Here is a 113794-nt window from a genome sequence, read left to right as displayed (position 1 = left end):
CAAGAAGCGCTGACCGAATCGGCCGGCGCGACGATCGCCCCGACACCCTCCCCTCCCCTACCGGGTCGGGAGGGTGTTGTCGTTTCCGAGACATTTTTCCGACTCGAGGAATCTACTCGAGTACATTTCCGGTGCGAAACGGCTGTTTCGGACGTTGTCACACCAGACCCAATAACCCCAGGGTGTTTCGTCACTGTGATGTTTCAGGTTCCGTGGAATTCATATTGGTCGAATTATCTTCCTGCGCAATACGATTGAAACCACCTCATGTGAATTATATTGTGGACCACAGTATTTCAGATTGGGCGTTATTGGTTTCCGAGTTCACCCCCTTGGTGGTCGGGATTGTTTCACGTGAAACCGCCGAGATCCCTCATGTACCTGTTTCACGTGAAACAACTCCGCGCGTCGTTTCACGTGAAACGTCACCCGGCCATGTCGCCGACGGAACCTAGAATGCGGATGGGATACTGAACCAACCGAGAATGCGTGCGCGTGGTCGGGAGGCCGGGGACAGCTCCGGGTCCGGGACTCGCATTCTCCCTTCGGCGCCTCGACCCGGCCTTCGAAGTCGCGACCGGGAAGCGACGAGGATGTAGCGTGCGAACCGAGCGGATCTACGTGTAAGGAGTGTTCTATGACGGGTGGATCTGAATCCGCTGTTTCACGTGAAACCGGAGGCGTCGAGGACGACTTCTCCCCCGTGCCCTTCGACGGTTTCTCCACCGTCGACACCCCGATCGGCGCGGCTGCTCATCGAGCCACCCAGGTTCTCCACCCGAGCGACGCCAACGCACTGCCCAAGCCGCGCGAGCGTCGCGTCTTCACGATCGCCAATCAGAAGGGTGGGGTCGGTAAGACCACCACGGCGGTGAACATCGCCTCCGCACTCGCCGTGCAGGGACTGTCGGTCCTCGTGGTCGACCTCGATCCGCAGGGCAACGCGAGCACCGCCCTGGGCGTGCCGCACTACTCCGGTGTGCCCTCGAGCTACGAGATCCTCCTCGGCGAGATCAACGCCGCCGAGGCCGTGCAGCAGAGCCCGCACAACGAACGTCTTTTCTGCATCCCCGCCACGATCGATCTCGCGGGTGCCGAGATCGAACTCGTCTCGATGGTCGCGCGCGAGAACCGCCTTCGGAACGCCCTCACCAAGGAGGCGCTCGGCGACCGCGAGTTCGACTACGTGATCATCGACTGCCCGCCGTCGCTCGGTCTGCTCACGGTCAACGCGCTCGTCGCGGCGAAGGAAGTTCTCATCCCCATCCAGTGCGAGTACTACGCACTCGAAGGTGTCGGACAGCTCCTGCGCAACATCGAGCTCGTCCAGTCGCACCTCAATCCCGAACTGCACGTCTCGACCGTCCTCCTGACGATGTACGACGGTCGCACCAAGCTGGCCGATCAGGTCGCCGCGGAAGTGCGTGCGCACTTCGGCAGCGCGGTGCTGCGTTCGGTCATCCCCCGCAGCGTGAAGGTTTCCGAAGCTCCCGGTTACGGGATGACGGTTCTCGACTACGATCCTGGATCGCGCGGCGCGATGAGCTACCTCGACGCCGGGCGCGAGTTGGCGGCACGCGGCGGGGTACACGAGAATCAGGGGAACGGATGAGCGCGACACGTAAAGGCGGGCTCGGTCGAGGTCTGGCAGCACTCATCCCCACCGGTCCTCCGGTGGACGCAGAGCAGAAGCCCGCGACCGCCCCGAGTTCCACTGCCACCGCCCCCACGGCCACCGCTCCCACCAAGACCGCGGCTCCGGCCGCCTCTGCGCCGGTCAAGTCCGCACCGGCCGCGGGTGCACCGTCGAAGCCGGCTTCGGGCGGGCAGTCCAAGTCGGCCGCGTCGCGTCGCCCGGGCTCGTCGGTCCTGAACCTCCCGTCCTCCGGTCTGGGCACGGCGGCCGCCGACCTCATCATCGGCGACGGCAGGACGCCGGCGCCCGCGTCCCCGGCGGAGACTGTCGAGGACGACGCGGCACGGGCGTCCGGAGCGACGTCCGAGACCGAACCCCTCCCCTCCCCCACCGGAGCGGTGTACCTCGAGATCCCGATCGACCGGATCGAGCCCAACCCGAAGCAGCCGCGTCAGGTCTTCGACGAGGAAGCGCTCGCCGAGCTCGTCCACTCCGTCCGCGAGTTCGGGCTCATGCAGCCGGTCGTGGTCCGCCGTCTCGAAGGCGACCGCTTCCAGCTCGTGATGGGTGAGCGTCGCTGGCGTGCCGTCCAGGAGGCGGGCCTCGACACGATCCCCGCGATCGTTCGCGACACCGAGGACGAATCGCTGTTGCGCGACGCGCTGCTCGAGAACATCCACCGGGTGCAGCTCAACCCCCTCGAAGAGGCAGCGGCCTATCAGCAGTTGCTCGAGGAGTTCGAGGTCACCCACGAGGAACTCGCGAGCCGGCTCGGACGGTCGCGGCCGGTCATCACGAACATGATCCGGCTGCTCAAGTTGCCGGTCGCGGTGCAACGACGCGTGGCGGCCGGAGTGCTGTCGGCCGGGCACGCGCGTGCCCTGTTGGCGCTCGAGGCCGGTGCCGACGCTCAGGAGGCACTCGCCGCACGCATCGTCGCCGAGGGCCTGTCCGTGCGGGCGACGGAAGAAGCCGTCGTGCTCGCCAACCGCAACGACACCCCCGACGCTCCGCAGCAGAAGCGTCGGAAGCCCATCCAGATGCCCGGGCTGCAGGACGTCGCGGAGCGCCTGTCGAACTCCTTCGACACGCGCGTGACCGTGAGCCTCGGCAAGCGCAAGGGCAAGATCGTAGTGGAGTTCGGTTCGGTCGACGACCTCGAACGCATCGTGAAGATGATGGAGTCTCAGACCGACCTTTCTTGACTCCTCGTCGGAGCAGGACAACAGTCTGTAGACGAAAGACGTGGAGGCGAGCTATCCCGTGTCGACTCGAGTATCACCGCTCACGCTGAGTGGGATCGAGCAGTTGCCTGCTCATGCGCGACGGTGCGTGTTCTGGGAGTTGGATCCCACCGCGACGCCCGACGTTCAGCAGTTCGCCGACCCCGAGTTCGAGAAGGAAGCATGGCTGTCCATGGTCCTTCTCGAATGGGGGTCGTGCGGCCAGATCGCGACGATCGGCGACAAGGCCGCCGGGTGCGCGCTCTATGCTCCCCCGGGCATGGTGCCCCGCGCGTTGGCCTTCCCCACCGCACCCGTCAGCGCCGACGCGATCCTGCTGACATCCATGCGGACGGAACCCCATGCGGTCGATCTGGACGTCGGAGCCGACCTCATCCGCGGTGTCGTCGCCGACCTCGTCCGCCGCAACGTCCGTGCCATCGAGGCCTTCGGGATCCGGCGCACCGCTGAGGCGGAGGCGAGCGATGTTCCGCACGCGACGGCCGCACTCGGATGCTCCGACACGGAGTGCATGATCGACGCCGACTTCCTCGAGGACATGGGCTTCGAGGTCGTCGCACCGCACTATCGGTACCCGCGCCTGCGTCTCGAGCTCGACCGCGACCACGAGTGGAAGCTCGCCGTGGAAGCCGCCCTCGACCGGCTTCTCGAGGAGTCCTCTCTCACCGTCGCGGACCTGACCGCGGGTTCGGCCGTCGGCGCTCACTGAACCGATACGTCCACCGGACACCGGCGAAAAAGGACCGCCCCCGCAGACTCTGCGGGGGCGGTCCTCTTCTCGTCTACGGGCCGGTCAGCGGCTGTCGGAGATGGACAGCTCTTCGGCGAGCAACTCGGCGAAGGTGTACGTGCCGGTCGGCTGGTCGTCCTGGCCGAGCAGATACAGCCGCTTCACCGCGATGAGGATCGCCTCGGCGATGATGTCGCGGCTGCGCGGATCGGCGAGCAGCGCGGCGTCCTGCTCGTTGGTGAGGTAACCGAGATCGATCTGCACCGTCGGCATGTTCGTCAGGCGCAGCAGATCCCAGGTGCGGCCGTGGCTGCGGCAGTCCTGCAGGTTCGTGCGGGCGACGATCTCGCGCTGGATGTAGCCGGAGAGCACCTGACCGATCATCGATTCGGAGCCGTGCGAGTTGCCGTAGTGGAAGCTCGCGATGCCGTTCGCGGCGGGGCTGCGGCTCGCGTCGCACCGCAGCGAGATCATGAGGTCGGCACCGAACGCGTTGGACGTGCCCGCGCGTTCGACGTCGGTCGGATTCACGTGGTACGGCCGCGACAGGAAGGTCTCCATGCCCGTCGCCGCCATCCGGCCTTCGAGCCGGCGCGCGAGATCCCACAGGATGTCGGCCTCGGAGATCGGGCCGTGGGGGCTCGGCACGATGATGCCGTGGGTGTTGCCGCCGAGACCCGGGTCGATGACGATGCGCTTGCCGCTGAGCTGCGGACCGGAGCGGCGCACGATCTCCTCCTCGGAGATCGCGTGGGGCGACCCGCCCGACACGCGCGTGCCGAGCAGTTCGAGCGAACGCAGTGTCTCGGCACCGCAGATGCCGTCGGAGGCGAGTCCGATCTCGCGCTGGAAGGAGCACAGACCCTCGTGGGTCTTCGGACCGAAGTAGCCGTCCACGCGGTCGACGTAGAAGCCGAGATCCTGCAGACGGGTCTGCAGGGCCGCGACGTCGTCGCCGTAGAGCGGAGCGGAGAGCTGATACATCAGGGTGCGCGCACCGAGCTTGTACGACGCTTCCTTCAGGGAACGGTAGGTCGCGGGGCCTACGATCCCGTCGACGAGCAGACCGCGCTGCTGCTGGAACGCGCGCACGGCTCCGTCGAGTTCACGATCGAAGGGGACGTCCGATCCCATCCAGTCGCCCGACTCCGCGGGCTCGTTGTGCAGGAAGCCCAGGCCGGCCAAGGTGCTCCGGATCTCGGCGACCGCCGGACCGTGGTCGCCGTGACGAAGAGGGCGCATGTATCGGGCCTTTCCGTGCTGACCGGATCGGTGCCCGGCGTGAGGGCTGGGCAGCATCGAATGGGGGTTGGATGAAGGATGTACCCGTGAATACGGGCTCACGGGCACATCCGAGAGGTTGATCCTGGGACGGTACTACAGGACGTCCGCGAGATCCCGAAGCAACGCCGCCTTGCCCTTGGCCCCCACGATCGTCTTCGTCGGCTTGCCACCGGAGAAGAGGATCATCGTGGGAATCGACATGACCTGGTAGTCGCGTGCGGCCGACGGATTGGCGTCGATGTCGAGCTTGGCGACGGTCAGCTTGTCGCCGTGCTCGGCCGCGATCTCCTCGAGAACCGGAGCGACCATCTTGCACGGACCGCACCAGGTCGCCCAGAAGTCGACGAGGACGGGCTTCTCGGACTGCAGTACGTCCTCGACGAACGACGAGTCGGTGATGGTGACGGTGTTCTTGTCGGCCACGGATGTCTCCTGAATCTCGGGATGGAATGTGGAACGGGCGGTGGGATCAGGCCTCGGCGAGCGTGGGCGCCTCGACCTCGCGGTTCGCGACGAGCCACCGCTCCGCGTCGATGGACGCCGAGCATCCGGTGCCGGCGGCGGTGATCGCCTGGCGGTAGGTGTGGTCGACGAGGTCGCCCGCGGCGAAGACACCCGGAACGGAGGTCGCGGTGGACGGCGCCGAGACCTTCACGTAGCCCTCGTCGTCGAGCTCGACCTGACCCTTGACGAGCGAGCTGCGCGGGTCGTGGCCGACGGCGACGAACAGGCCGGTGACCGGCAGGTCGCTGCGCTCGCCGGTGACGGTGTCCTCGAGGACGAGGTTGGTGACGCTGTTCTCGCCCTGCACCTCGGCGACCTTCGCGTTGGTGACGAAGCGGATCTTCTCGTTGGCGCGGGCGCGCTCGAGCATGATCTTCGACGCGCGGAACTCCTCGCGGCGGTGGATGAGGGTGACGCTGCGCGCGAAGCGCGTCAGGAAGGTGGCCTCCTCCATCGCGGAGTCGCCACCGCCGACGACGGCGATGTCCTGGTCGCGGAAGAAGAAGCCGTCGCAGGTCGCGCAGGCGGAGACGCCGCGGCCGAGCAGCTGCGACTCACCGGGCACGCCGAGGTAACGCGGCTCGGCGCCCATCGCGAGGATGACGGCGTGGCTGCGGTAGGTCTCACCGTTGGCGACGACCGTCTTGACCGCACCCGTGAGGTCCATCTCGTCGACGTCCTCGGTGCGCAGATCGGCGCCGAAACGCAGTGCCTGCTCGCGCATCTGGTCCATGAGCTCCGGGCCCATGATCCCGTCCTTGAAGCCCGGGAAGTTCTCGACCTCGGTGGTGGTCATGAGCTCGCCACCGAACTGCGTTCCCTCGAAGACGAGCGGGGCGAGTTCGGCGCGGGCCGCGTAGATGGCGGCGGTGTATCCGGCCGGTCCCGAACCGACGATGATGAGGTCGTGAATCGTGGGCGAGGTCGTCATGCGGCGGAGCCTTCCGGTTGGGTGATCGGGGGCGCGAGGACTGCGGGCGATCCGGCCGAAACCGGACGGCAGCCTACAGATACTGTCAACACCAGGGTAAACGGTGTTGTTCCCCTTCCGTCGTGCGTCCCGCCACAGACGCCCTGTACGGACCGGTCGGTCGCCCGACCGGCCCGCCCCCCGATGCGAACCGGGACGGTCTCAGACCGCGCCGGGCACGTCCCGCAGCGTCTCGCGGATCACACAACGCGTGCCCGTGTAGATGGTCGGCATGCACTTGTTGCAGTGGATGCACAGACCTTCGTGTGCGGTCTTCTCCTCGAACTTGCGGACGAGATACGGATCACGCAGCAGCGCGCGGCCCATAGCGACGAACTCGAAGCCTTCGTCGAGCGCCGTCTCGATGGTGTCGAGTCGGTTGATGCCGCCGAGCAGGATCAGCGGGATCTTCAGTTCCTCCCGGAACTGCCGGGCCATGGGCAGGAAGAAGGCCTCCTCGAACGGGAGCTTCGGGAAGATCTTCGGCCCGTAGACCTTCAGTCCCCAGCCGACGACCTTCGGCTGCGACGCCTGGAACTCCTTCATCGGGACGTCGCCGCGGAAGAAGTACATCCCGTTCAGCAGCGAGCTTCCGCCGGTGAGCTGCATGGCATGGATGGTGCCGTCGGACTCGATGAGCTTGGCCATGGGTAGCGACTCGTCGAGCCACAGACCCTGGGGCACGCCGTCGGTCATGTTGAACTTCGCGATGACGGCCACCCCCTCCCCCACTGCCGTGCGGACGGCCTCGAGCACGCGACGCGGGAAGGCGGTGCGGCCCTCGATGCTGCCGCCGTACTTGTCGGAGCGCTTGTTGAGATTCGGGCTCATGAAGGAGCTGAGCAGGTAGTTGTGCCCGAGGTGGACCTCGACGGCGTCGAATCCGGCCTCGACGGCGAAGCGCGCGGCGCGTGCGTAGTCCTCGACCACCCGATCGAGCTGCTCGAGTGTCGCGCCGCGGACGAGCCCCATGGCGGGGGCGCTGATGCGCGTGGACGGCGCGAGCGTCTTCATCTTGTTGGAGATCTGGTTGGCGACCAGTCCGGCGTGGCCGATCTGCGCGGAGGCCAGACCACCGGCGGCGTGCACGGCGTCGGTGAGCCGGGTCAGGCCGGGGACGGAGGCGGCGTCGAGCACCAGGGTGTCGCGGTGGACGCGACCGTCGTGGGAGACCGAGCAATATGCGACGGTCGTGAGGGCGGTGCCGCCGCGGGCGACCTCGGCGTGGAATTCGACGAGTTCGTCGCTGACGGCGCCCCGGGGCATGACCCCTTCGAAGGTCGCCGCTTTGACGATGCGGTTGCGGAGGGTGAGCGGCCCGAGTCGGGCCGGTTCGAACACGGTGGGTCGCGGCGAAGACATGCCCCTACTTTCGATGCCAGTGGTACCGTAATTGCGTTTCGACTATAACGCTCGTCACACTTCGCGCCAGATCGATTCCCACTCGGTCCCGACATCACGGATCCCATGCCCAGCACCGCTCCGGGGCGCCCCCGCGACCCCCGAATAGACAACGACGTCCTCACCGCCACCCGCGAGATGCTCCGCTCCCACGGCTGGGACGGGCTGAGCCTGCGGGCCGTCGCCGCCCGCGCCGGCGTCGGCCGCGCCGCACTCACGCGTCGGTGGCCGACCAAGGCCCACCTGGTGCTCGACGCACTGCTCGGGTCCGCACCCGATCTGGCGCCCTACGACGGCATCGATCGCAAGGGCTGGATCGAATGGGTGGTCACCGGGAGCATCGAGTTGTTCTCCCGGCCGGAGGTCCGCGCTGCGCTCCCGGGACTCCTCGCTGCACTGCGGGACCACGAGGCCCTCCGCAACACGCTCTGGCGCACGTTCAGCGGCCCCAGCACCGCTCTGTTCGCCGACGGTGACGGTTCGGACGTCGAGATCGACGCCAAGGCGGTGCTCGTGATGGCAGCGGGGTCGGCACTGTTCGCCGGCCTCATCGCCGCGGAGGACGACACACCCGCGCTGCGCGCGCGGATCCTGGAACTGTTGTCGACCGTCGCGTAGCGCTCGGACCCGAGCGGTGGGTCAGCCGATCGTCTTCCGGGCTATCGTCGCGGGATCGTCTGCGTCGCAGTGCGTTCCGACCACGAGTGCGGTAAGTGCCGGCGCGTCCGGCCCGCTCATCAGAACGAGGACGGCGTCGTCGCCGGCGAACCGCACCGCACGGGAACCGATCGGTGACCGACCCGCAAAACCGTTCGCGTCCAGGCATTCCCGGAGACGATCTGCTCCACCGAGGAGACCGGGATCGGTGTCGCCGATCATCGCCCGTAGGGTGGAGGGTTCGAACAGGGCCTCGTCCTCCGCTGCCGCGACGGGAATACTCGTCGGATCGTCGCTACCGAAAGCTGTTCCGCGCACGACCACCACGAGCATCACCGCCACGGCGGCCGCGACCGCGGCACCGGCCACCGCCCACCGGCGACGCCGTGCGATCGAGGACGGCACGGACCGGTCCTCCGCGAGCACGGCACCGATACGTGCGGCGATCTCGGGTGGAATCGATTCCTTCGGTGGAGCGTCGCGCAGGGCCGACAACCGCGCCTGCGTCGCATCGAGCCGCGCCAGATACGCGACGGCCTCGGGATCGCGGCGCACACGCGGCCACAACCGGGCGGCGAGTTCGTCGTCGAGCGCCCCGGCATGCAGGTCGGCGAGCAACTCCGCGGCGTACGGCGGACGCATCTCGTCGGACTCCGACGGGCGCACCTCGGCGGAGTTCGACGGACGCACCTCGTCCTCGTTCATGCGCGACTCTCCTCCGCGGTTCGGCATCCCTCACCAGAGTAAGACGGAGGAGGGTCACGATCGGTTCCCCTCGGAGCGAAGGTCGTCGAGAAGAACTGCGAGCCGGCTCCGCGCGCGGGCGCAGCGGCTCTTCACCGTTCCCTCCGGAACACCGAGTCGTCGCGCCGCCTCCCGGACGGAGAAACCTTCCACATCCACCGCGACGACGGCTGCCCGCTGGTCGGGTGGCAGTGCGAACAGGGCGGATTCGATGTCGAGTGCGACCTCGGTGTCGTGGATGGGATCGCGCGGGGTGCGCAGGTCGTGCGAATCGTCCTCGAAGAGTGGGACGGTCACGCGGACACGATTGCGGCGGATGCGGTCGAGGCACGCGTTGACGACGATCGAGTGCAGCCAGCTGCGGACCGCGGCGTCCTCCCGGAAACCCGAAGCTCTCCGATGCGCCGAGAGCAGTGCCTCCTGCAGCGCGTCGGCCGCGTCCTCGTTCGAGTAACTCGTCCGCCGCGCGACCTGCCACAGATGGGCGTGATGTCGTGCCAGCAAGGCGGAGAAGGCATGCCGATCGCCTGCGACGTGTGCTGCGAGCAGCTCGGCATCCGACACCACCCCATCGGACGCCACCCCGTCCGACACGCTCCCGCCGTCCTCGACACCCCCGTCGGGCACGGCGATTTTTGCGATCCCCCCGAAAATTCGCACGCGCGGATGGTAGCCGATCCGGACGATTCCGCCCGGCTGTCCGCGGTCAGCGTGCGGCTTCGAATTCCACTTCGGAGATGGAGCTCTTGTTGCTTCCGCCGCTCGAGCTCAGATCGGTGATCCACACCAGCACGTGCGAGGTCTGGCCGTCCGCCTCGACCGGGATCGTGGTCTCACCGGAAGCCAGTGTGCCCGAACCGATCACCTGCGTCTGATCGAGCGACGTCGACTCGGACGGTGCGCTGCGCACCTCGACGACCGTGCCCGGCGTGTCGGTGGTGACCTTCACCGCGGACAGCTCCGACGCGTCGGCGAGCGTGAACAGAAGTCCGACACCGTTCTTCAGCGACGGGAACGGATCGAAGTAGGCGTCGGTGCTCCACGAGGTGGACGGATCACCGTCGATCGCCTGCGACGCGGTGGCGGGCGAATCGGGGGTGCCCTGAGGCGAGAAGACCGACACGGAGGTCGCGGAGACCGGAGCGCTCGCCGCGGGTCGCGGCGGCGCGGCCTCGGCCTGCTCGTCGCCCGGCCCGTCCTCGGCGGGTGCCTCGGCGGTGGGGGTCAGACCGAACTCCTGGCTCGTCAGCGGGGCATCGTTGGCGTCGCCGGCGAGTAGGTTCGCGATCCACCATCCGATGAGCGCGAGCAGCAGCACCGTCGTCGCACCGAGCGCGGCCAGGGCGATGAGCATCCGCTGCGAATGCTTCTTCTTCTGTTCCAGCGCTTCGGGATCAGCGAGTGCATGCGTCTCCGCGGCGGCAGCGCGCTGCCCGATCCGCAGTGCCGGGATCATCTCGGTCTTCTGGTCGACGACCGACGCCTGGTCGAGGATGTGCTGCACGGTCGCGGCGGTCCGGATACCGCCGTCCTCGGACAGGGCCCGCACCGCGACCGCCGAGATCTCGAACGGCACGTCGGGACGCAGGACGCGCGGCTCCACCGGCACACCGTCCTTGCGGTCGGGCTCCGGCATCCCGCCGACGGTGGCACCGCTGTGGTGCGGGACGGGAACGCCGCCCGGAGCCGACGGCTCACCGAGCGGCCACCGTCCGGTGATGAGTCCGTACAGGCTCGCGCCGAGACCGCGCACGTCGGACATCGCGTCGGAATCGGAGAAGGTCGCGGGGAAGGCCAGCACGGCGTCGCCCGCCACGCTGATGCGGATGCGATCGGGATGGTCGATCGACAGGGCACTGCCCGCACGGTGCGACGCCTCGGCCGCGGCCGCGAGCGCGCGGATCGCGCGTGCCGCACCGATCGGCGACGGCTCGGTGGTGGACATCTCCTTCAGCGACCGGCCGGGGGTCCACTCCGAGACGACGATGCCGCCCGAGCTGCCGCGCACCACGTCGAGGACGCGGGCGAGACCGGGCGAATTGATGCGACCGAGGCGCAGGGTGCGCGAGAGCACGGCCTGCGGCGAGTCGGGGCCGGTGCCGTCGGCCGCGCGCTGTTCCGCGTCGACGAAGGTCAGCGCGACCTCGCGATCGAGCTTGACGTCGAGCGCCTGCCAGAAACGCAGGCCGCGCGCGCCACCGTGCGGGGCGAGCAGACGGTAGCGACCACCGGCGACCGAGGCACCGGCGATGAGATCGGGGCCGCGCATCGGACGGCGCGGCTGGGAGGCCGGACCTGCGACACGCACCGGCGGGAGCTGCGGGGATCCGACCGGGATGACACCCGTGTCGAGGTTCGGATCGCGCGGCGGGCGCTTGCCGTCCTTGTCGGCAGACTTCTGCCGTGCGGCGGCATCGATGGTGGACTTGCCGGCAGCGTGGTCGTCGCTCACCCTCACTCCTTCGTTGTCGACTCGTCCACTTCCGGTGTGCAGACGCGGGTCGCCGCTGGGGGCCGCGAAGAACCGTGGTCGACGGCTCCCGGACCGTACCTGCTGCTGATCAGGGTACGGGAGTTGTCCGTGCGCATTGCTGCGACCGGGGACGTCCCTGATGGCGGGCATGACCTCTGTGATGGCGTCGTAAGGTCCGACGCCGTACTCGCCGTAGTCGATACGCGGCAGGATGACGGTCTTCTCGGCATCCGATTCGACGTGGCGCGGACGCGGGACGGGGGCGGGAGACGGTGCCTCGGCGGAGGTGGTTCCGGTCTCGGGCTCGGCGGGGGCCTCCTCGACCGGGGCGGTGCCGCGCAGTGCCGCGACCTTCCGTCGCACGGCCGCCTCGATCGCGAGGATCTCGGGCACCTTGAGCAGGTACATCCCGACCAGCGCGACGAGCACCATCAGCACACCGTTGAGCCCGACCCGCACGAGCGAGCCGATGCCCCCGAAGCGGTCGGCGAGCACGTCGAGCTGCAGGAGACGGTCGGTGACCAGCACGACGACCGCCGCGGCGAGCGACGCGAGCACGACGTGCCAGACGGTGCGTCCGACGTTCGCCATCTGCAGGTTGCCGAGTGTGCGGTGCAGCAGATAGCCGCCGATGAACGCTCCGACGGCGAACGCGACGCCGGTGGCCGCGCCGAGGAGCAGCACCACCTGCTCGTCGTTCGCCGCGACGACGGGCGCCAGCGCGGACAGGCCGATCTTGACGGCGGTGATGCCGAGGATGATCCAAGTGGGCGTCCAGGCCTGTTCCCGGGCGTAGAACACGCGCAGGTGGATGAGCACCAGGGCGTACGGGATGAGCGTGAACGCCGACCAGCTCACCGCCTGGCCGAGGCGTTCGGCGTTGCTGCCGCCGAAGTTGCCGTAGCCGTACAGCGCGGCGCCGACCTGCGAACCCGCGATCGTCAGGAAGGTGACGATCGGGATGAGCGAGATCATGGTCAGGCGGGTCGCGACGGACAGGTCGTCGACGACGGCCGGGGTGTCGTCCGCGGCGGCGTTGCGGCTCAGGCGCGGCATGATCGCGGTGAGGACGGTGACACCGAGGACGCCGTAGGGCAGCTGCAGCAACAGCCACGCGTTGTTGTAGATCGCCGGTCCGGCCTCGTCGGCTCCCGACGACACGCGTGTGGCGAAGACCATGCCGGCCTGGCTGATCAGCACGTACAGCACGATCGCGGCGGCCATGCCGCCGAACTGCCGGAGCCGGTCGTCGAGACCCCACAGCGGTCTGAGATTGATGCCCTCGCGGCGCAGCGCGGGTACCAGGCACATTGCCTGCGTGATGACGCCGAGCAGCACACCGATGCCGAGGACGAGCAGTTTCGGATCGCTCATCCGCACCGGATCGAGGGTGATCTCGCCCGGCATCAGGTAGTAGATCACCAGCACGGTGAGCACCACGAGGTTGTTGCACACCGGGGCCCAGGCACCCGGCTTGAACACCTGCCGGGTGTTGAGGATGCCCGTGAACAGGCCCGACAGGCCGTAGAACATGATCGCGGGCAGGAGCAGGTACGACAGCGCTGTGGTCAGCGACGTCGAGACCTTGCCGGACTCGTCGAGGAAGACGTGGGTGGTCAGGACCGGTGCCGCGGCCACCGCGAGAACGGTCGCCGTGCCGAGCAGCACCAGCGCCGCGGTGAACAGTCGCCGGACGAAGGCCTCACCGCCGTCGGGGTCCTCCCGCTCGGCCCGCACCAACACGGGCACGACGATCGAGGTCAGAACGGCGCCGAGCACCAGCTCGGAGATCATGTTGGGGATCTGGTGCGCGACGGTGAACGACGACGCGACGCTCGCACCGAGCAGGGTCAGGATGAGCAGCTGCTTGAGGAAGCCGGTGATGCGGCTGACCAGGGTTGCCACGGCGATGGAGCCGGTCGCAGCGAGCAGGCTCTGCGGCTTCCTGCGACCGGACGCGACGCCCGTGATGTCCGGCGAGGTGGTGGGAGCGTCCGACGGTCCCGGGTTCGGGTGTGTCTCCACGTCGTCCCGTGTGGAGTTCCCGGTCATTTCTCATACCCTTCGTCGGCTGGGTCCGGCTCTCCCCGGAACCGGTGCAGAAGTCGTCTGCCCGCCAGGAACAGCAGGAGTGCTCCCGCACATCCCGTGACGACGGCGAGGATCTGGCCGTACGCATTGGAACGTACCGTCACCGTCGTCGAGCTGCCGAGAGGCAGGCCGGACTCGGTGGTGAGTGCGAACTCCAACCGGAGGTTCCGCGAGTCGCTGATCTGAGCCGGCACCGTGAGGGTGCGGCTGCCGCGCGGCGGGAGCTGGATAGGGCCGATATCGGTGATATCCACCGTGTCGGGCGCGTCCACCTGCAGCCGCACGGTGATGCCCACGGGCAGGTCGTTGCGCGCGGTGAGCAGCAGCGGACTCTGTTCGGACGTCAGGGTGTACACACCGCCGGTCGAGATGACCGTCACGGCGTCGTAGATGTCGTCGACGGCCTCCCGCACCTCGGCGGCGCGGTGCTCGCCGGTCGCGTAGGCACCGTCGGCGTCGGCACCGCGACGACCGGCCAGGCTCATCGCGCGTAGCAGATCCTCGCGCAGCGGGGCAGTGAACTGCTGCGGGGTGAGCTGGGCCTGCGGGTCCTCGACCAGCGCCGTCTGGATCGCATCGAGGCGGCCGATCTGTTCCTCGGCCTCGGACACGACCGCGGCGGAGGCCCCGTCGGTGATCGCCTGTTCGGGATAGACCAGCAGCGAGGCCGTCGGATCGTTCGCGGTGTTCGCGGCCGCGTCGACGAGCGCGGCGAGCGGTCGCGGCGTGGTCAGGCCCGAGCGGACGAGCGTGGAGAGCATCGACAGCACGGAGGCGGCGTCGTCGGGCGATGCCGACCAGTTCTGCGGCGGCGCGAACAGCACCGATCGGCCCGCGGCCGGCAGTGCCGCCCCGGTGACCTCGCTGACCGTCGGCACCATGGCCGGCCAGGCCAGCGCGCCGAGGGCGTCCTGCAGGCGGGCCGTCGAGGAATCGCGGGAGAGGTCGTAGCGCGCCGAGGAGGGGACGAAGGACGGCGTCTGCGGGTCGGTACCCATCCCGGCCAGTGCCGCGGACGCGGACGAGTCGAACAGGGCGGCGGTGAGGCCGGAGACACCGGAGATCCGGAAGCCGTTGCCGCCCGGCGCGGTGGACGGCGTCGACGACGTGCCCGCGAGCAGGGCGCGTCCGCCCTCGACGGCGTTGTCGGACACCAGAGCGGTCACCGGGCCGTCGGCGGCGAGCATCGATCCGGTCTTCTCGGTGAGTACGCCGGAGTCGGGCCACATCACGCCCGGGGTGGAGGTGACGCCGAGGATGGAGTCGACGATGGCCGCCGGTGATTCCAGCGCGGAGTCGGTCAGGGACGAGTCGGCGAGGTCGCCGAGCGCGGTCAGGTCTACCTGCGCGAACGGCACGGCCATCGTGCAGGTCGTCGCCGCGAGGGCACGCAACCGCTCGAGCCAGGCGACCGCGGCATCCGTGCCCGAGCCCGGCCGCGCGTCGCCGGTCGGTTCGTTCGGATCCTCGACGACGAGATAGTCGCGCGTCATGTTCGCGACGGTCACGAGCAGGTCCGGGTCGATCGCCAGGCACAGTCCCTCGAGGACGCGGGGTTCGGTGCGGGCGGTGTCCTCGACGGCGCGCAGCAGACCGTCCAGCCTCCCGCCCTCGGCGAGCGAGGTGGCGAGGTCGTCGTCGACCAGGCGTACCGGCTCGGTGCCGGAACCGGCCACGCCGGCGGCGAGCCTCGGCCGATCGGCCAGCGGCCACAGCATCGTGACCGCGGCCGGGCGGGACACGTCGGGCGGTACGGCGGGGAACGCCTTCTCCTCGCTGTCGAGCAGGCCGTCGTCGGACGAGCGGGTCGTGCCCCGCGACCCGCCGTTGCCCGTCCCGCTTTCCTCGGTGAGCTCCGTGCCCTCGGTGACCTCGTCGCTCGCGGGAAGCGCGAGCACGGGCAGCAGGAAGCGTGCATCGTCGAGCCGGGCCGCGCCGCCGTACTCGGGGACACCGTTGACGTTCACCAGCAGCGGGTAGACGCCGGGAGTGTCGATGTCGAGAGACGGCACGAGATCGGAGCGCAGCGGCAGTTCGAGTTCGAAGTCGGCACGTTCGCCCTGCCCCAGTCGGTCGGCGACCTCCTCGAACTCACCGACCGTGTCGAAGCCCGCCTGGTCGAGGGACAGGGAGGTGCGCAGCGCTGCGGAGTCGGAGACCACCGGTGCACGCTGCAACCGCACCCAGACGTCCTCGACGTCCCGATCGCCGATGTTCGCCACCGTGCCGCGGACCGTGACGACGGACTCGCTCGTGAGGGTCACCGTCTGCGGCGTCACCTCGTCGATGCTCAGCTCGAGGAAGCGCGGCTCGTCGGGGTCGGTCTGGGCTGCGGCCGGGTTCGCCGTGGCCGTCGGGAGAAGAGTCGTCGGCAGAAGAGGCGTCACGCCTGCCGTTGTGAGGACGAGTACGAGCACGGCGAGCACCGCGGCGCCCGCCCGGGACACCACCACCGTCATCCGCGTGGGGCCCCCGGTTCGTCGGCGTCGGGGAGTCGTGTGTGGTCCATCTCGGCGATGAGCCGATCGGCGATGTCGGCGAGCTTGCGTTCGTCGGCGTACGCCAGGCGGGTCCGCAGTTCGCGCAGCGGCACCCACGCCACCTCGGTGACCTCGACGTCCGCGTCGGAGAGCTCTCCGCCGAGATATCGCAGCAGGTAGTGGTGCACGGTCTTGTGGACCCGGCGACCCTCGGTGACAAACCAGTAATCGATGCTGCCCAGTTCGGCGAGCACCGAGCTGCGCACGCCGGTCTCCTCGCGGACCTCCCGCATCGCGGTCTGCTCGGCGGTCTCGCCCTGCTCGATGTGACCCTTCGGCAACGACCACAGCAGGCGGCCCCGCCGGTCGGTGCGGCCGATCAGGGCTGCGCAGAGTTTCTCGGGCGGACCACCGAGTCCGTCGACCACCAGACCTCCCGCGGAGGTCTCGCGGACGGTCCGCATGCGAGGTCCGGGCGAAGCGGACGATCCGGGCGAAGCACCGTGTGCGGTCTTCTTTGCGCCCGCGCCGCGCCGCCGCGAGCTGCGGCGGTTACGGTTGGCACGTTCGGCGGGCGACACCTCATAGATAGTAGATGGACCGACGTCGGTCCCGGCTCAACCACACGAACGCGCTGCTCGGTAAGGTGCAAAGACGTGAACTCCCCCACCGCAGACACCGACCGTCGTACCCGGCTGCTCGCCGGAGCCGAGGCCACTCTGCGCGATCTGTCCGACATCCTCGCCCCGCTGGGGGCGCGATTCGCCGAAGCCGGACACGAGCTGTATCTCGTCGGGGGCAGCGTGCGCGACGCGGTGCTCGGTCGCCTCGGCACCGACCTCGACTTCACCACCGACGCGCGTCCGGAGGTCGTGCAGGAGCTGCTGCGCGGATTCGTCGACCACCAGTGGGACACGGGCATCGACTTCGGGACGATCAGTGCGGTGAAGGGACTCGAGCAACTCGAGATCACCACCTTCCGCAGCGACGCCTACGACCGTGTCACGCGTCACCCCATCGTGAAGTACGGCACGAGTCTCGAGGACGATCTCGTGCGCCGCGACTTCACCGTCAACGCGATGGCCGTGCGGATCGGACCGGACGGTGCGGGCGAGTTCGTCGACCCGCTCGGCGGCATGGACTCCCTGCTCGCCGGCGTGCTCGACACCCCGGCGAAGCCCGAGGACTCCTTCCACGACGATCCGTTGCGCATGCTGCGCGCGGCGCGGTTCGTCTCCCAGCTCGGCTTCGCCCTCACCGAGCGCGTGCACACCGCGATCGTCTCGATGGCCGACGAGATCCTGCGGATCAGCGCCGAGCGGGTGCAGGCCGAGCTCGACAAGCTGATCCTCGGCGACTATCCGATCGAGGGCATCGACACGATGGTCGAGACCGGTCTCGCGCAGCGGGTGATCCCCGAGATCCCCGCGATGAAGCTCGAGATCGACGAGCACCACCAGCACAAGGACGTGTACTGGCACTCGTTGACCGTCCTGAAGCAGGCCATCGACCTCGAGGACGGCGATCCCGATCGCGTCCTGCGGTGGGCCGCGCTGCTGCACGACATCGGCAAGCCCGACACCAAGCGCAACGAGCCGCAGGGCGGCGTCAGCTTCCATCACCACGAGGTGGTCGGGGCGAAGCTCGTGCGCAAGCGCATGCGCGCGCTCAAGTACTCGAAGCAGATGATCGAGGACGTCAGCCGCCTGGTCTTCCTGCACCTGCGCTTCCACGGCTACGGCAAGGGACAGTGGACGGATTCGGCCGTGCGCCGCTACGTGCACGACGCCGGGCCGCTGCTGCCGAAGCTTCACAAGCTGGTGCGCGCCGACTGCACGACCCGCAACAAGCGTCGTGCCGCCGCGCTGCAGGCCACCTACGACGGTCTCGAGGAACGGATCGAGCGGATCGCCGCCGAGGAGGATCTCGCCAAGGTCCGGCCCGATCTCGACGGCAACGCGATCATGGAACTGCTGGGTATTCCCGCAGGTCCGACCGTCGGCAAGGCGTGGAACTTCCTCAAGGAACTGCGGCTCGACCGCGGTCCGCTCGAGCGCGACGAGGCCGAGGCCGCGCTGCTCGAGTGGTGGGCGGAACAGCAGAAGGCCCAGCCCCCGAACGCCTGATCTCACATCGCCGTGACGGCGGCGTGAGCCAGATGTCACCGCGTGCTCACCGCGGGTGACGCCACCGCAACACCGCTTCTCCAGCATGGACACCGGCGTAGTCGAGACGGTGTCTAGGAGTTGCGGGATGCAGGACGAGATCACCACGGTGAAATCCACCTGCTCCTACTGCGGTGTGGGATGCGGGATGCTCCTCGACGTCGCCGTCGACCCGGAGACGGGCGACCGACGCGTGGTGAGGGCATACGGAGACAAGGATCATCCGACCAACAGGGGTCGGTTGTGCACGAAGGGCGCGACGAGCGCGGAGATGCTCGCGGCCGGGGGCCGGCTCGGAACGGCGTGGATGCGTTCCGAGCGGGCGGCCGAGGTGGCTCCGCTCCCCCTCGACGAGGCGATCGCCGAGACCGCGCGGCGCCTGAGCGACATCGTCGCGGCCCACGGCCCCGACGCGGTGGCCCTCTACGTCTCGGGACAGATGTCGCTCGAGGCCCAGTACCTCGCGACGAAACTCGCGAAGGGATATCTGCGCACCTCGCACATGGAATCGAATTCGAGACTGTGCATGGCCGGCGCCGCGACCGGCTACAAGCAGTCGCTCGGCTCCGACGGCCCGCCCGGCTCGTACGAGGACTTCGACCATGCCGACGTCTTCTTCGTGTCGGGTTCCAACATGGCCGACTGCCATCCCATCCTGTTCCTGCGCATGATGGATCGGGTCAAGGCGGGAGCGCGACTGATCGTCGTCGATCCGCGGCGCAGCGCGACCGCCGACAAGGCTGACCTGTTCCTGCAGATCACGCCGGGCACCGACCTGGCGCTGCTCAACGGACTGCTGCACCTGATCGTCGAGAACGGGCACGTCGACCGCGCCTTCGTCGAGGAGCACACCGACGGCTGGGACGCCATGGAGTCCTTCCTCGCCGATTACCCACCGCACGTCGTCGCCGAGGTCACCGGTCTGGCCGAGGCCGACATCCGCACCGCGGCGCAGTGGATCGGCGAGGCCGGCGAGTGGATGAGCTGCTGGACGATGGGGCTCAACCAGAGCACCCACGGCACGTGGAACACCAACGCGATCTGCAATCTGCACCTCGCGACCGGGGCGATCTCCCGCACCGGCAGCGGGCCGTTCTCCCTCACCGGCCAGCCCAACGCCATGGGCGGCCGCGAGATGGGATACATGGGACCGGGTCTGCCCGGTCAGCGCAGTGTCCTCTCCGACGACGACCGCGCGTTCGTCGAGGATCGCTGGTCGCTGCCGCGCGGCACGCTGCGCACCGAGGGCGGCGCCGGCACCGTCGACATGTTCGAGCGCATGGCCGCCGGAGAGATCAAGGCGTGCTGGATCATCTGCACCAATCCCGTGGCGTCGATCGCGAATCGGAGCACCGTTCTCGAGGCACTCGAGAAGGCCGAGCTGGTGATCGTGCAGGACGTCTACCGCGAGACCGAAACTGCTTCGTACGCAGACGTTCTCCTACCCGCGGCTCTGTGGGCCGAATCCGAGTACGTCACCGTCGGATCCGACCGCACCGTCAATCTTCTGCAGCAGGCCGTCGAACCCGTCGGCGAGTCGCTGCCCGATTGGGAGATCATCGCGCGGGTCGCGCAGACGATGGGTTTCGGCGACGCCTTCGACTATGCGAGTGCCGAGGAGATCTTCGAGGAGATCACCGGATTCGCGAATCCGCAGACCGGATACGACCTGCGCGGCATGACCTACGACCGACTGCGGGAAGGGCCCGTGCAGTGGCCGTGCCCACCGGAGTCGGCCGAGACGCGTCATCCCGTCCGCTATCTCAACGACGGAACCAGTCGGACCCCTGTGGTGCGTGAGGACGGTTCCCGTCCGCGACTGGCGTTTGCGACCCCCGACGGTCGCGCCCGATTCTTCCCGCGCCCGCACATGCCCGCCGCGGAGATACCGGACGACGACCACCCCTTCGTCCTGAACACCGGACGCGTCCAGCACCAGTGGCACACCCTCACCAAGACCGGGAAGGTCGAGAAACTCACCAAACTGAATCCCGGACCGTTCGTCGAGATCAATCCCGATGATGCACAGCGACTGTCGATCGTCGACGGCGATCGGGTCGAGATCGCATCGCGGCGCGGCCGGGCCGTGCTGCCGGCCGTCGTCACCGACCGGGTGCTTGCCGGGAACTGTTTCGCGCCCTTCCACTGGAACGACCTCTTCGGCGACGATCTCGCCATCAACGCCGTGACGAACGACGCCGTCGACCCGGCGTCGCTGCAGCCCGAATTCAAGGTCTGCGCCGTGTCGGTGGAGAAGGTCGCGGGCGCGGTCGAATCGGTGCTCGAGAGCGGTTCGGTGCTCGACCGTCTCGAGTCTGCGCTGGGACTCGAGACGATGCCCACCCCCACCTTCGACGACACCGAACGCGGTTATCTCGCAGGTCTTCTCGCCGGACTCAGGACGGCGGACATCACTGCCGCGCCGACCCTTCCGCCGACCGCGCCGTTCCCGGCCGACAAGCGGGCACGGGTCGACGGACTGCTCGCCGGGATGTACGCGCACTCGGCCGCGGTTCCCGACGCGACGCCCACCGAGGCGGTGCCGGACGGGTCGGCCGTCGTGGTGGCCTGGGCGTCGCAGACGGGCAATGCCGAATCCTTCGCGGCGAGTTGCGCACAACGGCTCCGCGATGCCGGTCGGGCCGTGCGGCTGACGGGGCTGAACGAACTCGACGTCGCTGTAGGTTCTCGCCGGACGTGTCAGTAGGACGGTCCTTGGACCTGCGGGTTTCCCAATTCGTGTCAGTTCGGGTTCTCACGATTCTGTCGGAATCCTCAGAAATTCCGGTCCCGTCTTACTGACCGTTCGAGAATGACCTCACGTGTTCGCGGGGTCGTCCGCTCGACAACGGAATCAACCCGATCCTGCCTGCCAGCAGCAGTTTCTAGTAGCCCATCACGGGGTGTGCGCTGCGATGCTGGACGATACGAGGTGGCGCGTACGGTGCCGGCCAGATCTGCAGCTTGTATCGCTCTACCACCTCGTCGACGACGAGATCCCACGCCAGGTCGCGTCCTGCGGCATAGGCGCGGACCCGGTAGGTTCCGGTGCCGGCCGAAAGCACCGTGTCCGGGAATCCCTCGACGGATTCCTCCGCGCCGGTGAGGACCGTGGCGATATCCGAGTAGGTCTGCAGCGAGGCTTCCTCGATGTCTTCCCATCCGTTGTCGACGAGATCGGGAGCCTCACCGAGGACCTCGACCTGCAGGTCGAGTGGTCCCATGGACATCCCCGTGTACACGTAGACCATCCCGGTGTCGGCAGCGAGCAGACCAAAGCCAGGCTCGGGCAACGGAGGAAGCTCTTCCCAGGCCCGATCGTCCGCGTCTTTCACACAGAACATTCGGTCGACGCTGGCTCTGCCCGTGTACACCATCGTGTCTCTCTCCTTCTGCAACCGGAGCAGTCGATCGGCAGAGGACCGACCGTACGTCCCGGTGGTCCGTGCCCCTCGCGCATCATAGGAAGAGGCCGGCTGAGGGCCGAGGTGATGCGGTGGGGTGGCTGCGGACTTTCCGGACTCGCAGTCCCTGGATCATCCGACACGGATCCGCCGGAGTGAGGGGTCGTTGCGACAGGATCATCTGGAGTCCTGCACGTACCTGATCTCGACCTCGCTGGTCCGGGGCACTTTTTCCGGGTCCCGCTACTGACACGAACTTGAGAAATCGACACGCAGCTGACAACCAACTGACGTGAAATTGAGAAACTGACACCGAGAACGAGAACCTACAGTCGCCGCGCTGGTCGACATCGACGACCTCGTGGTCGTCACGAGCACCTTCGGCGACGGCGACCCGCCCGACAACGGCGGGTCGTTCTGGCGGTCGCTCGAGGCGGACACCGCTCCCGAACTGCACGGAACACGTTACGCAGTACTGGCTTTCGGCGACTCGAGCTACGACGATTTCTGCGGCTTCGGGCGCCGTGTCGACGACCGTCTGAGCACTCTCGGCGCGACCCGCCTGACCGAGCGCGTCGACTGCGAACCCGGAGAGGACGAGCGCGCGCAGAACTGGCTCGACGCCCTCGTACCGCTGCTGGGAGGCTCGACGACCCCGGTCGCATCGGCCGCTCCCGCTCTCGCGGCCCCCGCCTACACCCGTAACTCGCCGCTCGTCACCCGGATCACCCGCAACATTGCACTGAGTGGTGCGGGTTCGGCGAAGGACGTGCGCCAGTTCGGATTCGAGATCTTCGATCCCGCATTCGAATACGAGGCCGGCGACGCCCTCGGGGTGATGCCGACGAACGGTCCGGAGGCCGTCGACGAATGGTTGCAGGTCACCGCCCTCGACCCGGAGACCGCCGTCGAACTCGGCGACCGTCCCACCGTGCCGCTGCGGGAGGCCGCGACCCGTCACCTCGACATCACCCGGGTGACACCGGAACTGCTGCGGTTCGTGCAGAAGCAGAGCGGCAGTGCCGAACTCGCGAAGCTGCTGCGGCCGGGCAACAAGATCGAGCTGCAGCAGTGGCTGTACGGGCGGCAGGCGATGGACGTCATCGCCGAGTACCCGTTCAAGGCACCCTGGGACGAATGGAAGGACCTCCTCGGCCGTCTGCGTCCGCGCCTGTACTCGATCTCGTCGAGCCCGAAGACGAACCCGCGCGAAGTACAACTGACGGTGTCGGTGGTGCGCTACGAATTCGAGGGTCGCTCCCGGGCGGGTGTGTGCTCGTCGTTCCTGGCCGATCACAGCAAGGGCGTGGACATCCCGATCTTCGTGCAGCGCAACGAGCACTTCCGGCCACCGGCACCCGAGACCGACATGATCATGGTCGGTCCCGGTACGGGCATCGCACCGTTCCGCGGTTTCCTCCACGACCGTCGCGAGGCCGGGCACACGGGCCGCAACTGGTTGTTCTTCGGCGACCAGCGATCCGAGACCGACTATCTCTACCGCGACGAGATCGAGTCGATGCACGCCGACGGCTTCCTCACCGAACTGGGACTGGCCTTCTCGCGCGACCAGCGGCAGAAGATCTACGTGCAGGACCGGATGCGCGAGCACGGTGCGCAGGTGTGGAAGTGGCTGCAGAACGGTGCCCACTTCTATGTGTGCGGCGACGCCGGACGTATGGCGAAGGATGTCGATGCGGCCCTGCGCGAGGTGGTGCAGGCGCACGGACGGCTCGACCGCGATGCCGCCGCGGCGTACGTCGAGCAGATGGCCGCCGACAAGCGGTACGTTCGCGACGTCTACTGATCTGCTTGTCGGTCCGCAGATGCGGATATAACGTAGCGTCCATGACGTATCTGCGGAGACACGCGTGACCTCCCTCCGGATCCGCGACGCCGCGTCGCTGCTGGGGGTCAGCGACGACACGGTCCGTCGCTGGATCGACCAGGGGCTGCTGCGCGCCGGCAAGGATTCCGCCGGACGCAAGACAGTCGACGGTCGCGAGCTGGCGGAGTTCGCCCGCGCTCAGGCCGATGCCGGTCCCGATCCGCTCGGGGTGGGCAGCTCCGCTCGCAATCGCTTCGTCGGGCTGGTTACGCGCGTCGTCTCCGACACCGTCATGTCGCAGGTGGAGATGCAGTGCGGCCCCCACCGCATCGTCTCGCTCATGAGCACCGAGGCCGTGAACGAACTCGGTCTCGAGCCGGGCAGCATAGGGGTGGCCGTCGTCAAGGCGACCACCGTCATCGTCGAGACACCCGGAGCGGCCGAATGAGGCGCCGGGCGCTCGCCGCGTTCGCTGCCGGTCTCACCGCTGCGGCACTGACGTCGTGCGGCACCGGCGGTGGCTCGGATGTCCTCACCGTCTATGCGGCGGCCTCGCTCCGGGCGCCGTTCACCGAGATCGCCGAACGATTCGAGGCGGCGAACCCCGGAGTGACGGTGGAGCTCTCGTTCGCCGGCTCGTCCGATCTCGAGACCCAACTCGAGCAGGGGGCACCCGCCGACGTCTTCGCCTCCGCCGACACCCGGACGATGGACACCGCCGTCGCGGCCGGACTCGTTGCCGGTGAGCCGATCCCGTTCGCGACCAACACGCTCACGATCGTCACCGAACCCGGGAACCCGAAGAACGTCACCTCGTTCGGCGATCTCACCGGGGACGGTCTCTCGGTGGTCGTATGTGCACCCCAGGTGCCGTGCGGGGCGGCCACCGAGCGACTCGAGGACACCGCCGGTGTCGAGCTCGCGCCGGTGTCCGAGGAGTCGTCGGTGACCGACGTGCTCGGCAAGATCACCTCCGGTCAGGCCGACGCCGGTCTGGTCTACGTCACGGACGCGATGGGGGCCGGTGAGAAGGTCGCCGTCGTCTCCGTCCCGGAATCCGCGGAGATCGTCAACATCTACCCCGTTGCAGCACTGTCGAATTCTCGAGATCCCGAACGGGCCGACGCCTTCGTGCGCTTCGTCACCGGCGCGGACGGTCGTACCGTCCTGGCCGCCGCGGGATTCGGTGCGCCGTGACCGCGACGGGACTGCCCCGGTGGCTGTTCGTCCCCGCGACACTCGGGTTGTTGTTCGTCGTCGTGCCCCTGGTGTCGATGCTGCTCACCGTCGACTGGACGACCTTCCCCTCGCTCGTGACGTCCCCGGCGTCCCTCGACGCGCTCGCCCTGAGTCTGCGCACCTCCGCGGCCGCCACGATCCTGTGCATCCTGCTCGGCGTTCCGCTCGCAGTGGTGCTGGCGCGCAGTAGTTTCCGGTGGATGTCGGTGATCCGCGGGTTCGTCCTGCTGCCGCTCGTGCTGCCCCCGGTCGTGGGCGGTATCGCCCTGCTCTACACCTTCGGTCGTCGCGGACTGATCGGTGAGCACCTCGATGCGCTCGGGATCCACATCGCCTTCACCACCACCGCGGTCGTGCTCGCGCAGACCTTCGTCGCACTGCCCTTCCTCGTCACGAGTCTCGAAGGTGCGCTGCGCAGTGCGGATTCACGCTACGAGGACGTCGCGGCGACACTCGGCGCGCGTCCCACGACGGTCTTCCGGCGCATCACCCTGCCCCTCGTGCTGCCCGGCCTGGTCTCCGGTTCGGTACTCGCATTCGCCCGCGCCCTGGGCGAATTCGGCGCGACCCTCACCTTCGCCGGCAGCCTCCAGGGTGTGACGCGCACGCTGCCGCTCGAGATCTATCTGCAGCGGGAAACCGATCCCGATGCCGCCGTCGCGCTGTCGCTCGTGTTGATCCTGGTGGCCGTCGTGATCGTCGTGGCCGTGTACTCGCGGCGGAAGGACCGGCCGCTGTGAGCCTGACGGTGCGGGCTCGGGTCGCCGCACGCGACGTCGACGTCGACCTCGAGGTCGCGCAGGGTGAGATCGTCGCGGTGCTCGGCCCCAACGGAGCCGGCAAGTCGACGCTGCTGGGAGTGGTGTCCGGTCTGCTGCGTCCCGATGCGGGTCGCGTGGAACTCGACGGTCGCGTCCTCACCGATACAGCGACCGGCGTCGCCGTGGCTCCGCACGACCGGTCGGTGGTGTTGCTCGCCCAGCAGGCCCTGCTCTTCCCGCACCTGACGGTCGCTGGCAACGTCGAGTTCGCGCCGCGCAGTGCGGGTGCGGGCCGGCGGGCGGCCCGTGTGCGCGCCGAGAGGTGGCTGCGGGAGGTCGATGCCGCAGAACTCGCCGATCGTCGTCCGCACGAACTGTCGGGTGGACAGGCACAGCGGGTCGCGCTCGCGCGTGCCCTCGCGGCCGAACCGCACCTGCTGCTGCTCGACGAACCGATGGCCGCGCTCGACGTCACCGCGACACCGGTGCTGCGGTCGTTGCTGCGACGCGTCCTGCGCGACAGCGGGCGCACGGCCCTGCTCGTCACCCACGACCCGCTGGACGTGCTCGCCCTCGCCGATCGGGTGATCGTGATCGAGGCCGGGCGGATCGTCGAGGACGGGCCGGTACGCCGGGTGCTGACGCGACCGCGCAGTGCCTTCGCGGCCCGCATCGCGGGGACCAATCTCGTCACCGGAACCGTGCGAGGCGGGGCGCTGGAATCCGCGGACGGTCTCGTCCATGGCCGGGTCCACGACGACTGCGTCCCGGGCGCGGCCGCCGTCGCCGTCTTCGCACCGTCGGCGGTCGCCGTCTACACCGAACCTCCGCACGGGAGCCCGCGCAACGCGGTGCGGGTGAGGGTTGCGGAACTCGAGGCGCAGGGTTCGACGGTGCTCGTGCGGTCGGATACGGGTATCGCCGCGGAGATCACGACGGCGGCGCTCGCCGACCTCGACGTCCATCCGGGCGACTCCGTGTGGTTCGTCGTCAAGGCCACGGAGGTGGGGATCCATCCGGCCGCGCTGAGCGCGTGATCGCTACCGCGCTGAGCGCGTGATCGCTGCCGCGCTGAGCGCGTGATCGCTACCGCTGTGGGTGCGTGATCAGTACCGTCTGCGCCGCACGGCAAGCACGGCGACGAGCCCGATCAGGTAGACGACCCCACCAGCGACGGCCAGTTCGGGCGTACGCCCGTCCGGGTCGATCATGAAGGCCGCCACGACGATCGCGCCGAGGAAGGCGATGTTGAAGACGGTGTCCTGCAACGCGAAGACCCGTCCTCGGCGCGCGTCGTCGATATCGATCTGCATCGCGGCGTCGCCGGTGAGTTTGATGGTCTGACCGGCGAGGCCGAGCAGGAAGGCCGCGACGAGCAACGGTCCGGCCGACACGGTGGTGACGAACGCGAACTGCACGATCGCGGCGGCGATCAACCCGACGGTGACGGTGCGCGGCCGGCCCAGTCGCGGGATCAGGATCGGTGCGAGCACGGCTGCGAGGAGCATGCCGGCGGCGGTGCAGGCGACCGCGACACCGAATCCGGAGAATCCTGCGAGTAGGTCGGAGTCGTTCTCCCCGGCCGGAGCGCCGGAGTCGTCACCCGCAGCGCGGAGGACGAGCACCATGATGAGCGTATCGATGCCGAACACGATGCGGTGCGCGCCGATTCCGAGCATCGCGATCGTCACGCCCGGCGCTTCGAGGACGGCTCCCGCACCGGTCCGCAGACCCGCCAGAACGGTGCAGATCACGGTCCGGGGACGTATTCCCTCGGGGCCGAGCGCATTCGCGGTGAATCCCGCTGCGGCGACCGCGCCGACGAGCGAACCGCTCACTCCGAGGAGGACGGCCGTCCCGGAACCGGTGTCGCCCGCGCCCACGAATCCGATGGTCGCGACCGCCGTGGCGGCCCCGACCGCCGAGACACCCGAACCGGCCGTCGCCAGAACGGAATTGACCGGGACGAGCCACGACTGGGCCACCACGTGCGGGAGCGAGGCCGAGACGCCCGCCAGGACGAATCTGCTCACACCGACGGCGGCGAGCGCGAGCAGCATGAGCGGGGTCTGCGGTCCCCCGAGGAGCAACACGGCCGCGGCTGCCGCGATGAACACTCCGCGGAGCATGTTGGCCCAGACGAGGACGAGGCGCCGGTCCCACCGGTCGAGCAGGGCGCCGGCGAACGGACCGATCACCGAGTACGGCAACAGCAGCACCGCGAAGCCTGCCGCGATCGTCACGGGGTCGGTGTGACGTTCGGGGTTGAACAGGATCGCCCCGCCGAGTGCCGCCTGGAACAGTCCGTCACCGAACTGGCTCGCGAACCGCACCCCGGTCAGTCGTACGAGACCCGGCGAGTTCCGCAGTGCGGTCGCGGTCGATCGCCACGCCCGCTGCCTGGACTGCTGCCCGGAGTCTCGCACAAGCACGACACTATCGGCTCCGCCACCATTCGACCGTGCGGGCGGCCGCTTCGTCGAGCGGGGAGGGCGACAGGCCGAGTACCTGTTCGGTGCGGGTCGAGTCCATGACGAACGGGGTATCGAACTGGTAGAGCATCTCGGCGAGTTCCTTCATGTCCCGGTTCACGAGGCCACCGGCCCGCACCAGCCAGGACGGGATCGTCCCCACCGCGGGCGCGGGCAGCCCGGCCGCCCGCGTGAAGGCGGTGGCGATCTCGCGCTGTGTCACGGCCGGTCCGGTGGGTGCGTGGATCACGGTGTTCCACACGGTCGGCTCCCCCGCCGCCGCGATCATCGCCGCGGCCAGGTCGGGAACGTAGGTGAACGAATGCGGGACGTCGGCCGAGCCGAGCACCCGCACCTTCTTCCCGGCGAGCACGGTGGGCACCATGCGTTCGCCGGCCATCGCGTTCAGTACCCGCGGACCGAAGAAGTCCGATGCCACGACGCTCACCGTCGGTGCGCGATGCGCTGCGCGGGCGGCGAGGAGCTGCCGCCGGACACCGCGCTTGCCGGTGTCGGTCTCGCGGGGCGAGTCCTCGGTCATGATCCGGTCGGGTTCGCTGTACGAGTAGAGGCTCTCGGGGAAGACGACGACCGTCTTCTCCGACAGGTTCGCGGCGGCGTCGAGAACGACCCGCTCGGCGCCGGGGAGTTCGCGTGCCCATACGGCGGCGCGGTAGGACGACCCGTGGACGCACATGTACACCGCGTCGGCAACAAGTCCGTCTTCGTCGACGAGTGCTGCGGCCACGGCCTCGGGATCCGTGACGTCGACACGCAGGCGTTCGATGCCCGCGCTTTCCGGTCCGCTGCCTGATCGGGTGAGAACGCGCACGCGATGTCCTTGTGCGGCAAGTTGTTCGGCGACGGTCCAGCCGACGGGTCCGGCTCCTGCAACCACCTGGAGATGCGACATGATTCCTCGATTCGGAAAAGTGTGAGCACTGCTCTCTGATGACTTCGACGATCCTCCGTGCGGCCGTGCTTGTCAAGAGCAGTGCTCTCGTTTGTTGACGGTGCTCTCTGTTCGACGGCAGAATGGCCCGGTGACGACACCACGGGCGCGCGCACGCGCACAGACGATGGCCGACATCCTCCGGATCGGCCGCGAGCATCTCGGCACCCACGGAGCGGCGGCGCTGTCACTGCGTGCCGTCGCCCGAGACCTGGGCGTCGTCTCCTCCGCCGTCTACCGCTACGTCTCGAGCCGCGACGAGCTGCTCACTCTGCTCGTCGTCGACGCCTACGACGAACTCGGCGACAGTGTCGACCGTGCCGTCGACGCAGTCGACCCCTCCGACCACCGCGATCGGTTCCTCATCCTGGGTCGTGCGGTGCGCTCGTGGGCGCTGGCCGAACCGGCCCGCTACGGGTTGCTGTTCGGCAGTCCGGTGCCCGGTTACGCCGCCCCGGCCGAGCGCACCACCGCACCCGGTATCCGCGTGGTCCTGCGACTGGCCCGGATCGTGGACGAGGCCCACGCCGCGGGTGTATTGGACGACACGGCCGCTGCCCCACCTCCGGAGAGCCTGAGGGAACCGCTGGGCCGTATCCGGGACGAGTTCTCCCTCACGGCCCCGGATTCCGTACTGGCACGCGGTCTCTGGGTGTGGCCGTCGTTGTTCGGGTCCGTGAGCTTCGAGGTCTTCGGGCAGTACGGCCCCGACACTTTTCCGGACCGCGAGGTCCTGTTCGAACATCATCTCGCCTTGTTGGCACAGACCGTCGGGTTCCACCCCACGCGCCGGTGACGGCGGTGACAGAATGGCTGACGTGGCGCAGCATCAGGACGAACCCGAGGACCGCACCGCACCCTCGACACCCAGGGTGCGGGCCGGCAGCCTGCTCGTCTCCGCCACCGATCTCACCGAGCCGACCTTCCGCCGCACCGTCGTCTACATCATCGAGCACACCGATGCCGGCAGCTTCGGTGTCGTCCTGAACCGCATCAGCGACACCTCCGTCGACGCCATGCTGCCGCAATGGTCGTGGCTCGCCGCCGAACCGAAGACCCTGTTCGTAGGCGGTCCCGTCCACCGCAGTTCGGCACTGTGCCTCGGCACGCTGCGGGTGGGGGCCGACATCACCGACGTCCCCGGCATCCGCCACGTCGACGGCCGAGTGGTGATGATCGACCTCGATGCCGATCCCGGGCACATCGCCCACTACGTCGAGGGTGTGCGGATCTTCGCGGGATACGCGGGGTGGAGCGCAGGTCAGCTCGACGGCGAACTACGCAATGACGACTGGATGGTGGTTTCGGCCCTGCCCACCGATGTGCTCGCCCCCGCGCACCTCGACGTGTGGGCGAGGGTGCTGCGCCGGCAACCACTGCCGATGGCGTTGCTCGCGACCCACCCCATCGAGGTCGAACGCAACTGAGCCCCCCTCGGGCGACCGGGACCGGTCAGCGGGCGTCGGCGAGAGTGTTGAGCGCGCCGGCCATCTCCTCGGCCCTCGTTGCGGTCACGGTGAATTCGTGTCCCGAGGCGGTGGTCACCACGACGGCAGGTCCGGTGCGCGTGACCAGGCCGTACCGCTTGCCACCCTTGGCCCGCAGCCCCCAGCCACCCCAGTCCTGGAACGGGCGGGTCTCGGTGACCTTCGCGCCGACGATCTCGTCGAGGTCGTATCCGAGCGCGTCGGTGGCCAGATTCGACACCCGGATCCCGTCCGCGTCGACCACCACGGTGTAGCGCAGCAGACCCAGCACGAGCAGAGCGACGGGCGCGATCAAACCCAACGGCCACCAGCTCTGCGTCGCACCGCACACGACGAGCGCGGGGATCAGGACGAGCAGCGACAGTCCCGCCGTCGTGCCCGCACCGGTGCCCACCTGCTCGACGATGGGCAGCTCGGCGCGACCGCGCGGCAGCGCCGGATCCGGAGCAACTGTCGCTGCCTTCCGTTCCCGGCCGTCGCGCAGGAGCCGTCCCCCGAACCAGCCCACCGCGATACCCGCCCACATGCCGAGCACCGCCGGCCAACCCTCCAACGCGGCCTGCGTGGCGTCGGTCGTGTCGAGCTGCCCCGCGAGACCGGCCAGGAACAGCGCGGTGATCGTGCCGGTGACCCCGAGACCGATCGCGAGCATGTAGCGACGCATGAGCAGTTGCGCCTGCGCGAGCGCGGCGATCGCGCAGCATCCGCCCCCGACGAGCACGATCAGCAGGGCGGCGGTCCACGCCGAGGTCATAGGTGGTCCGAACGCGTCGGGTGTCGTGCCCGACCAGTGCGTGGCGATCTCCCCGGGCAATCGTGGGATCCACGAGCGGGTGAGCACGAGTACGGCCACGGCACACAGCAACGGAACGACCAATCCGAGCAGCGCACCCACGGGGTCGACCTGACGCATCGTCATGGGGTCAGCCTAGGGTGCGGGCCTCCACCGGTGCCGTCCTCGTTCCGCTCTCGTCGAACCATCCGTCGGGTCGCAGGTCGCCACCGAACCGGGGCATGTACTCGGTACATGCGAGTCGCGAGACGAGGTTACGCCGGCTGTTCACACCCGTCTTGGCGAAGATGTTCTTCAGGTGGTCCTGCACGGTGTACGGGCTGATGAACAACCGCCTCGCGATCTCGTTGCGCGACCGCCCGGCGAGCACCTCGACGAGTACCTCCGATTCGCGGGGCGTCAGACCGTAGGCGGCGGTGACCAGCGTGACGATCTCGGGCAGGCGTGCCCGCTCGAAGGTCATGACGACGCGACCGGTCTCGTCGAAGATCGCGGCGCGCAGTACGAGCCATTCGCCGTCGAGGGTGCGGACACGCACATCTGCGGGTACGGGTCGTGTTCTGCGGACCTGACGGGCGATTACGTGTGCCGGCCCGGGGCGACCCCGAGCGGGAGTCTCCCAGCCGAGACGTTCGAAGAAGATCGTCGCTGCGGCAGTGACGGACTCGAACTCGCCGTCCGCCCCGATCACCACTACGGCCGGGCCCGAGCATCCGCAGGCGGTGCTCTCGACGTCCGTGCTTCGTGTTCGTGCGGACGCGTGCCGGATCAACGTGGTGCGGAATCCGTTCGCGATGTCGTCGAGAACGTCGTCGAGCATCGCGAGTTCGGCATCGGAGAAACCTCGGCCCGGCCCGCGGAGCAGATCACCGACACCCCAGCATCTACGGTCTCCGTCCCGGAAGACCAGCTGCACTTCGTGTCCCATGCCCAGATGCGACACGAGTTCGAGAAAACGCCTGTTGTCGTATCCCGGTCCGCGGCCGGAAGGTTCTTCGATCCGCCGCACTCCGGACCGGTGCTGCATGAGTGCGTAGAGGCTGTCCGGATCGAGATCCGGGCCGTACTCGAACTCGATCGTCAACCGGAGAACCCCCACCGGGTCGTCGAGGCCGCGGGTAGTGAAGCCGGTGGGAACTGCGACGGCAGGGTCCACGGGCGCGATACAACCGCTGTCGTACGGAACGAAAGCGCCGAGCACATCCATCACGAACTCGCGGAACTGCGCCCCGTCCGCAGCTGCGGACGCTGCGTCGTGGATACCCGACCTCAATCGCTGCGCAGAGCGCATGTCTCGAAGTATCCCCCTCGAATGTGGGATTGAGAACACCTCGCGAGGTGACGAGGCTCGTAGCACGGGGAGATTTCATCCGAAAGTCGAGGTGCCCGTCATGACCACCACCCACGCCGCACCGATATCCGAGGAAGACCTCGAGGTCGTGCGATTGATCCACGCCGCCCTGCGCCGCGACACAGAACGTCTCGCCGACTTCGCGGAGACCTGGCGTACCGCCGACCCCGGAAAGCACGACGCGCTGCTCCTCGGGTGGCACGGCTTCAGCACCGAACTGCACACGCACCATTCCATCGAGGACGTCTACGTCTGGCCGCTCATGCGGCCACGGCTCGCCCACGATGCGGGGGCGATGGAGGTGCTCGATGCCATGGAGGCGGAACATTCCGTGATCGATCCGGCGCTCGAGGAGATCGAGAACGCGCTCGGCGACCGCGACACGGGGACCGAGCGGCTCGGCGGTCTGCTCGACGGTCTCGTGACATCGCTGGGTGCTCACCTCGCGCACGAGGAGCGTGACGCCTTCCCCTTGATCGAGCAGTCCATCACCAAGGAGGAATGGCACGACCTCTCGATGCGGGCGTTCGAGCAGTTGGACAAGGACGAGGTCTCCGACATGCTGCCCTACATCTTCGAAGGGGCACCGAAGGACCGCGTGGCCGTCGTGCTGAAGAGCCTCCCGGTACCGGTGCGGGTACTCAACAGGTTCTGGTGGACCCCGCGTTACGCACGGACACGCCGCTGGGAGTGAACAACCGGGTCAGGCGGTCGGCTCGCACGCCCCGCGCAGGCTGCACGCGCCGCACGAGGTACCGCAGCCGGCCGTCTCCTCCGGCTTGGTTGCCGCAGCGACGCGCGCTGCGACGGATCCGCCGGCTCCGGCGGTGATCAGGGCGGCCACCACGGTGACGACGACCGCGATGATCCCGGCGACGGTGGGCAGCGTCAGCGACGCGACTCCACCGAGGGCGAGGAGCACCGCGGACCCGAGCATGCTGGGTGCGGCGACCTTGTTGGCGAGGGCGAACGCCTCGTCGTCACGCAGTGCGTCGGGGGTGCGCACACCGGCCCAGCGGTTGCGCGGGAGCTTGCCGGTCAGTGCCGCGACACCCACCGCGCCGACGACGAGAGCGAGCACGAAGAGCAGGACAGCGACGATGAGCACCCGACCAGGATACGCGGCCGGTGGTGCCACCGGTCTGCGCGGGTGCGGGCACGTTCTACCCTGGTGGGAGCACTCACACGCCCGGCCGAGTAGATAGTGATCACCGTGACCCGTCCCGAACAGACCTCCCAGCACGAACCCGGCAGCACTCCGCAGCATCGGTACACCGCCGAGCTCGCGGGGCGGATCGAGCAGCGCTGGCAGGAGCTCTGGCGCGAGCGCGGCACCTTCCACGCCCCCAATCCGGTGGGCGATCTCGCGGGCGAGGTGCCCTCCGACAAGCTGTTCGTGCAGGACATGTTCCCGTACCCCTCGGGCTCGGGCCTGCACGTGGGGCACCCGCTCGGGTACATCGCCACCGACGTGTACGCGCGCTTCAACCGTATGCAGGGCCGCAACGTGCTGCACACACTCGGTTACGACGCCTTCGGTCTGCCGGCCGAGCAGTACGCCGTGCAGACGGGTACGCACCCGCGCACGACCACCGAGGCCAACATCGGGAACATGAAGCGGCAGCTCTCCCGGCTCGGTCTCGGGCACGACGAGCGTCGCTCGGTCGCGACGACCGACGTCGACTTCTACCGCTGGACGCAATGGATCTTCCTGACGATCTACAACGCCTGGTACGACCGCGAGGCCGGCCGGGCTCGCCGCATCTCCGAACTCGAGGCCGAATTCGCCGACGGCACGCGTCGTCTCGAGGACGGACGCGACTGGGCGTCGCTGTCGGAGGGTGAGCGCGCCGACGTCATCGACTCGTACCGCCTGGTCTACCGGTCGGATTCGCTCGTCAACTGGTGCCCGGGTCTGGGCACGGTGCTCGCCAACGAGGAGGTCACGGCCGACGGCCGCTCCGAGCGCGGCAACTTCCCGGTCTTCCGGAAGAACCTGCGCCAGTGGATGATGCGGATCACCGCCTACTCCGACCGCCTGATCGACGATCTCGAGCACCTGGACTGGACCGACAAGGTCAAGTCCATGCAGCGCAACTGGATCGGACGCTCGCACGGCGCCCAGGTGAAGTTCGCCGTCGCCGACCACGATTCGGCGATCGAGGTGTTCACGACCCGGCCCGACACCCTGTTCGGTGCCAGCTACGTGACCCTCGCTCCCGAGCACGAACTCGTCGACCGGATCGTCGCCGCGTCCTGGCCCGAGGGCGTCGACGAGCGCTGGACCGGCGGTGCCGCCGATCCGGCTGCCGCGGTCGCGGCCTACCGCGCGTCGATCGCCGCGAAGTCCGATCTCGAGCGGCAGGAGTCGAAGGAGAAGACCGGTGTCTTCCTCGGCGCCTACGCCGTGAACCCGGTCAACGGCGAGCGACTGCCGATCTTCATCGCCGACTACGTCCTCACCGGCTACGGCACCGGCGCGATCATGGCCGTTCCCGGCCACGACCAGCGCGACTGGGAGTTCGCGACCGCCTTCGGTCTGCCCATCCGCGAGGTCATCTCCGGCGGCGACGTCACCGCCGAGGCGTACACCGGCGACGGTGTGCTGGTGAACTCCGGCCTGCTCGACGGTCTCGACGTCGCCGAGGCGAAGAAGACGATCGTCGCGAAGCTCGAGGAGGACGGCGCCGGACGCGGCACCATCCAGTACAAGCTGCGCGACTGGCTGTTCGCGCGGCAGCGGTACTGGGGCGAGCCCTTCCCGATCGTCTACGACGAGCAGGGACGCGCCCATGCGCTGCCCGAATCCGCTCTGCCCGTGGAACTTCCGGAGGTCGAGGATTACGCGCCGGTCTCCTTCGATCCGGACGACGCCGATTCCGAACCGTCCCCGCCGCTCGCGAAGGCGGTGGACTGGATGAACGTCGAGCTCGATCTCGGCGACGGCCTGAAGCGCTACACGCGCGACACCAACGTGATGCCGCAGTGGGCCGGCAGCTCGTGGTACCAGCTGCGCTACATCGACCCCACCAACTCGGAAGCCTTCTGTGACAAGGAGAACGAGGCGTACTGGACCGGCCCGCGGCCGGAACTGCACGGCCCGAACGACCCGGGTGGCGTCGATCTCTACGTCGGCGGTGTCGAGCACGCGGTGCTGCACCTGCTGTACGCGCGGTTCTGGCACAAGGTGCTCTTCGACCTCGGGTACGTCACCTCCTCGGAGCCGTACCGACGCCTGTTCAACCAGGGTTACATCCAGGCCTACGCCTACACCGACTCGCGCGGTGTGTACGTGCCGGCCGAGGAGGTCGTCGAGCGCGACGGCACGTTCTACTGGACCGGCCCGGACGGTGAGCAGGAGGTCGCTCGCGAGTACGGGAAGATGGGCAAGTCGCTCAAGAACTCCGTCAGCCCCGACCAGATCTTCGACGAGTACGGCGCCGACACCCTGCGCGTCTACGAGATGTCGATGGGCCCGCTCGACCAGTCGCGTCCGTGGGCGACCAAGGACGTCGTCGGCGCGCACCGCTTCCTGCAGCGCGTGTGGCGTCTCGTCGTCGAGGAAGAGGGCGGCGCGCTGCGCGTCACCGACGACACCCCCGGCGACGACACGCTGCGGGCGCTCAACAAGACGGTCGCGGGTGTGTCCGACGACTTCACCCACCTGCGCGACAACACGGCGATCGCCAAGCTCATCGAGTACACGAACCACCTGACGAAGCAGTACCCGTCGGGTGCGCCGCGCAGCGCCGTCGAACCGCTGGTGCTCATGCTCGGCCCGGTCGCGCCGCACCTCGCCGAGGAGATGTGGTCGCGTCTCGGACACACCGAATCGCTTGCGCACGGACCGTTCCCGGTCGCCGACGAGAAGTGGCTCGTCGAGGACAGCGTCGAGTACCCGATCCAGGTCAACGGCAAGGTGCGCAGCCGCATCACCGTCCCGGCCGACGCCACGCCCGACGCGATCGAGGCCGCTGCGCTCGCGGACGAGAAGATCGCCGACCTGCTCGGCGGTGCCGCACCGCGCAAGGTGATCGTGGTTCCCGGCAAGATGGTCAATGTCGTGAAGTAGCAACCGCTTACGACGGACGAGACCCCGGTGCACAGGATGCACCGGGGTCTCGTCGACTACAACCGGGATCAGGGGTGCTTGTGTTCGATCTTCTCGAACTCGGCGACCTCGCCCGCATCGTGTGCGCGCTCCTCCGCCTCCTTCGCCTCGAGCTGCTTGGCGACGGCATCCTTGAGGGAGACCTTGGCGGGCTCGGCGGCCTCCTCCTCGGCCTTGCGGATGCGCTCCTCGTCCTTCTTCTTCGCGGTCTCGGCGGCACGGCGCTTCGCGGCGGCCTCCTGATCGGCCTTCGCGGTCTCGGCGGCCTTCTTCTGCTCGGCTTCCTTCTCCGCCTGCTTCGCGCGTTCCTGCGCGCGCTCGCGGGCCTGCTGGACCTCCTTCTCGCGGTCGCGCCGTGCGGCTTCCTGCTCGGCCTCGGCCCGCTCACGCGTCCGGCGGAGTTCGGCGTCCGCCGCGCGCTTCTCGGCCGCGGCCTGGGCGTCGAGCTTCTCCGCGCGCTTCACCGCGTCGGCACGTTCGGTGGCGAGCGCCCCGCGCGTGGCGATCTCCTGGTCGTCGAGCACGCTGCCGACGATGCCGTCCAGCATGCCCAGTCCCCGCTCGTACATCAGGCGCGGCGGGGCGTCGGTGGGCAGGAACCGCAACTGCTGCTCGATCAATCCCAGCGGGAAGCGGGCGATCTTGTACTGCAGTCGCAGAACGCTCTTGGGCAGAGTGGCGAGGTTCATGGGCGCATCTCCAACTTCGATGGGGGTACAGCTCCGGTAGGGAATGTCGGTGGTGTTCGTCAGCGATCCGGCTCGTCGGTCAGCGTACGTTCGAGGGCTTCGGCCTTGCGGCGTTCCTCTTCGGCCTGGAGACGTGCACGTTCGGCGTCGTGGGAGGCGCGTCGGTGGTCCTCGTCGGCGGCCGCGACCTCTGCGGCGGCATCCGTGACCTGCTCGTTCTCCTCACGGCGTGGCTGCTGCTCGGCGGCCGTGGCCTCGCGGACGGCGTCGGATCGCCCTCGGACGATGTTCTCCTGGCATTCGAGATCGGCGGCCTGTTTGCGGACCCGTGCCTCCCGCTCGACCTGCGACTCGACGGCGTCGGTCCGCTGCTGCACGGCCTCGCGTTCCTGCTGTCCGGCCTCGCGGACGGCGTCGAGCTGCTCGACCGCCTCGTCGCTCTCGGCCTCGGCCATGTGCGAGAGGGTGTCGGCCTTCCTGGTCTGCCGGGCCTCCTCCTGCTCGAGACGGCCTTCGGTGGTGAGGGAGTCGTTGCCGGTCAGAGCGCCGGCGACCTCCTTCGCCTTCCCGAACACGGTCTGCTTCAACCCGAGCCGTGCCTTGTCGGCCGGACCAGGGCGAGCCCTGTCGGATGGGCTGTCTTCGACCACGGTCATCTCCTTCCGTACGGGACACGAAGGGGACGGCCCCATGGCCTGGGATAGCCAGATGCGGTCGGCTTCAATCCTCGAGAGTCTCGAGAGGGTGGATGTGCGTGCCGACGAAGTCGACGACATCGCCCAGGACCTCGTCCCGGTTCGTCTCGTTGAAGATCTCGTGCCGCGCCTCGGGATAGGTCTTCGACGACGACCCGCGACCTGCCAGCGACGACCATCCGGTGGCGGTGCCGTCGAGGGGAACCAGTCGATCGTCCTCGCCGTGCAACCACAGCACGGGCACGTCGTCGACGGCACCGGCGGCGGTGATCGTGTCGATGCAGGTCTTCAGCGCCTGAACGGTGGTGCGCTTGAACGGGCCGTGCCAGACGAGCGGGTCGGCCACGTAGGCGCGACCCACCTCGGGATCGCGGGAGAGGGTGGACGGGTCGATGGGGGTATCCGGGATCTCCTCGGCCGTGAGCAGGGCGTCGACGGCCGCCCATCTGCCGAGGACCGGGCCGGACAGGACGACCGCGGCCAGTTCCGAGCCGTATCGCTGCGCGTACCGGGCCGCAATCATGCCGCCCATCGAGTGTCCGACGAGCACGACCGGCAGGTCGGGATGCTCACGTCGCGCCGTCAGATCGAGCAGACGGAAGTCGTCGACCACCTTCTCGAAGTCGTCGATCAGGACGCGCTCGCCGTCGCTGAGACCGTGACCGATGTGGTCCACCGCGTAGACGGCGGCACCGTCGGCGACGAGGCGCGCGGCCACATACTCGTAGCGTCCGCAGTGCTCGCCGTAGCCGTGGCAAAACAACGCCACGTAGCGCGGGGCCTCGCCGACCCACGTGCGGGCTGCGAGAGCACCGGCGTGTCCGTCGAGGGTGAAGGCGACAGCGTCGATCATCGGGTCTCCGATCGTTCCGGGTGATGGCGATGTCATCGTCCTCCGGCGCGGGGTCTTCCGAGTGGGAATCGCGAGTGCATCCGCGGATCCGGCCCACTACCGTCGAATTGAAACGTGTTCCAGATTCGAACGAAGGAGACCCCATGGCACCGAGTCGGGACGCGATCCGCGCCACCGTCGAGAACTACGTGAAGTCCGTGGCCTCGGGCACCGTCGACGATGTCCTCGCCCTGTACGCACCGGGCGCGACGGTCGAGGATCCGGTCGGCACGCCGGTCCGCGCCACCGAGGCCGAGATCCGCGAGTTCTACGGCGTGGTCGAACCGCTCGCGCAGACCGGTGAGGTGATCACCCTCAAGATCGCGGAGAACAACGCCGCTTTCGTGTTCCGCCTGGTCACGCACCTGGGTGAGCAGGATCTGGTCATGGAGGTCGTCGACGTGATGACCTTCGACGACGACGCGAGGATCACGAGCATGAGGGCGTTCTGGAGCCAGGAGGACATGCAGACCGTCCCCGCCTCCTGATGGACAGCCGCATCGTCGAGGTCGATGGTTTCACGTGGAACATCGACGATCGGGGTGACGGACCCGCGGTCGTCATGTGCCACGGATTCCCCGGCCTGGGGTACAGCTACCGGCACCAATTCGCGCCGCTCGTCGACGCCGGATACCGTGCCGTCGCCCCCGACATGCCCGGCTACGGCCGGACCGACCGGCCGCGGGCGGTCGGGGAGTACACGAACGTCGCGGTCGCCGATCGCCTCGTCCGACTGCTCGACGTCCTCGGGATCGGCAGCGCGGTCGTCGTCGGTCACGACTTCGGGGCACCCGTCGCGTGGACGACGGCGCTGCGACATCCGGATCGCGTCGCCGGTCTCGTCCTGCTCGCCGTGCCCTACTCGCCCGACCGGATGCCGGCACGACCCAGCGAGATCTTCCGCGGTCTCGCCGGCAAGCACTTCCTCCACCTCCACTACTTCCAGGAACCGGGGGTCGCGGAGGCAGAACTCGATCCCCGCCCGCGCGAATTTCTCCAGCGGTTGTTCTTCGCCCTGTCGGGCGGATACCGCTATCTCGACGTGTGGTCGCATCCGTCCGAGGGACGCGGATATCTCGACGTGCTGCCCGCCGCCCCCGATCTGCCGTGGGACTGGCTCGACGACGACGAACTCGCGCACTACGCGGCCGAGTTCGCCCGCACCGGATTCGGTGGAGGTCTGTCCTGGTACCGCGCCTACGACGCCAACTGGGAGGCGTCGCGTCCCCACGAGGGTGCGGAGGTGCAGGTACCGACGCTGTTCGTGGCCGGCGACCGGGATCCGGTCGTCGCGATGTCGGGGTCGTCGGCGCTCGAACGGATGCGTGCCTACGTACCCGATCTGCGCGGTGTCCACCTGCTCGAGGGCGCGGGGCATTTCGTGCAGATGGAACGTCGCGACGAGGTGAACGACCTCCTCCTGCGTTTCGTCTCCGAGATCCGGATACCGACGAGAACCGCCGAACAGCACTTTCACCGGCGATCATCGACCTAGCATGACGGCGTGGCCAGCGACACGGTTCGTGGATTCGGTCTGGCACTCGCCCTGACGGCACTGGTGGCGGGTGCCTGCTCGTCGGGCGGTTCGGTCGAGACGACGACGCCCGTGCAACTGCATGTCGCCACCGCGCAGGACGACCCGTGGACGCCGCGTCTCGTGCCGCCGCAGGTGCCGGTCGCGGTGCCGCCCCCACCTCCCGAAGTCGTCGAGGACGGCGGCGATCCGGTCACCGCGACCGCCGGAGCCCCGGCCGTCCCCGGTGACCGGCCGGCGCTCTACGGGGGCAGTCTCGACCGGCCCCTGTGCGACCGCGAAGGGCTCATCCTTCATCTGGAGGAGGATCCCGCCAAGGCCGAAGCGTGGCGCGGTGTCCTCGGCGTGCCCGACATCCGCGGCTACACCGACACCCTCACGGCGGTCCTGTTGCGCGCCGACACCCGGGTGACCATGCACGAGTACCGCGACGGTGCCGCGCGGCCCGTGCAGTCGCTGCTCGAACGCGGCACGATCGTCCTCGTCGACGAACTCGGTGTTCCGCGCGTGCGATGCGTGCGCGGCAATCCGCTGTCCGCGCCGGTGCTCACCGGCAACGACGAACTCGAAGGCCCGAAATGGCCCGGACTGAACGCCGAGCGGATGTTCGTCGTCCAGCCCGCCGCGACTGCTGTGCGGGAATTGGAGGTCGTCGACATCACGACCGGCGCGATGGTTCCCGTGCCGGTCGGTGAGGCTCTGCCGAAGACCACGGCTCCGGCCGCACCGGAGACCACGGAGGAAACCCTCCCGGAGACCGAGGCACTGCAGGCACCCGTTTCCGCCCCGCGGCGTGCTCCGGTGCCGGAAGCCGCGGCACCACCACCGCCGCCTCCCCCGGAACCGCCGCCTCCGCCTCCGCCCGCTCCGGAACCGCCGCCACCGCCACCGCCGGCTCCGGAACCCGCTCCGGCTCCAGCACCGGCACCGGCACCCCCGCCGGCGCCGCGGGCTCCCGCGCCGCCGCCCCCGCAGATCCAGATCCAGATCCCGGGCGCTCCCCCGGTCGTGATCCCCCTGCCGTTCTGAGCCGTCAGCCCTTCTGAGTCGTCAGCCGTTCCGAGCCGTCAGCCCTCTCGGGTCGTCAGCGAGGACGCAGAACGACCTCGGTGGGGTGGGCGTCCACCGGCGCCTCGACGACCTGCCGCACCGCGCGCGCCACCGTGCCGGGGCTGAGGAACTGCGACGGGTCGTACTCACGGCCTTCCGACGCGACGATCGCGCGTTGCATGTCGGTGTCGATCCGGCCCGGGTGGATCGAGGTGACCCGCAGCGCGGGTTCCTCCTCGCGCAGCGCATCGCCGAACGCCCGCAGCGCGAACTTGCTCGCGGCATAGGCACCCCAGCCGGGGCGAACACGCAGACCCGCCCCCGAATTGATGAGCACCACGTGGCCGTTCGCGGCGCGCAGGGCCGGCAGCAACACCTGCGTCAGGGCGACGACGGCGACGACGTTCGCCTCGAACGTCTCGCGCCACTGCCGGGGCTCGCTGTCGGCGATCGTGCCCAGTTCGGCGACGCCCGCGTTGTGGACGAGGACGTCGAGCCGGTCGATGTCTGCGGCGGCCGCGGCGACGGCGTCGTGATCGAGCAGGTCCACGGGCCACGGCGTGGCGTCGGGCAGTTCCTCGAGGATCGCATCGAGCGACTCGCGACGCCGGCCGCCGAGGAGCAGATCGTGGGTGGGAGCGAGTTCGTGGGCGATCGCGGCGCCGAGACCGCGACCCCCTCCGGTGACGAGAGCTGTGGGGCGCATGATCACGAGCCTAGGAAGCAGACGGTGGGGCGGCCACCGCACCGTGCTCGAGACCGGCCAGGATCTCGGCGAGTCGGTCGTCCGGCGGGGTCTCCACCGCCGGGTCGCGCGGGAACCGGAGTTCGAGGAACGCCTTGGGTCGCGACAGCACGTACTCGCGCGCCAGATTCCTCAGCCGCGTGCGCAGCCGCACGTCGTTCGCGGCGCGGACTCCGGCGATGTCGATTCCGGCCCGCCGGCACAATGCCACCGCGCGCGGAAGGTGGAAGGCCTGGGTCGTGATCAGCGCCTGCCGCACGCCGTAGGTGGCCACGGCGCGCCGGGCGGTGTCGTAGGTGTCGAGACCGTACGGATCGGCGACGATCCGTTCCCGGTTCACACCCTGCTCGACGAGATACGCGATCATCGCCTCGATCTCGTCGCCCGAGGTTCCCGCCCCGTCGCCCGAGACGAGCACGGCCTGCACCCGTCCCCGTTCCATCAACGCGACCGCGACGTCGAGGCGGCTGCGGAGCACCCGCATCGGACGGCCCTCGTGCACCCGCGCACCCGGCACGATCACCACCGGGGCGGGCGGGGCGTCGTCCACCCCGTACATGAGGTCCTTCGCCTCCGACGCCACGCGGGCGGAGACGAGTGTCAGCGCGGACACCGCACCGACGACCAGTGCGGAGACCGCACCGAGGGGAGACGACGACCGTACGGATTCGAGCATGCGTCCCAGATTACGGACGCCCGGCGGCCACAATGGAGGGGTGGACCCCGTCGACGCACTCCGCGAAGTTGCCTTCTGGCTCGAACGCGAACACGCCGACACCTACCGCGTGCAGTCCTATCGACGCGCGGCGGAGGTGCTCGCCGAGGTGAGCGACCCCAAGCGGGAGGTGCTGCGGAAGACCGACTCGTGGACCGATCTGCCGGGCGTCGGGAAGAAGACCGCGACCGTCATCCGCGAGTCGTTCGACGGAGTGCCCGCCTATCTCGACCAGTTGCGCGAGGAGGCCGATCCGATCGGACGAGGCGGCCGCGACCTGCTCGAGTCCCTGCGCGGCGACCTGCACACCCACTCGAACTGGTCCGACGGCGGCAGCCCGATCGACGAGATGCACCGCGTCGCGTCGACGATGATCGGGCACGAGTACTTCGCCCTCACCGACCACTCCCCTCGCCTGAAAGTCGCGAACGGCCTCACCGCGGAGCGGCTGCGCTCGCAGCTCGCCGTCGTCGCGGAGATCAACGAGAACAACAGTGGTGCACGGATTCTCACGGGTATCGAGGTCGACATCCTCGACGACGGATCGCTCGACCAGGACGAAGGGCTGCTCGCCGAACTCGACGTCGTCGTCGCGAGCGTGCACTCGAACCTGCGGGCCGACCGGTCGGCGATGACGAAACGCATGCTGCGTGCGGCGGCGAATCCCCACGTCGACGTCCTCGGGCACTGCACCGGCCGACTCGTCGCAGGGGGTCGCGGAAGCCGTCCCGAGTCGAAGTTCGACGCCGAGAAGGTCTTCGTCGCGTGTCGCGACCACGACACCGCCGTCGAGATCAACTGCCGGCCCGAACGTCGCGACCCGCCGTCGCGTCTCATCGACCTCGCGCTCGAGACGGACTGCCTGTTCTCCATCGACACCGATGCGCACGCACCCGGGCAGCTCGACTGGCTCGGGTACGGTTGCGAACGTGCCGTCGAGCGGGGTGTCGAACCCGAACAGGTGATCAACACCTGGGAGGTCGACGACCTGCTGGCGTGGACCGACAGGTAGGGGATGCGCGTGGAACACATCGACGTACTGGTCGTGGGAGCCGGACTGTCCGGCATCGATGCCGGCTACCGGTTGCAGACACAGTGCCCGGATCTCGGGTACGCCATCCTCGAGAGTCGCGACGCGATCGGTGGTACGTGGGATCTGTTCCGCTATCCGGGGATCCGTTCGGACAGCGACATGTACACGCTCGGATTCCCGTTCCGCCCCTGGCGGGGCGAGAAATCCATCGCCGACGGTCCCGACATCCTGCAGTACATCCGCGACACCGCCGCCGAATTCGGTATCGACCGGCGGATCCGATTCGGCCACAAGGTGATCGATGCTTCGTGGTCGTCCGAGGATGCCCGGTGGACGGTGCGTGCCTCGACCGGGCAGGGCACCGTCGAGATGTCCTGTTCCTTCCTCTATCTCTGCAGCGGCTACTACAGCTACGAGTCCGGTTATCTCCCCGACATCCCCGGTCTGCAGGACTTCGCGGGCACGGTCGTGCATCCGCAGTTCTGGCCCGACGACCTCGACTACGAGGGGAAGAAGGTCGTGGTGATCGGCAGTGGCGCCACGGCCGTCACACTCGTGCCCGCGCTCGCGGAGAAGGCCGAGCACGTGACGATGCTGCAGCGTTCCCCCACCTACGTGATGTCGCTGCCCGCGCGCGACCCGATCGCGACGCGGATACGACGCCTGTTGCCCGACAAGGCGGCCCACCGCGCGGTGCGGACGAAGAACGTCGTGGTCAATCTCGGCTTCTACCAGTTCTGTCAGCGGTTCCCTTCGGCCGCGAAACGCGTGCTGCGCACCCTCACCGAACGTCGCCTCCGCGGCAGGATCCCGGTCGATCCCCACTTCTCACCGCGCTACGACCCATGGGATCAGCGACTGTGCGTGGTCCCCGACTCCGACCTGTTCCGCACCCTCCGTGCGGAGAAGGCCGAGATCGTCACCGACCGGATCGACACCGTCACCGAGAAGAGTGTCCGCCTCGAGTCCGGTCGCGAACTCGAGGCCGAGATCCTGATCCCCGCAACGGGTCTGCAACTGGTTCCTGCCGGCGGAATCGAGTTCGTCGTCGACGGGGAGAAGATCGACCTCTCGACCCGGTTCATCTACCGCGGCATGATGCTCGACGGTCTACCCAATGCCGCGATGTGCCTCGGCTACACCAACGCGTCGTGGACCCTGCGTGCCGATCTCGCGTCCCTCTACGTGTGCCGGTTGCTGCGGTACATGCGCCGCAACGGTTACCGCTCGGCGGTGCCGAGATATTCGGGCGACGGCCGTACCCGTCCGCTGCTCGGTCTCGACGCCGGGTACATTCACCGCGCGGAAGGTGCTCTGCCCAAACAGGGTTCGCGTAGTCCGTGGCTGATGCGGCAGAACTATCTCCTCGACCTGCCCACCATGAGGTTCGGTCGTATCGACGAATCGATGCAGTTCACGCCCTGACCGTCAGCGCCGACGCGCCGCCAGGTGGACGTCGGGGAAGCGATGATCGGCATCGGGGCGGCTGACCGTCCGCCACACCTCGTCGAATCCGGCGTCGGACAACGCCGCAGCGAGACGATCCGGGTGCCACCGCCACGCCGGCGCCACCGCGTGATCGAACTCGACCACCTCGCCCGGGATGTCGGTGGTCTGGCCCGCGACGAGCACCACGCCCCCGGACGGAATCCTCTCCGCCCACCCGTCGAGGATCCCGGGGATCTCGGACGGCGGAACATGGATGAGGCTGCACCGCGCGATGATCGCGCTCGGGAGCACTCCGCGGAGTTCGTCGGACCCGAGTCGTGCGTCGTCCCGGACGAATCGCAGGGCGGGGTAAGCGCCCCGCGCGATGCGCAGCATCTCCGTGCTGGGATCGAGGCCGATCACGTCGAGTCCGCGTCCGGCGAGGTCCGCCGCCACGTATCCGGGTCCGCAGCCCACGTCCAGCACGACACCCTCCACCGGGCTCTGCTGCACCATCTCGGCGAAGGCGGCGACGGTGTGCCGTTCGAGCGGCGTCAGGTACGGATCGGGGAACAACTCGACGTACAGATCCGCGAGGGCGTCGTATCCGGGCTGGTTCACTCCGGCATGGTACGACGGGGTCGCGATGAGTTCGACCCCGTTCGCAGGTCCTACCACCACGAGGCAGTGACCACGGGAGGGGATCCATGATCATCGTCGCAGGGCATCTCATCGTCGACGCCGACAGACGCGAGGCTTATCTGGCGACCTGCACGGCCGTCGTCGAGGCGGCCCGCAGAGCGCCGGGCTGTCTCGACTTCGCTGTCACCGCGGACCTGATCGAACCCGGCCGCGTCTGCATCTACGAACGGTGGGAGTCACGGGCAGAGCTCGACGACTTCCGCGGCAGCGGACCCGACGACGGCCAGGCCCGGGAGATCCGGTCGATGAAGGTCTCCGAGTACCTCGTCCCGGATGTGCAGCCGTCGAACGAGTAGTTCTCGTCGCAGATCCCGCCGGAAATCGACAGGATCTGCGCACGCGGTCAGCGTTGCTCGAGCTGCTCGTCGGCATATCGCGCGAACCGGCCGGCGTCGCGGTCGTGCACGGGACCGTCGCTGTCCCAGGGCCATCCGCCGAATCCGGTGCGACGGTAGTCCTCGAACGCCTGCCGGACACTCGCCTCGTCGTTGAGCACGAACGGGCCGTACGAGACGACGGGTTCGCCGATCGGGCGACCCTGCAGCATCAGGATCTGCGTGCCCTCGTCGCCGCCGGTGAGGTGCACCGGTACCGACGCGTCGACGACGACCCCGTGCCCGGGCTCGATCGTCCGGTCACCGATCCGCACGGGGGAACCGTTGTACACGTACAGGACCCGTTGCGTCTGCTCGCCGCGCGCGGCCGGCAGTTCCCAGCGCGCACCGGACGAGAGGTCGATGTTCCAGATCGCCACGTCGGTGTCGGGTCGGGACGCCCACGAATTCGGCGGGGGCGGCGGCGGAGTCGAGCCGTCGAGCTCACCGGCGATGACGCGGACGGAGACGGTGCGTCCGTCCTCGTCCATGACCGTCACGGTGGGGGTGTCCTCGTTCCACAGCATCGAGAAGTGCGGGTCGACGGTCTTCGACTCGGCGGGCAGGTTCAACCAGATCTGGAACAGTTCGAGCGGATTGTCCGAATCCTTGTTCAGCAGAGGGAACATCTCGCTGTGGACCACCCCGTTGCCGGCGGTGAGCCACTGCGTGTCGCCCTCACCGAAACGCGCCGCCGCGCCCACCGAATCGGAGTGGTCGACGAAACCCGAGCGCACGAAGGTCACCGTCTCGAAGCCGCGGTGCGGGTGGCCGGGGAATCCTGGGACGGTGGTGCCGTGATACATGCTCCAGCCCGCGGGGTTGCCGAAGTCCTGGCCGAGCGGGCGGCCGTCGAGCGAGGCGTCGGGTCCGAGTTCGTCGTTGCCCGCCGGATACGCGTCGACGTGGTGTGCGACGAACAGGAAGGGATCGATCGTCTGCCAGGGCATACCGAGCCGGAAGACCTGGAGTACCGGAGTAGGGGCTGCTGACGTCATGACCCGTGCAACTCCGTGCCCGTGCTCTTTGTTCCGGGCGGTGTGGTGGCCTCGCTGTCGTCGAGCACGCGCGCCCCGGCGGCGAACTTCTCGACCTGGTCACCCAGTCGGATCTGCGCGGGGACGGCCCCGCCGAGCAGGTCGCGGGCCAGGGCCGGGGAGTCACCGAGCGGCAGGTCGCTGCCGGCGATGACGACGTTGCCGTAGCGGCGTCCCTTGAGCATCGCGGGGTCGGCGATGATCACGGTGTGCTCGAAGACCTCACCGATCGTCGCGGCCTCGCGTTTCGCGACGGTCAGGTCGCGGAAGTCGCCGCAGTTGACGACGTAGACACCGCCGGGCGCGAGCACGCGTCGGGCGTGCTGTGTGAACTGGAGGGTCGTGAGTGCGACGGGAGTGCGGTTGTAGGCGAAGACATCCCGCACGATCACGTCGCGGCTCGCGTCGGAGAGCGAGGTGAGGACCTGGCGGGCCTCCCCCACCCGGATGCGCAGCAACGGGGCACGGGGTAGATCGAACCAGTGGCGGACGAGTTCGGCGAGGCGACCGTCGATCTCGACGACGACCTGCCGTGCGTCGGGGTAGACCGCGGCGAAGTAGCGCGCCATCGTGCACGCACCCCCACCGAGGTGCAGCACGCGCAGTCTCGAGTCGTGTTCGAACCTGCTCTCGACGAGCATCGCGATCCATCGCATGTACTCGAACTCGAGCAGGGCCGGGTCGCTCAAATCGATGTGCGAGCTGGGCACCCCGTTGATCTCGAGGACCCAGCCGTCGGCAAGATAGCGGTCCTTGACGAGCTCACAGGTGCCCGTGTCGATGTCGTACAACCCCTCGACCGGGCCGCCCGGTGCACCGGTCTTCTCCTTGCGCGGCGACGATGCGGCGCGGCCACCTCGTTGCCTGCTCATACGACGAGCCTAGTACCGGCCGCCCGGTGTCCGATCAGAGGTGGAGGTCCTCCCTGCGCATCATCGAGGTCGCAACGACGCTGATCACGGCTGTGAGGACGAGATAGCCGCAGGCGAGCCACGGACCGCCGGCCACGGCGATGAGTGCCGTGAGGATCATCGGGGTGATGCCCGACGCGTAGATGCCCGAGAACTGGTAGACGACCGACAGGCCCGTGTAGCGGATCTCCGCCGGGTACAGGCTCGCGTACAACGTTCCTTGCGCGCCGTAGAACAGGGCGTGGACGACGCCGAAGACGAGGATCATCGCCACGGCGAACCAGAACAGGTCGTTCGTGCCGAACAGGGCGAAGGTCGGGAACACCGCGACGCCGTAGGCGGCGATGCCGACGGTGTAGACCTGCTTCGCGCCGAACCGGTCCACCAGCAGACCCGAGATCGGGAGCAGTACCGCCATGACCAGCGCGGCGAGGGTGACGACGAGGAGCACCGGCACCTTCTCGAAGTCGAGGTCCTTTGTGGCGTAGGTGATGGCGAAGACGCCCCAGGTGTTGAACGCCGCGCCCTCGCCCCACCGCGACAGCAGACCCAGAACGGTGCTGCGACGCACGCCGGGCCGGAAGACGTCCACGAGCGGCGCCGACGATTTCTTCGCGAGTTCCTGCACCTCGCGGAAGGCCGGGGTCTCGTCGACCTTCAGTCGCACGACGAAACCGACGGCGACGAGGACGAGGCTGAGCAGGAACGCGATCCGCCAGCCGTACGACAGGAACTGCTGCTCGTCGAAGATCACCTGCAGCGCCGCAAAGACCGCGGTACCCAACGCGAGACCGAGGGCGAGACCCACCTGCGGGATGCTGCCGAACAGACCGCGCTTCTTCTCCGGGCTGTGCTCGACGGCGAGCAGCACGGCCCCGGCCCATTCGCCACCGAGGGCGAAACCCTGCACGATGCGCAGCAGGAGCAGCAGGATCGGTGCGACCACACCCACCTGCGCGTGGGTGGGCAGGACGCCCATCAACGCGGTGGCGACGCCCATGATGAACATCGTCAGCGCGAGGGTCTTCTTGCGTCCGATCCGGTCGCCGATGTGGCCGAAGACGACACCGCCGATGGGTCGGACCACGAAACCCACGGCGAAGGTCGCGAAGGCCAGCATCGTGCCGACGAACGAACTCTGGTCGGGGAAGAACAGCTGGTTGAACACCAGGCTCGCGGCCGTCGCGTAGAGGAAGAAGTCGTACCACTCCACCGTGGTGCCGAGCAGGCTCGCCGCGACCACGGTGCGTAGTCTCCTGCGACGATCGAGATCGGACTCGGGTGCGGAACTGGGCTGTGACAGCGTGGTCATGGACTCGATTCCCGGTGGTGGACAGCGTGCAACCCGGCGACGCTAACCACGTAGGACGCATCCACACACGGGTTCCGATCATGCTGATTGCAAATGTTGCCGCGCCCGGTTGCGGACTGTTTCCTGGACGTCACGCTCTGCCGTCGACTCGAGGACTTCGTCTTGTCTCTGCATATGCACTGGTTCCTGCCCACCTACGGCGACTCGCGAAACCTGATGGCAGGGGGCCACGGCAGTTCGATGTCGGGCGATCGTCCGGCGACGCTGCGTTACCTGAACCAGATCGCCGCCGCCGCGGAGTCGAGCGGCTTCGAATCGGTCCTCACCCCCACCGGTGCGTGGTGCGAGGACGCCTGGTTGACGACGGCGATGCTGATCGACACCACGGAGTCGCTCAAGTTCCTCGTGGCCCTCCGTCCCGGTCTGATCAGCCCCACCTTGGCCGCGCAGATGGCCGCGACCTTCCAGTGGCAGTCGCAGGGACGCCTACTCCTCAACGTCGTCACCGGCGGAGAGGACCACGAACAGCGCACCTTCGGTGACTTCCTCGACAAGAACCAGCGCTACGCGCGCTGCGGCGAGTACCTCGACGTGATCAAGCGCCTGTGGGCGGGCAACGGCCCGGTCGACTTCGAGGGCGAGTACATCCAGGTTGAGAACGCCCAGCTCCAGCGCATCCCCGATCCGGTGCCGCCGCTCTTCTTCGGCGGGTCCTCTCCCGCCGCCGGCACCGTCGCATCGCAGTTCTGCGACACCTACCTCACGTGGGGTGAGCCGCCGGCCGCCGTCGCCGACAAGATCGCGTGGATCCGCGGCCTCGCCGACATCCAGGGACGCACCCTCGACTACGGCATCCGCCTGCACGTCATCAGCCGCGACACCTCCGACGAGGCCTGGGCCGAGGCCGACCGCCTGCTCTCCGCGCTCGACCCCGCGACCATCGAGAAGGCCCAGCAGAGCCTGGCCCGCTCCGGTTCCGAGGGGCAGCGCCGGATGGTCGAGCTGCACGGCGGCGGCAGCGCCTACGCCGCGAGCAAGGACGCCCGCAGCCTCGAGGTCTCCCCCAACCTGTGGGCGGGCGTCGGACTCGTCCGTGGGGGCGCGGGCACCGCGCTCGTGGGTTCCCACGAGGAGGTCGCCGACCGCATCGCGGAGTACGCCGAGACCGGCCTCGACCACTTCGTGCTGTCGGGCTACCCGCACCTCGAGGAGGCCTACCGCTTCGGTGAGGGCGTGCGCCCGATCCTCGAGCGTCGCGGCCTGCTCGCACCGGCCTCCCGCCGCCCGGGCGACCTGTCGGGTTCGACGGCCTTCCTGCCCTCCGCGCACTGACCCTCCCTGACAATTCGATACAGCACAGCTCGACACAGCGCCCGCACGAAATGTGTCGGCGCTGTTACAGCTGCGGCCCTCGTCGTGCGGATCCGTCCGCAGCACAGAGAATGGGGGCCATGCCGGACCGAGGATTCACCTCCACACAGCTCGCCGCACGCGCGGCGTACCTGTTGCGTGGGAACGACCTGGGCACCATGACGAGTGCCGCTCCCAAGCTTTATCCACACATGTGGAGTTGGGATGCGGCGTTCGTCGCTGTGGGGCTCGCGCCGCTCAGTGTCGAACGGGCGGTGGTCGAACTCGACACCCTGCTCTCGGCGCAGTGGAAGAACGGGATGATCCCGCACATCGTCTTCGCCAACGGTGTCGACGGCTACTTCCCCGGACCAGCGCGCTGGGCGGTCTCCGAACTGGCCGCGCACGCACCGGTGCAGGTGCAGACCTCGGGCATCACCCAGCCTCCCGTGCACGCCATCGCCGTGCAGCGCATCCTCGAGCATTCACGGCGGCACGGCCGCTCGACACGTGCTGTCGCCGAGGAGTTCCTGGATCGCCGGTGGGCGGATCTGGTGCGCTGGCACCGCTGGCTCGCGCACGCGCGCGATCTCGACGGCAACGGCCGCATCGCGCTGTACCACGGGTGGGAGTCTGGCATGGACAACTCTCCGCGCTGGGATACGGCGTACGCCAACGTCATCGCCGGTCCGGTGCCGCCCTTCCATCGCGAGGATCTCGAGCACGTCGCCGACGCCACCCAGCGACCCACCGACCGTGAATACGCGCGTTATCTGTGGTTGCTCGAGGAGATGAAGACGGCGCGCTACGAGGACGGCGTGCTCGCGAAGGCGATGAGCTTCGCGGTCGAGGACGTCTTCGTCAGCGCGGTGTTCTCGCTGTCGTGTGAGGTGCTCGCGACCATCGGTGAAGAACATGCCCGTCCCAACGCGGATGTGCGCGAGCTCTATTCGTGGGCCGAACGGTTCCGGAAGGGCGTGATCGCCACGACCGACCCGCGCACGGGCGCGGCGAAGGATTTCGACCTGCGCAGCGGGAAGTGGGTCGCCACCGACACTCTCGCGATGTTCGCCCCGCTGCTGTGCGGTGGCCTCGATCGGCAGGCCGAGCGGGCGCTGCTGCGCACCTTCGAAGGGCCGAAGTTCTGCGGGCATCCGGATCTTCGCTATGCGGTCCCGCCGTCGACCTCCCCCGTCTCGGGCGACTTCCGTCCCCGCGAGTACTGGCGCGGACCGGTGTGGCCCGTGATGACGTGGTTGTTCTCGTGGGCGTTCGCCCGTCGTGGCTGGGCCGAACGGGCGAACGTGCTTCGTGCGGAAGGGCTCCGGCAGGCGAGCGACGGCACCTTCGCCGAGTACTACGAGCCGTTCACCGGCGATCCGCTCGGCAGCATGCAGCAGTCGTGGACCGCCGCAGCGGTATTGGACTGGCTGGGTTAGGCCGCTTTGCGGCCCGTGCGTGGTTTCGGTAGCCACGACTACCGAAACCACGCACGAGGGGCGTCAGACCCCGATTCGTCCGCCGTCCGACTTCCACGCCGCGACCACGGCGGGACGCGGCTGGGAGTCGCCTCCGTCGGGCCAGTGCGAGGCCGGCGATGCCCACGACGCGTCGTCCGTCTCTCCGGGATGCTGCACGCAGACCACGACCCGGCCGTCCTGCACGATCGGACCGCACGTCTCCGCACCGATCGGCACGGTGAGGAACTGCTTCGTCTCACCGCGGCGCGGACCGTCGAGGACGACGCTGAACAATCCGTCGTTGGAGCCGAGTGCGTTGCCGTCGGTCGAGATCCACAGGTTGCCGTACGAATCGAAGGCCAGGTTGTCGGGGCACGAGATCGGACTGACCTGTGACTTGTCGAAGCCGCCGAAGTAGGTGTCGGCCTCGTTCGGGTCCCCGCACACGAGCAGCAGCGTCCACGTGAAGGACGTACCCGCGTGGTCGTCGTCGATCTCGAGGACCTGACCGTTCTTGTTGTTCTCGCGCGGATTCGCCTCGTCGGCCGGGGCGGCGCCGTCGACACCGCGCTTGGTGTTGTTGGTGAGGGCGACGTAGACCTTGCCGGTGACCGGGTTCGGTTCGAAGTCCTCGGGGCGATCCATCTTCGTCGCGCCCACCCGGTCGCCGGCGAGGCGGGTGAACACCGCGACCTCTTCGGCGCTCATGCCGTCGACCAGCGACTCGGCGCTGCCGTCCTCGTTCGAGCGCAACAACGGGATCCATTCGCCGGTGCCGCGGAACTCGCCGTCCTCGGGAAGCGTTCCGGATCCGTCGATCTCGTCCGGATGATCCCCGCTGAGCTTCGCGACGTAGAGCGTGCCCGCGTCGAGCAGGGTCATGTTGTGCCGCATCGCCGCTCGCGAGTTCCCGGGCTGCATCTTCCGCGACGAGACGAACTTGTACATGTAGTCGAAGCGTTCGTCGTCACCGCTGTAGGACACGACGGTGCCGTCGTCGGTGATGTGGACGGTGGCCGCCTCGTGCTTGAACCGTCCCAGTGCGGTGTGCTTGACGGGCACCGAGTTCGGATCCCACGGATCGATCTCGACGATCCACCCGAACCGGTTGACCTCGTTGGGTTCAGCGGCGATGTCGAAGCGCCGGTCGAATCGTTCCCACTTCCGTTCGGTTTCTGCGCCCTCGAGTCCGTACCGGGCGAGACGTTCGGCGACGACCGGGTCGGTCACACTCTCGGCGTTGGCGAAGTACTGGTTGAAGTTCTCCTCGCCCGACAGCACCGTGCCCCACGGCGTGAGGCCACCGGCGCAGTTGTTGAACGTCCCCGCGACCCGCGTACCGGTCGGATCGGCGGTGGTCTTCAGCAGGTCACTGCCCGCGGCCGGTCCGGTGAGGAGGAACTCGGTGGTTCCGGTGATGCGACGGTTGTACTCGCCGAATTCCGGTGTCAGGCGTCCGGTTCCGGGCTTGCCCTTCACCTGGACGACCGACAGCCCGTGACCGGCGATGCCGATGCGTACCTGTTCCTCGGTGGGGTCGTCCGCGTCGTAGTCGGCGAACATGAAGGGCTCGGTGGTGTATTCGTGATTGACGACGAGCAGGTAGGTGTCGGGTCGGCCGTCCACCGGGAGCAGACCGGCGAAGTCGTTGTTGAACCCGAACTGCTTCTCCTGCGCGGTCGCCGTCTGGTTGCCGATGTCGAAGGCCGGTGCATCGGGCAGCACCGGATCGCCCCACCGGATGACGACGTCGTTCTCGTATCCCTCCGGAACCGTCACCGCGTCATCGGTGTTCGGCGCGACCGCCGTGAAGTTCGTGCCGTCGGGTACCGGCCCGAGATCCCCTGCCGCCCCTGCGTCACTACCGGCGGCCGCAGCGGAGTCGTCCGCACAGGCCGTCAGAACGCCACCGGCGCCGACGGCGAGCACGGCCATGGCGCCGCCCCGCAGGACCCCGCGACGCGAGACGGCCGCGCGCACGATGTCGCCGAAGTATTCACCGCGGGAGGTGTTCGGGACGGCGTGCGAACAGGCATCCCCGCACTTGTACTTGCACGTGATGTTCGAGCGCGACGATATGCCGTCGTGCGTGACGAACAAGGGCAGGACTCTACGGGCCACAACGTTCTCCTCGGAAATCGGTTCGACGCCGGAACCGTAGGAGCGTCAGGCGAGTCGGACGGAAAGAGAAGGTGAACACCCGATGAGCATTCGGCGGCCGTGAGACGGCGGTCACAGAACGGGTCGAGGTCAGCCCGGGGCGATGCGGTCGAGATCCACGATCGGCCGGACGCCGGGACGGTCGTCATCGAAGAACTCGTCGCCCGGCTGCCCCTCCTCGTCGTCCTCGACCTCGCCGGGCCTGCCGTCGACGAAGGGCACCACCCGGTTCGTGATCGCGGTGTTGTATTCCGCGGGAGCCTGGATCGGATTGGCGTGTCCGGTGCGGTCGAGTTTCGACACCAGCAGCGTGCCGTCGACACCGCCGGACTGGTCGATCAGGATGCGGTGGCTGTACTCGACGTCGACGACGTTGTCGGCCATGGCGTTCCGTGGCCGGAGGAACGCTATGGCGGGACGGATCTTGTCGTCGCGTTCGTCGGCGAGTGCCCGCAGGTTGTCGATCGCACCGGAGGCGACGATCGCCCGGAACTGCGATTCGATCAGTCCGTTGCTCGCGGCATCGGTCGAGAAGATCTTGTCGTGGAGCACCTCGACCACGACGTCGTGCAACTCTTCGGTGTCGATACGGCGGTACCACCGGTCCGAGGAGAGCACGAAACGGTCCATGCGGGCGACGACCTCGACGAGCATGCGCATGCTGCGGCTCTCCCGTGCGCCGGGCAGCCAGCCGATCCAGCGCAACAGGTCCTCACCGGCATCGCGTGCGTCGGCTCGGACGGCGTGCAGGTCCAACGGAGTGCAGTCCAGAATGATGCCGGTGACCTCGAGCGGGGTGTCCTGATACAGGTGCTGCGCAACTTCGAGGGCGATGATCCCGCCCATACTGTGGCCCATGAGCACGATGTTCTCGATTCCGGACCAGGCTGCCCGCTCCTGGATCATGCGGCTGACGACGGCGGTGTCGAGACCGCTGTTGTCGTACTCGACCGCCCACACCTGCCCGAGTTCGCTCAGTGCGGGCAATGCCGCGGCGGTCTCGGTTGCGTCGAGGTTGCCCAGGCCGACGAGGTCGACGACCGCCGTGTCGCGGTCCTCCCGCGTCGCCGCGTCGTGAACCGGATGTAGCTGCGGCTGCGTGAGAGCGAGTCGCTCACGGACCGGCGCGACGTCCCACGCCCAGTACTGGGTGAACAGGGCGACGAGCGGCAGCGCCGCGACGGCGGTGCGCGCGAGGACTCGTCGGAGCCGGCCGAACCGCACCCAGTGATGACCGGTGCGGGTATCGCGGAGACGTCGCCGCCGACGACTGTCATCCCAGTCGTCGGCGGTGCAGGGCGGTAGCCATGATGCGTTCGACATGCACCACCGATGCTACCGACGGTCTGTGCTCGGCTCAGGGCCCGTCGGCACGGGCCGGGATCAGCTCAGCCCCGTCAGCGGGGGTGCGGAGTTGTCGTCTCGCCACGCGATGGCTTCGCGCAGTTCGGTGAGGTCGTAGTCGGGACCGCCGACACCCACCGTGAACTGCGTGATCCCCAGCTCGACATAGGACGGGGCCGCCTCGGCGCCGGGCCACGAGGTGGACCGCTCGATGTCCTCGGGGCGACGACCGGCGTCGGCGCAGCGCTGCGCGAGGATCTCGGACTTCTCGGCGTGGGTCTCCATCTCGCCGAAGCTGTGCCAGATGTCGGCGTACTTCGCGACCATCGGCAGCGTCTTCTTGGGGCCACCGCCACCGATGAGGATGGGGATGTGCCGGGTGGGCTGCGGATTCAGTTTGCCGAGGCGGTTCACGATGCGGGGCATGTACTCGGCGAGCAGATCGAGCCGGGAACCCTTGGTGCCGAATTCGTAGCCGTACTCGTCGTAGTCCCGCTCGAACCAACCCGAGCCGATGCCGAGGATGAGGCGGCCGCCGCTGATGTGGTCGACGGTGCGGGCCATGTCGGCGAGCAGGTCGGGGTTGCGGTAGCCGCCACCGGTGACCAGTGCGCCGATCTCCACCCGTTCGGTCTGCTCGGCCCAGGCGCCGAGCATCGTCCAGCATTCGAAGTGGGCACCGTCGGGATCGCCGTAGAGCGGGTAGAAGTGGTCCCAGTTGAACACGATGTCGGCGCCTGCGTCCTCGGCGCGGAGCACGGTGTCGCGGATGACGCCGTAGTCGGGTTGCTGCTGGGGCTGTAGTTGGAGTCCGATGCGAATGGGGCGCGTCATGGAGTCCAGGTTAAGAGAGAGTGTGTCTCATGTGGACGGCTTCTTGAAGCAAGTGAGTGCAGCACCGAGATGGAGGAACCCGACGAAATGTTCCCCGCAGGGCTCGATAGCGATCGGCGGACGAGGGGAACGCGCACGACGATGACCTCCAGCTCGGGCGCAGCCGGACGGCGGGCCGGGTCCGGGGCCATGTCGGCAGTTTCCCGCGCGTCCTTCTCCAGAGTCGCTGCGGTCTCGGCGAACTGGTCGAGGGCGGGATTCACGCCGACGAGGGTGAATCGCGTCCGATCACGGTGACGTCGCCACCCCACAGGTCGCCGAGGATTCGGACGAGGAACGCGGTGCTGTGATCCCAGCCGTCGCGCGGGGCGCCGGCGCCGTAAGAGCCGCCGCGGGTGATGAGTAGAACGACGGGCTTACCGTCGAGGAATCGATCGCTGGCGGCGCCACCGGCAATGACAAGGTCGATCAGAGGTACTGCAGTCGGGACCGGCAGGGGATGTCGCCGAATTTACCGGCGTGAAAGTCTTCGAATGCATTGGTGATTTCCACCTTGGTGTTCATGACGAACGGTCCGCCGAGCACCACGGGTTCGCCGATCGGCGGTCCGCTGAAGGTATGGATTCGTGCGGGGGTGTCGCCGTCGGTGGTGTCGATGTCGATGGTGGACGAGCCAGCGTGCGTGCACCCGGAGCGCAGCGCCGGCAGATGGACGAGCAGAGGGAACGAAAGCCGCACCTCGCACCTTTTGGTACCGAATGCCGTACCGAAGTGGTACCGTTTAATGTACCGGTTCAAGAGCTGGGCCGAGAGACTTCGGGGAAGGAGTACCTATGGCTGCCATCACTGCTACCGAAGCGAGAAAAAACTTCTTTCCGCTGGTCGAACAGGTCAACAAGGACCACACCCCTGTGGAAATCGTATCCAAGCGGGGCAATGCCGTCCTGATGTCGAAGGATGACTACGACGCCATGCTCGAGACCTCGTACCTGATGCAGTCTCCGGCCAACGCCCGACGACTGCTCGCCAGCATGCAGAGAGCTCGCGGAGGTGAATACACCGAAAGGGAACTCATCGAGTGAACATCACCTTCACCGACGAAGCCTGGGACGACTACCAGTTCTGGATCTCGACCGACAGAAAACAGCTCAAGCGTGTCAACGAGCTGATCAGGGATTGCCAACGAGACCCGTACTCGGGGATCGGCAAACCCGAACGGCTCAGACATGCCCTGTCAGGACTGTGGTCTCGACGTATCGACAAAGAACACCGCCTGGTCTACGAGGTCATCGACGGTGCCCTGGTCATCATCGCCGCCCGCTACCACTACTGACCCGATCCACGGTCCGACGACCGAATCCGGGCAGGATTATCACTTCTGACTGAGCAACCGCAGACACATCCTTGCCGATGGTCGGGGGGTTGCTTGCAGGTCAGCGACAGTCGACATGCACCGAGACATACACCCGGCCACTGTGCTCGCCGCTCCACTGGTCCGGACCTTCGACGGCCGCGGCGATGTCGAACTGGTCGGGTTCGGACCAGTCCACCGGCTCGGGTGCCGCGATCAATGCGGTGGTGTCGAGCTCGGCGGACGGGAACTGCTGGTCGGTGTTGCCCACCGTCAGTACCGGCCAGCCGCACGCAGCGCGGAGCAGATGGTCGATGGCCGATGTGCGCCACGCGGTCGCCGAGAACCGGATCGTGTCCTGAGCGAGTAAGTCCACTGCCCGCCTGACACCGACGGCGTGCGCCGCGGCCATCTCCACCCCGGTGCTTATGCCGCTGTCGAGCAGCCACGCATGGAATATGGGTATGAGCCGCTGGTACTCGTCGACCGCGGTTCGGCGAGAGCGATCTGCGAGCGAGACCACCGTCCCCTGGTTCTTCTGCGCTCGCTTCTTGGCTTTCGCGGCGCGCTTCTGCCCGGCCGAACCTCTGCTCTTGTCGGACATGTGGCAGGACCTTTCATCGACGACCGGTTTCTGTCGCGCCCACCCGATGCATTCCTGCCTCGCACACGCGTGTCCGGCAGGCTTGTCGGCGGGCGATCGGTATCGGACACTGCTCGGTATGTATCGCCGAGCGAAAGGCCGCCGAACTTCGTGGACATGGTGATCGCCCGCAACCCGGACCCGGAATCACGGCTGCCGTTCCTGCTGCGCCTGCCCCTGTCGGACGGACTGGTGTTTCGCACCTCCGACACCTGGCCGCGTACCAAAGCCCTGTTCTGCTATCCCGTTCCGGCCGACGAGTGGCCTGAGGACCCCGAGATCGTCGAGCAGGTTCGGTTGCGTTCGTGTGTGCGTCGCGGCGCCGCGATCGACGTGGTCCTGGACCGGGGACGGGAGAACCGGTCGCAGATCGTGTTCACCCAAGCTCGGGGGCGCGATGCCGTGTTCTGGCAATCCCCGCGCACTCGGAAGCAGGCACGTCCGAATGTGCGCACCCCCACCGCCCGAGCCGCCGGCATCGCCGAGCTGACGATCGTCGTCGATTCCCACGAGCGTTACCCCTACAAATTCCCCGGGCAGCAGGTCGACACCGTCCGCCGTGCGCTGGCGTGCGGAGACTACGGTCTGCTCGTCGACGACCGGTTGGTCGCCTCGGTCGAACGCAAGTCGTTGGCCGACCTGGTAGGCAGCCTGACCAGCGGGAGGCTGCGTTTCGCGATGGCCGAGCTCGCTGCCCTGCCCCGCGCCGCAGTGGTGGTCGAAGACCGTTACTCGGCGGTGTTCAAGTTCGAACGGGTCCGGCCGGCAATGATCGCGGACGGTCTCGCCGAGCTGCAGGTCCGCTACCCCGGTGTGCCGATCGTGTTCTGCGAGACTCGTCAGCTCGCCGAGGAGTGGACCTACCGCTATCTCGCCGCCGCGCACGAGTGGACCGGCGTCGAGGACGCGGCGTGTGACCGCATCACACCGCAGCACAAGGACGCTCCCACCGCGGAACCGTCCACCGCCGACGTACGCGCGTGGGCCCGCGGCGAGGGCATGAAGGTCCCCGATCGTGGCCGGCTCCGTCCCCAGGTGTGGGCGGCCTGGCGCAACGCTCACGCCTCGGGGTGAGGCTGAACGCCGCAGCAGCCGATGCCACGTCCTGCCGTTTCGTGCGGAAGGCGCGGCGACTGCCACGCGTGCTCGATAGACCGCGCCCCCATCCAGCGGTTCGACGCCACGCCGTGCTGAGCACGGCGATCACGTCATCGTCGAGCATGATTACTGAATCGTCCCCTGATTTCATCGAGGGTGAGCCAGGCATCCCGGAAGGATCACCCCAGACTCATCATGGCGAACTACAGATACCCTCAGGAACTGGCGTGAGCGAGCGACCCGACTCGCCGTCGAAGCCCGCCGTGACCCCGACACCCGCACCGGCGCGCCATCAACCGGATCGCCGAGCAGACCGGCGTCCACAAGGAAGCCCTGCGGACCTGGGTGCGCAAAGCCGAAGACGACGAGCTCCCGACCGAGCCGGTCGATGCCGAAGCGCGCATCCGCCGTCTGGAGAAGGAGAACCGCGAACTACGGCAGTTGATGGAGATATTTCGCTCTGCCACAGTGTTTTTCGCGAAGGCGGAGTTCGTCCCCCGCAAGTGGGAGGTGGCCCCACGCCGACTGAAGTAATCGCCTGTGTTCATCGACGAACACAAACACCGCTGGGGGATCGAACCGATCTGTCGCGTTCTGTCGGAGAACACCGGCCGGGAAGACGTCGAAGCGGCCACCGTGCAATGGGTGCATTGGTTCGATACCGAACGGGTCCACGGCATACTCGACTACCGCACCCCGACCGAGATCGAGACCGCCTACTACGCACAACCACCGGCCGCACCTGCGGCCTGAGGACTGAACACACGCTCAGCCTCAACAAGACTCGGGACTTGACGATCCAGTGGAACAACCCGACCCGAGTGGTCGGACGATCAGCCATGCCAGCAGAGCGATCGTTACCGCACAACCATATTCACAGCAACGCGCTCAGCTGATCGGTGCATTCGGGCTAAGGAAACATCTCGTATCGTCGCCCGAGTTCCCGCAGGAAGGACTCGAGAACGAGGTCGAAGCTCTCGGCATCGATCTCGGCGGCGTACTCGCGAAGCCGATGCGCCTGCGACAGATGCGGATACCGCTCGTTGTAGGTGTCGATGTGATCGTCGAATCCGCCCGCGAACGAGGTGATCGCGGAACCGATGACGATGTACTTGATCGAGGCTCCGATCATCGTCGCGAAGCGGGGCGGCCAGCCGGCGCGGGTGAGGCCGCCGTGGATGGCGTCGGACGCCTGGAGGGAGACGGGCCGGGTGCCGGGACTCGAGGCGAGGAAGGGCACCATATTCGGGTGCGCGGCGAGCGCGTCGCGGTAGGTGCGGGCCCAGCGTCGGAGCGCTTCCTGCCAGTCGTCCTCGGCGAACCCGCTGACGTCGACCGATTCGCCGATGGCGTCGGCGATGTCGTCGAGCAGTTCTTCCTTGGTGGCGTAGTGGCTGTACAGCGACGGGGCGCGAACACCCAGTTCGGCGGCGATCCGACGCATCGAGACGGCGTCGAGGCCGTGCTCGTCGACGAGTCGCAGCGTGACGTCGCGGATGAGTTCACGGCTGAGCAGAGGCGTGCGCGGGCGCGCCATCCATCGTCCTCCTTCCGGCCCGGCCTGGACGAGCTAACAATGTAAGGTTAGTTTGGAATCGCGAGAAGCGCTACGGCGCCGGCATCCCTGGAAGGCCCCTCCATGAACCTGAAGCTCACCGAGGAGGAGCGTGCGTTCCGCGACGAACTGCGCACCTTCTTCACCACCGAGATCCCCGCCGAAGTGCGTGCGAAGACCGCCTCCGGCACCCCGCTGGGCAAGGACGACTACGTCGCCGTCCAGCGCATCCTGCATTCGCGCGGCCTCGCCGTTCCCAACTGGCCCGTCGAATGGGGCGGTCAGGACTGGACGCCGATGCAGCGCAACATCTGGCTCAGCGAGCTGCAGCTCGCGTCGGTGCCCGACCCGCTGCCGTTCAACGCCTCCATGATCGGGCCGGTCATCGCGCAGTTCGGCTCGCAGGAGATGAAGGAACGCTTCCTCCCCGCCACCGCCAACCTCGACATCTGGTGGTGCCAGGGCTTCTCCGAGCCCGAGGCCGGCTCCGACCTCGCGTCCCTCAAGACCCGCGCCGTCCGCGACGGCGACGACTACATCGTCAACGGGCAGAAGACGTGGACGACGCTCGCGCAGCACGCCGACTGGATCTTCTGCCTCGTCCGCACCGATCCGAACGCGAAGAAGCAGGCCGGCATCTCGATGCTGCTCTTCTCGATGGACACCCCGGGCGTCACCCGCCGTCCGATCAAGCTGATCGACGGTGGCTACGAGGTCAACGAGGTCTTCTTCGAGGACGTGCGCGTTCCGGCCGAGAACCTCGTCGGCGAGGAGAACACCGGCTGGACGCAGGCGAAGTTCCTGCTCGGCAACGAGCGCACCGGCATCGCCCGGGTCGGCGCTACCAAGGTCAAGCTCGCGCGGGCGAAGTCCCTCGCGGCCGAGACCCGCTACGGCAGCGGCTCGCTGCTCGACGACCCGATCTTCGCGGCGCGTCTGGCCGAACTCGAGAACGAACTGCTCGCTCTCGAGCTCACCCAGTTGCGCGTCGTCGCCGGCTCGGCCGACGGCAAGCCCAACCCGGCATCATCGCTGCTCAAGATGCGCGGCTCCGAGCTGCAGCAGGCAGCGACCGAACTGCTCGTCGACATCGCCGGCCCCGATTCGCTGCCCGCCGGCGAGGCCGGTATCGACTCGCCCGACTGGGCACAGCTGACGATGCCGACCTACCTCAACAACCGTAAGGTCACCATCTACGGCGGATCGAACGAGGTCCAGCGTTCGATCATCGCTTCCTCGATTCTCGGACTGTGAGGCCCCGGACATGAATTTCGAACTCGACACCGAACAGGACATGCTCCGCGCGACCGTCCGCGACCTGCTCTCCGGCGCGTACGACGTCGAATCGCGCAACCGGGTGGCCGAAGGTGACCTGGGCTGGAACCGCGACGTGTGGAAGCAGCTCGCCGAACTCGGCGTGCTCGGCCTGCCCTTCGCGGAGGAGCACGGCGGCATGGGAGCCGGACCGGTGGAGGTCATGGCCGTCATGACCGAGATCGGCCGCGCGCTCGCACCGGAGCCCGTGCTCGACTGCGTCTACCTGCCCGGCCGGCTTGTCGCCGAGGTCGGCACCGACGCGCAGCGCTCCGACATCCTGCCGCGACTGTCCGAGGGCACCGTGCTCCTCGCGTTCGCGCACGACGAGCCGGGTAGCCGCTGGCCGCACACCGAGGTGGCCACCACTGCGGCGCGCGACGGCGACTCCTGGACCGTCTCCGGCCGCAAGAACCCTGTGCTGCATGGCGATTGTGCCGACACCTTCATCGTCTCCGCGAAGCTCCCGGAGGGTGGCGTCGGACTGTTCGTCGTCGACGCATCGGCCGACGGTCTGGTCCGCACGCCGTACCGCACCCACGACGAGCGTCGCGGTGCGCAGCTCGTGCTCGACGATGTCGCGGCCACCCCGCTCGGTGAGGCGGCCGACGCGTCCGCCGCCATCACCGCCGCGCAGGTGCACGCGCAGGCGGCACTGTGCGCCGAGGCGGTCGGTGCCCTCGACTCCTCGGTGCAGCTGACGACGGGCTACCTCAAGCAGCGCAAGCAGTTCGGTGTGCCGCTGTCGATGTTCCAGGCGCTCACCCACCGTGCGGCCGACATGTACGTGCTGTACGAGCTGGCGTCGAGCATGAGCCTGTACGCGACCATGGCCCTCGCCGACGGCATCGTCGACCCGACCATCGCCTCGCGCGCCAAGCTGCAGGTCGGCCGGTCCGCGCGGAAGATCGGCCAGGAGTCCGTGCAGATGCACGGCGGCATCGGTGTCACGGCCGAGCACTCCATCGGCCACTACCTGAGCCGCCTGACCGCGATCGAGCACACCCTCGGCACCATGGACGATCACCTGCGGGTGCTCGCCGGCGGTGTGAAGGACTACGAGCTCGTGGAGATCGCCGGAATGTGACCGATCGGGCTCACTCCCGGGGCAGCAGTGTCCCCAGCGGACCGAGATCGATGTTGAGATCCTCGGGGGTGAGCCCGAAATGGTCGCGCAGTTCGCCCATGCGCTGCTCGAGCAGCATCAGTGTCGTGCCGAGCCGTTCGATCTGCTCGTCGCTGAGATCCCCTGCATCCATGCGGTGCAGGGCCTGACGCTCCATCAGTTGCCGGAGCAGTTCGACGAGCGTGAGCACCAGCGTCACCAGGCCCCGCTCCACGGATTCGGGATCGGCGTCGATACGCGACGGAAAGTTCACCGGCTCGCTCACGAACCCTCCCGGGCCCCACGCGGAACGGGGACGTCGACCCCGGGCAGCGACAGGGTACTGATCGACGAGATCAACGCGCGTAACGAGATCCGCACCAGATCGATCTCCGCGATCGACAACGTGATATCGCCGGTGATGACCACGCCGCCCGACAGCACCCGATCCAGCAGATCGATCAGAGCGATCCGCCGTTCCTCGTCCACCGATCCGTCGGCGTACCTCACGGCGAGATCCGTTCTGCTCCGGCGAACGAGTAGGGCGGCCACGGGCCGCTCGTCTCGAGCCTGATCCCCTGATGCAGGGACCCGAGTTCCTCCACCTCGGAACGGAATTCGTCCGTCCTGTCGTCGTCGACGAGATACGTCCCGTTGAGCAGCATCCACTCGTGGCTGCCGCTCAGTGCCGGATCGGTCGGCGCGCTCCGGCGACCTGCAGCGGATACGCGCAGCAGTCGCTCGTGGATCTCGGCGGCGCGTTCGGCCGCATCGCGTTCGACGCTCTCCTGCGCCGCCAATTGCGCACGCCGGCGCAGCAGATAGGCCGTGCCCGTGCCGGAACCCGCCCCCTCCGCATGCGCTTCGGCGACGGCCGCGGTCAGTGCCTTGCGATCGGCGAACGCCTTGACCCCCCATTCGGTACGACCGGTCACGAGGGCGAGCGCAGACGCGAACTGCTCCCGGTGCTCGGTGAGCAGGGCCCGGACCCGTTCGTCGTCGAGGCAGACGGTCGCGAGTCGCAGGGGTACCACGGAGACGTGCCGTGCCAATCCGGCGACGACCGAATCATGGGTGCGGGCCACTCTTTCCAACCAGTCCAGGTCCTCGAGATTGCGTGCCAGTGCGGCCTCGCCGAAATCGTCCAGGGGCACCGTTCCGACCACGGCGGTCAGTTCGCCTTCCTGCACCGTGCGGACCTGCTCACCGGCGACACCGGAGGCACCCTCGGTCTCGTGGCCGACGAGCGTCCCGTCGGTCACGGCGTACATCCAGATCCCGGTCGTGTCAGTCACGGTCCTCCTCGTCCACGATCTCCGCCGTTTCCGGCTCCAATTTCTCCGCTCGGGCCTCGAGTGAGGCCAGCCGCTCGCGCAGCTGCCGATTCTCCAGCTCGAGTTCCGCCCGGCTCGAATCGACCTCGGGTGCGCGAGCCTTGCTCGTCAACCACGGATCGCTCTCCCACCAGTCGATCCCGACGGCCTTGGCCGTCTCGAGCGATGCGATGACGAGGCGGAGCTTGATCGTGAGCAGTTCGATGTCGAGCAGATTCACCTGGATGTCGCCGGCGATGACCAATCCCTTGTCGAGGACACGCTCGAGGATGTCGCCGAGATTGGTCGACCGGCCTCCACCCCCGTAGGGCTGCGGTGACGACGTGCCACCTCCCCCACCGACCACACCGTCATGACCCGGTCCTCGCACCGATGTCGCTGCTTCCGCGTCCGTAACGCCGGGTCCGCCGGTACGCGAGCAGATTCCCGTCCAGGTCGACCTCCACCTCGTAGAGCGCGAGCATGTCGGCCGACGACGGAATCCGCCTGTCCTCCACGACCTCCACCTCCACGACCCATCCGTCCTCGGTGGGTTCGACGGAGGTGACCCCCTGAGCCTCCTTCGAGGTCAGTTCCTTCAGATGTGTGAGGGCCGCCGATGCGGCCTCGGCCGCCGAGATCGCGGGCGGGCCGGTGTCCTGCGCCACGGGATCACTCCTTTCCCTCGGCGGGGCCGGATCCACCCCGGGAGATCATCCGGTTCAGTACGGCCTGCTGCGCCTCGTCCTTCTCCTCGGGCGTCAGCTCGCCCGCCTCCGCCGCTTCCTCGATCTGCTCGAGTTCGCGCCGCACGTTGGCGGGATCGTGCAGTTGCTGTTCGACCTGCTCCTGGATGATCTCTCCGAGCCACATCACTCCCTTGACGGGAACGAGGGGCAGCGTGAACAGGGAGGTCAGCAGACCCATCGTCAACCTCCTTCGCCGGAATCGGATTTCGCCACGAAGTCGTAGGCCGCCATCGGGCCGAGCAACGAGATCTCGACCCGGTCCTCCCATTCCCGACCCAGTTCCTGCAGGGCCTGTTCGAGTTCGTCCTGCCGCTCGAGTTCGACGAGGACGGCGATGTGCACGGCATCCTGCTCGTGCGTGGGTTGCCGCTCGTTGACCATCGGGTCGAGAGAGGACAGAGCCTCGACCGTGCGGCGCGTGTCCTCGTTCCGTTTGGCCTCGATCGTCGCGTTGATGATCTCCCCGAGCGCCATCCGGGCCTCGCGGGTCGCGTCCTCGGACTGGCCGCGGATCTGCTCCCGCAACTGCGCCGCCTCGGAGTTCTCCTCGAGGATCTCCTGCAGGATCGCTCTCTCGTCGTACCGTCCCTTCACGACGAACTGTGCGAGACCGTCGAGTTGATCGAGGGCCGAGGCGAGTTCGTCCTCGTTCCCCTCGAGCAACTCCGCGGCCACCGCGTCCCGGTCGGTGAGGACGGCACCGAATCTCAGCGGGAGCACGGGGGCGACCGCCACGGTCCCGTCGAGCAACGCGGCGTGCGCCTTGAGATCGTCCGGTGTGCCGAGAGCGCGATCGGTCGGGATCTCGCTCACCAGCGCAGCGATGCGACCGGACTTGACCACCGACACCTCGGCCGGCGGATTGCCCACCCCTTCCGCATGCTCCTCCGGTTCCACATCCGACGGGACGATGCCGTAGACGTAGACCGCAGTGGCAGTGGCGGTTTCGTCGCTGTCGCCCTGCTCGGGTCGTTCGGTCTGTTCGGTGGACATCAGTCCTCACCCCTGCGTGATCGTCGAGCGGGCTGCCGCTGCTCCTGGACGTCCCCGAGGAACTCGCTGACCTTCTCCCCCGCAGCCTCGAGCGCGCCCTTCGTCTTGTGCTTGGAACCGCCGGAGGTGATGTCGCCGACGAGATCCGGAAGGCCCTTCGGCTCGTTGTCGGAGATCTCGAGCCGGTTCACCGCTTCCGCGAAACGCAGATAGGTGTCGACACTGGCCACGACGACGCGGGCGTCGATGGTGAGCAGTTCGATACCGACGAGCGAGACACGCACGAACGCGTCGATGACGAGGCCTTTGTCGAGGATGGTGTCGATGACGTCGGCGAGGCCGGACGAATTGGGACGGGCCATACCGCCCCCGCCGCCTCCACCGCCGCCCCCTGCAGGTTGAATGGTCATGACCGGGATCCTCTCGAGCGGGACGAGCGCGTACCGGTGCTCTTCGTCGCCCGGGTCCGCTTGGCGGGCGCACGTTTCCGAGGCGGTTCGGGCTCTTCCTCTTCGTCGTCGGGTTCTTCGTCGGAGGACTCGTCCTCCTCGGTCTCGTCCTCCTCTTCGGGATACTCGTCCTCGAGATCCTCCTCATCCTCGTATTCGTCCTCGGACGGTTCACCCTCCTCGAAATCCTCGTCCTCGTCGCGGATCTCGCCTTCGTCACCGGAGGTGTCGGTCTCTCCCTCCTCACCGTTCTCGCCGGTGTCCTCCTGCTCCCGCTCCTCTTCCTCCCGTCGCGCGGTCTCGTCGTCCTTGACGACCTCGCTGTCGCGGATCTCGCCGTGCCAGCCGACGACGTCGTCGGGATGCAACACGGCTTCGGTCATGACGTGGCGCCGGAAGTGCTTCAGTTCCAGGCGTGACCGGCGACCCACCGCCCGCCACAGATTCGCGGTGCGCTCGAACAGACCCCGGGGGTGATACTCGAGCACCAGGAGTATCCGGGTGAGATCCGGTGTGAGTTCATGGAAGGTCACCGCGCCGTCGATGTAACCCTTCCCTCCCTTGGAACGCCACACGATCCGCTCGAACGGCACCTGTTCGAGGATCGTGGACTCCCAGTTCCGACGCGACCAGAAAACCTTGCCCGTCCAATGGAGTTTCTCGTCCTGGACCTGCTCGACCTGTTCGACCTTCTTCATGAACTTCGGCCAGTCGGCGAATTGCGTCCACAGGTCGTAGGCCAGATCGACCGGCACCCCCACGTCGATGCTCTCGACGATGTTGGTGAGCTTGATCTTCTTGTTGCCGCCGCCGCCCCCCTTGCCCCCGCCGGTGACGGCCTCCTTGACGTCCTCGAACTTGTCCTTCGCGGTGTTCTTCAGATTCTCGAACCCCGAGCTCGCCGCCGCCTTCAGCGGCGACTCGCCCTGAGCGAGCTTGTCGACGCCGGTGAGCGCACTGGCCAGATTTCCGCCTTTGCCCTCGGAGTAATCCTGTAATCGTCCCGCCGTGCCGGTGACCCTGTCCGACAGGCTCGACAACGCATTCTGCGCGACGGTTCCTGCGAGGCCCTGCAACGACTGCTGCAGACCGCCGGTCAGTCCGCCCGTGGCCTTCCCCGCCGTGTCCGAGGCGGTGCGGCCCGCCTTACCGGCGGTATCGGTCGCGGTCTTCCCGGCCTTGCCCACCGCGTCGGCGACTCCGCCCGATACATCGCTCAACCTGGCCATCGCTCTCACCGCTTCGTTCGACGTACGGGTGCACGACCGGAGGAGGAGGACGACGCAGTGCTACGCGCTGCGCGCTTGCGCGGCTTCGGAGGTGCCTCTTCCGAATCGTCCGAGTCTTCGCTGTCGGCCGTCTTCTTGCTGCGGGAAGTCCGCGGACGGGATGTGGCGCGAGCTGCACGGCGCCGCGGTGCGGGATGCTCGGGTTCCGCCTCCTCTTCGTCGCCCGAATCCTCCTCGTCGGCACCCTCTTCGTCCGTCTCGTCGTAATCCGGCTCCTCGTCGCGACTCCGGCTGCCGCGACGCTTGCTGCCGCGACCTTCCTCCTCGTCGCGTGATTCGTCGTATTCGTCCTCGTATTCGGCGTCCTGGGGTTCCTCCGACCCTCCGCCGCCACCGCTCGCACGGGACTGCAGACGTTCGTTGAGGGCGTCGATCCGGTTGCTGGCCGCGGTCACGGCAGCGGCACGAGCCGCATGCATGAGTTCTCCGCGAACGGATTCGGTGATCTTGTTGATCTCGGGAGACGAGCCGAGCATCGAGGCGCTGCGCTGCAGGAGTTCCTGCGGATTGCTGGGCAGTTTGCCGGTCATTCCGGCCCCGGCGAGCATCATGGCCACCCGCATCTTCTTGGTACGGCCGAGGAAATATCCGATGCCCACACCGAGGGCGACTCGTGCTCCGGGTTTCATCACCGTTCTCCTTCGTATGCCGCGCGTCGTAGGGCGTGCTCGAAGGTGTCCGGGAGGTCTCGGTACGGTACGCAGCCGACGCGCATCTTTGTGTGATGCAAACCACAGTACGTCACTCGAGACCTTGATTCGTATGCTTCGTCGGCATGCGGATCCCGGAGTGAACGACAGGCCTGGAAAGTGCCAATCAGTATGTTATGCAGCAGGATACGAACATTGCTACATATCCGGTCCCGCCGTCCGCGGTCATGCCAAAGAAAGGTTCTCGAGCCGGTAAGGGTTTCGGAAACCGGAGACTATCGACGCGGATGCACCGGGGCAACGATCCCGGTCGCCTGCAACGCGAATGCCGCTTCGGGGCCGATGATTTCGCCCACGAGCGCGAGGAAGCGTTCGACGAAGGCCGGCCCGTGGGCCCCCTCGGTGGCGTCGTCGGGATCCTGCGGATCGAGATGGTGCGCGAGTTCGTGCAACACCACCATCTCGCGGAACGCCCACGCAGTGTTCGCCCGGTGCTCGGGAAGGGCGATGGTCGCGCAGTCGCGTTCGTAGTGTGCGGCCGCGTTGCCCGCACGGGCCCGCACGCGCACCGGCACGGCGGCGCGCTCCCACCGGGCGCGTACCCAGTCGAGGGCGAGCACGGCGTCGATGTAGTCCTGGACCGAGGCGATGGAGGCGAACCGTCTCTCGACCGGGAGCGTGACGTGGGAACCGGCGACCTCGACGGTCCGCAGACCGCGCTCGTCGGCGCGGTCAAGCATCTTCCGCACGATCGACTCCGCTTCGTACACAGCGGTTCTGCGGGTATCGCGCACCTTCGTCACCGTTCCAGCCTCCTCGGAGCCGACGGCAGTTCGGGTGCCGTCCCCAGTCGGGCCGCGCGTCCGGCGCGGTCGCCCGCGCGCCGGGCATCGGCCGAGCGCGCCGACGGGGCCCGGCTTCCCCGCCAACTGCCCCGTGCCTGCGACGTACTGCGGTAGAAGTTCTGGAGTTCCAGACTCTTCCCACGCAACACCAACGCCGTACCGGGCGCGGATGTTTCCACCTCGCGTTCGATCTCCTGCTTCGCCTCGGTCAGCCGGGCGCCGATGCGGGCGGCGAACGCCGACTGGAAGTTCAGCCGGGCCGTCACCGCGGCAACGGGCTTGCGCACGCGTGTGCGCACACGGCGACCGCCGCGTTCCTCGACGACGGTGCGCACCGTGGTCTCGTTCCGGTAGGTGCCCTCGCGCAGATACGCGTCGGACGCCCGCACCATCTGCACGAGCAGAGAGGAATACAGCGCCTCGCACACGTCGATGTCGTCGGCGAAGCCGTAGGCGTAGATGACGGTGGAGTTCGCGGTGATGTCGCACTGCACGTCGTTGGCTACCGCGATCGCGATGAACAACTGGGCGTAGGTGCGCAGTCCCTTCTTCCCCGTCTCGCCGATGGTGATCAGTCGCTGCACGGGAGTCGCGCGACGTTCCTTCGCCGCTGTGTGGCTGCGCGCGACCGCCAGATCGATCGAGGAGGACGTTGCGAGTCGCTGCGCCGCAGCGAGGAAGGCGTCGGCCTCGTGAGGGTTGTCGGTGGACTCCGCCTGGCGGAGCAACCCGCCGATACGACTCAACATTTTGTCCGAACTCACCCAGCGAGCGTAGAGCCTGGCACCGACTCCGCCCACGAGACCGGGAACACGCACGAAATTCCTGCGAAACCGCCCGCAACCCACCAAGATCGTGCAGATGGACACTGCGGTCGATTTCGTCACCGATATCAACGACATGTTCTGGTATGCGGTGATCGCACTGCTCATCGGTTCTGGCCTGTACTACACGATCCGCTCCCGGTTCATCCAGATCCGGCTCCTGCCCGACATGCTGCGTTCCATCGTGGAGAAACCCGAGAGACAACCCAACGGAGAACCGGGCCTGTCCGCCTTCCGGGCCTTCTCCGTCTCGGCGGCCTCCCGTGTGGGAACGGGCAACGTCGCCGGTGTCGCGATCGCGATCAGCCTCGGTGGTCCCGGCGCGGTGTTCTGGATGTGGGCGATGGCCCTGGTCGGTGCGGCGACCGCCTTCCTCGAGTCCACCCTCGCGCAGCTGTACAAGGTGCGCGACGAGGACGGCGCCTTCCGCGGCGGCCCCGCCTACTACATGCAGTACGGGCTGCGGAAACGCTGGATGGGCATGATCTTCGCGGTCATCATCACCATCACCTACGGATTCGTGTTCAACGCGGTGCAGACCAACTCGATCGTCGATGCGGTGTCGGGTTCCGTCGGCGAGAAGACCATGACCCTCCAGGTGATCGTGGGCCTGGTCGTCGCCCTCATCGTCGGCGTGGTGATCTTCGGCGGTATCCGCCGCATCTCCGGTGTCTCCCAGATCGTCGTGCCGGTCCTGGCGTTCGTCTACCTGGTCATCGGCATCATCGTCGTCATCCTCAACATCGGCGAGGTTCCGACCATGTTCCGCCTCATCGTCGAGAACGCCTTCGGTTTCGAGGAGATCGTCGGTGGTGGTTTCGGTGCCGCCTTCATGAACGGCATCCGCCGAGGTCTCTTCTCGAACGAGGCCGGCATGGGCTCGGCACCCAACGCCGGTGCCGCCGCCGCGGTCTCCCACCCGGTCAAGCAGGGCCTGGTCCAGAGCCTCGGCGTCTACTTCGACACCCTGCTGGTCTGCTCGATCACGGCCTTCATCATTTTGCTGTCGGAACCCGAGTTCGGCAGTGGTCTCGAGGGTGCCGCCCTCACCCAGAACGCGCTCGCGCTGCAACTCGGCGACTGGACGGTGCACTTCCTCGCCGTGCTGATCTTCTTCCTCGCGTTCACCTCGGTGATCGGCAACTACTACTACAGCGAATCCAACATGGAGTTCCTCACCGGATCGCGCCGCATCCTGCCCTACCTGCGCTCGGCGGTCGTGCTGTGCGTCTTCCTCGGTGCCATCGGCTCGCTGCCGCTGGTGTGGGCGCTGGCCGACCTCGCCATGGGGATCATGGCCACCGTCAACCTCATCGCCCTGATCCCGCTGTCGGGTATCGCCTACGCGTTGTTCCATCACTACAGCGCGCAACGCAAGCAGGGTCGCGACCCCGTCTTCCGTGCCGGTGACGTCCCGGGCGTCCGCGGAATCCAGGTCTGGAAGGACGACGACGTCACGCCGGTCGAGAGCCGATCGAGCGACGCACGGTAGATTCCCCTACCGCACGAGCGTGTACCGCTTCGGAAAGGATCTTCGAGATGGCGTCGGTGACCTTCGACAAGGCCACGTGCCTGTTCCCCGGCTCGAGTACGCCCGCGGTCGACGCGCTCGACCTCGAGATCGAGGACGGCGAGTTTCTCGTCCTCGTCGGACCGTCGGGCTGCGGCAAGTCGACCTCGCTGCGCATGCTCGCTGGTCTCGAGGAGGTGCACAGCGGGCGCATCCTCATCGGCGACGAGGACGTCACCGGGCAGGATCCGAAGGAACGCGACATCGCGATGGTGTTCCAGAACTACGCCCTCTACCCGCACATGTCGGTCGCGGAGAACATGGGCTTCGCGCTGAAGCTGGCCAAGACACCGAAGAACGAGATCCGCGAACGGGTCGTCGAGGTCGCGAAGATGCTCGACCTCGAGCAGTTCCTCGACCGCAAGCCCAAAGCGCTGTCCGGCGGTCAGCGTCAGCGCGTCGCGATGGGCCGCGCCATCGTCCGCCAGCCGCAGGTCTTCCTCATGGACGAGCCGCTGTCGAACCTCGACGCCAAACTCCGCGTGCAGACCCGCACGCAGATCGCGCAGCTGCAGCGGCGCCTCGGCACCACCACCGTCTACGTCACCCACGACCAGGTCGAGGCCATGACGATGGGTGACCGCGTCGCGGTGCTCGAGAAGGGCATCCTGCAGCAGTGCGCGTCGCCACGCGTGCTCTACAACAAGCCCGCGAACGTCTTCGTCGCCGGTTTCATGGGCTCGCCCGCGATGAACCTCTTCCGCCTCCCGGTCTTCGACCGCGGCGCGATGATCGGCGACACCCACGTACCGGTGCCGCGCGACGTGGTCGGCCAGGTCACCGAGAAGGAGGTCGTGCTCGGGATCCGGCCCGAACACCTCGAGATCTCGAACGAGGGTCTGGCCATGGACGTCGACGTGGTCGAGGAGCTCGGCTCGGAGGCCTACGTCTACGGCCGGGCCGACGTCGGCGGGATCGTCCAGCAGATCGTCGCCCGCAGCGACTGGCGCAACCCTCCGCAGAAGGGCGACCGGCTGTACCTGCGCTTCGACCCCGAACACGTGCACGTCTTCGGAACGTCCGACGGGAAGCGGATCGGCTGATCACCGCCCCGGGATCGGTCTGCGGAGTCGACACTCGACCGATTCAGGATGGGCGGAATGCCGACTTTTACCGGTGCTGCGTGCCACAGTAGTGACCGGTGTCGGTGCACCTGGGTCACCGACGTGTGTTTTTCGACCTCGAAATGGGGAGTTGTTGATGGTTCTGAATACGAAGGCGATGCGGAGGGCTGCGATCGCCGCTACGGCCGCGACCGCGCTCGTTCTCGCGGGCTGCTCGTCGGACAACGGTGGCGACGACACCTCGACCGGCGGCGAGGGTACCGCTGCTTCCGGTGAGGGCCGCGGCCCGATCACGATCGTCGAGGGGCAGGATCCCCTGAACGCGGCGCTCGAGAGCATCATCGCCGACTGGAACGCCGAGCATCCCGACGAGCAGGTGACGTTCAAGCCGCTGGCCAAGGAGGCCAACGACCAGTACGACGACATCGCCCAGCGGATGCAGGCCCGCAGCGACGAGTACGACCTCATCGCCGTGGACGTCACCAACACGGCGGAGTTCGCCGCGAACGGCTGGCTGCTCCCCCTCGAGGACGACCTGGCGATCGACACCGAGGGCCTGCTGCCCGCGACCGTCGAGTCGGGCACCTACAACGGCACCCTGTACGCCGCCCCGAAGAATACCAACGGCGCGTTCCTCTACTACCGCACCGACCTCGTCGACGAGGCCCCCGCGACCTGGGACGACCTGAAGGCCGAGTGCCCGAAGGCCGAGGAGGCGGGCATCGCCTGCTACATCGGTCAGTTCAAGAACTACGAGGGTCTGACGGTCAACGTCACCGAGATCGTCAACGCCTTCGGTGGCTCCTTCGTCGCCGAGGACGGCCTGACCCCCGCCGTCGACGACAAGACGGCCGAGGGCCTGCAGTTCATCGTCGACAACTTCGAGGACGGCATCATCCCGGCCGCCGCGCAGACCTACACCGAGGGCGAGTCGCAGACCGCCTTCGGCAACGGCGAGGCACTGTTCCTGCGCACGTGGCCCGGCTTCTACACCGACGGTGAGAGCTCATCGGTCGCCGGTAACTACGGCATCGCCGTCCTGCCCGGTGTCGACGGCCCCGGCGTCTCGACGCTCGGCGGTTACAACGTCGGCATCAGCGCGTTCTCGGATGCTCCCGCCACCGCGCGCGACTTCCTCGAGTTCATGCAGACCCGCCAGGCACAGATGTACTACGCGGAAGCGGGCGGCGCCCCGGTTCTCGCCGAGGTCTACGACGACGCCTCGATCCTCGAGCAGTACCCCTACTTCTCGACGCTGAAGGAGGCCCTTGAGGCCGCGAAACCGCGTCCGGCGTCGCCGTACTACTCGGCCGTGTCCAAGGCGATCGCCGACAACGCCTACGCTGCGATCCGTGGCGAGAAGACCGTCCAGCAGGCGCTGGACGACACCCAGGCCGGCATCGAGACCGCCGGCAACTGATGCTCTAGGAGCAGTACATGGCTGACCCGCAGGTCGACAATCCCGCGGATCCGCCACACGCCCCCGCGGTCGGGACCGTCCCCGGTCCCGACCGCGGACGTGTCGGCGGACGTCACCGCGTGCCCGCACCTCCCGTCATGGCAGTGAAGAAGCGGCGCAAGGTCCCGGTATGGATGTTCGTCGCCCCGTCGATGCTCGTCCTGGCCGTGATCATCCTGTACCCGCTCGGACGAGCGGTGTGGATGTCGCTGCACGGTGACTCGAAGCGACTCGACCCCGAGACGGGCCGGTTCGTCACCGGCGGTTTCGTGGGGATCGAGAACTACACGCGCTGGATCACCCAGACCTGCAACACCGCCACCGGTTCGATCCCGTGCCCTCCTGGCACCCTCGGCTCCCAGTTCTGGCAGTCGATCTTCAACACCTTCTTCTTCACCGTCGTCACGGTCTCGCTCGAGACGGTGATCGGTTTCGCGATGGCGGTCGTGATGGCCAAGTCGTTCCGGGGTCGCGGCCTGCTGCGCGCCTCGGTGCTGGTGCCGTGGGCGATCCCCACCGCCGTCACCGCCAAGCTGTGGTTCTTCATCTTCGCGAACGACGGTGCCGCCAACAAACTCCTCGGCACCGACTACCTGTGGACCGCCGATCCGTGGCCCGCGCGCTTCGCGATCATCGTCGCCGACGTGTGGAAGACGGCGCCGTTCATGGCGCTGCTCATCCTCGCCGGCCTGCAGATGATCCCGCAGGACGTCTACGAGGCCGCGAAGGTCGACGGCGCGAACGCCTGGCAGCGGTTCAAGATGATCACGCTGCCGCTGGTCAAGCCCGCCCTCATGGTGGCGATCCTGTTCCGCACCATGGACGCGCTGCGCATGTACGACCTGCCCGCGATCATGATGGGGTCCAATCCTGCGACGTCCACGATCTCGGTGCTCGTCGTCGACCAGATGCGGCAGGGTTCGAACTCCGCGTCCGCCCTGTCGACGATCACCTTCCTGCTCATCTTCGCCGTCGCCTTCGTGCTGGTGCGGTTCCTCGGCGCCAACGCGGTGAGTACGCAGGAGAAGCAGCGTAAGGGGGAGGTCGTATGACCGTCACCACCGAGATTCCCCGGATCCAGCCGGAGCCGGAGCCCACGCCGGTGCAGACCCGCAAGGTGCCGTTCAAGCGCAGGATGAGCACGGTCGGCACCTATCTGGGTGTCGCGCTGATCGTCGTGTGGGGCCTGGCCCCCTGCTACTGGATGATCGTCACGGCCCTGCGCGACCCGTCGGAGACGTTCAGCACGACCCTGTGGCCGTCGAACCCGACACTGCAGAACTTCGCCGACGCGCTCGACCCCGACGCCAAGGTCAACTTCTCGCGGGCGCTGCTCAACAGCGTCATCATCGCAGGCGCCACCACGGCGGTCGCACTGCTGCTCGGCGTGTTCACCGCCTACGCGCTGTCGCGGTTCGAGTTCCGCGGCAAGTACTTCGTCACCGGTATCATCCTCGGCGCGTCGATGTTCCCGGTCGTCGCGCTCGTGACGCCGCTGTTCCAGTTGTTCACCGACATCGGCTGGATCGGCAAGTACCAGGCGCTGATCATCCCGAACATCTCGTTCGTGCTGCCGCTGACGGTCTACACCCTCACCTCGTTCTTCTCCGAACTGCCGTGGGAACTCGAGGAGGCCGCCCGCATGGACGGCGCGACGCGCGGACAGGCGTTCCGTCTGGTCATGCTGCCGCTCGCGGCACCCGCGCTGTTCACCACGGCGATCCTCGCCTTCATCGCGACCGTCAACGAGTACCTGCTGATGTCGCAGCTGTCGAGCGAGAGCACAGCCCCGGTGACGGTCGCGATGGCACGGTTCACCGGCACCGACCCGTACGTCACCCCGTACGCGTCGATCATGGCCGGCGGCACGCTCGTCATGGTGCCGCTCGTGGTGATGGTGCTGATCTTCCAGCGACGCATCATCTCGGGTCTGACCGCGGGTGGCGTCAAGTCGTGAGGAAGGTTCCGCGCCGGAACCGACTCGAGATGTTGCTCGGCCTGCTCACGGTGTTCACGGTGATGGCCGTGATCTCCGCGGTCGCCGAGCTGACGTCGCCGCAACCCGGCATCGTGCCGTCCCTCGTGCTGCTCGCATTCGTCGTGATGTGGGGGTTCGCGTTCCGCGCGTGGCGCCGATCGGGCTGACCCTGTCGTGACGATGGCTCCGCCGTGACGTGAGAAGGAGCACCGTACCGGTGTTCCGGAGGTGTCCCGTGGTCGTTTCCGTACCATACGGTGGGCGGGAGACCCTCCCGTCCGGATTTCCGGTACCGAGAAAGTGGAACGAGTGACGAGCCCCAAAAGGTCGACATCCTCGCGCACCGCCGCAGCCGCAGCGAAGAAGCGCAGGGGACGCATCGTTCGCTACGCCGTACTCGTCGCGTTCGTTCTCGCCGTGCTCGTCCCGCTCGGGATCTTCGCCACCGCCTACTACTCGGCGGAGGTGCCGACCCCGGCGGACATGAAGACGAACCAGCTCGCGCGCGTCTACGCGTCCGACGACGCCACCGAGATCACCCGGGTGGTCCCGCCCGAGGGCAACCGTGTCGAGGTCGGGATCGCGCAGATCCCCGAGCACGTCCGCAACGCCGTGCTATCGGCGGAGGACCGCAACTTCTACAGCAACCCGGGCTTCTCGATCACCGGTTTCGCGCGAGCGGCCCGCGACAACGTCATGGGCAAGGACACCGCCGGCGGCGGGTCCACGATCACCCAGCAGTACGTCAAGAACGTGCTCGTCGGTTCAGATCGCACGCTCGAGCGCAAGATGCGCGAGCTCGTCATCTCCACCAAGATGGCGCGGCAGTGGTCGAAGGACGAGATCCTCGAGGCGTATCTCAACACCATCTACTTCGGTCGCGGCGCCTACGGCATCGGCGCGGCGTCCCAGGCGTACTTCGGCAAGCCTGTCGAGGAGCTGTCGGTCTCCGAGGGTGCCGTCCTGGCCGGGGTGATCCGGACGCCGTCATCGCTCGACCCCGAGTACAACCTGCCGGCCATCGAGGAGCGCTGGAACTACGTGCTCGACGGGATGGTCGAGATGAAGGTCCTCGACCCGGCCGAGCGGTCGGGCCAGGTGTTCCCTCCGACGGTGCCATCGGACACCCTCGTGCTGGCCACCGAGGCGACGGGACCGGAAGGCCACATCCGTACGCAGGTGCTGCGCGAACTGTCCGCGGCGGGGATCAGCGAACAGGCCCTCAACACCGAGGGTCTGCGCATCACCACCACCATCGACCCGAAGGCCCAGCAGGCGGCGATCGACGCCGCCCGGTCCACGCTGTCCGGCGAGCCCGGGGAACTGCGCACCGCCGTGGTCTCGGTCGATCCTCGTTCCGGTGCCGTGCGCGCCTACTACGGCGGTGAGGACGGCGCCGGTTTCGACTTCGCGCAGGCCCCCGTCCAGACCGGTTCGGCGTTCAAGGTGTTCGGCCTGCTCGCCGCGCTCGACGACGGGATCGGCCTCAACGCGCGTTTCGACAGCTCTCCGCTCACGGTGGGCAACATCCGCATCGGCAACGTCGAGGGCGAGTCGTGCGGACGCTGCACGATCGCCGAGGCGCTCAAGCGGTCGCTGAACACGAGCTTCTACCGGCTCATGATGTCCATGTCGAACGGTCCGCAGAAGATTGCCGACGCCGCGCACGCGGCGGGGATCCCGCTGACGATCCCAGGGGTCGAGGGGCAGACGCTGAGCGAGAACGGCGGTCCGCCGGAGGGCGGCATCGTCCTCGGCCAGTACCAGGCACGAGTCATCGACATGGCCTCCGCCTACGCGACGATCGCCGCGTCCGGTGTCTTCCACGAGCCGTACTTCGTGCAGAAGGTCGTCACGGCCGACGGCGTCGTGCTCCTCGATCGTCCTCCGTCACCCGGTGAACAGCGCTTCGACGCCGCGGTCGCCGACAACGCGACCCAGGCCATGATGCCGATCGCCGCCTACTCGCGCGGGCACGCGCTCGCCGGTGGCCGGCCGTCGGCGTCGAAGACCGGCACCACGCAGCTCGGCGACACCGGGTTGAACAAGGACGCCTGGATGGTCGGGTACACGCCGTCGCTGTCGACAGCCGTGTGGATGGGCACCCCCGATGCCGGGGCGATCACCAACAGCTGGGGCGGGTCGATCTACGGTTCCGGACTGCCGTCGGACATCTGGAAGGGAACGATGGACGGCGCGCTCGAGGGCACGCCCGTCGAGAGCTTCCCGTGGCCGGCGCCGATCGGGGGTCAGGCGGGTGTCCCGAAGGACGCCGGCATCGAGACCACCACCGCTCCCCCGGCGCCGACCTTCCAGCTGCCCGACCTGTCGAACCTGCCGCCGATCACGATTCCCGCGCCGCCGGTCGATCTGCCCGTCCCCGTGCCTTCGCAGATCGAGGTGTTCCCCGGTGTGACGATCCAGATCCCCGGCTTGTAGATCCGTACTCCACCTATCGAGGGGGAGGTCGTGTGCGTGTTCCCGCCCGGGGACGCACACAACCTCCCCCTTCGTTGTCGAGGAGGTTCGGGTCTACGGCCCGGCCAGCACCGTCGGCAGCAGCACGGCCGAATAGTCGACGACCTCGTCGACGCTCGGTGTGCCTTCGCGGAACCGGTCGATGGCCAGCGACTCCACGAACGCCCACCACGCCCGCAGCCGCATGCGGGTGACGCGGGTGTCGTCGCAGCCCAGCGCCGCGACGACCCGCTCGACCATGGTGTCGCGCATCGCGTCGTGGATGTCGCGGATCTGGGGGTCCGAACCGACGCCGCTGTGGAAGAAGGCCTGGTAGTTGTCGCCGTGACGGTCGATGAAGGACACGAACGGGTGCAGCACCGCCCGGAGGGGATCCTGCTCGTCCGGATCGGGATCCGCCGCGCGGAGCAACCGGCGTGACGCGGCGCCGACGACGGCGACGTAGAAGTCCTGCTTCGTGGGGAAGTAGCGGAACAGCAGGCCGCGGGAGATGCCGGCGATCTCGGCGACGCGGTCGATCGACAGGGCGTGGATCGGGCGTGTCGACAGCTCCTGCAGCCCGATCGCCACGAGTTGTCGTCGACGTTCCTCGGGTGGCAGACGACGTCGTCCCTTGGACGCCTCTTGTCGCGGGGTGCTCACACCGATAGCCTAACTGAGCATCGCTCAGTTACGACCGCCCGACCGGGCAAATTCCCGGTCGAACTCGACGGAAGGCACCCGATGGATTTCGCACAGTCCGAGCGCAGTCGCGACTATCTCGAACGCCTCCGAGCGTTCATAGCCGCCGAGGTCACGCCCGTCGAACAGCGGCTGCGGGCCGAGCGACGCACCGCGGGCGAGGGACGACGCGACATCGATGCCGCCGAGAGGTGGGCCGTCTCCCCCGAGTTCCGCGAGCTGCAGCGCAAGGCCCGCGCCGAGGGGCTGTGGAACCTCTTCCTGCCCGACGCCGAACTCGGTGCCGGACTGTCGAACGTCGAATACGCCCCGCTCGCCGAGGAGATGGGTCGCTCGCAGTTCGCCTCCGCGGTGTTCAACTGCGACGCCCCCGACACCGGCAACATGGAGGTCCTCTACCACTACGGCAGCGAAGCGCAGAAGGAACAGTGGCTGCGCCCGCTGCTCGACGGCGAGATCCGTTCGGCCTTCTGCATGACCGAACCCGAGGTCGCGTCGTCGGACGCGACGAACATGGCCGCGACCGCCGTGGTCGAGGGCGACGAGATCGTGCTCAACGGCCGCAAGTGGTGGAGCACCGGCGTCGGCCATCCCGACTGCAAGGTGCTCATCTTCATGGGCTTGACCGACCCGGAAGCCCACAAGTACCAGCGGCATTCGATGGTCCTCGTGCCCTTCGACACCCCGGGTGTGAAGGTCGAACGCATGCTCCCGACCATGGGCTTCTTCGACGAGCCCAGCGGCCACGGCGAGGTGTCGTTCACCGACGTGCGACTGCCGCTCGATGCGGTCATCGCCGGTCCCGGTCGGGGATTCGAGATCGCCCAGGGCCGGCTCGGTCCCGGCCGCATCCACCACTGCATGCGCCTCGTCGGGCTGGCCGAGCACACCCTCGAACTCGCGTGTCGCCGCGGCCTCGAGCGCACCGCCTTCGGCAAGCCGATCATCAACCTCGGCGGCAACCGCGAACGCATCGCCGACGCCCGTATCGCGATCAACCAACTGCGGCTGCTCGTCCTGCACGCGGCCTGGCTGCTCGACACGCAGGGACTCGCCGGAGCGCGCTCGGCGGTCTCGGAGATCAAGGTCGTCGCACCGCGCGTCACCCAGCAGATCGTCGACTTCGCCATCCAGATCCACGGTGGTGGCGGGCTTTCCGACGACTTCCCCCTCGCCGGTGCGTGGACGGCGGCGCGAGCACTGCGTCTCGCCGACGGACCCGACGAGGTGCACCAGGGGCTCGTCGCCCGGTTCGAACTCGGCAAGTACGCGTGAGAGGGAGTTTCCGACGATGACCACACTTCCCGACAACGCCCGCACCGTTCGCGAGGAGGACGCCTTCGACGTCGACGCGGTCGCGGCCTGGCTCGCCGAGCACGCCGGCATCACCGGAGTGCCGGAGGTCTGCCAGTTCTCCGGCGGCGCATCCAATCTGACCTATCTGCTGCGCTATCCGGATCGCGATCTCGTGCTGCGCCGGCCGCCGACCGGGGCGAAGCCGTCGTCCGGTCACGATATGGCACGTGAGTACCGTATCCAGTCGATGCTCGCACCGGTCTACCCCTACGTGCCCACCATGATCGGCCTGTGCACCGATCACAGCGTGCTCGGCAGCGACTTCTACGTCATGGACCGCGTTCCCGGAACCATCCTGCGCACGAATCCGCCCACGCAACTCGACCTCTCCGAAGCGGACACCCGCACCCTGTGCCTGCGCATCGTCGACCTGCTCGTCGAACTGCACGGCATCGATCCGGAGTCCGCGGGACTGTCCGAACTGGGGCGCGGATCCGGTTACGTCGCACGGCAGGTCGCGGGCTGGACGTCGCGCTACGCCAAGGCCCGCACCGACAACGTCCCCGACTTCGCCCGCGTCACCGAGTGGCTGGCGGCGCGGCAACCGCAGGACGTCGCGCAGACCGTGATCCACGGCGACTTCCGGCTCGACAACATCGTCCTCGACGAGAACGATCCGCTGAAGCCGGTCGCGGTGCTCGACTGGGAGCTGGCCACCATCGGCGACCCCCTGATGGACCTCGGCTCGTCGCTCGCCTATTGGGTCCAGGCGGACGACGACGACATGCTGCTGTTGACGAAGCGGCAGCCGTCCGATCTCCCCGGCATGCTCACCCGGCAGGAGATCGTCGAATACTATTCCGAGCGGACCGGACTGCCGGTGGACGGGTGGGGATTCTACGAGGTGTTCGGACTGTTCCGCCTCGCCGTGATCGCCCAGCAGATCTACTACCGCTACCACCACGGCCACACCACCAATCCGGCCTTCAAGGACTTCTGGATCGTGGTCGGTTATCTCGAATCCCGTTGCAGTGCATTGATCGATCGATACGAGAAGGAGAACCGATGAGCCGCCCGCAGCGACGGAACATCCTCATCACCGGTGCGAGTTCCGGCCTCGGTGCCGGGATGGCGCGTGAATTCGCCGCGCGAGGAAGGAATCTCGCGCTCGCCGCCCGGCGCGTCGAACGGCTCGAGGAGCTACGGGACGAACTGCTCGCCGCGCACCCGGGCATCACCGTGAGCGTGCGCGCCCTCGACGTGAACCGGCACGACGACGTGTTCACCGTCTTCCGCGAGTTCGACGAGGAGCTCGGCGGTCTCGACCGGGTGATCGTCAACGCCGGCCTCGGCAAGGGACAACCCCTCGGCACCGGCTACTTCCGTGCGAACGCGCAGACCGCGAACACCAATTTTCTCGGTGCACTGGCTCAGAGTGAAGCGGCCCTCGAGCTCATGCGACCCCGCGGGCGCGGGCACGTCGTCCTCATCTCGTCCATGAGCGCGGTGCGGGGCATGCCGCGCAACCTGACGACCTACGCCGCGTCGAAAGCCGCCGTCGCCTCGCTCGGTGAGGGGATGCGAGCCGACCTCGCGGACACCGACATCTCGGTGAGCACGATCTTCCCTGGATACATCCGGTCGGAGATCAACGAGAAGGTGAAGAAGGTCCCGTTCATCGTCGACACCGAAACAGGTTGTCGCGCATTGGCGGCTGCGATCGAGAAGGAACCCGCCAAGGCGTATGTGCCGGGCTGGCCGTGGATTCCGCTCGGATACGCGATGAAGGTGCTGCCGCTGTCGGTGATCCGGAAGATGGCGTAGGCCGGTCCGTAACCCACAGCAGCAACGACGAAGGCCGCATCCCACGTGAGGGATGCAGCCTTCGTCGGAAATCCTGCCGGAGAACGACTTACGCGTCGGCTCCGATGATGAACGCCTCGAGCTGGGCACGGGCGGAATCGTCGGCCATCTGGACCGGCGGGGACTTCATCAGGTATGCCGAAGCCGGGAGGATCGGGCCGCCGATGCCGCGGTCCTTGGCGATCTTCGCCGCGCGGATGGCGTCGATGATGATGCCGGCCGAGTTCGGGGAGTCCCAGACCTCGAGCTTGTACTCGAGGTTCAGCGGGGCGTCACCGAAGGCGCGACCCTCGAGGCGGACGTACGCCCACTTGCGGTCGTCGAGCCACTGCACGTAGTCGGAGGGGCCGATGTGCACGTCGCGGTCGTGGACCTTGCCGGCGAGGGGGCCGTTGAGGTTCGATGTGACGGCCTGGGTCTTGGAGACCTTCTTCGACTCCAGACGCTCGCGCTCGAGCATGTTCTTGAAGTCCATGTTGCCGCCGACGTTGAGTTGGTACGTGCGGTCGAGCACGACACCGCGGTCCTCGAACAGCTTCGCCATCACGCGGTGGGTGATGGTGGCGCCGACCTGCGACTTGATGTCGTCGCCGACGATCGGGACACCGGCGTCGGTGAACTTCTGCGCCCACTCGGGGTCGGACGCGATGAAGACGGGGAGAGCGTTGACGAAGGCGACACCCGCGTCGATGGCGCACTGCGCGTAGAACTTGTCGGCCTCCTCGGAACCCACGGGGAGGTAGGAGACGAGAACGTCGACCTCGGCGTCCTTCAGTGCCTTGACCACGTCGACGGGCTCGGCGTCGGACAGCTCGATGGTCTCGGAGTAGTACTTGCCGATGCCGTCGAGCGTGTGACCGCGCTGGACGGGCACACCGAGCGGCGGCACGTCGGCGATCTTGATGGTGTTGTTCTCGCTCGCGAGGATCGCCTCGGACAGGTCGAAGCCGACCTTCTTGGCATCCACATCGAACGCGGCGACGAACTGGACGTCGCGCACGTGGTAGGGACCGAATTCGACGTGCATCAGGCCGGGGACGGTGGTCTCGGCGTCCGCATCCTTGTAGTACTCGACGCCCTGGACCAGGGAAGAGGCACAGTTCCCCACGCCCACAATGGCCACGCGCACCGCGGTGCTGTTCTCACCCATGGTCGGGTTCTCCTTCTTTGTTGCGTGCTGCTGACGACTGCTCGGCGGCGATGAGTTCGTTGAGCCAGCGCACTTCGCGCTCGCTGGACTCGAGGCCGAGCTGATGGAGCTGACGGGTGTAACGATCGAGTGTGCCGCTGGCCCGTCCGATCGCATCGCGGAGCGCTTCTCTGCGCTCCTCGACCTGGCGGCGCCTGCCTTCGAGAATTCGCATCCGCGCTTCGGCGGGAGTGCGACCGAAGAAGGCGAGGTGCACGCCGAATCCGTCATCGGTGTAGTTCTGCGGTCCCGTGTCGGCGACCAGCTCGGTGAAGCGTTCTCGACCCTTCGGGGTGAGCTGGTAGACGCGGCGGGCACGTCGCTTCACGGGACCGGGAGTTCCCGGATCCTCTTCGATGAGGCCGTCCGCCTGCATTCTCCGCAGAGTCGGATAGAGCGACCCGTAGGAGAAGGCGCGGAAGGCACCGAGGAGCCCGGTCAGACGCTTGCGCAGCTCGTAGCCGTGCATGGGCGACTCGAGGAGGAGCCCGAGTATCGCCAGTTCCAGCACGGGTCACCTCCTGTTTCCGTCCGAACCAACCGATTGATACGACGCAGAACTATATCGCGCCGATATATACGACGATACGCCGAGGGCGATATATGTCACGCGCGGTGCCGGAGAACCGGGTAGGTGTCGGATCGAACGGGCACATCGTCTGCACCCGGTGGGCCACTCCGCGCCCATCGCCGTGGCACCCGCACGTACTCTGGAAGCCGTGCGAATTCAGCGGCAGGTGGTGGACTACGCGTTGCAGCGGCGCTCGCTGCTCGCCGAGGTCTACTCGGGGCGACGCGGAGTCAGTGAGGTCTGCGACGCGAGCCCCTATCTGCTGCGGGCGGCGAAATTTCACGGACGGGGCAGCGATGTGATGTGCCCCATCTGCCGTAAGGAGCAGTTGACCCTCGTCTCGTGGGTCTTCGGCGACAAACTCGGTCCGGTGTCCGGGTCGGCGCGCACCCCCGAAGAGTTGGTGCGTCTGGCCGCCAGCCAGGAGGAATTCTCGGTTCACGTGGTCGAGGTGTGCCGTACCTGCAGCTGGAATCACCTGGTGCAGTCGTACGTCCTGGGATCGCAACCCGCCCCCAAGAGCCCGCGTCGCCGGTCGACGGGATCGAGCCGTCGTACCGCCAGCGAGTGAAGGGGTACCGGCAACGTGCCCGTACGCTTTCTCGTGGAGTTCGCTCCTGGGTCCGACCCGCACGACCTGATCGTCGCGTCGTCCGCTGCGCACATCGTCGATCGGCTGCCGTCCGCCGGCATCGCCGATCGGCTCTTCGTGGAGCAGTGTCGAGGCCGCGGCGTGATGCGTCGCGAGAACAGTTGGAGATGAGTACGTGAGTTCCCCCGACAACGAACCCGAGGACAACAAGGCCGTCCCGTCCCAGCGCAGCGGTCCCGCCGGACCGCAGCCCGGGCAGCAACGTCCCGGTCCTCCTGCCGGTGCCGGTCAGGGGCAGCCGGGTCCGGGACAGCCCGGTTCTGGACAGCAGCGCCCTGCCCAGGGACCGGTGCAGGGTCGTCCGTTGCCGCCGCAACCGCGCCCGCAGGGTCAGCCGGGAGCACAGGGTCAGCCGGGAGTACAGGGTCAGCCGGGCCGACCGGGCGGACAGCCCGGTGGTCCCGCAGGTCAGCAACCGCCGCGCCCCGGCGGCCGGCCGCCGTACCCGCCCCAGGCTCCCGGTCAGGGTCAGCGTCCTCAGGGGCCCGTCCAGGGACAGCGTCCTCAGGCCCCCGGCCAGGGACAGCGTCCTCAGGCTCCCGGTCAGGGGCAGGGACCGGGCCCCCAGCAGGGCCGACCGGGACAGCCGTACCCGCCGCGCGGACCGGTGCCCGCCCCGGGCGCGAACCAGCCGCGCAACCCCAACCAGTCGATGCCGCCGCGTCCCGGCACGTTGCCGCCCGGCGCGGTGCCTCCCGTCCAGCGCGCGCCGCAGGCCGATCCGACCGTCGCCATGCGTCCCGGAGCGGACGCGCCAGGTGCGCAGCGTCCCGGAGCGGACGCGCCTGCACAGCGTCCCGGAGCGGATGCCCCGACGCAGCGGGTCTCCGCTGCGATGGGTGCGAGCGCTGCAGCGGGTGCTGCAGGGACTGCGAGCGCTGCGAACGATGCACCCACGACGCGCGTCGCCGGTGGCCCACCCGCAGGCGGACCTCCCACGGTTCCGCCCGGTGGCGGTTCGGGTGGCGGCGCCGGGGGTGGAAAGGGCGACGGCAAGAGCAATCGCTGGCGCACGATCCGCCGGATCGGTTACGGCGTGGTCGCCGCCGGCATCCTCGTCCCGATCCTCATGTTCATGCTGGCGTACATCGTCCAGGACGTGCCGCGCCCCGGTGAGCTGCAGACGAACCAGGCCGCGACCATCTTCAACTCCGATGGCCAGGGCGTCATCACGAAGGTGATCCCGCCGGAGGGCAACCGCACCGAGGTCGAACTCGACGCGATCCCCGTGCACGTCCGCAATGCCGTGCTCGCCGCCGAGGACCGCGACTTCTACAGCAATCCCGGTTTCTCGGTGACCGGCTTCGCGCGTGCCGCCCGCGACAACGTGCTCGGCCGCGACAGCGCCGGTGGTGGTTCGACCATCACCCAGCAGTACGTGAAGGTCGCCGTCGTCGGTTCCGAGCGGACGTTGACGCGAAAGCTCAAGGAGCTGGTGCTGTCGACGAAGATGGCGAACCAGTGGACCAAGGACGATATCCTCGCGGCCTACCTCAACACCATCTACTTCGGCCGCGGTGCCTACGGCATCGCAGCGGCGTCGAACGCGTACTTCGGCAAGCCCGTCGGTGAACTCACCGTCGAGGAGGGCGCCGTGCTCGCGTCGTCGATCCAGTTGCCATCGCTGCTCGATCCCGAGCAGAACCCCGAGGGTGCGGAGGCGCGCTGGAACTACGTGCTCGACGGCATGGTCGCTGCGGGCACGCTCGATGCCGCCGAACGGTCGGGAATGAAGTACCCGGCCTACGTGCCGATCGCGGAGCTCGACAACGGCGACCAGTCGTCCGGCCCCGAAGGCCTGATCAAGAACCAGGTGCTCGCCGAGTTGTCCCGCGAGGGCATCGACGAGAACCTCCTCAACACGGCCGGTCTCCAGATCACCACGACGATCGACCCCCAGGCCCAGCAGTCGGCGGTCGAGGCGGCGCAGAGCAATCTCGAGGGCGAACCCGAGGAGTTGCGTACCGCGGTGGTGTCGGTCGATCCCCGGTCCGGGGCGATCCGCGCCTACTACGGCGGTGAGAGCGGTGTCGGTTACGACTTCGCCCAGTCCGGTCTGCAGACGGGTTCGTCGTTCAAGGTGTTCGGCCTGGCCGCCAACCTCGACCAGGGCGTGCCGTTGTCGCAGACCTACGACAGCGGTCCGCTGACGGTCAACGGCATCAAGATCGGCAACGTCGAGGGTGAATCGTGCGGACAGTGCACCATCGCCGAAGCGCTCAAGCGGTCGCTGAACACGAGCTTCTACCGGATGATGCTCGAGATGGACAACGGCCCGCAGGCCATCGCCGACATGGCGCACAAGCTGGGTGTCGCGAAGGAACTGCCGGGTATCGGCGAGACGCTCACCGAGCCGGGGGGTATCGGCCCCAACTACGGCATCGTGCTGGGCCAGTACCAGTCGCGCGTGCTCGACATGGCCTCGGCGTACGCCACGCTCGCGGCGTCCGGCCGTCATCACGAGCCGTATTTCGTGCAGAAGGTCGTGACGTCCGACGGCGAGGTTCTCCTCGACCGTGGCACCCCTGCCGGTGAGCAGGTCGTCGACGCGGCGGTGGCCGACAACACCACTTCCGCGATGACCCCGATCGCCGCGTATTCGAACGGCCACGCTCTGGCCGGTGGCCGCCCGTCCGCGTCGAAGACCGGTACGGCCCAGCTCGGCGACACCGGCTCCAACAAGGACGCGTGGATGGTCGGTTACACCCCGTCGCTGTCGACGGCGGTGTGGGTCGGCACCGAGGAGGGTCTGCCCCTCGAGAACAGCTGGGGCGGCATGATCTACGGCTCGGGCATCCCGTCGGACATCTGGAAGGACACGATGGATGGCGCTCTCGAGGGCACCGAGGTCGAGTCGTTCCCGAAGCCGGAACCGATCGCCGGTGTCTCCGGCGTGCCGGCGTGGACCGCGTCGACGACGGCTCCGGCCACCCGTGAGCAGACCACCACTTCGCGTGTCGTGCCGAGTCTTCCCGAGGTTCCGGAGATCACCACGCAGAACGTGGAGATCTTCCCCGGCGTCACCATCCCCGTTCCGGGTGTCGCCCCGCAGACGACCACCCAGAACGCGCCTTCCCGTCCCGGCACCGGCGGTCAGCAGGAGGAGAGCGAGGATACCGGCGGCGGAACCGGCGGTGGTACCGGCGACGACTCCGACGAGGGTGGATCGCCTCCGCAGAACCGCATCCCGGGACTCGAGAGCCCCGCGATCCCGGGCGCGCAGGGAGGCGGATTCCAAGGCGCGCAGGGCGGTAGCCCCCAGGGCGCGTTCGAATACGCTCCGGCCGGGTAGCCTCGCCGCGTGAGCGACGACCGGGGATCCGACGCCCGGCCGGTGGTGTCCGCTGCACCACCGGCCGAGGATCGTCGTTCCCTGGACTGGCGCGACACCCCGGGGCGTACCGACTCGACGGTGTCGCGCCTGACCGCCGTCATCGGCGGTCCGGTGGGCCGGCACGCCGTGCTCGGGCGCACCCGCTTCTTCACTCCCCTGCGGGCGATGTTGCTGCTCGCGGTCGTCTTCCTCGCCTTCGGCTGGTTCACGAAGGCGGCCTGCGTCCAGCAGGGACCCGTCGGTCCCGATGGCGCGCTCGGCCTGGACTGGAGCGGTAACCGGCAGTACGTGGCGATGTGTTATTCCGACATCGTTCCGCTCTACGGTGCCGAACGGCTCGCCGAGGGCGCCTTCCCGTACCGGACGTCGTGGGAGGAACCCGGCCCCGACGGGCAGATGCAGACCCGGTACATGGAGTATCCGGTGCTCGCGGGGCTCTACCAGTACGGCTCGATGCGCATCGCGAAGGCGTGGGACGCCACACCGTGGCTCCCCGATGCGCTGCAGGTCGCGATCTACTTCGCCGTCGTTGCAATCGGTCTCGCGCTCGCCTGGCTCGTCACGGTGTGGGCCACCGCGATGTCGGCGGGCCGCCGGATCTGGGACGCCGCACTCGTCGCCGCGTCACCGCTGGTCGTGGTGCACGCCTTCACGAACTTCGATGCCCTGGCCACGGCCTTCGCCGCCGGTGGCCTGCTGGCGTGGGCACGTCGTCGACCGGTTCTCGCCGGTGTCCTGCTCGGCCTCGGCGCGGCGACGAAGTTGTATCCCTTGCTGTTGCTCGGTCCGCTGCTGGTGTTGTGCCTGCGGACCGGCCACCTGCGGTCGTTCGCCCGCACCGCGGGAGCGGCCGCCGCGGCGTGGCTGGTCGTGAATCTGCCGATCATGGTGCTGTACCCGCGCGGATGGGCGGAGTTCTTCCGGCTCAACTCCGATCGCGGAGCGGACCCGGATTCGATCTACAACGTGCTGCACTCGTTCGTGGGCTGGCCGGCCTGGTCGGCCTCGACATTCAACGGGGTCTCGCTCGTGTTGTTCGCCGCGGCCTGCGTCGCAATCGGGTGGATCGGGCTCACCGCGCCGCGCCGCCCCCGCCTCGCGCAGTTGTGTTTCCTCCTCGTCGCGGCCTTCCTGCTCACGAACAAGGTGTGGAGTCCGCAGTACTCGCTGTGGCTCGTGCCGCTCGCCGTGCTGGCCGTGCCCCACCGGCGCGCACTGGTCGCCTGGATGACGATCGATGCGCTGGTGTGGGTTCCGCGCATGTACTACTACCTCGGTCCCGATCGGAAGGGACTGCCGGAGCAGTGGTTCACCGCCACGGTCTTCCTGCGCGATGTCGCCGTCGTGGCACTGTGCGCGGTCGTGCTGTGGCAGATCCGGCGTCCGGTGCGGGATCCCGTGCGGTACGGCTTCGTCGACGATCCCGTCGGTGGTGTGCTCGACCAGGCTCCCGACCGTCCGCCGCTATGGCTGCCCGCCAGGTTGCGACCTGCTCACCATCGGGTCACGAGAGAAGAATCATCCGAACGATGGATGTCGGAGACTTCGTCGGCCCCCTAGGCTCGGGAACGAGCACGAGGGGGGAGCATGGCGAGCGGCGGACGGGGATTCGGAGCGGGGACGGATGTCACCGCATCACAGTTCACGACGTGTGAATTGGCGTGGACGGTCGCGGCCGGCGACGCCGCCGCGATCCCACGACTCCTGCGCGACCTGCATCCGCTCGTGATCGCCTACTTCCGGGCCCGTGGGAAGGCCGCCGGAGGTACCTTCGCCGACGCCGATCGTCTCGCCCTGGCCGCCTGCCGTGCGATTCTCGCCGAACTCACCGCGCCGTCCGGAGCCGACCGGCCTTTCCTGCGGTTGGCCTACACGCTGGTCGCCGACGCGGCCGATGCCGAGTTCGCGAGCCCGCGGGCCTTCCCGCTGACCCGACTCCAGCAGGAGATCCTCATCCTGCGCACCATCGTGGGCCTCGACTCCCGGCAGACCGCGGTGGCGCTCGCCGTGGCGCCGGGCCGGGTCGGTGTCGAGCAGCACGCGGCGCTGAGTTCCCTGCGCGCGGCCTGAATCCGGGTGGACGGAGTCCACATCCACGGGTGAATGGACGAACCACACATCTCCGGGTGATTTGTCGCTAATATCCGATTCGTCACTTCGTTGCTACGGGACTGTCGGGGACCCTGTCGACCGCGCCTTGGAGGTTCGCCGTGCCCTGCACTTCCGACGATCCCTGACCTCACGCGCGCCGGCGCGTCACCGTGCGCGCGGCGTCACCTTCGTGCGGTGTCACCATTCGTCCAGCGTCGTCAGACCGTCCTGGAGCGCGCGTGCCAGCAGACTCGCCTTCGTCGAGGCATCCCGTCCGGCTGCCGCGTACTTGAGGCGGATCCGCTGCAGATGCGTGTTCAGCGTGCCCACCGAGATGAACAGCCGCCTCGCCGCTTCGGTCTTCGAGTCCGCTGCCAGCCAGGTGAGCAGAACTTCCTTCTCGCGGGCGCTGAGCAGAGGCCGCACGAGGCCGCCGACACGCATTTCGTGGAACGAGGACGAACGGTGCTGAGCGTTCACGGCGAACCGCCTCTCGGCTGACGAAGAGTCTGGGAACCGGCGCGAATGCGCCACCCCGAATCCTCGTCGCCGTCGGTGCCAAGACCTACGCCCGCGCGTGATCCCGTACGAAATCCGTACAGTCATACATCGCTGACCTGCGAAAACGCAGATTCTCCCCGAGGGAACCGTAGATGACGGAAACAACCGTGGAGGCGGCCGAGCCGACCTCCATCACCTCCCGGACCGAGTTCGGCCGGGCCCTGACCGCCCTGCGAACCCGAGCAGGACTGTCGATCCGCGATGTCGTCGACGCGTCCGGCGCATTGCACGGCACGGTCGCCGGGTGGTTCTCCGGACAGCACCTGCCGACCCGTGCCAGCGAGCCGGCCTTCCGCGCTGTGCTCGCGGCGTGCGGGGTAGCCGACGAGATCGAGGCGGACACCTGGATCGCGGCTGCGCGTCGTGCCCGGCAGGCACGGACCAAGCGCCGGGACACCGGCCCGATCCCCTATCGCGGTCTGTCCTCCTTCGAGGCGGAGGACGCCGAGTGGTTCTTCGGCCGCGACGACATCACCGAGGACGTTCTCCGCCGGATCCGCGCCGCGGTCGCCGGGCAGGGGCCGAGGGTGATCCTCGTCGTCGGTCCCTCCGGTGCGGGCAAGTCGTCTCTGCTGCGGGCCGGTGTCGCCGCCGCCGTCGGTTCCGACGAGACCGACCTCCGCGACTGGAAACCCGTCGTCCTGACCCCCGCGTCGGCAGGACCGGACAAGCTCGCCGGTGCCCTCGACGTCGATCACCCGACCGTTCTCGTGGTCGACCAGTTCGAGGAATTGTGGACCGCCGGCGAGGAAGAGGACCGCCACGACTTCCTCGAACACCTCGCACAGCCGCCCGACGACATCGTCGTCGTCCTCGGACTCCGGGCCGACTTCTACGGACTGGCCGCACGGGAACCGCACCTCGTACCGATCCTGGAGTCCGGGCCCGTCGTCGTCGGTCCCATGTCGGCGGCCGAACTCGAATCCGTCATCGTGCAACCGGCGGCCAAGGCGGAGGTGACCGTTCCACCGGAGCTGGTGAAGGTGCTGCTGACCGATCTCGCTCCCCGCGCGTCGCGGACGAAGGACGAGCCCGGCACACTCCCCCTGCTGTCCCACGCGTTGCTGCGGTTGTGGCAGCGGGCCGAGCGCCGGACGCTCACCGTCGCCGACTACACCGCGGTCGGCGGTATCTCCGGCGCTGTCCAGCAGACCGCCGAGGAGTTGTACTCGGAACTGACCCCCGAACAGCAGCACCTCACGCGCCGGGTGTTCCTGCGTCTCGTCAACGTCGACGACGACACCCAGACGCGACGACGCACCCCCCGCAGCGAACTGGCGTTCGGGGACGTCGACGCCGTGGACGAGATCGTCGACCGTTTCGCCGACGCCCGGCTCCTGACGGTCGACGAGGATTCCGTCCAGCTGAGTCACGAGGTTCTCCTCACCGCGTGGGGCCGGCTGCGCGGATGGATCGATGCCGACCGGGCGGGCCTCGCGGTCCACCGCGAACTCACCCGCGCCGCGCAGGTGTGGGAGGACAGCGGCCGCGACGACACCACCCTGCTCGGGGGTGGCCGGCTCGTCCTCCACGACGACTGGAGTCGCGTCGACGACAACGCCGACGCGCTCAACGACACCGAACGGGAATTCCTCACCCGGAGCGTCGCGCACCGGGACGCCGAAGTCGAGGCGGAGCGTCGCCGGACCAGGGTGCTCCGGCGGCTCGTCGGCGCCCTCACCGTGACAGCGGTGATCGCCCTCGTACTGGTGGTCGTCGCCACCACAGCCGGAATCAGCGCGCGCACCGAACGCGCCGACGCCCAGCGCGCACGCGACGACGCGATGTCGCGTCAGATCGCGACCGTCTCGACGCAGTTGTCGGCCACCGAACCCGCTCTCGCAGCACAGTTCGCCCTGGCCGGTTACCGCGTCGCCGACACCGTGGAGGCGCGCTCGGCGCTGCTGGACACCACCGGTGTGCGTACCCCCGTGCGTCTGACGGGACCGGCCGGCCCCCTCCAGGCACGCAGCACACCAGACGGGAGCACTGTGGTCAGTGCCGCATCCGACGGCACGGTGCGGTTGTGGGCGGTGGGTGAGACCGGACCGTCGACCACCCCGACCGCGGAATTCGGTGCGGGAGACGGTGCCGCCGAACTCTATGCGCTCGCGGTGTCGCCGGACGGCGACTCCGTCGCGGTCGGGGGTCAGGGCGGAATCTGGCTCTGGGACATCCGTGACCGCACCTCCCCGCGGCAGCGGGCGGTGCTCGCGAACTCCGATCACACGGCATATTCCCTCGAATTCTCGCCGGACGGAAGGCAACTCGTAGCAGGAACGGGCTCCGGTACGGTGCTGCGATGGAACACGAATGCCGATGAGGTGAGAGAACTGCCCTCACTCGACCATTCGGTCGAAGGTGCTGTGTACCCGGCCTTCTCGCCCGAAAATCGGTGGCTCGTCGTGGCCGGCAGGCAGATGTCGCTGCGGGTGTGGGACGTGCAGGCGCAGGATGCCGGCACGCGACCGGTGTTCGAGACGCTGCCGGACGGCGGCACCGAGAATCTTCTGTCGGTGGCGTTCTCGTCCGACGGCCGCACGGTCGCAGCCGGCACCACCCGGCGCCACGTACTGCGTTGGAACATGGTCGATCCCGCGGCACCCGTGCCCCTCGCGGCCCTCGAAGGATTCACCAGTTATGTCAACACCGTCGCGTTCGCTCCGGACGGTCGTCGCCTGGTCGCGGGCAGCTCCGACAACACGGTCCGCATCTGGGCGGACGGAACGACTCCCGGCGCCGCGGAATCGATCACGACACTGCCCGGTTCGAATCCCGTGACCTCGGTCGTCTTCACCGACGGGGGTCTCGCAGTGCTCACCGCGGCACTGGACGGCTCGGTCGGGTGGTGGCCGGTGCCCGGCCCGGTCCTGCCCGCGGACGAGGCCGTCTACGTCACTCCCGTCGACGCGGACGGCACCCTCGTCCTCTTCGGCCAGGGACGGTCGAATGCCCTGCCGCTGTGGAACATCGCCGATCCCGGTACGGCGGCGGAACTGCCGTCCCTGAGCCCGCCCGTCGAGGATCGGTTCAGCGGTGCCGCGGCACTGTCGAAGACCGGATCACTCGCTGCAGCAGGAACATCCGACGGGTCCGTGCACCTGTGGGATCTGGCGGACCCTGCAGCGCCGCAGTTCGCCGGGACAGCCGAGGGCGTCGTCACGGGTGTCGTCGGAGTGGTCGAGTTCGCTCCCGACCGACCCGTGGTGGCGGTAACGGCGACGGAGGACGCGAAAGTCGCGATCGTCGACGCCTCCGATTTCGCTGCTCCGCGCGTCGTCGGCACCTTCGAGGCAGACGACTATCCGTACATGCTGTCGTGGCATCCCACTGCCGACATCGTGGCCGTAGCGAGTGCCGGCGGTCTCGTCGAACTGTGGGATCTTTCCGATCCCACCGACCCGACGCGGATCTCCGAGCTGTCCGGATTCGAGAGTCAGGCGCAGACGGTCGCGTTCGGTGGCGACGGAACGATCCTGGCCGCGGCGAGCGCCGACCGCAGTGTGCGCCTGTGGGATGTCGCGGACCCTGCCGCCCCACGCGAACTGGCGCGGATCACCGGGCCGGCGGACGCGGTGTACTCGCTGCACTTCTCCCCCGACGGGGATCGTCTCACGGCCGGCGTCGGCGACGGGTCGGCGTGGATCTGGGACGTCACCCGACCGAGCTCCCCCACCACCCATGCGGTGCTCACCGCCTACGGAAGCCGGGTCTACGACGCCACCTTCGCGCACGACGGAGCGGTGCTCGTCGGAGGCGGCCCGGACCGTTCCGTGCGACTGTGGCAGCTCGATCCCGAGACCGTCTCGGCGACACTGTGTTCCACCGTCGGCACTCCGGTGACCGAAGACGAATGGGAACGGCACCTGCCGGGTGTGCCCTACCGGCCGCCGTGCGGCGACACGGCGTGAATCGAGGGAGCGGAAGATGTTCCGACCGAGCCGGATTCATCCGATTGCAGGATACGCACGCGCCGCGCGGTGTGGGAACGTCCCTCATGGGGGATTCAACGCATCGATCATCGGAGGAAGCATGTCTCGTATTCGCAGGCCGGGTCTGCGCGCGGTTCTGACGACCGTCACGGTGGCGGCGGTCGCATTCGGTGCGCCCGTTGCCGCCTCGGCCGCTCCCACCGGCAGCGCCGGCAGCAACGATCTGCCGGGCAGTGTCGCCGATCTGCCCGGCAGTGTGTCCGAACTGCCCGGCAGCGTGATGGATCTGGGGGCCCGCGCCATCGATCTGGGCAGCGTGATCCTGGAGAACGGATCGTCGCTGCCGACGACGCAGAAGTGCAACCAGTCCCGGAAGTCGGGTGGCGCGGGGGTGACCAGCACCTACCATGATCTGGGGCGTAGCGGCCCCACCTCGTTCGTCCTCACCTACGAGACGGTCAACATCCCGGACAACATCGAGGTTCTCTACCAGGGACAGTTGATCCACAGCACCGGCTACGTGGGCGACAACCTCAACGAGGGAACGGGATCCGTCGTCGTCTCCGTCCCGGCGGGAACCGCGACGACGGTGCTGGTGCGGGTGACCGGCCCCGACAGCACGGCGTGGGAGTACACGGTCAACTGCCCGGTCCTCTGACGGTCAGATCCGTAGGGCGGTGAACGGCGCAACCGGGATGTTGCGCACGACGAACCACACCGCCGTCAGGACCAGCACGAGGTGCGGGGTCCACCGGTATCGCGTCCACCGCGGCATCGGTGTGTCCCGCACCCTGCTCGACGTCCACAGACCGAAGACCACGGTGAGCACGCCCAGCGCGACGAGACCGAGGGCGTTGTAGTGCAACGCTGCCGGTACGTCGAGATGGACGAGCGAGTACAGCATCCGCGACGAACCGCAACCGGGGCACAGGATTCCGAACAGTGAATAGGTGGGGCACGGCGGGATGACCCCGCCCGGCGTGGTCGGGTCGGCCCACGCCACCGCGGCGCACACCGCGACCGCACCCGCGGCGATCGCCATGGGGGCTGCGAGCGCGCGCCTCGTCCTCATCGCGCCGTGCGCTCCTCGAGCCGGGCGCGCACCCCGGGCCATTCGTCGTCGGTGAGGGAGAACAGGGCGGTGGTCCGCCAGCTGCCGTCGCGGCGCCTGCGATGCTTGCGGAGCAGACCCTCCTCGGTGGCGCCGAGCCGGCGCAGGGCGTCGCGCGAACGGGTGTTGCGTTCGTCGGCGTGCCAGGTCACGCGCACGGCCCCGAGGTCGTCGAAGGCGCGCTGCAGCAGAAGCAGTTTCGACTCGCTGTTCACGTGGGTCCGCTGCACTCGCGTCGACAACCAGGTGTAGCCGATCACCAGCGTGCGGTGAGCCGGTTCGAGCAGGTAGTAGGACGTCGACCCCAGCACCTCGCCGGTCGCCCTGTCGACGATCGCGTAGGGCAGCCGGTACGGATCGGCCACCGCCTCGCGCACGAAGGTGCGCGCGTCGTCGAGGTCGCGGATCACGAGGTGCGCCCAGGCGAAGATCGTGTCGGGATCGTCGGCGGCCTTCAGCAACCCTCCGGCGTGGGAGTCGGCGAGGGGCTCGAGTCGGATACGGGGACCCTCGAGGACGGGATGTTCCGTCCAGTTGTCGTTCATCACGCTCTCCCGGTCGTCGTCGGACGGCGAGCGTAGTCCGTCCGTTCCGTCTGCTGCCACGGAGTTCGGGGCGGGACGCGCAGGAAGACGAAGAACAGCACGACCAGCAGGACCGCGCGTCCCCACACTCCGATGTGGACGAGCGTGAGCGGCAGGGCCATGTCCGTTTCGCCGGCGGTCGCGGCGAACCACCGGAAGATGCCGATGCCGATGGCGAGATCGGCGAGGAGATAGGCGGCGACGAGACCCCACGGCACGCGCAGCAGGATCAACATCGGCAGTAGCCACAGCGTGTACTGCGGTGAGTGAACCTTGTGGAAGAGCATGAACCCGCACAGCATCGCGGCCCCGGTACCGAGCCACGGATAGACGCCGTCGCGGAGGTATCGGCGCCATCCGAGCCACAGGGCGAGCGCGAACGACAGCGCGACCAGCGTCGGCGACAACTGGGCCACCAGCTCGTTGTACTGGGGAGTGTTCTCGTATTCCTGGTAGCCGCCCATCAACGGTCGCAGACCCCAGTACCAGATGGAGTTGCTGGTCCCGTCCGCTTCCCGGTTCTGCTGGAAGGCGAACGACGCCCGCCAGCCCTCGTAACCGAGGATCGCGAAGGGCAGGTTGATCGCGGCGACCGTCGCTGCCGCCGTGCCCGCGACGGCGAGGGCGCCGGGGACGTCCCGATTCCGGTCCGGTGAGCTCCCGCCGGTGAGGACATAGGCCATGAGCGGCAGAACGAAGATGCCCGGATAGAGCTTGAGACAGAAACCCACGCCCAGCAGCACCGCCGCGACCACTCCTCGGGTCCGCAGCGACCAGCGTTCGATCGTCAGCACCGCGACGGCGGCGACGGTGACCGCCACGACCGGCAGGTCCCAGTTGAGGAAGGCGTAGAGCACGAGCGGCGGCGTGAGCGACCACAACAGCGCGGCCCATCCGGCCATCCGGGCGAGCAACCACGCGGTGACCAGCCCGAAGGGGGCGAGCAACAACGCCGACTGCAGGAGGAACTCCGCATCGGTGTGGGCGCCGATGGCCCCGATCCACATGAGCACCCCGCTGAGCACGGGGTACTCGACGGTGCCCCCGGTCAGCGCTCCCGACGAGGTGATGCCCCCATCGACGAAGGGGAAGACGTGGAGGTTGATGCCGCGGCCGATCCACAATTGCTGGATGTCGGAATAGCAGACGTCGGCGTCCTTGATGTCCTCGAACCGCAGCGTGCGACCCTCGGCGTCGAAGGTAGGGCCGGCGCACCGGGCCTTGTTCAGGTAGCCGAACCACATCATCACCGCGCACGTCAGGACGGCGACGAGCGAGACGGTCCCGGAGCTCGTGCGCATGTCCTCACCCTAGGACAAAACCCCTGCCCGCGACGGTCGGCGATTTCGCTGGTCGCCGGGCCGTCGTGTACCCTTCATGGGTTGCTGACGCAACGACCCTCCTGTCACGGAACGTCCGTGACCGTTCACAGTCCATAGGAGGTGATGAGGTCTAATGCGTCATTACGAATTGATGATCATCCTGGACCCCAGCCTGGACGAGCGCACCGTCGCTCCCTCGCTGGAGACGTTCCTCAACGTCATTCGCCAGGAAGGCGGCAAGGTCGACAAGGTCGACGTGTGGGGTAAGCGCCGTCTCGCCTACGAGATCGCCAAGAACAGCGAAGGCATCTACGCGGTGATCGACATCAGCGCGACGCCTGCTGCCGTTGCAGAGCTGGATCGCCAGCTCGGCCTGAACGAGTCGGTGCTCCGCACCAAGGTTCTGCGCCACGGCAAGTGAGCCTGTCGGCGCCGGGCCGTAGGCTCTGGCGCATCAGGACTCCCCACACTGCAGGAGGAACCACATGGCAGGCGACACCGTCATCACCGTGGTCGGCAATCTGACCGCCGACCCCGAACTGCGTTTCACCCCCGCGGGTGCTGCGGTTGCGAACTTCACCGTCGCATCCACGCCCCGCGTGTTCGACCGTCAGTCCAACGAATGGAAGGACGGCGAGGCTCTGTTCCTGCGCTGCAACATCTGGCGTGAGGCAGCGGAGAACGTGGCCGAGAGCTTGACTCGCGGCTCGCGTGTGATCGTGCAGGGCCGGCTCAAGCAGCGCAGCTACGAGACGCGTGAAGGCGAGAAGCGCACTGTCGTGGAGCTCGAGGTCGACGAGATCGGCCCCTCGCTCCGTTACGCCACGGCCAAGGTCACCAAGGCCGGTCGCGGTGGCGGTGGCGGAGGCTTCGGTGGTTCCTCCGGTGGATCGGGCGGTGGCCGTCCCGCTCAGAACACGAACGTCGGCGGAGACGACCCGTGGGGCGACGCCCCGCAGTCGGGCTCCTTCGGTGGTTCCGGGGACGACGAGCCTCCGTTCTGATCCGACCTCGATCGGAACATCCAAAATTACGGAGAACGACCATGCCTAAGTCGCCCGCGCGCGAGAAGGTTTTGAAGAAGAAGGTCTGCACCTTCTGCAAGGAAAAGAACGTGCAGATCGATTACAAGGACACGACGCTGCTGCGCAAGTACGTCAGCGATCGCGGCAAGATCCGCGCTCGCCGCGTCACCGGCAACTGCGTGCAGCACCAGCGCGACGTCGCTGTTGCTGTCAAGAACTCTCGTGAGGTGGCTCTGCTCCCTTACGTCTCGACGACTCGCTGAGGAAAGGGAGGGACACGATGAAGCTCATCCTTACTGCTGACGTGGACAACCTCGGTGCGCCTGGCGACACCGTTGAGGTCAAGGACGGCTACGGCCGCAACTACCTGCTGCCCCGCGGCCTGGCGATCGTCGCCACCCGTGGTGCCCAGAAGCAGGTCGAGGGCATCCGCCGTGCTCAGGAGGCTCGCGCCGTGCGTGGCCTCGAGCACGCTCAGGAGCTCAAGGCCGCCATCGAGGGCCTCGAGGACGTCTCGCTGAGCGTCAAGACCTCGAGCGACTCGGGCAAGCTGTTCGGCTCGGTCACCGCTGCCGATGTCGCCGGTGCTCTCAAGGCTGCCGGTGGCCCGGTTGTCGACAAGCGCATCGTCGAGCTGCCCAAGGCTCACATCAAGGCGACCGGCAAGCACCAGATCGTCGTGAAGCTGCACCCGGATGTCACCGCGAAGTTCACGCTGAACGTCGTGGCTGCCTGATTCCGGCCCCTCGAGGAGCCCCGCGCCTGGTCGGCGTGGGGCTCCTCGTCGTCTGTGTACAGCCTGTGGATAAACCGGGGGGTAAACCACACCGTTGTGACTCCTCGGAATGTCGTTCGGGGAACGAATGGGTGAACACGCCCGGCCCTCCGACACGCCGAAATTCTTTTTCTCCACAGGTGTGAACAGGCATTTTTCCGCTCCTACCTGCGGTTACGGGAGATGTGAGATGTGTTGTCCCCAGGTTGTGCACATCCGGTGCACAAGGCTGTCCTCCTCTTTCCACAATTCATCCCCAACTGTGTGCACAACCCGAGTTGTGGAGGGTCATCCCGATCCCTAACGTCGGGCGCACGACTCCACACACAGGATGTCGGTAGGGGCGAGTAGAACCGGACACGAAACCCCGGGTACCGACACCGGGAGTGCGTGCAGGTATCCGCCGGAGCACAGCGCGCCGGACGGGGACATGTGGAGGAAGGCAGGCACTGCAGTGGCCGTCGTTGACGATCGTGGAAATCCCGAATATTCGGGACCTCCCGAGGAACCGAGTGGAGACTTCGGTCGACAGCCCCCTCAGGATCTCGTGGCCGAGCAGTCCGTGCTCGGCGGCATGCTGCTGAGCAAGGACGCCATCGCCGACGTCCTCGAAGTGCTGAGGCCCGGCGACTTCTACCGTCCGGCCCACCAGGCCGTGTACGACGCGATCCTCGATCTCTACAGCCGTGGCGAACCCGCCGACCCGGTCACCGTGTCGGCCGAACTCGACCGGCGCGGCGAACTCAAGCGACTCGGCGGGGCCGCCTACCTCGTCACGCTCACCCAGACCGTCCCCACCGCGGCCAACGCCGGCTACTACGCCGAGATCGTCGCCGAGAAGGCCGTCCTGCGCCGACTCGTCGAGGCGGGCACCCGCATCGTCCAGTACGGCTACGCCGGCGCCGACGGCCAGGACGTCGCCGAGATCGTCGACCGCGCGCAGGCGGAGGTCTTCGAGGTCGCCGAACGACGCACCACCGAAGACTTCGTGCCGCTCGAAGAACTTCTGCAGCCCACGATGGACGAGATCGACTCCATCGCCAGCCGCGGCGGTATCTCCCTCGGCGTGCCCACCGGTTTCGCCGAACTCGACGAGCTCACCAACGGGCTGCATGCCGGCCAGATGATCATCGTCGCCGCGCGTCCCGGTGTCGGTAAGGCCCTCGCGCTCGACACTCCCCTGCCCACCCCCACCGGCTGGACCACGATGGGCGAGGTCGGTGTGGGCGACGAACTCCTCGGCGCCGACGGCCGCCCCACCCGCGTCCTCGCCGCCACCGAGGTCATGCACGGCCGTTCGTGCTTCGACGTCGTGTTCTCCGACGGCACCGTGATCGTCGCCGACGAGCAGCACCAGTGGCGCACCGGCGACGGCGCGATCCGCACCACGGGCGAACTCGCCGCCACCGCCGACGCGGGGCACACCGTCGCGAACACCGAGGCACTGTCGTTCCCGGCAACAGAGCTGCCCGTTTCCCCCTTCACGCTCGGTGCGTGGCTCGGCGGCCCGTCGTCCGATCCCGAACTGCACATGCGTATCGACGGCGAAGGTGGCTTCACGAGCGCCCTAGTCGCGCTCGGCGCCCACATCCCCGCCGAATACCAGCGGGCATCCGAACCGCAGCGTCGCGAACTCCTCGCGGGTCTGCTCGATGCCGGTGGAGAGATCGACGACGACGGCACCATCCGGTTCGTCGGCTCGTCCGAGCGACTGGCGCAGGGCGTCGCCGAACTCCTGTCGGGCCTCGGTTACGCACCGGTGCTCGACGGCACCGATATCTCCTTCGTCACCGACGACGACGTCTTCGTCCTGCCCAGCAAGGCCGTGCGACACAAGGAATGCCGCGCCGCAGCGCCGCGCGAACGCCGCATCGTCGCCGTCCGTCCGGTTCCCTCGGTCCCGGTGCGGTGCGTCGAGGTCGCCGGCGACCACATGTACCTCGCGGGTCGCGCGATGGTGCCCACGCACAACTCCACGCTGAGCATGGACTTCATGCGGTCGTGCTCCATCAAGCACGGCATGGCTTCGGTCATCTTCTCGCTCGAGATGGGCAAGACCGAGATCGTCATGCGTCTGCTGTCCGCGGAGGCGAAGATCAAGCTCGGCGACATGCGATCCGGACGCATGACCGACGACGACTGGACGCGTCTCGCCCGCCGCATGAGCGAGATCAGCGAAGCGCCGTTGTTCATCGACGACTCGCCGAACCTCACGATGATGGAGATCCGTGCAAAAGCGCGGCGACTCAAGCAGAAACACGACATCCGTCTCATCGTCATCGACTACCTGCAGCTCATGTCGTCCGGCAAGAAGGTCGAGTCGCGTCAGCAGGAGGTCTCCGAATTCTCGCGAAGCCTCAAGCTTCTCGCGAAGGAACTCGAGGTTCCGGTCGTCGCGGTGTGTCAGCTCAACCGTGGTCCCGAGCAACGGACCGACAAGCGGCCGCAGGTCTCCGACCTGCGTGAGTCGGGCTGCCTGCCGGCGTCCACGCGCATCATGCGCGCCGACACCGGCGCCGAGGTCACGCTCGGCGAGCTGCTCGAGTCGGGCGAACAGCCCCTCGTGTGGTCGCTCGACGAACGCATGCGGATGGTCGTCCGGCCTATGGTGAAGGTCTTCCCCAGCGGCCGTAAGGAAGTCTTCCGATTGGAGCTGGCCTCGGGACGTCGTGTCGAAGCCACCGCGAACCATCCCTTCCTCACCATCGACGGCTGGATGCCGTTGGGCGAGTTGGTCGCCGGTGAGCGTGTTGCAGTGCCGCGTGCGGTGCCCACACCCCTCGACGTGATACCCGCATCCGACGACGAGGTGGCCGCTCTCGCAGACACCGCCGTGGCCGGCCGACTGATCCCCACCCGGGCGTTCTCGCTCCCCAAGGAGCAGGTCGCCGAGCTCGTCTGCCACATCTGGGAAGACAGCGGTGAGGTCGCATGGGACGCAGGCGCTGCCCGCGCCGTCGTTCGCTACGGGTCGGCGGAGCGTCGTCTGGCCGACGACCTCGCGCGCCTGCTCCTGCGCATCGGCGTGTTCGCGCGGATCACCGATGCCGGCGAGGGCTGGGACCTCACTGTCACCGGGGCGGAGAACCAGGCGGTCTTCCTCCACGACGTGGGCAAGCACGGAACCGCGGCGCAGTGGGTCCTGGCGCAGCTCGGACCGAAGCTCGTCAAGCACAGCCCCGACACCGTCACCCCCGAGATCGAAGCCGAGCTCGGCGAACTTCTCGCCGTCGAGCAGCTCGCCCCGATCGGGCCGGTCGCGGCGGCCACCCCGCGCACCACCGAGGGTGCACGCTCGCGGCTCGCCCAGGTCGCCGATGTCCTCGACACGGCCGACATCGACATGGTCGCCACCAACAACGTGTTCTGGGACGAGATCGTCTCCGTCACGAGTCTCGGCGAGCGCGACGTCTACGACGGAACGGTGCCCGGCACACACAATTTCGTCGCCGACGGCATCGCGGTGCACAACAGCCTCGAGCAGGACGCCGACATGGTCATCCTGCTGCACCGCCCCGACGCCTTCGAGCGCGACGACCCGCGTGGTGGCGAGGCCGACCTCATCGTCGGCAAGCACCGTAACGGCCCGACCGCGACCATTACCGTTGCGCACCAGCTGCACCTGTCGCGGTTCGTGGACATGGCGCGCGGCTGATACGAGTCGTCGCCCCGCCCGGCGGCGGGGCGACAGAGCGTGTCCCGAGGACGTGGAACCTTCGGCGAACGACGTTCAGCAGCAGGTAGGTGCGACTCCTGTCGTCGAAGGTTCGTTCTGGCGCTCGTCTGCCGTGCCCGCCGTGCAGCACGCCACGTCGCCGGTCTCTCGCGGGCCGTCGAGATGCTGCGGGCTCGACCCGAAGGTCTCCGAATCCGCCAGGACGGTGTACACCTCCCACTTCTCCCCTGTCGGACCCGTCACCCACGCCTTGTCCTGCGCGGCGTAGCAACAGGTCGTGCCCATCTCCTCGTCGGCGAACAAGCCCGCCTCGGTCAATCGGGCGATCTCGGTGTGCACCTTCTCGGACGAGTCGACCTCGACCCCGAGATGGTTGATCGTGCCGCCCTTGCCCGGGTTCTCGAACAGCACCAGCTTCAACGGTGGATCGGCGATCGCGAAGTTGGCGTAGCCCGGTTCGAGCTTGGCCGGTTCGGTGCCGAACAGTGCCGTATAGAAGGCGACCGCTTCGGACAGGTCGTCGACGTTGAGGGCGAACTGGATGCGTGACATGACTGCCTCCACCTGTGTGACATATGTCGAATTACCGCTCACAGGATGCTTCTGTATTTCGACATATGTCAAGAAGGTAGTTAGGCTCGAATCATGCCGAAAGCACTGCCCGTGATCGATGTCCGCGCCCCGATCTGCTGCGAGCCGGTATCGGCCGCGCCGATGAGCGACGACGCCGCCCTCGAGGTCGCGTTGCGGCTGAAGGCCCTGGCCGACCCGGTGCGCATCAAGCTCATGTCGATCCTGCTCACCGCCGACGAAGGTGCGGTGTGCACGTGCGATCTCGCCGCCGGTGTGGATCTGGCGGAATCCACGGTGAGCCATCACCTCGGGCAACTGCGCAAGGCGGGCATGGTCGAATCCGAACGACGCGGGATGAACGTCTATCACCGTGCCCGCGCCGAGTCCCTCGAGGCGCTCAGGGTCGTCCTGGATCCGAACTGCTGCCGCTGACGGTCGCAGACATATCCTCGAGGTGGAGAAGCGGCGAGGAAGGTAGTGATGACGTTCATCAAGATGTGCGGACTGCAGGACGAGCCGACGGTCGATCTCGCCGTCGAACTGGGCGTCGACGCGGTCGGTTTCGTCCTCGTCGAGAGCCCTCGTCGCATCTCCCCGGATCGGGCCGCGACGCTCCGCGCCCGCGTGCCGGCGGGAACACTCGCCATCGGCGTCTATGTGAATGCGTCCCTCGACGAGATCATCACGACGGCCCGGGCAGCGAATCTCGATCACGTCCAGGTGCACGACCTGCGATCGCCCGACGACGTGCGCGTGCTGCACGACGCAGGATTCACGGTGATCCGCGCGATCAACACCGGAGGAGCCGAGGCGTTGTCGGAGGATTTCGGCGCCGACCTGCTGCTCGTCGACGGCGCAGTCGCCGGTGCCGGGAAGACGTGGGACTGGCAGGACCGCAGTGCCCTGCCGACCGGCCGGTGGGTCCTCGCGGGCGGGCTGAACCCCGACAACGTCGAGAGGGCACTTTCCACGTCCGGGGCTTGGGGTGTCGACGTCTCCAGCGGCATCGAGGCCGAACGCGGCGTCAAGGATCCCGGTCTCATGCGGGCGTTCGCGCAGGCGGTCCGGAGAAGCGCCCCGGAGTGACCCGTCCGGGGCCGAGCCCCGGAGTGCCCCTGCCCGGGTGATCCGGCGTCAGTGCGCCGCGTCGGCCCTTTTCCGCCGCGGGATCAGGTGCATGATCAGCACGACGATCGCACCCACGATCAGGCCCATCAGAGCGGATGCCACGGTCCCCGCGGTCCACGACAGCACGCCGCCGAATCCGCCGTGCACGAGCTCGCCGAACCAGTGCTCGAGATCGTGCAGACGATCGGCAGGCCAATGGAATCCGGCCTCGCCGACGTTGACGAGCAGGATGTGCCCACCGACCCACAGCATGGCGGCGATGCCGACCACGGTGAGAACGGTCATCAGCTTCGGCATCGCCGTCACGAGACCGCGACCGACGCGCTGAGCGAAGGTGGACTTCCGTTTCGCGAGCGCCAGGCCGACGTCGTCCATCTTCACGATCAGGGCGACCACGCCGTACACCAGGACGGTGATGAGGACGGCGACGACGATGAGGACGAGCAGGCGGGTCAGGAAGGGTTCGTCCTCGACCGAGGCCAGCGAGATCACCATGATCTCGGCCGACAGGATCAGGTCGGTGCGGATCGCGCCGCCGATCATGGCCTTCTCGAACTCGGGGCCCTTCTCCGCCGCGGTGGCCTCTTCTTCGTGGTGGCCGCCGGTGAGCGCTTCGTAGACCTTCTCGGCACCCTCGTAGCAGAGGAACAGACCGCCGGCGATGAGCAGATACGGCAGGGCCTGCGGGAGGAACTGACTCAGGATCATCGCGACCGGCAGGATGATCAGGAGCTTGTTGCGGATCGACCCGATCGCGATCTTGCGGATGATCGGCAGTTCGCGATCGGGGGTGAACCCGTGCACGTAGCGGGGGGTGACGGCTGTGTCGTCGACGACCACGCCCGCTGCCTTGACGCTCGCCCTGCCGGCTGCGGCGCCGATGTCGTCTATGGATGCCGCGGCTGCCTTCGCAAGTACCGCGACGTCGTCCAGAAGGGCGACGAGACCACCAGCCACGGGAACCTCCCACAGTTCGGCTGCACCGAGCCGATCGACCGACACGCAATTACGAGTCGTCTCGGAACGCTACCGGACCTGCGACGACGTGCAACGCAGTGTCCGGAGCATGTCGGGGACGACGTGCGTCCACACCGAGCGCCCTACGCGGACGCCCGGCGTGACAGACCTGTGGGTACCCGGTGGATGCGGTTGCCGAACTCGATCATGCCGGCGATGTCAGTTCGGCGATCAGTGCCTCGACCTTCGCCCGGATCTCGTCCCGGATCGGACGCACGGCGTCGATTCCTCGTCCGGCCGGGTCGTCGAGCACCCAGTCCCGGTAGGACGTACCGGGAAATACCGGGCAGGGTGTCGCCGCATCCCATCGTGATCACGATGTCGGAGGTCTGCACGGCGTCGGCGGTGAGGATCTTCGGGTTCTCGCCGGAGATGTCGATGCCGACCTCGGCCGTGGCTGCGACCGCAGCAGGGTTCACCTCGTCGGCGGGTGCGGACCCGGCGGAACGGACTGTGATGCGGTCCCCCGCGAGACGACTCAGGAAGCCGGCGGCCATCTGGGACCGACCGGCATTGTGCACGCACACGAACAACACGGACGGAACGGCGGTCACGACGCACCTCCGGCACGGGCGACGAAACGTGTGCGCAGAGCCAGGGCGACGTACACGAGTGCGACGAGGACGGGTACTTCGATGAGGGGGCCGACGACTCCCGCCAGTGCCTGCCCGGACGCGACCCCGAACGTGCCGATCGCGACGGCGATGGCGAGTTCGAAGTTGTTGCCCGCGGCGGTGAAAGCGAGTGTGGTGGTGCGTTCGTAGCCGAGTCCTACTGCAGCGCCGAACAGATACCCGCTCCCCCACATGATCGCGAAGTACGCCAGCAGGGGCAGCGCGATGCGTACGACGTCGAGTGGGCGCGAGGTGATCTGTTCGCCCTGCAGCGCGAACAGGATCACGATGGTGAACAGCAGTCCGTACAGCGCCCACGGCCCGAGGCGCGGCAGGAAGGTCTGCTCGTACCAGCTGCGGCCCTTGGCCTTCTCGCCGAATCGACGAGTGAGGAAACCGGCGACGAGCGGGATCCCGAGGAAGATCAGCACGGATTTCGCGATCTCCCATGGGGAGACGTCGAGACCGGTCTGCTCGAGGCCGAGCCATCCGGGCAGCACCGACAGGTAGAACCAGCCGAGAGCGGCGAACATGATCACCTGGAAGACCGAGTTGATCGCGACCAGCACAGCCGCGGCTTCCCGGTCGCCGCACGCCAGGTCGTTCCAGATGATCACCATCGCGATGCAGCGCGCGAGGCCGACGATGATCAGACCGGTGCGGTATTCGGGCAGATCCGGCAACATCAGCCACGCGAGCGCGAACATCAGTGCGGGACCGACGATCCAGTTGAGGATCAGCGACGAGATCAACAGGGTGCGGTCGCCGGTGACCGTGTCGAGACGGTCGTAGCGCACCTTCGCCAGCACCGGATACATCATGATCAGCAAGCCGAGGGCGATCGGCAGTGAGATTCCGTCGATCTCGATGAAACCCAGGGTTTCTCCGAGCCCGGGAATCATGCGGCCGAGCAGCAGGCCGACGACGATCGCGGTGCCGATCCACACGGGAAGGAAGCGATCGAGTGTCGACATCCTGCTCATGACGGGACTGTCCACCGCGGTGCGCTCGCTCATGCGGGTACCTCGGTCGATTCGATGCCGAGCACATCGGAGAGTTGCCGTAGTGCGGTCGGAACCACCCAGTAGTAGACCCAGGTGCCGCGACGCTCGCACTCGAGCAGGCCTGCCTCGCGCAGAACTCTGAGGTGGTGCGAGATCGTGGGTTGGGACAGGTCGAACGATCCCGAGATGTCGCATACGCACGCCTCACCGCCGGCATGGCTCGCGACGAGCGACAGCAACCGCAGACGCACCGGATCGCCGAGGGCCTTGAACATCCGGGCGAGGTCGACGGCGCGATCGCCCGTCAGGGGTTCGCGCACGAGCGGAGAGCAGCAGACGTCGTCATCCGCGAGATCTTGATTCGACACGCGTCTATATTGACATATGTCGAATCTGCGGACGAATCCGGATGGTGAAGCTGCCCGGATCGGACACGGAACAATGGCGGCATGGCCAACTCGCCGTCCGGTGACTCGATGCTCGACCGCGTCGTCCGCATCCTCGAGTCGTTCGACGACACCCAGCCCCGTCTGACCGTCGGGAGTCTCGCCCGCAGGTCCGGCATCCCGCAGGCCACGACCTACCGGCTCGTCGGCGAGCTGGTGCAACACGGTCTGCTCACCCGGGACGACGACGGCCGGGTACGGCTCGGTCTGCGCCTGTGGGAGCTCGTCGCGCGCAGTGCACCCGCGCGCGATCTGCGGGAGGCAGCGCTGCCCTTCCTGCAGGACGTCCAGTCGGTGGTGCACCAGCACACCCAGCTCGCTGTCCTGCAGGACGACGAGGTCCTCGTCCTCGAACGGCTGTCGGCGTCCGATTCGGTGGTCAACCAGGCCTCGGTCGCCCGTCGGCTCCCCGTCCACGACACGTCGCTGGGAATGTCGATGCTCGCGTTCTCGCCTGCGGAGGTGCAGGAGTCCTATCGGCGACGGCATCCCGAGGTGGAGAAGCGGTTCGCTGCGACGACGAGAGATTTCCGTCGCGCGCTCGCGGAGGTCCGTCGACGGGGTTATGCGCGCTTCGACGGTGTGCTCGACGAGGGCACCACGGGCATCGCGGTCCCCGTACTCACACGGTCGGGTCATGCCCTGGCGGCGCTCGGCGTGGTGGTGCCCACCGGTGCGTCCCGGCAGCAGGCCGTCGTGCCCGTCCTCATGGCAGCTGCCCGCGGCATCGCGCGCGGAGTGGGCGAGCGACCACCGGACTGACCGGACCGTTTTCTCATTGAACGAGAAGATGACGTGTGCGGTGGGAGAGGCGCACGACACTCGACGGGACGCGAATCGGATACGCGCAGCGAAGGATGAACACATGAACGCAACCCGCACGGTCGTCACCACCGAAGTCGGCATCGTCGGCGGGGGCCCGGCAGGTCTCATGCTCTCCCACCTCCTCGCGAAGGCGGGGATCGACAACATCGTCGTCGAGAAGCGTGATCACGAGACCATCCGGACCACCCACCGTGCGGGCATCCTCGAGCACGGCTCGGTGTCGCTGCTCACCGAGAGCGGAGTCGACACCCGTGTCCTGAACGAAGGGCACCGCCACGACGGCATCGATCTGCGCTTCGGGGGCGAGAGCCACCGCATCGATTTCCGGGACCTCGTGGGTGAGTCGGTGTGGTTGTATCCGCAGAACGAGGTCTTCGTCGACCTGGCCGCATCGCGCGAACGCGACGATGGCGATGTGCGCTACAGCGTCTGCGATACAGAGGTTCTCGACATCACCACCGACGCACCGAAGATTCGGTTCACCGAATCCGACGGCACGCCGGTCGAGATCCGGTGCCGCATCCTCGTCGGTGCAGACGGATCGCAGAGCATCTGCCGCAAGGCGATTCCGGGCGACGTCCGCACCGACCACTTCATCGAGTACCCCTTCGCATGGTTCGGGATCCTCACCGAGGCTCCGCCGAGCGCACCCGAATTGATCTATGCGCGTTCGGATCAGGGATTCGCCCTCATCAGTCAACGCAACGAGTCGGTGCAGCGGATGTACTTCCAGTGCGACCCGTCCGAGGACGCGTCGACGTGGAGCGAGGACCGGATCTGGGACGAGCTGCAGAGGCGTGTCGACGGCCCCGACGGTTTCGAACTGAAGCGCGGCCCCATCTTCGAGCAGATGGTCCTGCCGTTCCGCTCGTACGTGTGCGAACCGATGCGGCACGGAAATCTCTTCCTGGCAGGCGATGCCGGCCACACCGTTCCGCCGACCGGTGCCAAGGGACTCAACCTCGCCCTGGCCGATGTCCGGGTGCTCTTCCGCGCGCTCGACTCGTTCTTCTCCACAGGCTCGTCCGACCTGCTCGACGCCTACAGCGACACGGCGCTGCAGCGCGTGTGGAAGGCGCAGAACTTCTCGTACTGGATGACCTCGATGCTCCACACCCGTGAGGACGCAACGTCGTTCGAGAACAAGCGGGCACTGGGCGAACTCGCCGCGGTCGTCGGCTCCCGGTACGGACAGCAGTATCTCGCGGAGGCGTACACGGGCTGGCCCGACCGCTGATCGTCAGGGCGTGCGGGTCAGGAGTTCGTCGAGCCGATCGAGAACCCGCCTGTTGAGGAGGGTGCGGTTGCCCATCTCGCAATGCCCACCCGCACCCTCGGCGTCGGTGAACGGGATGAGGGTCACCGTGTCGCCCAACCGATCTCCGAACGTTCCTGCACCGCGCGCGAGGGCATCGCTCTCGGCGGCGGTCACCACGACCGGGCACGAGATACGCTCCCCGACCTCGTCGAGTGTGTACGCGTTCGTCTCCGCGAACAGTTCCCGGATGTCCGAGGCGCCGTTGACCCAGAATCCGCGGGCGATGATCTTCCAGCGTAGTGACGGATCCGACTGCACCGCAGCCATGATCGCGTCCGCGTCCTGCGCGTTCATCGAGAGAGGTTCGTCCAGGACCTCGGGGGACAGGCCGAATGCTGCCCCGAGGGCCCGGGTGCCGGCCGCGACGCTCCACTGACCGGGATCGGCGACCACCGCGGCCAGGCGATGCTCACCGGATGCCGCACGCGGCGCGAGATACCCACCGAGACTCCATCCGCTCAACACGATGCGCTCGCGGTCGACGATCGGTGAGGCGATCACATGGTCGATCACCGCGCGCACGACCACTTCCCAGTCCGGGCGCATCGGCATGTTCTGCTTGTAGAGCATCTCGCCCTGGCCTGGTCCGTCGAACAGGAGACAGTGGTAGCCGCGTCGCAGTGCCGCCACCGCCGACGCGAAGTACATGTCTGTGATCGTGGCGTCGTATCCGTTGGTGAAGACGATGAGCGGCCGCACGCTGTTCTCGTGGCCGGGTGCGGGAATCAGGTAGCCCGGAAGCGTGGTGTCCTCGAACGGAATCCTGGCGGCCTTGACGGGTGTGTCCCCGATCGCCAGCCCGGCATCGAAGGCCGCGACCTGCTTGTCGAAGGCGGCGATCAGACGTGGGTCGACGGGAGAGCCGTACAGCGGGTGGTAGGCGGTCGCGTAGTAAGCGCTCGCCCGCAGGAACAGCTCGCGGACGGAGTCGTCGTGCCCGGCGACCGCACAGGTCTCCGCTTCGGCGACGAGACGGTCCCCGGCCTCGACCCACGCCCGGTAGAAGTCCGCGTCGTCACCGTCGCCCACCTGCCGGGCCACTGCGGCGATCTCGCCGAAGTCGGCGCCGCCGTAGGGGATGTAGGCCAGCGGCCAGGTTCCGAATTCGTCGTGCAGATGATCGTGGAACAGCAGACCCATGTCGGTGCTCCTTCGAGCCGAGTTTCGCGAATCGGGGTTCTCCCTGCACGGTGACGGCACGGCGACGTCACTGCTACCGGAATCAGCGGATTTCACCCTCGATTTCGTCGAACAGGAGCTTCGGCCTCGCTCTCCCTATACGGCTACGAGCCCGTCCGGTGCCTTCTTCGCCAGGCGCCCGGCGAGTGCCGCACACACCAGGAGCTGCATCTGATGGAACAGCATGAGCGGCAGCACGATCAGGCCGATGGGCTGGCCGGGGAAGAGCACGATCGCCATGGGCAGACCGGTGGCGAGGGACTTCGTGGAACCGCAGAAGAGAATCGCGACGCGGTCCTGATAGTCGAAGCCGAGTCCGCGCGACGAGTACCAGGTCAGTGCGAGCACGATCGCGAGCAGTACCGCGCACACCCCGACGAGGGCGAGCAGGCGGCCGACCGAGATCATCGACCAGATGCCCTCGTTCATGCCGCGGCTGAACGCCACGTACACGACCAGCATGATCGATCCGCGGTCGACGAGCTTGAGCGGCTTGCCGTGGGCCTTCACCCAGCCGCCGATCCAGCGCCGCAGGAGCTGACCGGCGACGAACGGCACGAGCAGCATCAGCACGATGTCGAGCACGGCCGAACCGCTGAAGGTGACGCCCTGCGTGGACATCGTCAGCGCGACCAGCAGCGGCGTCGCGAAGATTCCGATGAGACTCGAGGCGCTGGCCGAGACGATCGAACCGGGGATGTTGCCGCGCGCCACCGAGACGAGCGCGATGGCCGACTGCACCGTGGACGGCAGCAGGCACAGATAGAGGACGCCGAGATAGAGCGGGTCGCTCAGGATCGACGGCACGAGCACCTTGGCGGCCAGGCCGAGCAGCGGGAAGACGACGAAGGTCGTGGCGAGGATCGTCAGGTGCAGACGCCAGTGCTTGAGACCCTCGATGGCCTCCTGCGTGGACAATCGCGCGCCGTACAGGAAGAACAGCAGCCCGATGGCGATCTTGGCGGCCCAGTTCACGCCGTCGAGTACGACCCCGTCGGCGGGCAGCAGAGCAGCGACGGCGACGGTGGCGAGGATGGCGAGCAGGAACGGGTCGAGTCGTCCGAGCACGGGGATCTTGGAGAGCACGAATCGACGGTACGGCAGCCGGAGGGCATTACAGAAGACGGTCACCACGTTTTCTGTAATCGCGATTCGTGATGGAATGGGGTGGTGTTCGATCCGGTGCACCTACGGAGCTTCCTCGCCGTCGAGCGGGAGCGCGGCTTCACCGCGGCCGCCCAGCGGCTCGGCCTGCGGCA

General features: G+C 67.8%; 111 protein-coding genes and 3 pseudogenes (2 of these 114 only partly in view). 58 read left to right on the top strand and 56 right to left on the bottom strand.

Features of this window, described 5'->3' with window-relative positions; all coding sequences use genetic code 11:
- The 4 genes from rsmG to LPH33_RS25135 form a co-directional block, all read left to right on the top strand.
- Positions 1-13: the 3' portion of a 16S rRNA (guanine(527)-N(7))-methyltransferase RsmG gene (rsmG, locus tag LPH33_RS25150; RefSeq protein ID WP_229566614.1), read on the top strand. It extends 668 nt beyond the left edge of the window; 13 of the gene's 681 nt are visible here — the last part of the coding sequence; its start codon lies beyond the left edge, outside the window; its stop codon occupies positions 11-13.
- Between the two features lie 624 nt (positions 14-637).
- On the top strand, positions 638-1612 hold the full coding sequence (locus tag LPH33_RS25145; RefSeq protein WP_229566612.1) for a ParA family protein: 975 nt from the start codon (positions 638-640) through the stop codon (positions 1610-1612).
- Positions 1609-2841, top strand: a complete 1233-nt coding sequence (locus LPH33_RS25140; RefSeq protein ID WP_229566610.1) for a ParB/RepB/Spo0J family partition protein — start codon at positions 1609-1611, stop codon at positions 2839-2841. Before LPH33_RS25145 ends, LPH33_RS25140 begins: the two co-directional genes overlap by 4 nt.
- A 58-nt stretch (positions 2842-2899) precedes the next feature.
- Positions 2900-3589 (top strand): GNAT family N-acetyltransferase, encoded by a 690-nt coding sequence (locus LPH33_RS25135; protein WP_229566609.1) that lies wholly within the window; start codon positions 2900-2902, stop codon positions 3587-3589.
- An 84-nt stretch (positions 3590-3673) separates the two neighbouring features.
- Here the strand turns inward: LPH33_RS25135 and LPH33_RS25130 are convergent, their stop codons facing one another.
- The 4 genes from LPH33_RS25130 to LPH33_RS25115 all read right to left on the bottom strand — a co-directional run bounded on the left by LPH33_RS25130 (position 3674) and on the right by LPH33_RS25115 (position 7730).
- Positions 3674-4852, bottom strand: coding sequence for an N-acetylmuramoyl-L-alanine amidase (locus LPH33_RS25130; RefSeq protein WP_229566608.1), 1179 nt, complete (start codon positions 4850-4852; stop codon positions 3674-3676).
- Between the two features lie 135 nt (positions 4853-4987).
- Complete coding sequence (trxA, locus tag LPH33_RS25125) at positions 4988-5317, bottom strand: thioredoxin (RefSeq protein WP_006550900.1); 330 nt, start codon at positions 5315-5317, stop codon at positions 4988-4990.
- A gap of 46 nt (positions 5318-5363) precedes the next feature.
- A complete protein-coding gene (trxB, locus tag LPH33_RS25120) occupies positions 5364-6329 on the bottom strand; it encodes a thioredoxin-disulfide reductase (protein WP_229566606.1) in 966 nt (321 codons plus the stop codon).
- A 201-nt stretch (positions 6330-6530) separates the two neighbouring features.
- Entirely contained in the window at positions 6531-7730 is a 1200-nt protein-coding gene (locus LPH33_RS25115) for an NADH:flavin oxidoreductase (protein WP_229566604.1), read from the bottom strand.
- A gap of 105 nt (positions 7731-7835) precedes the next feature.
- On the opposite strand from LPH33_RS25115, the gene LPH33_RS25110 reads away from it, so the two are divergent.
- A complete protein-coding gene (locus LPH33_RS25110) occupies positions 7836-8387 on the top strand; it encodes a TetR family transcriptional regulator (RefSeq protein WP_229566602.1) in 552 nt (183 codons plus the stop codon).
- Positions 8388-8408: 21 nt separating this feature from the next.
- On the opposite strand, the gene LPH33_RS25105 is transcribed toward LPH33_RS25110, so the two are convergent.
- From LPH33_RS25105 to LPH33_RS25085, 5 genes are all read right to left on the bottom strand, one after another.
- Positions 8409-9131 (bottom strand): hypothetical protein, encoded by a 723-nt coding sequence (locus tag LPH33_RS25105; RefSeq protein WP_229566600.1) that lies wholly within the window; start codon positions 9129-9131, stop codon positions 8409-8411.
- 54 nt (positions 9132-9185) lie between these two features.
- Complete coding sequence (sigM, locus tag LPH33_RS25100; protein ID WP_229568515.1) at positions 9186-9734, bottom strand: RNA polymerase sigma factor SigM; 549 nt, start codon at positions 9732-9734, stop codon at positions 9186-9188.
- A gap of 142 nt (positions 9735-9876) precedes the next feature.
- Positions 9877-13695, bottom strand: coding sequence for a murein biosynthesis integral membrane protein MurJ (gene murJ / locus LPH33_RS25095; RefSeq protein ID WP_229566599.1), 3819 nt, complete (start codon positions 13693-13695; stop codon positions 9877-9879).
- The gene (locus tag LPH33_RS25090; protein WP_229566597.1) at positions 13692-16193 is read right to left on the bottom strand and encodes a DUF6049 family protein; all 2502 of its coding nucleotides are present in this window, start codon (positions 16191-16193) and stop codon (positions 13692-13694) included. The genes murJ and LPH33_RS25090 overlap by 4 nt, the downstream gene beginning before the upstream one ends.
- On the bottom strand, positions 16190-16795 hold the full coding sequence (locus LPH33_RS25085; protein WP_229566595.1) for an NUDIX hydrolase: 606 nt from the start codon (positions 16793-16795) through the stop codon (positions 16190-16192). The genes LPH33_RS25090 and LPH33_RS25085 overlap by 4 nt, the downstream gene beginning before the upstream one ends.
- Positions 16796-16870: 75 nt before the next feature.
- On the opposite strand from LPH33_RS25085, the gene LPH33_RS25080 reads away from it, so the two are divergent.
- Together LPH33_RS25080 and LPH33_RS25075 are read left to right on the top strand one after the other, a co-directional pair.
- Entirely contained in the window at positions 16871-18340 is a 1470-nt protein-coding gene (locus LPH33_RS25080; RefSeq protein ID WP_229566594.1) for a CCA tRNA nucleotidyltransferase, read from the top strand.
- 127 nt (positions 18341-18467) lie between these two features.
- A pseudogene (locus LPH33_RS25075) lies at positions 18468-21059 on the top strand (molybdopterin-dependent oxidoreductase); the annotation flags it as partial.
- A gap of 205 nt (positions 21060-21264) precedes the next feature.
- Here LPH33_RS25075 and LPH33_RS25070 read toward each other — a convergent pair.
- Positions 21265-21603: a hypothetical protein gene (locus LPH33_RS25070; RefSeq protein ID WP_229566592.1), complete on the bottom strand. Its 339-nt coding sequence runs from the start codon at positions 21601-21603 to the stop codon at positions 21265-21267.
- A gap of 511 nt (positions 21604-22114) precedes the next feature.
- Here LPH33_RS25070 and LPH33_RS25065 point away from each other — a divergent pair.
- The 5 genes and pseudogenes from LPH33_RS25065 to LPH33_RS25045 form a co-directional block, all read left to right on the top strand.
- Positions 22115-23590: pseudogene (locus tag LPH33_RS25065) on the top strand (diflavin oxidoreductase); the annotation flags it as partial.
- 64 nt (positions 23591-23654) lie between these two features.
- Complete coding sequence (locus LPH33_RS25060; protein WP_229566590.1) at positions 23655-24059, top strand: TOBE domain-containing protein; 405 nt, start codon at positions 23655-23657, stop codon at positions 24057-24059.
- Positions 24056-24808: a molybdate ABC transporter substrate-binding protein gene (modA, locus tag LPH33_RS25055; RefSeq protein ID WP_229566588.1), complete on the top strand. Its 753-nt coding sequence runs from the start codon at positions 24056-24058 to the stop codon at positions 24806-24808. The genes LPH33_RS25060 and modA overlap by 4 nt, the downstream gene beginning before the upstream one ends.
- Positions 24805-25590 (top strand): ABC transporter permease, encoded by a 786-nt coding sequence (locus LPH33_RS25050; protein ID WP_229566586.1) that lies wholly within the window; start codon positions 24805-24807, stop codon positions 25588-25590. Before modA ends, LPH33_RS25050 begins: the two co-directional genes overlap by 4 nt.
- Entirely contained in the window at positions 25587-26648 is a 1062-nt protein-coding gene (locus tag LPH33_RS25045) for a sulfate/molybdate ABC transporter ATP-binding protein (protein ID WP_229566584.1), read from the top strand. The genes LPH33_RS25050 and LPH33_RS25045 overlap by 4 nt, the downstream gene beginning before the upstream one ends.
- Positions 26649-26717: 69 nt before the next feature.
- Here the strand turns inward: LPH33_RS25045 and LPH33_RS25040 are convergent, their stop codons facing one another.
- Positions 26718-28037 (bottom strand): MFS transporter, encoded by a 1320-nt coding sequence (locus LPH33_RS25040; protein ID WP_229566583.1) that lies wholly within the window; start codon positions 28035-28037, stop codon positions 26718-26720.
- A gap of 10 nt (positions 28038-28047) precedes the next feature.
- Positions 28048-28995 carry an NAD-dependent epimerase/dehydratase family protein gene (locus LPH33_RS25035; RefSeq protein WP_229566581.1) on the bottom strand — a complete coding sequence of 316 codons (948 nt, stop codon included), beginning with the start codon at positions 28993-28995 and terminating at the stop codon, positions 28048-28050.
- A gap of 166 nt (positions 28996-29161) precedes the next feature.
- Between LPH33_RS25035 and LPH33_RS25030 the strand changes: the two genes are divergently transcribed.
- Positions 29162-29830 (top strand): TetR/AcrR family transcriptional regulator, encoded by a 669-nt coding sequence (locus LPH33_RS25030; protein ID WP_229568513.1) that lies wholly within the window; start codon positions 29162-29164, stop codon positions 29828-29830.
- Between the two features lie 13 nt (positions 29831-29843).
- The gene (locus tag LPH33_RS25025; RefSeq protein WP_194293793.1) at positions 29844-30461 is read left to right on the top strand and encodes a YqgE/AlgH family protein; all 618 of its coding nucleotides are present in this window, start codon (positions 29844-29846) and stop codon (positions 30459-30461) included.
- Between the two features lie 25 nt (positions 30462-30486).
- Here LPH33_RS25025 and LPH33_RS25020 read toward each other — a convergent pair whose 3' ends face one another.
- Both LPH33_RS25020 and LPH33_RS25015 read right to left on the bottom strand, forming a co-directional pair.
- Positions 30487-31440, bottom strand: coding sequence for a DUF1648 domain-containing protein (locus tag LPH33_RS25020; protein ID WP_229566579.1), 954 nt, complete (start codon positions 31438-31440; stop codon positions 30487-30489).
- A gap of 4 nt (positions 31441-31444) precedes the next feature.
- Positions 31445-32605 (bottom strand): helix-turn-helix transcriptional regulator, encoded by a 1161-nt coding sequence (locus LPH33_RS25015; RefSeq protein WP_229566577.1) that lies wholly within the window; start codon positions 32603-32605, stop codon positions 31445-31447.
- Positions 32606-32705: 100 nt separating this feature from the next.
- Here LPH33_RS25015 and LPH33_RS25010 point away from each other — a divergent pair, with 100 nt between their 5' ends.
- Positions 32706-33359 carry a hemerythrin domain-containing protein gene (locus tag LPH33_RS25010; protein WP_060652437.1) on the top strand — a complete coding sequence of 218 codons (654 nt, stop codon included), beginning with the start codon at positions 32706-32708 and terminating at the stop codon, positions 33357-33359.
- Positions 33360-33368: 9 nt separating this feature from the next.
- On the opposite strand, the gene LPH33_RS25005 is transcribed toward LPH33_RS25010, so the two are convergent.
- On the bottom strand, positions 33369-33773 hold the full coding sequence (locus LPH33_RS25005; RefSeq protein ID WP_016691037.1) for an SdpI family protein: 405 nt from the start codon (positions 33771-33773) through the stop codon (positions 33369-33371).
- A gap of 96 nt (positions 33774-33869) precedes the next feature.
- Here LPH33_RS25005 and leuS point away from each other — a divergent pair, with 96 nt between their 5' ends.
- Positions 33870-36737: a leucine--tRNA ligase gene (gene leuS / locus LPH33_RS25000; protein ID WP_229566576.1), complete on the top strand. Its 2868-nt coding sequence runs from the start codon at positions 33870-33872 to the stop codon at positions 36735-36737.
- A 68-nt stretch (positions 36738-36805) separates the two neighbouring features.
- Here the strand turns inward: leuS and LPH33_RS24995 are convergent, their stop codons facing one another.
- The 3 genes from LPH33_RS24995 to LPH33_RS24985 all read right to left on the bottom strand — a co-directional run bounded on the left by LPH33_RS24995 (position 36806) and on the right by LPH33_RS24985 (position 39013).
- Positions 36806-37465, bottom strand: a complete 660-nt coding sequence (locus LPH33_RS24995; protein WP_060652439.1) for a hypothetical protein — start codon at positions 37463-37465, stop codon at positions 36806-36808.
- Between the two features lie 59 nt (positions 37466-37524).
- The gene (locus LPH33_RS24990) at positions 37525-38121 is read right to left on the bottom strand and encodes a CsbD family protein (RefSeq protein ID WP_229566574.1); all 597 of its coding nucleotides are present in this window, start codon (positions 38119-38121) and stop codon (positions 37525-37527) included.
- Positions 38122-38185: 64 nt separating this feature from the next.
- Entirely contained in the window at positions 38186-39013 is an 828-nt protein-coding gene (locus tag LPH33_RS24985) for an alpha/beta hydrolase (protein WP_229566572.1), read from the bottom strand.
- A 143-nt stretch (positions 39014-39156) separates the two neighbouring features.
- Here LPH33_RS24985 and LPH33_RS24980 point away from each other — a divergent pair, with 143 nt between their 5' ends.
- Genes LPH33_RS24980 through LPH33_RS24970 form a run of 3 tightly spaced genes read left to right on the top strand, consistent with a single transcriptional unit; the run spans position 39157 to position 41615 of the window.
- Positions 39157-39540, top strand: a complete 384-nt coding sequence (locus LPH33_RS24980; protein WP_016691032.1) for a nuclear transport factor 2 family protein — start codon at positions 39157-39159, stop codon at positions 39538-39540.
- Entirely contained in the window at positions 39540-40547 is a 1008-nt protein-coding gene (locus LPH33_RS24975) for an alpha/beta fold hydrolase (protein WP_060652443.1), read from the top strand. Before LPH33_RS24980 ends, LPH33_RS24975 begins: the two co-directional genes overlap by 1 nt.
- Positions 40548-40556: 9 nt before the next feature.
- Positions 40557-41615 carry a DUF6777 domain-containing protein gene (locus LPH33_RS24970; RefSeq protein ID WP_229566570.1) on the top strand — a complete coding sequence of 353 codons (1059 nt, stop codon included), beginning with the start codon at positions 40557-40559 and terminating at the stop codon, positions 41613-41615.
- 55 nt (positions 41616-41670) lie between these two features.
- Here LPH33_RS24970 and LPH33_RS24965 read toward each other — a convergent pair whose 3' ends face one another.
- Positions 41671-42342: an SDR family oxidoreductase gene (locus tag LPH33_RS24965; RefSeq protein WP_120283808.1), complete on the bottom strand. Its 672-nt coding sequence runs from the start codon at positions 42340-42342 to the stop codon at positions 41671-41673.
- Positions 42343-42352: 10 nt separating this feature from the next.
- Entirely contained in the window at positions 42353-43057 is a 705-nt protein-coding gene (locus LPH33_RS24960) for a SanA/YdcF family protein (protein WP_229566567.1), read from the bottom strand.
- A 40-nt stretch (positions 43058-43097) separates the two neighbouring features.
- Here LPH33_RS24960 and LPH33_RS24955 point away from each other — a divergent pair, with 40 nt between their 5' ends.
- A complete protein-coding gene (locus tag LPH33_RS24955) occupies positions 43098-44108 on the top strand; it encodes a PHP domain-containing protein (protein WP_229566565.1) in 1011 nt (336 codons plus the stop codon).
- A 3-nt stretch (positions 44109-44111) separates the two neighbouring features.
- Positions 44112-45554: a flavin-containing monooxygenase gene (locus tag LPH33_RS24950; RefSeq protein ID WP_229566564.1), complete on the top strand. Its 1443-nt coding sequence runs from the start codon at positions 44112-44114 to the stop codon at positions 45552-45554.
- 3 nt (positions 45555-45557) lie between these two features.
- Here LPH33_RS24950 and LPH33_RS24945 read toward each other — a convergent pair whose 3' ends face one another.
- Positions 45558-46178, bottom strand: coding sequence for a class I SAM-dependent methyltransferase (locus LPH33_RS24945; protein ID WP_229566562.1), 621 nt, complete (start codon positions 46176-46178; stop codon positions 45558-45560).
- 86 nt (positions 46179-46264) lie between these two features.
- Between LPH33_RS24945 and LPH33_RS24940 the strand changes: the two genes are divergently transcribed.
- The gene (locus LPH33_RS24940) at positions 46265-46555 is read left to right on the top strand and encodes a putative quinol monooxygenase (protein ID WP_229566560.1); all 291 of its coding nucleotides are present in this window, start codon (positions 46265-46267) and stop codon (positions 46553-46555) included.
- A gap of 47 nt (positions 46556-46602) precedes the next feature.
- Here the strand turns inward: LPH33_RS24940 and LPH33_RS24935 are convergent, their stop codons facing one another.
- The 3 genes from LPH33_RS24935 to LPH33_RS24925 are packed head-to-tail and all read right to left on the bottom strand — an operon-like array spanning position 46603 to position 49893.
- Positions 46603-47583 carry a pirin family protein gene (locus LPH33_RS24935; protein ID WP_229568512.1) on the bottom strand — a complete coding sequence of 327 codons (981 nt, stop codon included), beginning with the start codon at positions 47581-47583 and terminating at the stop codon, positions 46603-46605.
- Positions 47584-47627: 44 nt separating this feature from the next.
- The gene (locus LPH33_RS24930) at positions 47628-48542 is read right to left on the bottom strand and encodes a spermidine synthase (RefSeq protein WP_229566558.1); all 915 of its coding nucleotides are present in this window, start codon (positions 48540-48542) and stop codon (positions 47628-47630) included.
- A 34-nt stretch (positions 48543-48576) separates the two neighbouring features.
- Entirely contained in the window at positions 48577-49893 is a 1317-nt protein-coding gene (locus LPH33_RS24925) for an MFS transporter (protein ID WP_229566557.1), read from the bottom strand.
- A 162-nt stretch (positions 49894-50055) separates the two neighbouring features.
- Between LPH33_RS24925 and LPH33_RS24920 the strand changes: the two genes are divergently transcribed.
- On the top strand, positions 50056-51225 hold the full coding sequence (locus LPH33_RS24920; RefSeq protein WP_229566556.1) for an LLM class flavin-dependent oxidoreductase: 1170 nt from the start codon (positions 50056-50058) through the stop codon (positions 51223-51225).
- A gap of 119 nt (positions 51226-51344) precedes the next feature.
- Complete coding sequence (ggh, locus tag LPH33_RS24915; protein ID WP_229566555.1) at positions 51345-52682, top strand: glucosylglycerate hydrolase; 1338 nt, start codon at positions 51345-51347, stop codon at positions 52680-52682.
- Positions 52683-52745: 63 nt separating this feature from the next.
- On the opposite strand, the gene LPH33_RS24910 is transcribed toward ggh, so the two are convergent.
- The 4 genes from LPH33_RS24910 to LPH33_RS26865 form a co-directional block, all read right to left on the bottom strand.
- Positions 52746-54824, bottom strand: a complete 2079-nt coding sequence (locus LPH33_RS24910) for a PhoX family protein (protein WP_229566554.1) — start codon at positions 54822-54824, stop codon at positions 52746-52748.
- 129 nt (positions 54825-54953) lie between these two features.
- A complete protein-coding gene (locus LPH33_RS24905) occupies positions 54954-56186 on the bottom strand; it encodes an alpha/beta hydrolase (protein ID WP_229566553.1) in 1233 nt (410 codons plus the stop codon).
- A 60-nt stretch (positions 56187-56246) separates the two neighbouring features.
- The gene (locus LPH33_RS24900) at positions 56247-57041 is read right to left on the bottom strand and encodes an LLM class F420-dependent oxidoreductase (RefSeq protein WP_229566552.1); all 795 of its coding nucleotides are present in this window, start codon (positions 57039-57041) and stop codon (positions 56247-56249) included.
- Between the two features lie 468 nt (positions 57042-57509).
- Positions 57510-57779 carry a pirin-like C-terminal cupin domain-containing protein gene (locus LPH33_RS26865; protein WP_267499182.1) on the bottom strand — a complete coding sequence of 90 codons (270 nt, stop codon included), beginning with the start codon at positions 57777-57779 and terminating at the stop codon, positions 57510-57512.
- Positions 57780-57874: 95 nt separating this feature from the next.
- On the opposite strand from LPH33_RS26865, the gene LPH33_RS24890 reads away from it, so the two are divergent.
- A complete protein-coding gene (locus LPH33_RS24890) occupies positions 57875-58123 on the top strand; it encodes a type II toxin-antitoxin system Phd/YefM family antitoxin (RefSeq protein WP_060652490.1) in 249 nt (82 codons plus the stop codon).
- A complete protein-coding gene (locus tag LPH33_RS24885; protein ID WP_024102500.1) occupies positions 58120-58374 on the top strand; it encodes a Txe/YoeB family addiction module toxin in 255 nt (84 codons plus the stop codon). Before LPH33_RS24890 ends, LPH33_RS24885 begins: the two co-directional genes overlap by 4 nt.
- A 100-nt stretch (positions 58375-58474) precedes the next feature.
- Here LPH33_RS24885 and LPH33_RS24880 read toward each other — a convergent pair whose 3' ends face one another.
- Complete coding sequence (locus LPH33_RS24880) at positions 58475-58996, bottom strand: hypothetical protein (protein WP_229566551.1); 522 nt, start codon at positions 58994-58996, stop codon at positions 58475-58477.
- A gap of 156 nt (positions 58997-59152) precedes the next feature.
- Between LPH33_RS24880 and LPH33_RS24875 the strand changes: the two genes are divergently transcribed.
- The 3 genes from LPH33_RS24875 (at position 59153) to LPH33_RS24865 (ending at position 60886) form a co-directional block, all read left to right on the top strand.
- Positions 59153-60109, top strand: a complete 957-nt coding sequence (locus tag LPH33_RS24875) for an ERCC4 domain-containing protein (protein ID WP_019290518.1) — start codon at positions 59153-59155, stop codon at positions 60107-60109.
- Between the two features lie 315 nt (positions 60110-60424).
- On the top strand, positions 60425-60667 hold the full coding sequence (locus LPH33_RS24870; protein ID WP_081314601.1) for a transposase: 243 nt from the start codon (positions 60425-60427) through the stop codon (positions 60665-60667).
- A gap of 6 nt (positions 60668-60673) precedes the next feature.
- The gene (locus LPH33_RS24865) at positions 60674-60886 is read left to right on the top strand and encodes a hypothetical protein (protein WP_060652491.1); all 213 of its coding nucleotides are present in this window, start codon (positions 60674-60676) and stop codon (positions 60884-60886) included.
- A gap of 157 nt (positions 60887-61043) precedes the next feature.
- Here LPH33_RS24865 and LPH33_RS24860 read toward each other — a convergent pair whose 3' ends face one another.
- Positions 61044-61670 carry a TetR/AcrR family transcriptional regulator gene (locus tag LPH33_RS24860; RefSeq protein WP_006550849.1) on the bottom strand — a complete coding sequence of 209 codons (627 nt, stop codon included), beginning with the start codon at positions 61668-61670 and terminating at the stop codon, positions 61044-61046.
- A gap of 102 nt (positions 61671-61772) precedes the next feature.
- Here LPH33_RS24860 and LPH33_RS24855 point away from each other — a divergent pair, with 102 nt between their 5' ends.
- Positions 61773-62942, top strand: a complete 1170-nt coding sequence (locus LPH33_RS24855) for an acyl-CoA dehydrogenase family protein (protein WP_229566549.1) — start codon at positions 61773-61775, stop codon at positions 62940-62942.
- Positions 62943-62952: 10 nt separating this feature from the next.
- Entirely contained in the window at positions 62953-64089 is a 1137-nt protein-coding gene (locus LPH33_RS24850) for an acyl-CoA dehydrogenase family protein (RefSeq protein WP_060652492.1), read from the top strand.
- Positions 64090-64099: 10 nt separating this feature from the next.
- On the opposite strand, the gene LPH33_RS24845 is transcribed toward LPH33_RS24850, so the two are convergent.
- The 12 genes from LPH33_RS24845 to LPH33_RS24790 all read right to left on the bottom strand — a co-directional run bounded on the left by LPH33_RS24845 (position 64100) and on the right by LPH33_RS24790 (position 71159).
- A complete protein-coding gene (locus LPH33_RS24845) occupies positions 64100-64393 on the bottom strand; it encodes a gas vesicle protein K (RefSeq protein ID WP_016693994.1) in 294 nt (97 codons plus the stop codon).
- The gene (locus LPH33_RS24840) at positions 64390-64617 is read right to left on the bottom strand and encodes a gas vesicle protein (RefSeq protein ID WP_060652494.1); all 228 of its coding nucleotides are present in this window, start codon (positions 64615-64617) and stop codon (positions 64390-64392) included. The genes LPH33_RS24845 and LPH33_RS24840 overlap by 4 nt, the downstream gene beginning before the upstream one ends.
- Entirely contained in the window at positions 64614-65402 is a 789-nt protein-coding gene (locus LPH33_RS24835; protein ID WP_229566548.1) for a GvpL/GvpF family gas vesicle protein, read from the bottom strand. The genes LPH33_RS24840 and LPH33_RS24835 overlap by 4 nt, the downstream gene beginning before the upstream one ends.
- Complete coding sequence (gene gvpJ, locus LPH33_RS24830; protein WP_420714467.1) at positions 65395-65811, bottom strand: gas vesicle protein GvpJ; 417 nt, start codon at positions 65809-65811, stop codon at positions 65395-65397. Before gvpJ (LPH33_RS24830) ends, LPH33_RS24835 begins: the two co-directional genes overlap by 8 nt.
- The gene (gvpO, locus tag LPH33_RS24825; protein WP_060652497.1) at positions 65792-66088 is read right to left on the bottom strand and encodes a gas vesicle protein GvpO; all 297 of its coding nucleotides are present in this window, start codon (positions 66086-66088) and stop codon (positions 65792-65794) included. Before gvpO ends, gvpJ (LPH33_RS24830) begins: the two co-directional genes overlap by 20 nt.
- Positions 66089-66092: 4 nt before the next feature.
- Positions 66093-66347 (bottom strand): gas vesicle protein GvpG, encoded by a 255-nt coding sequence (locus tag LPH33_RS24820; protein ID WP_229566547.1) that lies wholly within the window; start codon positions 66345-66347, stop codon positions 66093-66095.
- Positions 66348-66349: 2 nt separating this feature from the next.
- Entirely contained in the window at positions 66350-67162 is an 813-nt protein-coding gene (locus tag LPH33_RS24815) for a GvpL/GvpF family gas vesicle protein (RefSeq protein ID WP_229566546.1), read from the bottom strand.
- Complete coding sequence (gvpJ, locus tag LPH33_RS24810) at positions 67162-67572, bottom strand: gas vesicle protein GvpJ (RefSeq protein ID WP_024102484.1); 411 nt, start codon at positions 67570-67572, stop codon at positions 67162-67164. The genes LPH33_RS24815 and gvpJ (LPH33_RS24810) overlap by 1 nt, the downstream gene beginning before the upstream one ends.
- Positions 67569-68840 carry an SRPBCC family protein gene (locus LPH33_RS24805; protein ID WP_229566544.1) on the bottom strand — a complete coding sequence of 424 codons (1272 nt, stop codon included), beginning with the start codon at positions 68838-68840 and terminating at the stop codon, positions 67569-67571. The genes gvpJ (LPH33_RS24810) and LPH33_RS24805 overlap by 4 nt, the downstream gene beginning before the upstream one ends.
- 5 nt (positions 68841-68845) lie before the next feature.
- Complete coding sequence (locus LPH33_RS24800) at positions 68846-69529, bottom strand: hypothetical protein (RefSeq protein WP_229566543.1); 684 nt, start codon at positions 69527-69529, stop codon at positions 68846-68848.
- Positions 69530-69825: 296 nt separating this feature from the next.
- On the bottom strand, positions 69826-70353 hold the full coding sequence (locus LPH33_RS24795; protein WP_229566541.1) for a TIGR04338 family metallohydrolase: 528 nt from the start codon (positions 70351-70353) through the stop codon (positions 69826-69828).
- Positions 70350-71159: a DUF2786 domain-containing protein gene (locus LPH33_RS24790; RefSeq protein ID WP_229566539.1), complete on the bottom strand. Its 810-nt coding sequence runs from the start codon at positions 71157-71159 to the stop codon at positions 70350-70352. Before LPH33_RS24790 ends, LPH33_RS24795 begins: the two co-directional genes overlap by 4 nt.
- 97 nt (positions 71160-71256) lie before the next feature.
- On the opposite strand from LPH33_RS24790, the gene LPH33_RS24785 reads away from it, so the two are divergent.
- The 7 genes from LPH33_RS24785 (at position 71257) to LPH33_RS24755 (ending at position 79729) form a co-directional block, all read left to right on the top strand.
- Positions 71257-72711 carry an alanine/glycine:cation symporter family protein gene (locus LPH33_RS24785; RefSeq protein ID WP_229566538.1) on the top strand — a complete coding sequence of 485 codons (1455 nt, stop codon included), beginning with the start codon at positions 71257-71259 and terminating at the stop codon, positions 72709-72711.
- A 47-nt stretch (positions 72712-72758) separates the two neighbouring features.
- On the top strand, positions 72759-73832 hold the full coding sequence (locus LPH33_RS24780; RefSeq protein WP_229566536.1) for an ABC transporter ATP-binding protein: 1074 nt from the start codon (positions 72759-72761) through the stop codon (positions 73830-73832).
- A 157-nt stretch (positions 73833-73989) separates the two neighbouring features.
- Entirely contained in the window at positions 73990-75273 is a 1284-nt protein-coding gene (locus LPH33_RS24775) for an ABC transporter substrate-binding protein (protein WP_229566535.1), read from the top strand.
- Positions 75274-75290: 17 nt separating this feature from the next.
- Positions 75291-76364: a carbohydrate ABC transporter permease gene (locus LPH33_RS24770; RefSeq protein WP_229566533.1), complete on the top strand. Its 1074-nt coding sequence runs from the start codon at positions 75291-75293 to the stop codon at positions 76362-76364.
- 83 nt (positions 76365-76447) lie between these two features.
- Positions 76448-77269, top strand: coding sequence for a carbohydrate ABC transporter permease (locus LPH33_RS24765; RefSeq protein WP_060652728.1), 822 nt, complete (start codon positions 76448-76450; stop codon positions 77267-77269).
- Complete coding sequence (locus LPH33_RS24760) at positions 77266-77457, top strand: hypothetical protein (protein WP_006550829.1); 192 nt, start codon at positions 77266-77268, stop codon at positions 77455-77457. The genes LPH33_RS24765 and LPH33_RS24760 overlap by 4 nt, the downstream gene beginning before the upstream one ends.
- A gap of 142 nt (positions 77458-77599) precedes the next feature.
- Entirely contained in the window at positions 77600-79729 is a 2130-nt protein-coding gene (locus LPH33_RS24755) for a transglycosylase domain-containing protein (RefSeq protein ID WP_229566532.1), read from the top strand.
- Positions 79730-79822: 93 nt separating this feature from the next.
- Here the strand turns inward: LPH33_RS24755 and LPH33_RS24750 are convergent, their stop codons facing one another.
- Positions 79823-80410 (bottom strand): TetR/AcrR family transcriptional regulator, encoded by a 588-nt coding sequence (locus tag LPH33_RS24750; RefSeq protein ID WP_229566530.1) that lies wholly within the window; start codon positions 80408-80410, stop codon positions 79823-79825.
- A gap of 81 nt (positions 80411-80491) precedes the next feature.
- Here LPH33_RS24750 and LPH33_RS24745 point away from each other — a divergent pair, with 81 nt between their 5' ends.
- Genes LPH33_RS24745 through LPH33_RS24735 form a run of 3 tightly spaced genes read left to right on the top strand, consistent with a single transcriptional unit; the run spans position 80492 to position 83569 of the window.
- Entirely contained in the window at positions 80492-81724 is a 1233-nt protein-coding gene (locus tag LPH33_RS24745) for an acyl-CoA dehydrogenase family protein (protein ID WP_229566529.1), read from the top strand.
- Positions 81725-81740: 16 nt separating this feature from the next.
- Complete coding sequence (locus LPH33_RS24740; RefSeq protein WP_229566527.1) at positions 81741-82814, top strand: phosphotransferase family protein; 1074 nt, start codon at positions 81741-81743, stop codon at positions 82812-82814.
- Positions 82811-83569 (top strand): SDR family oxidoreductase, encoded by a 759-nt coding sequence (locus LPH33_RS24735; RefSeq protein WP_120280884.1) that lies wholly within the window; start codon positions 82811-82813, stop codon positions 83567-83569. Before LPH33_RS24740 ends, LPH33_RS24735 begins: the two co-directional genes overlap by 4 nt.
- Positions 83570-83657: 88 nt before the next feature.
- Here LPH33_RS24735 and LPH33_RS24730 read toward each other — a convergent pair whose 3' ends face one another.
- Positions 83658-84758, bottom strand: coding sequence for an inositol-3-phosphate synthase (locus LPH33_RS24730; protein WP_229566526.1), 1101 nt, complete (start codon positions 84756-84758; stop codon positions 83658-83660).
- Positions 84751-85308, bottom strand: coding sequence for a PadR family transcriptional regulator (locus LPH33_RS24725; RefSeq protein WP_016694961.1), 558 nt, complete (start codon positions 85306-85308; stop codon positions 84751-84753). Before LPH33_RS24725 ends, LPH33_RS24730 begins: the two co-directional genes overlap by 8 nt.
- A gap of 208 nt (positions 85309-85516) precedes the next feature.
- Here LPH33_RS24725 and LPH33_RS24720 point away from each other — a divergent pair, with 208 nt between their 5' ends.
- The 5 genes from LPH33_RS24720 to LPH33_RS24700 all read left to right on the top strand — a co-directional run bounded on the left by LPH33_RS24720 (position 85517) and on the right by LPH33_RS24700 (position 91424).
- On the top strand, positions 85517-85939 hold the full coding sequence (locus LPH33_RS24720; protein ID WP_172414849.1) for a DUF5318 domain-containing protein: 423 nt from the start codon (positions 85517-85519) through the stop codon (positions 85937-85939).
- A 15-nt stretch (positions 85940-85954) separates the two neighbouring features.
- Positions 85955-86131: a hypothetical protein gene (locus LPH33_RS24715; RefSeq protein WP_159417156.1), complete on the top strand. Its 177-nt coding sequence runs from the start codon at positions 85955-85957 to the stop codon at positions 86129-86131.
- A 541-nt stretch (positions 86132-86672) separates the two neighbouring features.
- Complete coding sequence (locus tag LPH33_RS24710; RefSeq protein WP_229568510.1) at positions 86673-89312, top strand: transglycosylase domain-containing protein; 2640 nt, start codon at positions 86673-86675, stop codon at positions 89310-89312.
- Between the two features lie 9 nt (positions 89313-89321).
- Complete coding sequence (locus LPH33_RS24705; RefSeq protein WP_229566524.1) at positions 89322-90914, top strand: glycosyltransferase family 87 protein; 1593 nt, start codon at positions 89322-89324, stop codon at positions 90912-90914.
- A gap of 27 nt (positions 90915-90941) precedes the next feature.
- Positions 90942-91424: an RNA polymerase subunit sigma-24 gene (locus LPH33_RS24700; protein WP_229566523.1), complete on the top strand. Its 483-nt coding sequence runs from the start codon at positions 90942-90944 to the stop codon at positions 91422-91424.
- A 219-nt stretch (positions 91425-91643) separates the two neighbouring features.
- On the opposite strand, the gene LPH33_RS24695 is transcribed toward LPH33_RS24700, so the two are convergent.
- Positions 91644-91925: a response regulator transcription factor gene (locus LPH33_RS24695; RefSeq protein WP_120280880.1), complete on the bottom strand. Its 282-nt coding sequence runs from the start codon at positions 91923-91925 to the stop codon at positions 91644-91646.
- A 173-nt stretch (positions 91926-92098) separates the two neighbouring features.
- Between LPH33_RS24695 and LPH33_RS24690 the strand changes: the two genes are divergently transcribed.
- Both LPH33_RS24690 and LPH33_RS24685 read left to right on the top strand, forming a co-directional pair.
- Positions 92099-95917, top strand: a complete 3819-nt coding sequence (locus LPH33_RS24690) for a helix-turn-helix domain-containing protein (protein ID WP_229566521.1) — start codon at positions 92099-92101, stop codon at positions 95915-95917.
- A gap of 121 nt (positions 95918-96038) precedes the next feature.
- On the top strand, positions 96039-96596 hold the full coding sequence (locus LPH33_RS24685) for a hypothetical protein (RefSeq protein WP_229566519.1): 558 nt from the start codon (positions 96039-96041) through the stop codon (positions 96594-96596).
- A 3-nt stretch (positions 96597-96599) separates the two neighbouring features.
- On the opposite strand, the gene LPH33_RS24680 is transcribed toward LPH33_RS24685, so the two are convergent.
- From LPH33_RS24680 to LPH33_RS24670, 3 genes are read right to left on the bottom strand one after another with little or no spacing between them, the layout of a single operon-like run.
- Positions 96600-96980: a DUF2752 domain-containing protein gene (locus LPH33_RS24680; RefSeq protein ID WP_420714506.1), complete on the bottom strand. Its 381-nt coding sequence runs from the start codon at positions 96978-96980 to the stop codon at positions 96600-96602.
- A 26-nt stretch (positions 96981-97006) separates the two neighbouring features.
- Entirely contained in the window at positions 97007-97594 is a 588-nt protein-coding gene (locus LPH33_RS24675; RefSeq protein ID WP_229566516.1) for a GNAT family N-acetyltransferase, read from the bottom strand.
- Positions 97594-98934, bottom strand: a complete 1341-nt coding sequence (locus LPH33_RS24670; protein ID WP_229566515.1) for a glycosyltransferase 87 family protein — start codon at positions 98932-98934, stop codon at positions 97594-97596. The genes LPH33_RS24675 and LPH33_RS24670 overlap by 1 nt, the downstream gene beginning before the upstream one ends.
- Before the next feature lie 154 nt (positions 98935-99088).
- On the opposite strand from LPH33_RS24670, the gene rpsF reads away from it, so the two are divergent.
- From rpsF to dnaB, 5 genes are all read left to right on the top strand, one after another.
- Positions 99089-99376, top strand: coding sequence for a 30S ribosomal protein S6 (gene rpsF / locus LPH33_RS24665; RefSeq protein WP_006550802.1), 288 nt, complete (start codon positions 99089-99091; stop codon positions 99374-99376).
- Positions 99377-99440: 64 nt separating this feature from the next.
- Positions 99441-99959, top strand: a complete 519-nt coding sequence (locus LPH33_RS24660; protein WP_006550801.1) for a single-stranded DNA-binding protein — start codon at positions 99441-99443, stop codon at positions 99957-99959.
- 41 nt (positions 99960-100000) lie between these two features.
- Positions 100001-100243 (top strand): 30S ribosomal protein S18, encoded by a 243-nt coding sequence (rpsR, locus tag LPH33_RS24655; protein WP_006550800.1) that lies wholly within the window; start codon positions 100001-100003, stop codon positions 100241-100243.
- 17 nt (positions 100244-100260) lie between these two features.
- Positions 100261-100716 carry a 50S ribosomal protein L9 gene (gene rplI / locus LPH33_RS24650; RefSeq protein WP_026061132.1) on the top strand — a complete coding sequence of 152 codons (456 nt, stop codon included), beginning with the start codon at positions 100261-100263 and terminating at the stop codon, positions 100714-100716.
- Positions 100717-101185: 469 nt separating this feature from the next.
- On the top strand, positions 101186-104410 hold the full coding sequence (gene dnaB / locus LPH33_RS24645; RefSeq protein ID WP_267499181.1) for a replicative DNA helicase: 3225 nt from the start codon (positions 101186-101188) through the stop codon (positions 104408-104410).
- Between the two features lie 75 nt (positions 104411-104485).
- Here dnaB and LPH33_RS24640 read toward each other — a convergent pair whose 3' ends face one another.
- Complete coding sequence (locus LPH33_RS24640; RefSeq protein ID WP_229566513.1) at positions 104486-104983, bottom strand: ArsI/CadI family heavy metal resistance metalloenzyme; 498 nt, start codon at positions 104981-104983, stop codon at positions 104486-104488.
- A gap of 93 nt (positions 104984-105076) precedes the next feature.
- Here LPH33_RS24640 and LPH33_RS24635 point away from each other — a divergent pair, with 93 nt between their 5' ends.
- The gene (locus LPH33_RS24635; protein WP_060652524.1) at positions 105077-105436 is read left to right on the top strand and encodes an Rv2640c family ArsR-like transcriptional regulator; all 360 of its coding nucleotides are present in this window, start codon (positions 105077-105079) and stop codon (positions 105434-105436) included.
- A gap of 48 nt (positions 105437-105484) precedes the next feature.
- On the top strand, positions 105485-106090 hold the full coding sequence (locus LPH33_RS24630) for a phosphoribosylanthranilate isomerase (protein ID WP_229566512.1): 606 nt from the start codon (positions 105485-105487) through the stop codon (positions 106088-106090).
- Positions 106091-106138: 48 nt separating this feature from the next.
- Here the strand turns inward: LPH33_RS24630 and LPH33_RS24625 are convergent, their stop codons facing one another.
- From LPH33_RS24625 to LPH33_RS24610, 4 genes and pseudogenes are all read right to left on the bottom strand, one after another.
- Positions 106139-107089 (bottom strand): DUF808 domain-containing protein, encoded by a 951-nt coding sequence (locus LPH33_RS24625; protein ID WP_229568506.1) that lies wholly within the window; start codon positions 107087-107089, stop codon positions 106139-106141.
- Between the two features lie 205 nt (positions 107090-107294).
- Positions 107295-107703, bottom strand: a pseudogene (locus LPH33_RS24620) (arsenate reductase ArsC).
- Positions 107700-108779 carry an ACR3 family arsenite efflux transporter gene (gene arsB / locus LPH33_RS24615; RefSeq protein WP_324256223.1) on the bottom strand — a complete coding sequence of 360 codons (1080 nt, stop codon included), beginning with the start codon at positions 108777-108779 and terminating at the stop codon, positions 107700-107702. The pseudogene LPH33_RS24620 and the gene arsB overlap by 4 nt, the downstream one beginning before the upstream one ends.
- Entirely contained in the window at positions 108776-109135 is a 360-nt protein-coding gene (locus LPH33_RS24610; protein WP_229566511.1) for an ArsR/SmtB family transcription factor, read from the bottom strand. Before LPH33_RS24610 ends, arsB begins: the two co-directional genes overlap by 4 nt.
- An 81-nt stretch (positions 109136-109216) precedes the next feature.
- On the opposite strand from LPH33_RS24610, the gene LPH33_RS24605 reads away from it, so the two are divergent.
- Together LPH33_RS24605 and LPH33_RS24600 are read left to right on the top strand one after the other, a co-directional pair.
- Positions 109217-109975, top strand: coding sequence for an IclR family transcriptional regulator (locus LPH33_RS24605; protein ID WP_060652530.1), 759 nt, complete (start codon positions 109217-109219; stop codon positions 109973-109975).
- 103 nt (positions 109976-110078) lie between these two features.
- On the top strand, positions 110079-111275 hold the full coding sequence (locus tag LPH33_RS24600; protein WP_229566510.1) for a 4-hydroxybenzoate 3-monooxygenase: 1197 nt from the start codon (positions 110079-110081) through the stop codon (positions 111273-111275).
- A gap of 3 nt (positions 111276-111278) precedes the next feature.
- On the opposite strand, the gene LPH33_RS24595 is transcribed toward LPH33_RS24600, so the two are convergent.
- Both LPH33_RS24595 and LPH33_RS24590 read right to left on the bottom strand, forming a co-directional pair.
- Entirely contained in the window at positions 111279-112496 is a 1218-nt protein-coding gene (locus LPH33_RS24595; RefSeq protein WP_229566509.1) for an alpha/beta fold hydrolase, read from the bottom strand.
- 135 nt (positions 112497-112631) lie between these two features.
- Positions 112632-113621 carry a bile acid:sodium symporter family protein gene (locus LPH33_RS24590; protein WP_229566508.1) on the bottom strand — a complete coding sequence of 330 codons (990 nt, stop codon included), beginning with the start codon at positions 113619-113621 and terminating at the stop codon, positions 112632-112634.
- A gap of 84 nt (positions 113622-113705) precedes the next feature.
- On the opposite strand from LPH33_RS24590, the gene LPH33_RS24585 reads away from it, so the two are divergent.
- Positions 113706-113794, top strand: partial view of a LysR family transcriptional regulator gene (locus tag LPH33_RS24585; RefSeq protein ID WP_060652732.1) — the 5' portion only. It continues 769 nt past the right edge of the window; 89 of the gene's 858 nt are visible here — the first part of the coding sequence; its start codon is at positions 113706-113708; its stop codon lies off the right edge, out of view.

Source organism: Rhodococcus sp. RDE2 (assembly GCF_020885655.1).
Lineage (GTDB): Bacteria > Actinomycetota > Actinomycetes > Mycobacteriales > Mycobacteriaceae > Rhodococcus > Rhodococcus pyridinivorans.
This window is presented reverse-complemented; position numbering and strand designations above follow the sequence as displayed.

Bases quoted from the DNA above. Each gene is read 5' to 3' on its own strand.
- LPH33_RS25145 (WP_229566612.1), top strand. From the start codon at position 638: ATGACGGGTGGATCTGAATCCGCTGTTTCACGTGAAACCGGAGGCGTC.
- LPH33_RS25140 (WP_229566610.1), top strand. From the start codon at position 1,609: ATGAGCGCGACACGTAAAGGCGGGCTCGGTCGAGGTCTGGCAGCACTC.
- LPH33_RS25130 (WP_229566608.1), bottom strand. From the start codon at position 4,852: ATGCGCCCTCTTCGTCACGGCGACCACGGTCCGGCGGTCGCCGAGATC.
- trxB (WP_229566606.1), bottom strand. From the start codon at position 6,329: ATGACGACCTCGCCCACGATTCACGACCTCATCATCGTCGGTTCGGGA.
- LPH33_RS25115 (WP_229566604.1), bottom strand. From the start codon at position 7,730: ATGTCTTCGCCGCGACCCACCGTGTTCGAACCGGCCCGACTCGGGCCG.
- LPH33_RS25110 (WP_229566602.1), top strand. From the start codon at position 7,836: ATGCCCAGCACCGCTCCGGGGCGCCCCCGCGACCCCCGAATAGACAAC.
- LPH33_RS25105 (WP_229566600.1), bottom strand. From the start codon at position 9,131: ATGAACGAGGACGAGGTGCGTCCGTCGAACTCCGCCGAGGTGCGCCCG.
- murJ (WP_229566599.1), bottom strand. From the start codon at position 13,695: ATGACCGGGAACTCCACACGGGACGACGTGGAGACACACCCGAACCCG.
- LPH33_RS25090 (WP_229566597.1), bottom strand. From the start codon at position 16,193: ATGACGGTGGTGGTGTCCCGGGCGGGCGCCGCGGTGCTCGCCGTGCTC.
- LPH33_RS25070 (WP_229566592.1), bottom strand. From the start codon at position 21,603: ATGGGACCACTCGACCTGCAGGTCGAGGTCCTCGGTGAGGCTCCCGAT.
- modA (WP_229566588.1), top strand. From the start codon at position 24,056: ATGAGGCGCCGGGCGCTCGCCGCGTTCGCTGCCGGTCTCACCGCTGCG.
- LPH33_RS25035 (WP_229566581.1), bottom strand. From the start codon at position 28,995: ATGTCGCATCTCCAGGTGGTTGCAGGAGCCGGACCCGTCGGCTGGACC.
- LPH33_RS25030 (WP_229568513.1), top strand. From the start codon at position 29,162: ATGGCCGACATCCTCCGGATCGGCCGCGAGCATCTCGGCACCCACGGA.
- LPH33_RS25025 (WP_194293793.1), top strand. From the start codon at position 29,844: ATGGCTGACGTGGCGCAGCATCAGGACGAACCCGAGGACCGCACCGCA.
- LPH33_RS25020 (WP_229566579.1), bottom strand. From the start codon at position 31,440: ATGACGATGCGTCAGGTCGACCCCGTGGGTGCGCTGCTCGGATTGGTC.
- LPH33_RS25015 (WP_229566577.1), bottom strand. From the start codon at position 32,605: ATGCGCTCTGCGCAGCGATTGAGGTCGGGTATCCACGACGCAGCGTCC.
- LPH33_RS25010 (WP_060652437.1), top strand. From the start codon at position 32,706: ATGACCACCACCCACGCCGCACCGATATCCGAGGAAGACCTCGAGGTC.
- LPH33_RS24995 (WP_060652439.1), bottom strand. From the start codon at position 37,465: ATGAACCTCGCCACTCTGCCCAAGAGCGTTCTGCGACTGCAGTACAAG.
- LPH33_RS24990 (WP_229566574.1), bottom strand. From the start codon at position 38,121: ATGACCGTGGTCGAAGACAGCCCATCCGACAGGGCTCGCCCTGGTCCG.
- LPH33_RS24985 (WP_229566572.1), bottom strand. From the start codon at position 39,013: ATGATCGACGCTGTCGCCTTCACCCTCGACGGACACGCCGGTGCTCTC.
- LPH33_RS24980 (WP_016691032.1), top strand. From the start codon at position 39,157: ATGGCACCGAGTCGGGACGCGATCCGCGCCACCGTCGAGAACTACGTG.
- LPH33_RS24975 (WP_060652443.1), top strand. From the start codon at position 39,540: ATGGACAGCCGCATCGTCGAGGTCGATGGTTTCACGTGGAACATCGAC.
- LPH33_RS24965 (WP_120283808.1), bottom strand. From the start codon at position 42,342: ATGCGCCCCACAGCTCTCGTCACCGGAGGGGGTCGCGGTCTCGGCGCC.
- LPH33_RS24960 (WP_229566567.1), bottom strand. From the start codon at position 43,057: ATGCTCGAATCCGTACGGTCGTCGTCTCCCCTCGGTGCGGTCTCCGCA.
- LPH33_RS24950 (WP_229566564.1), top strand. From the start codon at position 44,112: ATGCGCGTGGAACACATCGACGTACTGGTCGTGGGAGCCGGACTGTCC.
- LPH33_RS24940 (WP_229566560.1), top strand. From the start codon at position 46,265: ATGATCATCGTCGCAGGGCATCTCATCGTCGACGCCGACAGACGCGAG.
- LPH33_RS24935 (WP_229568512.1), bottom strand. From the start codon at position 47,583: ATGCCCTGGCAGACGATCGATCCCTTCCTGTTCGTCGCACACCACGTC.
- LPH33_RS24930 (WP_229566558.1), bottom strand. From the start codon at position 48,542: ATGAGCAGGCAACGAGGTGGCCGCGCCGCATCGTCGCCGCGCAAGGAG.
- LPH33_RS24925 (WP_229566557.1), bottom strand. From the start codon at position 49,893: ATGACCACGCTGTCACAGCCCAGTTCCGCACCCGAGTCCGATCTCGAT.
- ggh (WP_229566555.1), top strand. From the start codon at position 51,345: ATGCCGGACCGAGGATTCACCTCCACACAGCTCGCCGCACGCGCGGCG.
- LPH33_RS24905 (WP_229566553.1), bottom strand. From the start codon at position 56,186: ATGTCGAACGCATCATGGCTACCGCCCTGCACCGCCGACGACTGGGAT.
- LPH33_RS24900 (WP_229566552.1), bottom strand. From the start codon at position 57,041: ATGACGCGCCCCATTCGCATCGGACTCCAACTACAGCCCCAGCAGCAA.
- LPH33_RS24890 (WP_060652490.1), top strand. From the start codon at position 57,875: ATGGCTGCCATCACTGCTACCGAAGCGAGAAAAAACTTCTTTCCGCTG.
- LPH33_RS24880 (WP_229566551.1), bottom strand. From the start codon at position 58,996: ATGTCCGACAAGAGCAGAGGTTCGGCCGGGCAGAAGCGCGCCGCGAAA.
- LPH33_RS24875 (WP_019290518.1), top strand. From the start codon at position 59,153: ATGGTGATCGCCCGCAACCCGGACCCGGAATCACGGCTGCCGTTCCTG.
- LPH33_RS24860 (WP_006550849.1), bottom strand. From the start codon at position 61,670: ATGGCGCGCCCGCGCACGCCTCTGCTCAGCCGTGAACTCATCCGCGAC.
- LPH33_RS24855 (WP_229566549.1), top strand. From the start codon at position 61,773: ATGAACCTGAAGCTCACCGAGGAGGAGCGTGCGTTCCGCGACGAACTG.
- LPH33_RS24850 (WP_060652492.1), top strand. From the start codon at position 62,953: ATGAATTTCGAACTCGACACCGAACAGGACATGCTCCGCGCGACCGTC.
- LPH33_RS24820 (WP_229566547.1), bottom strand. From the start codon at position 66,347: ATGGGTCTGCTGACCTCCCTGTTCACGCTGCCCCTCGTTCCCGTCAAG.
- LPH33_RS24815 (WP_229566546.1), bottom strand. From the start codon at position 67,162: ATGTCCACCGAACAGACCGAACGACCCGAGCAGGGCGACAGCGACGAA.
- gvpJ (WP_024102484.1), bottom strand. From the start codon at position 67,572: ATGACCATTCAACCTGCAGGGGGCGGCGGTGGAGGCGGCGGGGGCGGT.
- LPH33_RS24805 (WP_229566544.1), bottom strand. From the start codon at position 68,840: ATGGCCAGGTTGAGCGATGTATCGGGCGGAGTCGCCGACGCGGTGGGC.
- LPH33_RS24800 (WP_229566543.1), bottom strand. From the start codon at position 69,529: ATGAAACCCGGAGCACGAGTCGCCCTCGGTGTGGGCATCGGATATTTC.
- LPH33_RS24785 (WP_229566538.1), top strand. From the start codon at position 71,257: ATGGACACTGCGGTCGATTTCGTCACCGATATCAACGACATGTTCTGG.
- LPH33_RS24780 (WP_229566536.1), top strand. From the start codon at position 72,759: ATGGCGTCGGTGACCTTCGACAAGGCCACGTGCCTGTTCCCCGGCTCG.
- LPH33_RS24775 (WP_229566535.1), top strand. From the start codon at position 73,990: ATGGTTCTGAATACGAAGGCGATGCGGAGGGCTGCGATCGCCGCTACG.
- LPH33_RS24770 (WP_229566533.1), top strand. From the start codon at position 75,291: ATGGCTGACCCGCAGGTCGACAATCCCGCGGATCCGCCACACGCCCCC.
- LPH33_RS24765 (WP_060652728.1), top strand. From the start codon at position 76,448: ATGAGCACGGTCGGCACCTATCTGGGTGTCGCGCTGATCGTCGTGTGG.
- LPH33_RS24745 (WP_229566529.1), top strand. From the start codon at position 80,492: ATGGATTTCGCACAGTCCGAGCGCAGTCGCGACTATCTCGAACGCCTC.
- LPH33_RS24740 (WP_229566527.1), top strand. From the start codon at position 81,741: ATGACCACACTTCCCGACAACGCCCGCACCGTTCGCGAGGAGGACGCC.
- LPH33_RS24735 (WP_120280884.1), top strand. From the start codon at position 82,811: ATGAGCCGCCCGCAGCGACGGAACATCCTCATCACCGGTGCGAGTTCC.
- LPH33_RS24730 (WP_229566526.1), bottom strand. From the start codon at position 84,758: ATGGGTGAGAACAGCACCGCGGTGCGCGTGGCCATTGTGGGCGTGGGG.
- LPH33_RS24710 (WP_229568510.1), top strand. From the start codon at position 86,673: ATGCCGCCGCGTCCCGGCACGTTGCCGCCCGGCGCGGTGCCTCCCGTC.
- LPH33_RS24700 (WP_229566523.1), top strand. From the start codon at position 90,942: ATGGCGAGCGGCGGACGGGGATTCGGAGCGGGGACGGATGTCACCGCA.
- LPH33_RS24690 (WP_229566521.1), top strand. From the start codon at position 92,099: ATGACGGAAACAACCGTGGAGGCGGCCGAGCCGACCTCCATCACCTCC.
- LPH33_RS24685 (WP_229566519.1), top strand. From the start codon at position 96,039: ATGTCTCGTATTCGCAGGCCGGGTCTGCGCGCGGTTCTGACGACCGTC.
- LPH33_RS24680 (WP_420714506.1), bottom strand. From the start codon at position 96,980: ATGGCGATCGCCGCGGGTGCGGTCGCGGTGTGCGCCGCGGTGGCGTGG.
- LPH33_RS24675 (WP_229566516.1), bottom strand. From the start codon at position 97,594: ATGAACGACAACTGGACGGAACATCCCGTCCTCGAGGGTCCCCGTATC.
- LPH33_RS24670 (WP_229566515.1), bottom strand. From the start codon at position 98,934: ATGCGCACGAGCTCCGGGACCGTCTCGCTCGTCGCCGTCCTGACGTGC.
- rpsF (WP_006550802.1), top strand. From the start codon at position 99,089: ATGCGTCATTACGAATTGATGATCATCCTGGACCCCAGCCTGGACGAG.
- LPH33_RS24660 (WP_006550801.1), top strand. From the start codon at position 99,441: ATGGCAGGCGACACCGTCATCACCGTGGTCGGCAATCTGACCGCCGAC.
- rpsR (WP_006550800.1), top strand. From the start codon at position 100,001: ATGCCTAAGTCGCCCGCGCGCGAGAAGGTTTTGAAGAAGAAGGTCTGC.
- rplI (WP_026061132.1), top strand. From the start codon at position 100,261: ATGAAGCTCATCCTTACTGCTGACGTGGACAACCTCGGTGCGCCTGGC.
- dnaB (WP_267499181.1), top strand. From the start codon at position 101,186: ATGTGGAGGAAGGCAGGCACTGCAGTGGCCGTCGTTGACGATCGTGGA.
- LPH33_RS24640 (WP_229566513.1), bottom strand. From the start codon at position 104,983: ATGTCACGCATCCAGTTCGCCCTCAACGTCGACGACCTGTCCGAAGCG.
- LPH33_RS24635 (WP_060652524.1), top strand. From the start codon at position 105,077: ATGCCGAAAGCACTGCCCGTGATCGATGTCCGCGCCCCGATCTGCTGC.
- LPH33_RS24630 (WP_229566512.1), top strand. From the start codon at position 105,485: ATGACGTTCATCAAGATGTGCGGACTGCAGGACGAGCCGACGGTCGAT.
- arsB (WP_324256223.1), bottom strand. From the start codon at position 108,779: ATGAGCGAGCGCACCGCGGTGGACAGTCCCGTCATGAGCAGGATGTCG.
- LPH33_RS24605 (WP_060652530.1), top strand. From the start codon at position 109,217: ATGGCCAACTCGCCGTCCGGTGACTCGATGCTCGACCGCGTCGTCCGC.
- LPH33_RS24600 (WP_229566510.1), top strand. From the start codon at position 110,079: ATGAACGCAACCCGCACGGTCGTCACCACCGAAGTCGGCATCGTCGGC.
- LPH33_RS24595 (WP_229566509.1), bottom strand. From the start codon at position 112,496: ATGGGTCTGCTGTTCCACGATCATCTGCACGACGAATTCGGAACCTGG.